General features: G+C 70.8%; 77 protein-coding genes and 1 pseudogene (1 of these 78 running past the window's edge). 37 read left to right on the forward strand and 41 right to left on the reverse strand.

All coding sequences use genetic code 11. The features are described from left to right. The 3 genes from PV396_RS04295 to PV396_RS04305 form a co-directional block, all read right to left on the reverse strand. On the reverse strand, positions 1–390 hold the 5' portion of the coding sequence (locus tag PV396_RS04295; protein ID WP_319200422.1) for an MFS transporter. Its footprint begins 855 nt before the window's first position; the window shows 390 of its 1,245 coding nt (coding positions 1–390); its start codon is at positions 388–390; the stop codon falls past the left edge of the window. Positions 391–478: 88 nt separating this feature from the next. Then, positions 479–1,921, reverse strand: a complete 1,443-nt coding sequence (gndA, locus tag PV396_RS04300; RefSeq protein WP_319200424.1) for an NADP-dependent phosphogluconate dehydrogenase — start codon at positions 1,919–1,921, stop codon at positions 479–481. Between the two features lie 166 nt (positions 1,922–2,087). Then, a complete protein-coding gene (locus tag PV396_RS04305) occupies positions 2,088–2,546 on the reverse strand; it encodes a DUF1569 domain-containing protein (RefSeq protein ID WP_319200425.1) in 459 nt (152 codons plus the stop codon). 323 nt (positions 2,547–2,869) lie between these two features. Here PV396_RS04305 and rsgA point away from each other — a divergent pair, with 323 nt between their 5' ends. Beyond that, positions 2,870–3,991: a ribosome small subunit-dependent GTPase A gene (gene rsgA, locus PV396_RS04310; protein ID WP_319200427.1), complete on the forward strand. Its 1,122-nt coding sequence runs from the start codon at positions 2,870–2,872 to the stop codon at positions 3,989–3,991. A gap of 241 nt (positions 3,992–4,232) precedes the next feature. Next, the gene (locus PV396_RS04315) at positions 4,233–5,504 is read left to right on the forward strand and encodes an SGNH/GDSL hydrolase family protein (RefSeq protein ID WP_319200429.1); all 1,272 of its coding nucleotides are present in this window, start codon (positions 4,233–4,235) and stop codon (positions 5,502–5,504) included. Between the two features lie 25 nt (positions 5,505–5,529). Here the strand turns inward: PV396_RS04315 and PV396_RS04320 are convergent, their stop codons facing one another. Further along, a complete protein-coding gene (locus tag PV396_RS04320) occupies positions 5,530–6,012 on the reverse strand; it encodes a DUF456 domain-containing protein (RefSeq protein WP_319200431.1) in 483 nt (160 codons plus the stop codon). 58 nt (positions 6,013–6,070) lie between these two features. Further along, positions 6,071–7,078 carry a helix-turn-helix domain-containing protein gene (locus PV396_RS04325; RefSeq protein WP_319200433.1) on the reverse strand — a complete coding sequence of 336 codons (1,008 nt, stop codon included), beginning with the start codon at positions 7,076–7,078 and terminating at the stop codon, positions 6,071–6,073. A 220-nt stretch (positions 7,079–7,298) separates the two neighbouring features. Between PV396_RS04325 and PV396_RS04330 the strand changes: the two genes are divergently transcribed. Then, complete coding sequence (locus tag PV396_RS04330) at positions 7,299–9,158, forward strand: protein phosphatase 2C domain-containing protein (protein ID WP_319200435.1); 1,860 nt, start codon at positions 7,299–7,301, stop codon at positions 9,156–9,158. A 199-nt stretch (positions 9,159–9,357) separates the two neighbouring features. Here the strand turns inward: PV396_RS04330 and PV396_RS44995 are convergent. Further along, a pseudogene (locus PV396_RS44995) lies at positions 9,358–9,471 on the reverse strand (zinc ribbon domain-containing protein); the annotation flags it as partial. Between the two features lie 142 nt (positions 9,472–9,613). Here PV396_RS44995 and PV396_RS04335 point away from each other — a divergent pair. Continuing rightward, entirely contained in the window at positions 9,614–9,763 is a 150-nt protein-coding gene (locus tag PV396_RS04335) for a hypothetical protein (RefSeq protein ID WP_319200437.1), read from the forward strand. Positions 9,764–10,257: 494 nt separating this feature from the next. Beyond that, positions 10,258–10,632 carry an ATP-binding protein gene (locus PV396_RS04340; protein ID WP_319200663.1) on the forward strand — a complete coding sequence of 125 codons (375 nt, stop codon included), beginning with the start codon at positions 10,258–10,260 and terminating at the stop codon, positions 10,630–10,632. A gap of 73 nt (positions 10,633–10,705) precedes the next feature. On the opposite strand, the gene PV396_RS04345 is transcribed toward PV396_RS04340, so the two are convergent. Beyond that, positions 10,706–11,746 carry a DUF2637 domain-containing protein gene (locus PV396_RS04345; protein ID WP_319200439.1) on the reverse strand — a complete coding sequence of 347 codons (1,041 nt, stop codon included), beginning with the start codon at positions 11,744–11,746 and terminating at the stop codon, positions 10,706–10,708. Positions 11,747–12,078: 332 nt separating this feature from the next. Beyond that, positions 12,079–12,936: a (2Fe-2S)-binding protein gene (locus PV396_RS04350; protein ID WP_319200441.1), complete on the reverse strand. Its 858-nt coding sequence runs from the start codon at positions 12,934–12,936 to the stop codon at positions 12,079–12,081. 247 nt (positions 12,937–13,183) lie between these two features. Here PV396_RS04350 and PV396_RS04355 point away from each other — a divergent pair, with 247 nt between their 5' ends. Then, complete coding sequence (locus PV396_RS04355; RefSeq protein WP_319200443.1) at positions 13,184–14,053, forward strand: GntR family transcriptional regulator; 870 nt, start codon at positions 13,184–13,186, stop codon at positions 14,051–14,053. A 120-nt stretch (positions 14,054–14,173) separates the two neighbouring features. On the opposite strand, the gene PV396_RS04360 is transcribed toward PV396_RS04355, so the two are convergent. Continuing rightward, on the reverse strand, positions 14,174–14,947 hold the full coding sequence (locus PV396_RS04360; protein ID WP_319200665.1) for a hypothetical protein: 774 nt from the start codon (positions 14,945–14,947) through the stop codon (positions 14,174–14,176). A gap of 252 nt (positions 14,948–15,199) precedes the next feature. After that, on the reverse strand, positions 15,200–16,879 hold the full coding sequence (locus PV396_RS04365) for a PucR family transcriptional regulator (protein ID WP_319200445.1): 1,680 nt from the start codon (positions 16,877–16,879) through the stop codon (positions 15,200–15,202). 261 nt (positions 16,880–17,140) lie between these two features. On the opposite strand from PV396_RS04365, the gene PV396_RS04370 reads away from it, so the two are divergent. The 4 genes from PV396_RS04370 (at position 17,141) to PV396_RS04385 (ending at position 22,357) form a co-directional block, all read left to right on the forward strand. Beyond that, positions 17,141–18,031, forward strand: coding sequence for a xanthine dehydrogenase family protein subunit M (locus PV396_RS04370; RefSeq protein WP_319200447.1), 891 nt, complete (start codon positions 17,141–17,143; stop codon positions 18,029–18,031). Further along, on the forward strand, positions 18,031–18,618 hold the full coding sequence (locus PV396_RS04375; RefSeq protein ID WP_319200449.1) for a (2Fe-2S)-binding protein: 588 nt from the start codon (positions 18,031–18,033) through the stop codon (positions 18,616–18,618). The genes PV396_RS04370 and PV396_RS04375 overlap by 1 nt, the downstream gene beginning before the upstream one ends. Position 18,619: 1 nt before the next feature. After that, the gene (locus tag PV396_RS04380; RefSeq protein ID WP_319200451.1) at positions 18,620–21,019 is read left to right on the forward strand and encodes a xanthine dehydrogenase family protein molybdopterin-binding subunit; all 2,400 of its coding nucleotides are present in this window, start codon (positions 18,620–18,622) and stop codon (positions 21,017–21,019) included. A 171-nt stretch (positions 21,020–21,190) separates the two neighbouring features. Further along, positions 21,191–22,357 carry an XdhC/CoxI family protein gene (locus PV396_RS04385; protein ID WP_319200453.1) on the forward strand — a complete coding sequence of 389 codons (1,167 nt, stop codon included), beginning with the start codon at positions 21,191–21,193 and terminating at the stop codon, positions 22,355–22,357. A gap of 8 nt (positions 22,358–22,365) precedes the next feature. Here the strand turns inward: PV396_RS04385 and eccCb are convergent, their stop codons facing one another. From eccCb to PV396_RS04410, 5 genes are all read right to left on the reverse strand, one after another. Beyond that, positions 22,366–26,700, reverse strand: a complete 4,335-nt coding sequence (eccCb, locus tag PV396_RS04390; RefSeq protein ID WP_319200455.1) for a type VII secretion protein EccCb — start codon at positions 26,698–26,700, stop codon at positions 22,366–22,368. Next, positions 26,663–27,145 carry a hypothetical protein gene (locus PV396_RS04395; protein WP_319200457.1) on the reverse strand — a complete coding sequence of 161 codons (483 nt, stop codon included), beginning with the start codon at positions 27,143–27,145 and terminating at the stop codon, positions 26,663–26,665. Before PV396_RS04395 ends, eccCb begins: the two co-directional genes overlap by 38 nt. Positions 27,146–27,207: 62 nt before the next feature. Then, a complete protein-coding gene (locus PV396_RS04400) occupies positions 27,208–27,648 on the reverse strand; it encodes an SRPBCC family protein (RefSeq protein ID WP_319200459.1) in 441 nt (146 codons plus the stop codon). A 137-nt stretch (positions 27,649–27,785) separates the two neighbouring features. Continuing rightward, entirely contained in the window at positions 27,786–28,982 is a 1,197-nt protein-coding gene (locus PV396_RS04405) for a Dyp-type peroxidase (protein WP_319200461.1), read from the reverse strand. Positions 28,983–29,128: 146 nt separating this feature from the next. Continuing rightward, positions 29,129–32,128: an SdrD B-like domain-containing protein gene (locus PV396_RS04410; protein ID WP_319200463.1), complete on the reverse strand. Its 3,000-nt coding sequence runs from the start codon at positions 32,126–32,128 to the stop codon at positions 29,129–29,131. Between the two features lie 326 nt (positions 32,129–32,454). Between PV396_RS04410 and PV396_RS04415 the strand changes: the two genes are divergently transcribed. Continuing rightward, the gene (locus tag PV396_RS04415) at positions 32,455–33,672 is read left to right on the forward strand and encodes a cytochrome P450 (RefSeq protein ID WP_319200465.1); all 1,218 of its coding nucleotides are present in this window, start codon (positions 32,455–32,457) and stop codon (positions 33,670–33,672) included. A gap of 189 nt (positions 33,673–33,861) precedes the next feature. Here the strand turns inward: PV396_RS04415 and PV396_RS04420 are convergent, their stop codons facing one another. Further along, complete coding sequence (locus tag PV396_RS04420; RefSeq protein WP_319200467.1) at positions 33,862–34,551, reverse strand: GAF and ANTAR domain-containing protein; 690 nt, start codon at positions 34,549–34,551, stop codon at positions 33,862–33,864. Between the two features lie 308 nt (positions 34,552–34,859). Here PV396_RS04420 and PV396_RS04425 point away from each other — a divergent pair, with 308 nt between their 5' ends. The 3 genes from PV396_RS04425 (at position 34,860) to PV396_RS04435 (ending at position 37,698) form a co-directional block, all read left to right on the forward strand. Continuing rightward, a complete protein-coding gene (locus tag PV396_RS04425) occupies positions 34,860–35,252 on the forward strand; it encodes a Zn-ribbon domain-containing OB-fold protein (protein WP_319200469.1) in 393 nt (130 codons plus the stop codon). Further along, positions 35,249–36,448, forward strand: a complete 1,200-nt coding sequence (locus PV396_RS04430) for a CoA transferase (protein WP_319200471.1) — start codon at positions 35,249–35,251, stop codon at positions 36,446–36,448. The genes PV396_RS04425 and PV396_RS04430 overlap by 4 nt, the downstream gene beginning before the upstream one ends. Before the next feature lie 74 nt (positions 36,449–36,522). Next, complete coding sequence (locus PV396_RS04435; protein WP_416071323.1) at positions 36,523–37,698, forward strand: acyl-CoA dehydrogenase family protein; 1,176 nt, start codon at positions 36,523–36,525, stop codon at positions 37,696–37,698. A 371-nt stretch (positions 37,699–38,069) separates the two neighbouring features. Here PV396_RS04435 and PV396_RS04440 read toward each other — a convergent pair whose 3' ends face one another. Then, positions 38,070–38,969 carry a LysR family transcriptional regulator gene (locus PV396_RS04440; protein WP_319200473.1) on the reverse strand — a complete coding sequence of 300 codons (900 nt, stop codon included), beginning with the start codon at positions 38,967–38,969 and terminating at the stop codon, positions 38,070–38,072. Between the two features lie 186 nt (positions 38,970–39,155). On the opposite strand from PV396_RS04440, the gene PV396_RS04445 reads away from it, so the two are divergent. Beyond that, complete coding sequence (locus PV396_RS04445) at positions 39,156–40,328, forward strand: acyl-CoA dehydrogenase family protein (protein ID WP_319200475.1); 1,173 nt, start codon at positions 39,156–39,158, stop codon at positions 40,326–40,328. A gap of 139 nt (positions 40,329–40,467) precedes the next feature. Next, complete coding sequence (locus PV396_RS04450) at positions 40,468–40,965, forward strand: flavin reductase family protein (RefSeq protein ID WP_319200476.1); 498 nt, start codon at positions 40,468–40,470, stop codon at positions 40,963–40,965. 80 nt (positions 40,966–41,045) lie between these two features. Here PV396_RS04450 and PV396_RS04455 read toward each other — a convergent pair whose 3' ends face one another. The 6 genes from PV396_RS04455 to eno all read right to left on the reverse strand — a co-directional run bounded on the left by PV396_RS04455 (position 41,046) and on the right by eno (position 47,206). After that, on the reverse strand, positions 41,046–41,909 hold the full coding sequence (locus PV396_RS04455; RefSeq protein WP_319200478.1) for a 3-hydroxybutyryl-CoA dehydrogenase: 864 nt from the start codon (positions 41,907–41,909) through the stop codon (positions 41,046–41,048). A gap of 129 nt (positions 41,910–42,038) precedes the next feature. Beyond that, positions 42,039–42,947, reverse strand: a complete 909-nt coding sequence (locus tag PV396_RS04460; RefSeq protein ID WP_319200480.1) for a LysR substrate-binding domain-containing protein — start codon at positions 42,945–42,947, stop codon at positions 42,039–42,041. Between the two features lie 96 nt (positions 42,948–43,043). Continuing rightward, positions 43,044–44,150: an alcohol dehydrogenase catalytic domain-containing protein gene (locus PV396_RS04465; RefSeq protein WP_319200482.1), complete on the reverse strand. Its 1,107-nt coding sequence runs from the start codon at positions 44,148–44,150 to the stop codon at positions 43,044–43,046. Between the two features lie 61 nt (positions 44,151–44,211). Then, on the reverse strand, positions 44,212–44,763 hold the full coding sequence (locus tag PV396_RS04470; RefSeq protein ID WP_319200484.1) for a carboxymuconolactone decarboxylase family protein: 552 nt from the start codon (positions 44,761–44,763) through the stop codon (positions 44,212–44,214). A 43-nt stretch (positions 44,764–44,806) separates the two neighbouring features. Next, complete coding sequence (locus tag PV396_RS04475) at positions 44,807–45,811, reverse strand: VOC family protein (protein WP_319200486.1); 1,005 nt, start codon at positions 45,809–45,811, stop codon at positions 44,807–44,809. 84 nt (positions 45,812–45,895) lie between these two features. Further along, positions 45,896–47,206, reverse strand: coding sequence for a phosphopyruvate hydratase (gene eno / locus PV396_RS04480; protein WP_319200488.1), 1,311 nt, complete (start codon positions 47,204–47,206; stop codon positions 45,896–45,898). A gap of 466 nt (positions 47,207–47,672) precedes the next feature. Here eno and PV396_RS04485 point away from each other — a divergent pair, with 466 nt between their 5' ends. Then, positions 47,673–48,266, forward strand: coding sequence for an NAD(P)H-dependent oxidoreductase (locus tag PV396_RS04485; protein WP_319200491.1), 594 nt, complete (start codon positions 47,673–47,675; stop codon positions 48,264–48,266). A gap of 101 nt (positions 48,267–48,367) precedes the next feature. Here PV396_RS04485 and PV396_RS04490 read toward each other — a convergent pair whose 3' ends face one another. After that, positions 48,368–49,399 (reverse strand): LacI family DNA-binding transcriptional regulator, encoded by a 1,032-nt coding sequence (locus PV396_RS04490; RefSeq protein ID WP_319200493.1) that lies wholly within the window; start codon positions 49,397–49,399, stop codon positions 48,368–48,370. Positions 49,400–49,538: 139 nt separating this feature from the next. On the opposite strand from PV396_RS04490, the gene PV396_RS04495 reads away from it, so the two are divergent. After that, a complete protein-coding gene (locus tag PV396_RS04495) occupies positions 49,539–50,375 on the forward strand; it encodes a fumarylacetoacetate hydrolase family protein (RefSeq protein WP_319200495.1) in 837 nt (278 codons plus the stop codon). A gap of 227 nt (positions 50,376–50,602) precedes the next feature. On the opposite strand, the gene PV396_RS04500 is transcribed toward PV396_RS04495, so the two are convergent. Beyond that, the gene (locus PV396_RS04500; protein ID WP_319200497.1) at positions 50,603–51,883 is read right to left on the reverse strand and encodes an MFS transporter; all 1,281 of its coding nucleotides are present in this window, start codon (positions 51,881–51,883) and stop codon (positions 50,603–50,605) included. A gap of 729 nt (positions 51,884–52,612) precedes the next feature. Here PV396_RS04500 and PV396_RS04505 point away from each other — a divergent pair. From PV396_RS04505 to PV396_RS04520, 4 genes are all read left to right on the forward strand, one after another. After that, positions 52,613–53,617 (forward strand): C-terminal binding protein, encoded by a 1,005-nt coding sequence (locus PV396_RS04505; protein WP_319200499.1) that lies wholly within the window; start codon positions 52,613–52,615, stop codon positions 53,615–53,617. Then, positions 53,614–54,666, forward strand: a complete 1,053-nt coding sequence (locus PV396_RS04510; RefSeq protein WP_319200501.1) for an aminoglycoside phosphotransferase family protein — start codon at positions 53,614–53,616, stop codon at positions 54,664–54,666. Before PV396_RS04505 ends, PV396_RS04510 begins: the two co-directional genes overlap by 4 nt. A 64-nt stretch (positions 54,667–54,730) precedes the next feature. Further along, complete coding sequence (locus PV396_RS04515) at positions 54,731–55,261, forward strand: cupin domain-containing protein (protein WP_319200503.1); 531 nt, start codon at positions 54,731–54,733, stop codon at positions 55,259–55,261. A gap of 88 nt (positions 55,262–55,349) precedes the next feature. Beyond that, complete coding sequence (locus tag PV396_RS04520) at positions 55,350–56,516, forward strand: winged helix DNA-binding domain-containing protein (protein WP_319200505.1); 1,167 nt, start codon at positions 55,350–55,352, stop codon at positions 56,514–56,516. 94 nt (positions 56,517–56,610) lie between these two features. Here PV396_RS04520 and PV396_RS04525 read toward each other — a convergent pair whose 3' ends face one another. From PV396_RS04525 to PV396_RS04535, 3 genes are all read right to left on the reverse strand, one after another. Then, complete coding sequence (locus PV396_RS04525) at positions 56,611–57,402, reverse strand: serine protease (RefSeq protein WP_319200507.1); 792 nt, start codon at positions 57,400–57,402, stop codon at positions 56,611–56,613. A gap of 286 nt (positions 57,403–57,688) precedes the next feature. Then, the gene (locus tag PV396_RS04530; RefSeq protein ID WP_319200509.1) at positions 57,689–60,514 is read right to left on the reverse strand and encodes a helix-turn-helix transcriptional regulator; all 2,826 of its coding nucleotides are present in this window, start codon (positions 60,512–60,514) and stop codon (positions 57,689–57,691) included. Positions 60,515–60,697: 183 nt separating this feature from the next. Then, a complete protein-coding gene (locus tag PV396_RS04535; RefSeq protein ID WP_319200511.1) occupies positions 60,698–61,534 on the reverse strand; it encodes a LuxR C-terminal-related transcriptional regulator in 837 nt (278 codons plus the stop codon). A gap of 147 nt (positions 61,535–61,681) precedes the next feature. Between PV396_RS04535 and PV396_RS04540 the strand changes: the two genes are divergently transcribed. Together PV396_RS04540 and PV396_RS04545 are read left to right on the forward strand one after the other, a co-directional pair. Beyond that, positions 61,682–63,352 (forward strand): AMP-binding protein, encoded by a 1,671-nt coding sequence (locus tag PV396_RS04540; RefSeq protein WP_319200513.1) that lies wholly within the window; start codon positions 61,682–61,684, stop codon positions 63,350–63,352. Further along, positions 63,349–64,935, forward strand: coding sequence for an AMP-binding protein (locus tag PV396_RS04545; protein ID WP_319200515.1), 1,587 nt, complete (start codon positions 63,349–63,351; stop codon positions 64,933–64,935). Before PV396_RS04540 ends, PV396_RS04545 begins: the two co-directional genes overlap by 4 nt. A gap of 18 nt (positions 64,936–64,953) precedes the next feature. Here the strand turns inward: PV396_RS04545 and PV396_RS04550 are convergent, their stop codons facing one another. Further along, on the reverse strand, positions 64,954–65,550 hold the full coding sequence (locus PV396_RS04550) for a GNAT family N-acetyltransferase (protein ID WP_319200517.1): 597 nt from the start codon (positions 65,548–65,550) through the stop codon (positions 64,954–64,956). Between the two features lie 70 nt (positions 65,551–65,620). Further along, the gene (locus PV396_RS04555) at positions 65,621–66,340 is read right to left on the reverse strand and encodes a hypothetical protein (protein WP_319200519.1); all 720 of its coding nucleotides are present in this window, start codon (positions 66,338–66,340) and stop codon (positions 65,621–65,623) included. A gap of 211 nt (positions 66,341–66,551) precedes the next feature. Here PV396_RS04555 and gcl point away from each other — a divergent pair, with 211 nt between their 5' ends. Then, positions 66,552–68,339, forward strand: a complete 1,788-nt coding sequence (gcl, locus tag PV396_RS04560) for a glyoxylate carboligase (protein ID WP_319200521.1) — start codon at positions 66,552–66,554, stop codon at positions 68,337–68,339. 150 nt (positions 68,340–68,489) lie between these two features. On the opposite strand, the gene PV396_RS04565 is transcribed toward gcl, so the two are convergent. Continuing rightward, positions 68,490–69,380 carry a 2-hydroxy-3-oxopropionate reductase gene (locus PV396_RS04565; RefSeq protein ID WP_319200524.1) on the reverse strand — a complete coding sequence of 297 codons (891 nt, stop codon included), beginning with the start codon at positions 69,378–69,380 and terminating at the stop codon, positions 68,490–68,492. 93 nt (positions 69,381–69,473) lie between these two features. Beyond that, complete coding sequence (locus PV396_RS04570; protein ID WP_319200526.1) at positions 69,474–70,313, reverse strand: TIM barrel protein; 840 nt, start codon at positions 70,311–70,313, stop codon at positions 69,474–69,476. Positions 70,314–70,444: 131 nt separating this feature from the next. On the opposite strand from PV396_RS04570, the gene PV396_RS04575 reads away from it, so the two are divergent. The 3 genes from PV396_RS04575 (at position 70,445) to PV396_RS04585 (ending at position 71,397) form a co-directional block, all read left to right on the forward strand. Further along, on the forward strand, positions 70,445–70,594 hold the full coding sequence (locus PV396_RS04575; RefSeq protein WP_319200528.1) for a hypothetical protein: 150 nt from the start codon (positions 70,445–70,447) through the stop codon (positions 70,592–70,594). A 126-nt stretch (positions 70,595–70,720) separates the two neighbouring features. Continuing rightward, the gene (locus tag PV396_RS04580) at positions 70,721–70,975 is read left to right on the forward strand and encodes a hypothetical protein (RefSeq protein ID WP_319200530.1); all 255 of its coding nucleotides are present in this window, start codon (positions 70,721–70,723) and stop codon (positions 70,973–70,975) included. Continuing rightward, entirely contained in the window at positions 70,972–71,397 is a 426-nt protein-coding gene (locus tag PV396_RS04585) for a helix-turn-helix domain-containing protein (RefSeq protein WP_319200532.1), read from the forward strand. Before PV396_RS04580 ends, PV396_RS04585 begins: the two co-directional genes overlap by 4 nt. A 22-nt stretch (positions 71,398–71,419) precedes the next feature. Here the strand turns inward: PV396_RS04585 and PV396_RS04590 are convergent, their stop codons facing one another. Together PV396_RS04590 and PV396_RS04595 are read right to left on the reverse strand one after the other, a co-directional pair. After that, complete coding sequence (locus tag PV396_RS04590) at positions 71,420–71,650, reverse strand: hypothetical protein (protein ID WP_319200533.1); 231 nt, start codon at positions 71,648–71,650, stop codon at positions 71,420–71,422. A 63-nt stretch (positions 71,651–71,713) separates the two neighbouring features. Then, entirely contained in the window at positions 71,714–73,219 is a 1,506-nt protein-coding gene (locus PV396_RS04595; protein ID WP_319200535.1) for an oligopeptide:H+ symporter, read from the reverse strand. 188 nt (positions 73,220–73,407) lie between these two features. Here PV396_RS04595 and PV396_RS04600 point away from each other — a divergent pair, with 188 nt between their 5' ends. After that, a complete protein-coding gene (locus PV396_RS04600) occupies positions 73,408–73,716 on the forward strand; it encodes an antibiotic biosynthesis monooxygenase family protein (protein ID WP_319200669.1) in 309 nt (102 codons plus the stop codon). Between the two features lie 286 nt (positions 73,717–74,002). Here the strand turns inward: PV396_RS04600 and PV396_RS04605 are convergent, their stop codons facing one another. Next, positions 74,003–76,171, reverse strand: a complete 2,169-nt coding sequence (locus PV396_RS04605) for an MMPL family transporter (protein WP_319200537.1) — start codon at positions 76,169–76,171, stop codon at positions 74,003–74,005. Between the two features lie 129 nt (positions 76,172–76,300). Continuing rightward, entirely contained in the window at positions 76,301–76,984 is a 684-nt protein-coding gene (locus PV396_RS04610) for an SDR family NAD(P)-dependent oxidoreductase (RefSeq protein WP_319200539.1), read from the reverse strand. 218 nt (positions 76,985–77,202) lie between these two features. Here PV396_RS04610 and PV396_RS04615 point away from each other — a divergent pair, with 218 nt between their 5' ends. After that, positions 77,203–78,843: a multicopper oxidase family protein gene (locus PV396_RS04615; RefSeq protein ID WP_319200541.1), complete on the forward strand. Its 1,641-nt coding sequence runs from the start codon at positions 77,203–77,205 to the stop codon at positions 78,841–78,843. Positions 78,844–79,057: 214 nt separating this feature from the next. Then, positions 79,058–80,269, forward strand: coding sequence for an FAD-dependent monooxygenase (locus PV396_RS04620; protein ID WP_319200543.1), 1,212 nt, complete (start codon positions 79,058–79,060; stop codon positions 80,267–80,269). A 73-nt stretch (positions 80,270–80,342) separates the two neighbouring features. Here PV396_RS04620 and PV396_RS04625 read toward each other — a convergent pair whose 3' ends face one another. Next, complete coding sequence (locus PV396_RS04625; protein WP_319200545.1) at positions 80,343–80,870, reverse strand: VOC family protein; 528 nt, start codon at positions 80,868–80,870, stop codon at positions 80,343–80,345. A gap of 187 nt (positions 80,871–81,057) precedes the next feature. Between PV396_RS04625 and PV396_RS04630 the strand changes: the two genes are divergently transcribed. From PV396_RS04630 to PV396_RS04640, 3 genes are read left to right on the forward strand one after another with little or no spacing between them, the layout of a single operon-like run. Next, positions 81,058–82,461 carry an NAD(P)/FAD-dependent oxidoreductase gene (locus PV396_RS04630; RefSeq protein ID WP_319200547.1) on the forward strand — a complete coding sequence of 468 codons (1,404 nt, stop codon included), beginning with the start codon at positions 81,058–81,060 and terminating at the stop codon, positions 82,459–82,461. After that, positions 82,458–83,483 carry a methyltransferase gene (locus PV396_RS04635; RefSeq protein WP_319200550.1) on the forward strand — a complete coding sequence of 342 codons (1,026 nt, stop codon included), beginning with the start codon at positions 82,458–82,460 and terminating at the stop codon, positions 83,481–83,483. The genes PV396_RS04630 and PV396_RS04635 overlap by 4 nt, the downstream gene beginning before the upstream one ends. Positions 83,484–83,499: 16 nt before the next feature. Further along, the gene (locus PV396_RS04640) at positions 83,500–84,360 is read left to right on the forward strand and encodes an LLM class flavin-dependent oxidoreductase (protein WP_319200552.1); all 861 of its coding nucleotides are present in this window, start codon (positions 83,500–83,502) and stop codon (positions 84,358–84,360) included. A gap of 166 nt (positions 84,361–84,526) precedes the next feature. On the opposite strand, the gene PV396_RS04645 is transcribed toward PV396_RS04640, so the two are convergent. After that, positions 84,527–85,843, reverse strand: coding sequence for a cation:proton antiporter (locus tag PV396_RS04645; RefSeq protein WP_319200554.1), 1,317 nt, complete (start codon positions 85,841–85,843; stop codon positions 84,527–84,529). Positions 85,844–86,028: 185 nt separating this feature from the next. Then, on the reverse strand, positions 86,029–86,571 hold the full coding sequence (locus PV396_RS04650; RefSeq protein WP_319200556.1) for a hypothetical protein: 543 nt from the start codon (positions 86,569–86,571) through the stop codon (positions 86,029–86,031). Positions 86,572–86,701: 130 nt separating this feature from the next. On the opposite strand from PV396_RS04650, the gene PV396_RS04655 reads away from it, so the two are divergent. Next, entirely contained in the window at positions 86,702–87,178 is a 477-nt protein-coding gene (locus tag PV396_RS04655; protein WP_319200558.1) for a MarR family transcriptional regulator, read from the forward strand. Positions 87,179–88,064: 886 nt separating this feature from the next. Here PV396_RS04655 and PV396_RS04660 read toward each other — a convergent pair. Both PV396_RS04660 and PV396_RS04665 read right to left on the reverse strand, forming a co-directional pair. Then, positions 88,065–89,090, reverse strand: coding sequence for a methyltransferase (locus PV396_RS04660; protein ID WP_319200560.1), 1,026 nt, complete (start codon positions 89,088–89,090; stop codon positions 88,065–88,067). A 13-nt stretch (positions 89,091–89,103) separates the two neighbouring features. Beyond that, entirely contained in the window at positions 89,104–90,714 is a 1,611-nt protein-coding gene (locus tag PV396_RS04665) for an FAD-dependent monooxygenase (protein ID WP_319200562.1), read from the reverse strand. A 218-nt stretch (positions 90,715–90,932) separates the two neighbouring features. Between PV396_RS04665 and PV396_RS04670 the strand changes: the two genes are divergently transcribed. Beyond that, positions 90,933–91,946, forward strand: a complete 1,014-nt coding sequence (locus PV396_RS04670; RefSeq protein ID WP_319200564.1) for a methyltransferase — start codon at positions 90,933–90,935, stop codon at positions 91,944–91,946. Between the two features lie 20 nt (positions 91,947–91,966). After that, positions 91,967–93,565 (forward strand): FAD-dependent monooxygenase, encoded by a 1,599-nt coding sequence (locus PV396_RS04675; RefSeq protein ID WP_319200566.1) that lies wholly within the window; start codon positions 91,967–91,969, stop codon positions 93,563–93,565. The last annotated feature ends 428 nt before the right edge of the window (positions 93,566–93,993 follow it).

A 93,993-nucleotide genomic window follows, 5' to 3' on the forward strand; every position in this document is an offset into this window, starting at 1 on the left:
ACCGAACCCCCAGATCACCAGCCCGGCGGCCAGCGCGAAGAATGCCGAGGCGCCGGCGAGCAGCGGCCCGCTGAGCAGCATCAGAAGTGCGCCTACCCGGGTGAGCCTGCGAATTCTCGTCCGGCCGATCAAAACCATGGTCACCGCGATGGCGACCAGATCTCCCACGGCCGACGACGCTCCGACCAGCCCCCAGGTCGCGTTGTCAGCGCCCACGTTGTGGCGAATATCCGGAATTCGAGAGGACCAAGCGGCATTGGTCAGACCCAGAGCCGCAAAGAGTAAGCAAATGGCGATACGTGCCCGTAACGCCTCCGATTCCGCCTCGTTTCCGCCCTTCCTCCTGGACAACCTGATCTCGGCGATTTCCAGCCACCTTCCTTGCGGCACGTGCTAAAGGAGTGCACTTACCCAAGAATTCTCTGGAGAACTCCAGGACATTTAGCCGAAAGGTCGGATCCCGTCTCGCGGAGCGAGGTCAGATCACCTCGGTCTCACTCCGGTCGGCCCGCTCCCAGAGGGTGTGGAAGCGGCCCTCGCGGTCGGTGCGCCGGTAGGTGTGGGCGCCGAAGTAGTCGCGCTGGCCCTGGGTGAGGGCGGCCGGCAGGCGCTCGGCGCGCAGGGTGTCGTAGTACGACAGGGCGGCGGAGAAGGCCGGGACCGGGACACCGTGCCGGGCGGCCGTGGCGACGACCTCACGCCACGGGACCTGCGCGTCGGCGATCTCGGCCGTGAACCCCTCCTCGGTGAGCAGGGTGACCCGGCAGGGATCGACGGCGTAGGCGGCGCGGATCCGGTCGAGGAAGGCGGCGCGGATGATGCAGCCACCGCGCCAGATCTTCGCTATCGCGCCGAGGTCGATGTCCCAGCCGTACTCCGCCGACGCGTCCAGAATCATCTTCCAGCCCTGGTCGTAGGCGATGAGCTTCGACGCGTACAGGGCGTGCTCGACCAGACAGGCGAACCGCTCCGCCTCGTACGCGGTGAGGTCCCAGCTGGTCCCGCCGGGCAGCCGCTGGTACGCGGCGCGCAGGGCCCGCTGGCCCGAGGCGGCACGGGCGAACGTGGCCTGCGCGATGGCGGTGACCGGCGAACCGAGCTCCAGGGCCGTACGTACGGTCCAGCGACCGGTGCCCTTCTGCCCGGCGGCGTCGGCCACCACGTCCACGAAGGGGCTGCCGGTGGCGGAATCGGTGTGGGCGAGCACCTCGGCGGTGATCTCCATCAGATAGGAGTCGAGACGCCCCTTGTTCCACTGCCGGAACACCTCGGCGATCCGCGCGGGCTCGTAACCGCCCACCTGCCGCAGCAGATGGTAGGCCTCGCCGATCAGCTGCATGTCGGCGTACTCGATGCCGTTGTGCACCATCTTCACGAAGTGCCCGGCGCCGTCCGTGCCGACGTGGGTGACACAGGGCTCGCCGTCCACTTTGGCGCTGATCGTCTCGAACATCGGCCCGAGCGCCGCGTACGCCCCCGCGGAGCCGCCGGGCATGATGCTCGGCCCGTTCAGGGCGCCTTCCTCACCGCCCGAGACGCCCACCCCCACGAAGTGGATACCGAGCCCGCGCAGCGCCTGTTCCCGGCGGCGGGTGTCGGCGAAGTGGGCGTTGCCACCGTCGATGATCATGTCGCCGGGCTCCAGCAGCGCCGCGAACTCGTCGATCACCGCGTCCGTGGCCGCCCCCGCCTGCACCATGATCATGAGCCGCCGGGGCCGCTCCAGGGCCGCCACGAACTGCTCGGCCGTCTCGGCGGCCACGAAGTCGCCCTCGTGCCCGAAGTCCTCGATCAGCGCCTTGGTCCTGGCGGGGGTCCGGTTGTGGAGGGCCACGGTGTAACCGTGCCGGGCGAAGTTCCGGGCCAGGTTCCGGCCCATCACCGCAAGGCCGGTGACGCCGATCTGCGCGGTCGCCATCATGGTGTGCTCCTTCGCTCGGGGCGGTCCCCACCGCCTCACCGATCAGTTACGGCTGACGGGGCCCCAGTTGTTCAGCCGAAACCGGGTGGTGTGCGGAGCCGGGCGTCACGAGCAGCCCTCACTGCTGACGGCGCGCCCGGCGCATCCCTCCCGCCGGGGACCCCTGTCAGTCGCGGGCCAGCCCGGGCAGGTGCTCGGCCAGGTGCATCGCGTGCAGCCGCGCGAACTCGTCGTGGGTGCACGGTCCGTATGCCGGATGCGGGGCATGCGCTCCTGTGTGCTCGGTGAACTGGGTTACTGCTTCGGCGAGTTGAGCGACGGCTGCGGCCGGCGGAAGGTCCCGGTCCAGCTGCGGGGCGCCGTCGATCACCGCGCCGAGGGAGTGGCGCATCCGGTCCCGGCCCAGAAAGGTCCGCTTCGCCAGCGCTCCCACGGTGGCGCGAAAGAGCGGCGGTTTCAGACGGGGGTATCCGGCGACCGAGTAGCGGACGGTCTGGGCACAGTGCTGGAGGGTCTGCGAGAGGTTCCAGACGCTGCCGGGGGCGAGCACGTCCGATTCGGGGCGGTCCTCGGCGACGTACTTCTGGGCGCGCTCGGCCAGTTCGGTGAGACGGGGGGTTGTCATGGCCTCATCGTGGCAGGTGCGGGGGGTGTCGTCACCTCGGCAAAGGAACGGTCGCCGGCGGCGAAAGTCGGTGGCACTCGGGTGCGTACCGCCCTACAGTGTGGAGCGCTTCACACGGCGGTTGCTGACCGCCGCCATCAGCTGAGTGAGAAACGGGAGGTGTGACCGATGGCTGTCTCTGTGACGGGCGTTGCCCCCAACCAGAAGTTCGTCCACCCCACCTCCATGACCTCCGGCTGAGCCTTCCTGTTTTCTTCGCACTGCGCGACGCTGCGTTGCGTCGCGCGGTACGTGGGCCGGGGCCACCCCCTGAAGGGTTCCCCTTGAATCTCTCGTCCGCTTCCGCTTCTCCTTCGGCTTCCTCCACTTCGTCGAGCTCTCTGGCCCCCTACGGCTGGGACGACGCATGGGCCGCCGAATTCGCCCCGTACGCATCCCAAGGGCTGCTCGTCGGCCGGGTGATCCGCGTCGACCGTGGCCAGTGCGACGTCGCCACCGCCGACGGGGTGCTGCGCGCCGACACCGCGTTCGTCACCCCGCACGATCCCCTGCGGGTCATCTGCACCGGCGACTGGGCCGTGATCGAACCGGCCGGTGATCCCCGGTACGTCCGTACGTACCTGCCGCGCCGCAGCGCGTTCGTGCGGTCGACCTCCTCCAAGCGCTCCGAGGGCCAGATCCTCGCCGCCAACGTCGACCACGCCATCGTCGCCGTGTCACTGGCCGTCGAACTCGACCTCGGCCGCGTCGAACGGTTCCTGGCGCTGGCCTGGGAATCGGGCGCGCAGCCCGTCGTGGTGCTCACCAAGGCCGACCTCGTACCGGACGCGACGACACTCTCGTACCTCGTCCAGGACGTGGAGGCCACCGCCCCCGGCGTGCCGGTGCTCACCGTCAGCTCCACCAACGGGGACGGCGTCGACGTCCTCGCGGCCGTCGTCTCGGACGGTACGGCCGTGCTGCTCGGGCAGTCCGGTGCGGGCAAGTCGACGCTCGCCAACGCACTGCTCGGCGTGGACGTCATGGAGGTCCAGGCCATCCGCGACGTCGACGGCAAGGGCCGGCACACCACGACCACCCGCAACCTGCTCGCCCTGCCCGGCGGGGGTGTCCTCATCGACACCCCGGGGCTGCGCGGTGTCGGCCTCTGGGACGCCGGTACCGGCGTCGGGCAGGTCTTCGCCGAGATCGAGGAACTGGCCGCCGACTGCCGCTTCCAGGACTGCGCCCACACGGCGGAGCCCGGGTGCGCGGTGCTGGAGGCGGCGGACTCGGGGACGCTGTCCCATCGGCGCCTCGACAGCTACCGCAAGCTGCTGAGGGAGAACCAGTACATCGTGGCCAAGACGGATGCGCGCCTGCGGGCGGAAATCCGGAAGGACTGGAAGAAGAAGGGGGCGGAGGGGAAGGCGGCGATGGAGGCGAAGCGGGGGCGACAGCGCTAGCACATCGGGGGCGGCCGCGGTCTCCCGCGCCGCCCCCGCTCCCGCCGGGGCTGTGCGCCCGCTCCCGCCGGGGCTGTGCGCCCGCTCCCGCCGGGGCTGTGCGCCCGCTCCCGCCGGGGCTGTGCGCCCGCTCCCGCCCCCTGGAGGGGCTGCGGTGGGTGTATGGGCGAACGTACGTGCGTGCCGCCATGGGTGTGACGGGCGCGTTGGGTCGGTCGATCGGCCGGGCAACCATGCGCACATGACCCGCGCGATCATGGTTCGGCACATCCTCGCGGCCCTCGTGACCGCCCTCGCGATCGTCCCGCCCGTGGCGAGAGCCGACTCGGGAAGTATCTCCGTACCGCCCCCGGCCCCCGGCCCGTCCCTCGGTCGGGAGACCCCCGTCCCCCGTGTCTGGACCGGTACCTGGGAGGCCGCCGCATCCGGAACCGTGCCGGCCAAACCCGACACCTCCATCCGCAACGTCCTGCACATCAGCGTCGGCGGCAGCGCGCTGCGTGTCCGCCTCAGCAACCGCCTCGGCACGAAGCCCCTGCGCCTCGGCGCCGTCACCGTCGCCCTTCAGGCGCTCGGCGAGCCGAAGAGCCCGGACGCCCAACCCGGCTCGATGCGTGCGGCCACCTTCGCGGGCGCCCGTACGGTGACGATCCCGGCGGGCCAGGACCGGGTCACCGACACCGTCGCGCTCGCCGTACCGGCCGGCGCCAACCTGCTCGTCACCGTCCACACTCCGGGCGACTCCGGCCCGATGACCTACCACCGTACGGCCAGGCAGACCAACTTCCTTGCCCCCGGCGGCAATTGGGCCGCCGTGGAGGGCGGCGACGCCTACACCAAGACCCTCGGCTCCTGGCACTACGTCACCGGCGTGGACGTCCTCGACGCACCCGCCGCCGGCAGTGTGGTCGCACTCGGCGACTCCCTCACCGACGGCGGCAACACCGCCTCCGACGTCAACCGCCGCTGGCCCGACCGCCTCGCCGACCGGCTCGCCGCCCTGCCCCCGAGCCGCCGCCTCGGCGTCCTCAACGCGGGTGTCTCCGGCAACCGCGTCCTCCTCGACGGCGTCGGCCCGAGCGCCCTCGCCCGCTTCGACGCCGACGTCCTCTCACGGACCCGGGTGCGCACGCTGATCGTGTTCGAGGGCATCAACGACATCAACGGCACCCCCGAGCAGACCGTCCCGAGCGCCTTCCAGCAGGCCTACAAGTCGCTCGTGACCCGTGCCCACGCCCACGGCATCCGCGTCATCGGCGCCACCATCACCCCGTACGGCGGCCATGCCCGGTGGAGCGAGGCCCATGAGTCCGTACGTCGGCAGGTGAACAGCGTCATTCGTGGCAGCGGTCTCTTCGACGCGGTCGTCGACTTCGACGCCGCCGTCCGCGACCCCGCGTTCCCGCACCGGATGCGCGGCGCCTACGACTCCGGCGACCATCTCCACTTCAACGCCGCCGGCATGCGGGTCATGGCCGACTCTGTCGACCTGGCCGACCTCAGGGGTTTGTAGCCGACCTCAGCGGTTTGTAAGGGCGTCAGCCCCAGAACGTGGCGCCCAGCCACGCTCCCATGATCAGCAGGCAGGTGAACAGTTCGACCAGAACGCTGGTGCCGCCCGCCCTCATCACCCTCCGTACGGCCGCGACCGCCTCGCGGTGCCGGCCCAGCCGTAGCCGCTCGTGGAGATAGACACCGCCCACGAACCCCGGGATCGCGCCCAGCACCGGCAGCAGAAAGAAGCCGAGCAGGGCGCCCGTCCCCGCGTACACCGCCATCCGGGGGGTCGCGCCACTCGCCCGCAGTCGGCGCGGGGGGAGTTGCCAGCGCACCACCTGGGACAGGAACAGGACGACGGTCGTGCCCACGAGCACCCACCACGAGACCGCCCGCGGATCCTTCAGCGCCCACCACGAGACCGCGGCCCACACGAGCCACGACCCCGGGACCCCGGGCAACAGAACTCCACACAGACCGAACAGCATCACCAGGCCGATCAGCAGGAGATCCCACACTCCCATCTGCCCAGCCTGCCGGAGAGCGAAGGAAGCCGCAGGTCAGGGAAGGAAGCCGGTGGGCTCAGGCCCGTCCGTCGCGGGTGATCCAGCCCCGCTCGTACGCGTGCCAGCCCAGTTGCAGCCGGGTCGTCACGCCCGTCAACTCCATCAGCCGCTTCACCCGGCGCTGTACGGTCCGCAGCCCCAGGTCCAGCTGTCTGGCCACGCTCGCGTCGGTCAGCCCGGCCAGGAGAAGGGACAGGATCTCCAGGTCCGCCGCGTCGGGCTGGTCCGGCGCACCGTCCGTGAAGTCGTCGTCCGCCATGCCTCCGGCGGCGCCGAGGCGCAGCGGTAGCGCGTCCCGCCACACCGAATCGAACAGGGCCGACAGCAGGTCGAGCAGCTCGCCGGCATGGACGACGAACGCCGCGGGCTCCGTCGTACGGGAGGCGAGGGGGACGACGGCGAGCGAGCGGTCCGCGATCACCAGCTCGGCCGGCACCCGGTCCACGACCCGGACCCGCTCGCCCCGGTTGAGCGCGGCGGTCAGGTCGGTGACGCCGGTGGGCAGATCAAGCACGGCGCGTTCGACGACCACGCGGCGGTCGAGCCCGGGGGCGGCGGAACGCTCCTCCGCCCGCTCCTCCCGGTCGGTCACGTCCACCGGCTTCCCGGCGACCAGCGCGCACACCTCGCTGCTCGCACCGAGCCGGAGCTGCGCCGACCGCCGGGCGACCGCCGCCGCGCCGGTCACCACCTCGACCAGGTCGGGTACGGCGGGTTCGGCGGACCGCGCCCGGTACTCCTCGGCGAGCAGTGCGGCGGCCAGTTCCGCCCTCTCCAGATCGTGCCGCTGCCGAGTGAGCAGGGCGCCCAGCGCGACGCCGGGCGGTGCGGCGACCCAGTGGCCGGGCCGGGACGGCGACCGGGCGGCGAGCCCGTGCCGCTCCAGCCCGCGCAGGGCACGCTCGGTGACGTACTCACCGAGTGCGAGCCGTCGCGAGAGCTCCGGCACATCGGCGGCGCCCGCGGCCAACAGGGCCCGGTACGCCGACTCGTGCGCCTCGTCCAGACCTATCGCCGAAAGCACCGGGTGCCGCCCTCCGCCCACATCCCCAACGTCTCGCTCCCACCGTCCCGTACATCATCGTCGGTACGGCGGACCGCAGGGCCGCCCGACGACTGGTTTCGGTCGCATGTTCGCCATGTCATCCGACACGCCGTCGAACACGCCGTTCACGACGGAACACCTCGCCGGATTTTCCGGATGCCCCGTTTTCAACCGGCCCATCCGGTGGACAATTGGCGGCATGAGCCAGCAGGGGGAGAGGTCCACCGGTCATGAGGACGACTGGTGGGGGCAGTTGTACGACGACTCCACCGAGGACACCGGGCCCACGGCCGCGGGCGACTCCCTGGACGACCGGTTCGCCTCGGCGTCGGGCACGGTCGACGCGGCGAAGGCGGACCCGGTGTTCGGGTCGCCCGCAACCGCACCCGCGCGGCGCGGACTCGGCGAGGGACGGACACCGGAGCCGCCGTTCGAGGCACCCGGCGCCCCAGGGGTCCCGCCCCAGCGCGGCGGCGCCCCGTACGGGACATGGGACGCGGCACGCGGCAGCGAGCCCGGCTCCGGCCGGCCCAGAGCCCCCTGGGAGCCGCCACCCGCCATGCCCTCCGGCCCCGCGACCTTCCCCCTGGGCTTCCGGAACAACACCCCTTCACCACCGCCCGACGACACCCGCACCCCGTACCCACCGACCCCGCCCGCCCCTGATCGAACACCGCCCTCGGAGAACCCCACGGGCGCCCCGGAACGACCCGGCGGGGGAGCGGCACCGGCACCGGCTCATGGAGGTGGCGGGGCGGCCGGTCCCGAGGCATCGGGCCCGGTCGACGCCGCCGGTGCCGTGTGGGACGCTCCGCCGCCGTCAGATGTCCCGCCCGGCATCGTGTCCGCGTCCGCGCGGGACGGGTTTTCGGCGGCGCCCTCCGGGGACGGCCCGGAGGCGGCTCCCCGTTCCGGCTGGGCGGGCAGCCCGCCAGGTGAGCAGCCGCGTGATGCCGCCTCCGGCCAGGACGGGCCTGCCGCCCTCCGGACTCCCACCCGCCGGGACATTCCCGCCGTCCCGGCGCACGCGCCCAAGGACCCCGGCGCGCCCGGGTACGCCTCATCCGGCATCGCCGTCGTCGCGCCTCCCGGCGCCGTCGACCACGTCGGTTCGGGCCCGCCCACCTACGCGCCCGAACCCACCGCCCTTCCGCCCGCCGACCCCGACGACCTGGAGGACCTCGTCGCGGACACCGTGCTCGACGGGGCGCAGTACGGTGCCAGCACGCTCCGGGCGGTCTCCCTGCGCGGGGACTCCGCGCGCTTCCGGGGTGAGCCCCGCCGGGACTCCCTCCTCACCGCCCGCTTCGGATCGGGCGACCACGCGCTCGTCCTGATCGCCATGGCGACTGGCGCCCGTGCCACGCCCGGCGCGCACCGGGCCGCGGCCGAGGCGTGCCACTGGATCGGCCGGGCGGTGGGGCGCAGCCATGTGCGGCTCGCCGAGGACCTCCGCGCCGCCCGGCGGGGCGACCTCAAGTCGGGGCTGCACCGCCTCACCGACCGCAGCCTCGGCAAGCTCCGGGCGAGCGCCGCCGAACAGGGCATCGAACCCGAGGAGTACACCGCGGGCCTGCGCTGCCTCCTGCTCCCCGCCGACCCCGACTGCCGTACCCGCGTCTTCTTCGGCGTCGGCGCCGGCGGACTGTTCCGGCTCCGGGACGGCGAGTGGCACGACATCGAACCGCGGGTCGCCGAAATCCCCGCCGGTGAGCCGGTCGTCGGATTCGGCTCGTCGCCCCACGAGACCCCGGACGGCGACCGGCTCACCATGGACCTCGGGATCACCACGCCCCCGAGCCCGTACGAGCCCGCCCCCGAACCGCCCCGGGAGCCCTTCCGTTTCCGCGCCTCCGTCGCCCGCCCGGGGGACACGCTCCTGCTGTGCACCGGCGGCCTCGCCGACCCGTTGCGCGGCGAGCCCGAGCTGTGCGAATACCTCGCGGACCGCTGGTCGGGTCCCACTCCGCCCGGCCTCGCCGCGTTCCTCGCGGACACCCAGGTACGGGTCAAGGGGTACGCGGACGACCGTACGGCCGCCGCTGTCTGGGAGGCGTGAGGGGGCGCGACGGGAGATGGGCGGAAGGAGAGGGATATGGAACGGATGAGGTTGCTCAGTCCATGCGTGGGACCCACTCGCGCGACGAGTACCTTGACATGCTCCTCGCCTTGAACGGCGAGGATTCTGGCCTTCTCTACCGGTTGCTGTGCCGCTACGCGGCGCGGTTCCGGTGGTGAATCCGTGGCTTCCTGTTTCTTCGCGCTGTGAGGGTGCCGCAGGCGGCACAGGTCCACTGGTGGACGTGCAAAGGTTTGGGTCCGTCCTTGACGCCGCAGGTGGAGCAGACCTGACTCGTCGGCTCGTACTGGCCTGGCCGATCTTGACCCGGCCCCACGTCGTCGCCGGCCGCCGAACGGGCGATGGGCCGGTCCTTGTCGAGGTCGACGGAGAGGTACCGGGGGAGTGATCGAGACGACGCAGCCCTGGTCTGGTCCATATACCTGCACGTCAGAGTGGCCAACGGCACCGCCGACCACACGGAAGCCGTCGTCAAGCTGACCTGGGGCTCGGGCAGCACCACCAGCACCACCCGGCTGATCGTCGACATGACCCGGGACCACCGGATCATCAACATCGGTACGCAGGGCATCGGCGGGAAGTGACCTACGGCCGGATCGGCAGCCCCCACTGGACGGTTCGGCCGATCCGCCGCCCTCACGCGCCCGTCCCACGCTGGACGGGCGCGTGAACTGTTGCAGCGTCCGCTCCAGACGCCCCTCCAGCAGCGTCCGACGGGCGCCGTCGATGTCCTGATCCGATCGGTGACGGTCCAACCAGCCCCGTACATCCGGACGTTGAGAATTCGACATGACTGCCGTGTTCAGGTCGCGGGCATGGATCCCGTGAACGCGTTCGATCAGGAGGGGACTACACCGGCGTCCGGGCGGGGGTCATGAAGAGGCAGGCAGGAGGGGGCGGTCCCGTAACCATCGGGGCCTTCTCGGCGAAAACGGCGGAGGAAACGACCGAGAACGACATCGACATCGACGACGACATCGACGACGACATCGACGACGGCATTGACGACGACATCGACATCGGCTTCGACAGCGGCGATGACGCGGGCGATGGCGTGGACCGGGGGGAGGCGTCGCAAATGAGGCGCAGGCTGGGTTGTTCGGATCTGCGGGAGGTGCCGGAGGCCCGCAGAGCACTGCGCGAGCTGCTGCGGCACTGGGGAAGGCCCGGCAGTTCGGAGATAGCGGAACTGCTCACCAGCGAGCTGGTGACCAACGCGCTGGTCCACACCGACCGCGACGCGGTGCTGACGGCCACCGTGTCACCGCGCGGATTACGCGTGGAGGTACGGGACTTCGTGGGACGCAGGCCGAGGCTGTGCGCGCCGGTCGCCGACGAGGGTACGCACGGCAGAGGTCTGGTGCTGGTGGATTCCCTGGCCGACGCGTGGGGAGTCCAGGCGCACGGCGTGGGCAAGGCGGTGTGGTTCGAACTGAACGGGGGCGCGGCCTGAACAGGCCACGCCCCCATATCGGTTCGCGCTCGACTCGCGCTCAACTCGTGTTCGGCAGTGCTGCTGCCCTTGCTCAGCCGTACTGCTGCTCGAGGTCCCGGAGCTTGCGCTCCAGGCTGTCCAGGCGGGGCAGGGCCATCGTGTCGTCCTCCGCCGTCAGGTCGACAGTGATCGAGTCACTGCTGCCCCGAACGGGCTGAAGGGAGGGACGGGCGCGCAGGGGCAGCTGCTCCGCGGAGGATATGGCAGGCTCCGAGGTGACCTGGGCGGGCGCCCGCTCCACCTCTACGGACTGACCGCCGCCGCCACCGCCGCCGAACGGGCCGCGGTGGCCCCGGCTGATCGCCTTGAGGTGCGCGCGCTCGGCCCGCTCCTGCTCACGCCGGCGCAGTCGCGCCTGCTCCTTCTGGCGCCGGTCCTCGCGCACCTCGTCGACCGCCTCGTCCAGGCTGCGGACACCCTCGAGGAGCATCAGCGACCAGGCCTTGTACGTCTCACGGGGCGCCCGCGCCCAGCGGACCATACGGATCTGCGGCAGCGGACGCGGCACCAGACCCTGCTCGCGCAGGGCGGCCCGGCGGGTCTGCTTCAGCGCGCGGTCGAAGAGGACGGCGGCGGACAGGGACATGCCGGCGAAGAACTGCGGGGCGCCCGCGTTGTCGAGACCCCGGGGCGCGTGGACCCAGTTGAACCAGGCGGCCGCGGCCGCGAACAGCCATACGAGTATCCGGGAGCCGAGGGCCGCGTCACCGTGGCTGGCCTCGCGCACCGCGAGCACGGAGCAGAACATCGCCGCTCCGTCCAGACCGAACGGGACGAGGTACTGCCAGCCGTCGGTGAGGTTCAGGTTCTGCTCGCCGAAGCCGACGAGGCCGTGGAAGGAGAGCGCCGCGGCGACCGCCGCACAGCAGAAGAGGAGTACATAGGAAGCCGTGGCGAAAACGGCTTCCTTGCGCCTACGGCGTTCCTCGGTGCGCTCCCACGAGTCGTCCTGGCTCGCTTTCGCCCCCGAGGAGCGCTTGCCGCGCGCCAGCACCGCCACCGCCGCCAGCACGCCCAGGAGCAGTACGGCGCCCGGAAGCAGCCAGTTAAGCGATATGTCGGTCAGTCTCATCTGGGGTCCCTTGCATTGGGATAGGGCGTAACGCCCGCCATATTGGCCCAATCCCCTCAGCCCTCAGGGGGTTTCGGGGCAAGAGGCCGCCTAAGGAGGTGCAAGGGGATGCTCAGGGCGACATTCTGCTCGAACTGCCGCTTGAGGGGCGGGAGTTGAGTTCGAATAAGACTACCCGTACGGGTGGTTCCACGGAAAGTTCCTGCGGCAAGTGAGGAACTTGTGAAGTGGCTGTAACCGTTGGGGCCCTCATTCGAACATGATCTTACGGCGGCGATACTACGGCACGCCATGCCGGACCGCAGGGGGAGGGGCCTCCTGCTGAGGGAGCCTCAAGTCGCGGCGACGCCCGACAGCTTGGCGATACGGTCGTTCCCGCAGGTCCGCGGGCAGTTGTCGCACATCTCGGCCGGCCGGATCGTGTAGAAGAAGCAGCAGCTGACCCGGTCTCGAACGGGCAGCGCGGCACCGTCCGGCGCGGTCACCTCCCTGAACCCGGCCGTCCCGACGAACGGCCGCGTCGAACCCGGCAGCAGCAGCTCCAGCTCCCGCTGTGCACGGTCCTCTTCCCCGACGACCTGTCCTATGTAATGCAGGCCCTCCACGACGTCGTCGGTCACCACGGCCCACAGTGCCCGGCCGCGCCGCCGCATCCGCGGCCCGAAGCCGCCGAGCAGGGGCTCCAGATGCTCGGTGAGCGCCGCCCGTACCTCCGCGCGCAGCGCCTCCTCGTCGCCGACGACCCGGGCGCCGGGCAGGGCCGCCGCCGGATCGCCGGGCAGACAGGCGAAGGTGCCGGTGCGCACAGCGAAGCGACCCTCGGTGCGGTGGTAGGAGACGTTCTCGACGGGCAGCCGGGGCACCCGGCGGTGCAGGAGCCACGGCACGGTGATCAGCAGGCAGGCCGTCCACGCGTACCGGTGCAGGCCGAAACCGGCGACGACGTCCGGGCGGCCCCGCTGTCCGTAGTCCCGCAGCACCTGCTCGTCGTCCCAGGCGAGGAAGGAGTCGAGATCGCCGTCGCCGTCCGCGAGACCGGCGGCCCGCACCCATCCGGCGCCGCGCGGATGCGGCTGCCCGGGGTCCAGCTCGATGACGGTCGCGTCCGGGTAGGCCTCGGCGAGCCGGTCGTACGCATCCGTGACGGCGGACCGGAGCCGGCCGGGCATGATCTGGGCGGGAGCGGACATGCGGGGACCACCGAATCTCGTAGACGACTCGAAGATCAAAGGTAAGCCTTACCTTATCCATTCTGTCTGTGGGGTGATCCGGATCCAACACCGGATCCGGCCGGGGCGCGGCGCAAATCCGAACCCGGACTCGAATCGGGATTTGAACTGACGGAATGTGCGCCTATGGTGCTTGACGGGCGAGTAACAACCCGCCGTAATGACCCCATGTGCCGTCAAGGTGCCATCTAGCCCGGAGGAGGCCCCCGTGCAGCACGCCGGCCCGCAGGGCGCGCACATCTCGCCCGACACCGGGGCCCCGGTCCCGCAGTCGGCCGCCGTACGCGTTCCACAGCAGCTCAGGGCCGCCGACGTGAACCGGGGACGCCCCGCCGCGAGTGGCCCGACGGCCCGTCCGGACGCCGCTGCGGGTACGCCAGTAGCCGGCGCCCGGGGCGAGCACACGCACAGCGAGGCGCCGATCCCCCTGCCGCGCACCGAGCAGGCACGTCCCGTCGTCCAGCGTTCCTCCGTGCGCGGCCAGATCCTCGACGCACTGCGTACCGCGCTGGTCGGGGGCGAGCTGGCGCCCGGGGAGGTGTACTCGGCCCCCGCCCTGGGCGACCGCTTCGGGGTGTCCGCGACGCCCGTCCGTGAGGCGATGCAGCAACTCGCGCTGGAGGGGGCCGTCGAGGTCGTCCCCAACCGGGGCTTCCGCGTCGTGGCACGCGGCGCCCGCGAGCTGGCCGAGCTGGCCGAGATCCGGGCCCTGATCGAACTCCCGGTGCTGCTCCGGCTGGCCCGTACGGTGCCCGCCGAACGCTGGAACGAACTCCGCCCCCTCGCGGAGGCGACGGCACGCGCGGCGTCCACCGGCTGCCGGGCCACCTACGCGGAGACCGACCGGGCCTTCCACCGGGCGGTCCTGTCCCTCTCCGGCAACACCCAACTGGTCCAGATAGCCGACGACCTGCACCGCCGAGCCCAATGGCCCCTGGTGGACACGAAGGCCGCCACGACCCGAACAGCCCTCATGGAAGACGCGGCAGCCCACACAACCCTGCTGGACGCCTTGATCGACAGAGACGTACAACTGGTCCAGTCACTGACCCGAAACCACGTAACAGGCGCTCACTGATCCGACCTCAGGGGCGCGGGGCTGTGTCTGATCTGCGGCTCCGCCGCGTGGGCGCGACAAGCCACAACGCACCCGCACCCGCCACACGACCAGACCACCCCACCCAGTGGGCGCCAACAACTAGGCCGAGGCCGCCGGCGGGGCCAACTGCCGCGCCAACCACGTAGGCACACCCCCGAGCAACCGGAACAACCGCCCAGCCTCCGCCCGCAGCCGCGAGGCTTCCGGCTCGGACTCCGCATCGGCCAGCGAGGCCAACGCAGGCGCCGTCCCCACCAGATACCCCAACTCCTCCCGAATCCGCAGCGATTCGGCGAACCCGTGCCGCGCCTCCGCCAACTCCCCGTCCCGCAGGGCGAGTCCGGCCAGATGGCGCCACGTGAACGACAACAGCAGCGGATCGGCATGCGCGGTGGCCCCCGCGTGGGCGCGCCGGTACGCGGCCCGCGCGGCCTGCGGCGAACGCGCCAGGTTCTCCGCCAGCAGCCCCCGCCGGAAGTCCAGCACCGCCCGCCCGGAAGCCCCCGGAGGGATCAGCGCCGCCGCCCGCCCCAGCGCGGCCCGCGCCTCGTCGGCGCGGTCCCGTACGCCGAGCAGGGTGGCCGCGTACGCCAACTGCCCGCGCTCACAGGCCGCCGCGCCCCGCTCGTCGTCGCTCTGGGCGAGCGCCTCCGCCGTACGGAGCGCGTCCTCGGCCTCCTGCCAGCCCTGCTCGGTGTAGAGGCAGCGCTCCACCAGCAGCGCGGCCCGCTGGAGCGAGGCGTCGGGGGTGGCGGCGTCGAGCAGGGCCGCCGCGTCCGCCCAGCAGGCGCGTGAGCGCAGCCGCCATACCGCGGTCTGGAGTGGATCGTCACCAGAGGTCGTTCCGGAACCAGACATGGCGGTGTACGCCACGTTGCCCTCCCCGAGCACGCCATCGAGCTTGTTGAGTGGTGGCGGCATCTCAGCACGAATCCCGGTGCCGGGCCAAGAGGGTAGGTGAAAGAATTCACAAAGTCGGGGAAGAATAAGCGCCGGGGTTGCCGCGCGACCGGCCCCACCCGGCGCGCGCCACCTCCGCGCGCCAGGACCGTACGCCCCGCACCCCCGCCCCGCGCTCCCTCCCCGCACCCCCGGCCCGTATCCCGTATCCCGGAACGCCTCCGCTCAACTCATGCGCAGCGCCAGGAAGAAGTCCAGCTTGTCCTCCAGCCGGGACAGGTCACGGCCCGTCAACTGCTCGATCCGCCCCACCCGGTAGCGCAGCGTGTTGACATGCAGATGCAGTCGCGTGGCGCACCGCGTCCACGAGCCGTCGCACTCCAGGAACGCCTCCAGCGTCGGTATCAGCTCGGCGCGGTGGCGCCGGTCGTAGTCCCGCAGGGGATCGAGGAGGCGGGCGGTGAAGGCGCGGCGGACGTCGTCCGGGACGAACGGCAGCAGCAGCACATGCGAGGCCAGCTCCTGGTGGCCCGCCGCGCACACCCGGCCGGGGCGCGCCGCGGCCACCCGGCGGGCGTGCCGGGCCTCCTCGAGCGCCCCGCGCAGCCCCTCGGCCGAGTGCACGGGCGCACTGACACCGATGGTGAGCCGTCCGTCGTCGTCCAGGCCGGCGGACAGCGGGTCCCGTACACCGGCGAGCAGCTTTTCGGCCAGAATTCCCGTCTCCGAACCGTCGTGCTCCGACGACACCGCCGGCAGCGGTACGAGGGCGATCGCCTCGTCCCCCGTGTGGGCCACGGCGATCCGGTCGGAGTGCTCCGGGCCCGTCAGGAGCGGGTCGACAAGAATTTCCTCCAGCAACGCCTGCGCCACCGGACCGCCCTCGACCTCGCCGCCCGCCCAGTCCACGCGCGCCACGACGACCTGCCAGTGCGGGGCCGCGCCGAGGCCGGGCAGCAGCACCGGCGCGGCGACCCTGAGCCGGGCCGCGATCTCGGTCGGCGCGGCGCCCGACTGCACCAGTTCCAGGACCTCCTCGGCGAGCCGCCGCCGTACCGTGCGTGCCGCGTCGCGCCGGTCGCGTTCGACCGCGATCAGCTGGGTGACGCCCTGCAGCAGATCGAGCCGCTCCGCCGGCCAGTCCCCGGCGTCTGCCTCGACGGCGAGCAGCCAGTCGGACAGCAGGGTCTCGCGTACGTCCCGCGAACCGCCCTGCGGGGCGGTACGGCCGCTCGCGCGGACGGGGAAGAGGGAGTACGTCGCAGCGCCGACCGCCACTCGGTGGGGTCCGCGTCTGCCGGTGCGGGCTGCCGTGAGGTGCTCGGCGGCCAGCGCCGCGCACACCTCGGGGGCCGGGGCGGGGCCGGAGATCTTCGAGTCCGCGATGAGGCGTCCGGCGGGGGAGAGGACCCAGGCGCGCAGGTCGAGGTCGGTGCCGAGCAGGTCCAGGACCACGTCGGGGCCGCCGCCCGCCGGACCCGAGGTCATCATCCGGCGGTGCCGGTCCACGACGGCCGCCAGATCCCCGGCGCGCTCGCCGGACACCTGCCGTACGACATGCTCGGTGATCGTCGCGAACGCGACCGACTCGTGCACCGCGAACAGCGGCAGCCGGTGCCGGGCGCAGGCCGCGATCAGATCGTCCGGGATGCTCCCCAGCTCGGCCTCACCGGCGCCCAGTGCCGCGACCCCGGCCCCCGTCAGGAGCCGTACGAAGGGCTCCGAGTCCCCGGGGTCCCGGCGCCAGGCCAGACCCGTGAGCACCAGCTCGCCGCCCGAGAGGTAACGACTGGGGTCCCTGAGGTCGGTGGTCATCACCCCGCGCACGGTGCGGTCCAGCTCGTCCTCGCCGCCGAGCAGCGTGAGGCCCAGCGCATCGGTGTCCAGCAGTGCGCGCAGCCGCATTCTCGTCGCCGCCGTTCTGTCTGCGAGCCGCGCTTTTCCGCCTGCGCGGCGATCACTGTTTCCGGGGAAAATCAGAGAGGTTACTGATGGCCTCTGTTCATACGAATCTACAAGACGATCGCCCTGGCCAGCCAACTCCTTCATGGTTTCCGTGACTGACCCCGGTGGAGGACAGCCCTGTGTACTGATCTCATCCCCCGTGAACATCACATGAACAAGCCATCGGCACGACGTACGCGACGAAGAGGAAAAGAGCCGGTCATGGATTTCCTTCGCCCCGCCAGCTGGGAGGAGGCGCTCGCCGCGAAGGCCGAGCACCCCACCGCTGTGCCGATCGCGGGCGGCACCGATGTGATGGTCGAGATCAACTTCGACCACCGCCGGCCCGAGTACCTCCTCGACCTGACCCGTATCGGCGACCTCTACGAGTGGGAGACCGTCGAGAGCGGCGTGCGGCTCGGCGCCTCGGTCCCGTACGCCCGGATCATGGAGCACCTGCGCGGCGAGCTGCCGGGCCTGGCCCTCGCCTCGCACACGGTCGCCTCCCCGCAGATCCGCAACCGGGGCGGCGTCGGCGGCAACCTCGGCACCGCCTCCCCGGCCGGTGACGCCCACCCGGCGCTGCTCGCCGCCGGCGCGGAGGTCGAGGCCGAGTCCGTACGGGGCACCCGGCTGATCCCGATCGACGACTTCTACACCGGCGTGAAGCGCAACGCGCTCGCCCCCGACGAGCTGATCCGCGCCGTCCACATCAACAAGGCGGACGGCCCCCAGCAGTACTCGAAGGTCGGCACCCGCAACGCCATGGTCATCGCGGTCTGCGCCTTCGGGCTCGCGCTGCACCCGGAGTCCAGGACCGTCCGCACGGGGATCGGTTCGGCGGCGCCCACACCCGTCCGGGCCAAGGCGGCCGAGGAATTCCTGAACGCGGCGCTCGACGAGGGCGGCTTCTGGGACAACGGGAAGATCATCACGCCGTCGGTCGCCAAGCAGTTCGCCGACCTGTGCGCGGGCGCCTGCAACCCCATCGACGACGTCCGGGGCACCGCGAGCTACCGCCGTCACGCGGTCGGCGTGATGGCCCGGCGCACGCTGACCTGGACCTGGGAGTCGTACCGCGGCACCGCCGCCCGCACGGAGGGAGTGGCGTAATGCGCGTCAATTTCACGGTCAACGGACGGCCGCAGGAGGCCGACGACGTGTGGGAGGGCGAGTCCCTGCTGTACGTGCTGCGGGAGCGGCTCGGCCTGCCGGGCTCCAAGAACGCCTGCGAACAGGGCGAGTGCGGATCATGCACCGTCCGCCTCGACGGAGTCCCGGTGTGCTCGTGCCTCGTCGCCGCGGGACAGGTCGAAGGACGCGAGGTCGTCACGGTCGAGGGACTCGCCGACTACGCCAAGCAGCGTACGGAACACGGGAGTTGTGGAACGGGCGCCTGCGGTACGTCACTTGACGCCGCCAAGCGATGGCAGCCCACCGGCTCCGCCGACTCCCAGACCGGCGAGGGCATCGAACTGGCCCCCATCCAGCAGGCGTTCATCGACGCCGGAGCCGTCCAGTGCGGATTCTGCACGCCCGGTCTGCTGGTCGCCGCCGACGAGATGCTGGAGCAGAACCCCAACCCGACCGACGCGGACATCCGCGAGGCGCTCTCGGGCAACCTGTGCCGTTGCACGGGCTACGAGAAGATCATGGACGCGGTCCGGCTGGCGGCGGCCCGACAGGGAGAGGCGGTCTGACATGCCCGGCAGGAACACCCCCCTCGGGACCCCCACCAAGGTCACCCAGGGTGCGCACACCAAGGGCGGGATCGGCGAGTCCACCCTCCGCCCGGACGGCACCCTCAAGGTCACCGGCGAGTTCGCGTACTCGTCCGACATGTGGCACGAGGACATGCTCTGGGGCCAGATCCTGCGCTCCACGGTCGCCCACGCCGAGATCGTCTCCATCGACACGGCCGAGGCCCTCGCACTGCCCGGCGTGTACGCCGTCATGACGTACGACGACCTGCCGACCGACGTGCGCACCTACGGCCTGGAGATCCAGGACACCCCGGTCCTCGCCCACGGCAGGGTCCGCCACCACGGTGAACCCGTCGCCATCGTCGCCGCCGACCACCCGGAGACCGCGCGCCGCGCCGCCGCCAAGATCAAGGTCGAGTACCGCGACCTGCCGGTGATCACCGACGAGGCCTCGGCGACCGCGCCGGACGCGATCCTCGTCCACGACAACCGCACGGACCACCACTTCGCCCACGTCGACCACCCCAACATCGTCCACCGCCAGCCGATCGTCCGCGGCGACGTCGAAGCGGCCCGCGCCCGCGCGGACTTCGTCGTCACCGGCGAGTACACCTTCGGCATGCAGGACCAGGCCTTCCTGGGCCCGGAGTCGGGCCTCGCGGTCCCCGCCGAGGACGGTGGCGTCGACCTCTACATCGCCACCCAGTGGCTGCACTCCGACCTGCGCCAGATCGCGCCCGTGCTCGGCCTGCCCGAGGACAAGGTCCGGATGACCCTGTCCGGTGTCGGCGGCGCGTTCGGCGGGCGCGAGGACCTGTCGATGCAGATCCACGCCTGTCTGCTCGCCCTGCGCACCGGCAAGCCCGTGAAGATCGTCTACAACCGCTTCGAGTCCTTCTTCGGCCACGTCCACCGCCACCCCGCGAAGCTCACCTACGAGCACGGGGCCACCAAGGACGGCAAGCTGACCCACCTGAAGGCGCGGATCGTCCTCGACGGCGGCGCGTACGCCTCCGCCTCCCCGGCGGTCGTCGGCAATGCCGCCTCGCTCGGCGTCGGCCCCTACGTGGTCGACGACGTCGACATCGACTGCATCGCCCTCTACACCAACAACCCGCCCTGCGGCGCGATGCGCGGCTTCGGCGCGGTCCAGGCCTGCTTCGCCTACGAGGCCCAGATGGACAAGCTCGCCGACGCGGTGGGCATGGACCGGGTCGAGTTCCGCCGCCTCAACGCCATGGAACAGGGCTCGCTCCTGCCCACCGGCCAGGCCGTCGACTCCCCGGCCCCGGTCGCCGAACTCCTGCGCCGCGTCAAGGCGATGCCCCTTCCGCCGGAGCAGCAGTGGCTGACGGCGGGCGAGGCGGCGGACGTACGCCAGCTGCCGGGCGGCCTCTCCAACACCACCCACGGCGAGGGCGTCGTCCGGGGCGTCGGCTACGCGGTCGGCATCAAGAACGTCGGCTTCTCCGAGGGCTTCGACGACTACTCGACAGCCCGGGTACGTATGGAGGTCGTCGGCGGAGAACCGGTGGCCACCGTGCACACGGCGATGGCCGAGGTGGGCCAGGGCGGGGTAACCGTCCACGCCCAGATCGCCCGCACCGAGCTGGGCGTCACCCAGGTGACCATCCACCCCGCCGACACCCAGGTGGGCTCGGCCGGTTCGACCTCGGCCTCCCGGCAGACGTACGTCACCGGTGGCGCCGTCAAGAACTCCTGCGAGCTGGTCCGCGAGAAGGTCCTGGAGGTCGGGCGTCGCAGGTTCGGCTCGTACCACCCGGCCTGGGCGACGGCGGAACTGCTCCTTGAGGGCGGCAAGGTCGTCACGGACGCCGGTGAGGTCCTCGCCGACCTGGTGGACGTCCTGGGGGACGAGGCGGTCGAGGTCGAGGCGGAGTGGCGGCACCGGCCGACCGAACCCTTCGACCTGCGTACCGGCCAGGGCTTCGGACACGTCCAGTACTCGTTCGCCGCGCACCGGGCCGTCGTCGAGGTCGACACCGAGCTGGGCCTGGTGAAGGTCATCGAACTGGCCTGCGCACAGGATGTCGGCAAGGCGCTCAACCCGCTGTCGGTCGTCGGCCAGATCCAGGGCGGCACGACCCAGGGCCTGGGCATCGCGGTGATGGAGGAGATCGTCGTCGACCCGAAGACGGCCAAGGTGAGGAACCCGTCCTTCACGGACTACCTGATCCCCACGATCCTGGACACCCCGACCATCCCGGTCGACGTCCTCGAACTGGCCGACGACCACGCCCCGTACGGCCTCCGAGGCGTCGGCGAGGCCCCGACCCTGTCCTCCACCCCGGCCGTCCTGGCGGCGATCCGCAACGCGACGGGCCTGGAGCTGACGAAGACCCCGGTGAGGCCGGAACACCTCACGGGTACGGTGTAGTTCGGCGCGTTGTCGGGTGCAGGTCCGGTGGGGGTTCCTCGCGCAGTTCCCCGCGCCCCTGAAAAGCGTGCTGCGCCCCCTGCTTTTCGTCTTTTTAGGGGCGCGGGGAACTGCGCGACCAGCCCCCACCGGGCCGTCCCTTTCCGTACGACCGTCGCCAAGGAGACCGAGATGCTCGACATCGCCGAAGAACTGAACCGGTGGGTCGAGGAGGGACGCGACTTCGCCGTGGCCACCGTGGTGGCCGTCGGCGGCAGCGCACCCCGCCAGCCCGGTGCCGCCCTCGCGGTGGACGCCGACGGCACGGCGATCGGCTCGGTTTCCGGCGGCTGTGTGGAGGGCGCGGTGTACGAGCTGTGCCGACAGGCACTGACGGACGGCGAGCCGGTCCTCGAACGCTTCGGCTACAGCGACGACGACGCCTTCGCGGTCGGCCTGACGTGCGGCGGTGTCATCGACATCCTGGTGACACCGGTACGGGCGTCGGATCCCGGCCGTGAGGTGTACGCGTCGGCGCTGGCCGCCGCCGCGAGCGGGGAGGCGGCGGCCGTCGCCCGGATCGTCGCCGGCCCGGCGGAACTGCTGGGCCGCGCGCTGCTCGTCGGACCGGACGGCCCGCACGGCTCGTACGAGGGTGGCTTCGGCGCCCACCCCGAGCTGGATCGCACGGTGGCCGCCGAGGCGCGTGCCTTCCTCGACGCGGGTCGCACCGGCACCCTGGAGATCGGTGAGCAGGGCTCTCGTTGCGGAGCACCGCTCACGGTTCTGGTCGAGTCGTCCGTCCCGCCGCCCCGCATGATCGTGTTCGGCGCGATCGACTTCGCTTCGGCGCTGGCCCGCATGGGCAAGTTCCTCGGCTACCACGTGACGGTCTGCGACGCCCGCCCGGTGTTCGCCACCCCCGCCCGTTTCCCCGAGGCGGACGAGATCGTCGTCGAGTGGCCGCACCGGTACCTGGAGCGGACGGCTGTGGACGCCCGTACGGTCCTGTGCGTCCTCACCCACGACGCCAAGTTCGACATACCCCTGCTCCAGCTCGCACTGCGGCTGCCGGTGGCGTACGTCGGCGCGATGGGCTCCCGCCGGACCCACCTGGACCGCAACGAGCGGCTGCGCGAAGCCGGCGTCACCGAGCTGGAGCTGGCGCGGCTCAGGTCGCCGATCGGGCTCGACCTCGGCGCCCGTACGCCCGAGGAGACGGCGTTGTCCATCGTCTCGGAGATCGTGGCCGACAGACGGGGCGGCAGCGGGGTCTCGCTGACCGGAGCGCACACGCCCATCCACCACGACGTCACCTCGGCACCGGAACCGGCGGGACGGATCGGCTCCGTGGCCTGACCCCGGTGTCAGTCGAACTTCGGTTGCGGATAGCCGAGTTGGACTCCGTGGGTGGACTTGCGGGTCACCAGGGTGCCGCGTCCCGGCGGTTGGTGACTCGGTTTGACGGTGCCCAGGAGGAAGCCTTCGCCGGGGTCGCCGGAGAGCATGAGGCCCTGTGCGCCGAGCTCCTTCAACCGCGCCACGAAGGGCTCGTACAGAGACCTCGACGCCCCGGCAGACCTGCGCGCCAGCACGACCCGCAGGCCCAGGTCACGGGCGAACGGCAGGTAGTCCATGAGCGGGGCGAGCGGGTTGCCGGTGCTGGTGGCGACCAGGTCGTAGTCGTCGACCAGCAGATACACGTCCTTGCCCCGGTACCAGCTGCGGTCGCGCAGTTGCTCGGCCGTCACATCGGGACCGGGCATCCGGGCCGCCAGAACGGAGACCACTCCCTTGACGATCTCGGCGACCCCGGGCCCCGAAGGTCCGTAGCTCAGCAGATACTCCTCGGGCACCTCACCGAGCAGCGACCGTCGGTAATCGACCACGAGGAACTGGGCCTGGTCCGGCGAGAGACGCGCACACAGCTGCCGCACCAGCATCCGCAGGAACGAACTCTTGCCCGACTCGGACTCTCCGTAGACGAGGAAGAAGGGGTCGTTGGACAGGTCGAGGAACACCGGGAGGAGGCTCGCGTCGTCGATACCCACGGCGACGGCGGGGCCGGGAGCCTCTTCGGGGCCGGGCAGCTCCTCCAGCAGGACGAGGTCCGGCAGGGTGCGCACCGGGGGAGCGGTCGGCCCCGACCAGTTCTCGCGCACCCGTGCGGCCAGTCGGGCCGCCGCCCCGGGGGTGTGTTCCGGGTCGACATCGTCCTCCAGGCAGGGCAACGCGGTGAGGAAGTGCAGTCGGTCGCGGGACAGCCCGCGTCCCGGGCTCCCCAGGGGCACGTTCCTGGCCTGTTTCCGGTCGATCTCGGAATCCATCGGATCGGCGAGGCGCAACTCGACCCTGCTGCCCAGGACTTCGCGCAGCGTGGGGCGGATCTCCCCGTACCGTGAGGCGCTGACCAGCAGATGCATACCGTAGGCCAAGCCGCGGAGGGCCAGGTCCGTGACGACGGGTTCGAGCGCCTCGTAGTCCGCCCGGAGGGTCGCCCAGCCGTCGATGACGAGGAAGAGGTCGCCCAGGGTCTGGTCAGGCCATTCCCCGGCGGCGCGACGCCGTCGGTACGCGCTGACGGACTCGATGTCGTGGGTGCGGAAGAACTCCTCGCGCTCCGCGAGAATTCTCGCGAAATCGGCGACCGTACGCCGGACCCGGTCCGCGTCGAGCCGGGAGAACACGCCCCCGACGTGCGGCAGTCCGGCCAGTGGCGCCAGCGCCCCGCCGCCGAAGTCGAGACAGTAGAACTGCACGTCGACCGGTGTGTGGGTGAGGGCCAGCGACGCGATGAGCGTGACCAGTGCGGTCGACTTGCCGGACTGCGGTGCGCCGACGACGAGAACATGCCCCTCGGCCCCGGAAAGATCCAGCTCGAGCGCACTCATGCGCTGCCGGAACGGCTCGTCGACCACCGCGAAGGGGACATGCTCCAGGCGCTTGAACGGCGGGACAGGCGGGCCCACGTCCCGTCCTCCCCGTCCCCGCCGGGCGCCGGCCTGCTTCGGAGGCAGCAGCGACTCCAGCGAGGGCGACGCGTCCAGTGGCGGCAGCCAGATCCGACGCGTACTCGGTTCCGTCGCCAGCACCTGGCCGACGAGTACGTCCAGGACCGAGGCCGAGTCGTCGACGGCGTCCGGGAGCGGGGCGGACACGTACGAGGCCTTGAAACGGACCAGTACGTCCGCCTCGTCGGACTTGAGGAACCCGGCACCCGGGTCCGGTGGCAGATGGTAGGCGTCGGGATAGCCGAGCACCGTACGGGACTCGGCCGCCGAGAACGTACGCAGTCCGATGCGGTACGACAGGAAACTGTCCAGCCCGCGCAGCCTGCCTTCCTCCAGCCGCTGCGAGGCCAGCAGCATGTGCACACCCAGGGCCCGGCCGACCCGGCCGATCTGCACGAACAGCTCGGCGAAGTCCGGGTACGCGACAAGGAGTTCGGAGAACTCGTCGATCACCAGCAGCAGCGTCGGCAGGGGTTCGAGATCGTGCCGGGAGGCACGGACCTTCGTGTACTCGTGGACACTCGCCAGACCACCCGCGGCCCGCAACAGCGCCTGGCGCCGCTGCAGTTCACCGCTGATCGCGTCGTGCATCCGCGTCACGAGCGACGGATCGTTCTCCAGGCCGGTGATGACGGCCGAGGTGTGCGGCAGATCCCGCAGGGGGGCGAACGTCGCCGCGCCCTTGAAGTCGGCCAGCACGAAGGCCACTTCCTCCGCCGAATGGCGGACAGCGAGTCCCAGCACGATCGAGCGCAGCAGTTCGGACTTGCCGGAGCCGGTCGCGCCCACACACAGGCCGTGCGGGCCCATTCCGTGGTGCGCGCTCTCCTTGAGGTCGAGGAAGACCGGCTTGCCGCCCTCGCCGACACCGATCGGCACCCGCAATCGCTCCTCGGGGGCCGACCGGGCCCGCAGGGCCGGCAGATTCAACGACGTCGGGTTGTCCACGCCCAACAGACCGGTGAAGACGGTTCCCTGGCGACCGGAGGGAAACCTGACGAGCGCCCCGGCACTGTCGTCCTCGGTGCGCAGCGCCGCCCATCCCGCCCGCACCCGCTCCGCCGTCTCCACCAAGGACTCCCGCGCCGCCACCGGCCCGGTTCCGTCGTCGAAGCGCGGGACCGCCACCCGGAAACGCCGGCGCCGGGACAACGCCCACCCGACCGAGACCCCCGCCGCCAGCGCGGGGTCGAAGAAGGACTCCTCCGGGTCGTCCAGGGCGAGTTCGAGCCGCGTGCCCAGCAACCCCCGCAGGTCCGTGGTGAAGTCGCTCCAACGGCGGGCCGTGACCAGCAGATGGACGCCGTAGTTCAGGCCGGTGTTGGCGAGTTTGTGGACGGTGTCCGCGAACTCCGGGTGCTCCCAGGTGAAGTCGAGCCAGCCGTCCACGACGAGGAAGACGTCACTCGCCGCCCCCTCGTCGATCCGGCCCGTGTTGCGCAGCGCCCGGAACGCCTCGATGGAGTCGATGTCGAGGTCGCGGAACAGGGTGCGCCGGGTCGAGATCACGGCCTTGACCGCGGCGAGGGCGCCCTCGACCGCGCTGTGCTCGTGCGGAGCCGCGAACGTGCGCACATGCGGCAGCGAGCTCAGCACTCCGAGCCGGTTGACCGCGCCCTCCAGCAGATAGAACTCCGCCTCGTTCGGGGTGTGGGTCAGCGCCAGCGACATGATCAGGGACCGCAGCAGGGTCGTCTTGCCGCTGCCCAGCTTGCCGACGACCGCCGCGTTCCCGTCCCTGTTGGAGAAGTCGACGCACAGGTGGTCGCCCCCGGTGCTGTTCTCCAGTCTGCCGACGGGCACGACCAGCCGCGAGGTGCCCTCCCACGCGTCGCAGCTGAAACCCCGGTCGACGGTCTCCACGGGCGGCGGCAGCAGTGTGCCGAGCCTGAGCTCGTCGGCCAGGGCCGCCCGGGCGCCGGGCCCGGCCGCCGCGTCGATCCGGGGCGCGTAGGCGAGGGCGACATTCCCCTCGCACTGACCCGACTTGGTCGGCGTCTGCTCGGGCCCCGCCTGGTTGACCACCGTGTCGTGAACGTACGTGTACAGCTCCTCCGGGGTGACCACCCCGTCCCGGTTCAGGTCGGCGAGGCCGGTGCTGAGCCCCTCGATCACGGCTGCCGTGAACCGGGGTGCGGACAGCGGGTTGTCGATCGTCAGATGCTCGCCGTCGTACGCGTACTCCAGCTCCGTCGACGCCGTGATGACGAACGTGCCGCGCCCGGCGAGCGCCGACTTCACGTCCACGGGAGCGGGCGACATGGGCCTGCCCCGGTGGAAGAGGCCGCTGTAGCAGCAGTCGAGCAGCACGATCTTGGTCCGGGCCTCGCACTCGTCCAGGAGCTGGTGCAGCAGCGCGGCCGGGATCGCGGTGGTGTGCGGACGCGCCAACCGTGTGCTGAGCGTGGCGAAGAACAGCCGGTCGGCGTCATTGCGGATGCCGTGGCAGGCGAAGTAGATCAGTACGAGATCGTCGGGGTCGCGATTGCTCAGCACTTCCTCGACCGCGGACTCGATCTCGTCCTTGGGCCTGTTCAGCAGTTCGAGCACCGGGTCGAAACGGCCGATCGCGGGGTTCTCCAGAAGCCGCTTCAGCTCGCCGGCACCCCGGGCCGGCGCCCGGAGTCTGCTCAGCCCCGGATCCTGGTAGCCGTCAGTCGCGACGAGCAGTGCGATCCGGCGTCCCGCCATCGCCAACTCCCGGCTCGCTGTTGGTGTTCGGACCGGTCACGGCGGCAGCACCCGCCGCGGCCGTCCCCGCCTCGATCCGCGCGGTCACCGCCTCGACCAACGCCTGCTGGTCCTTGGCCGACAGAGCGCCGAACGACCCCTTGTGCCCGTCGATCTCCCACTCGACCGACCGCGCCTTCGAACGCTGCACGAACGCCACGACGACGTTGCTGAGAGCCTTGAGCGCGGCGGCGGAGAACGCCCCGCTGACCACCAGCACCCCGAGGTCGTGGCCCACACCGGCCATCGACTTCTCCGGCGCGGCGCTCGTCCCGCGCTCGACCCGCAGCAGGCCGAGGGTGCGCAGATCCTTGTACAGACTGCGGACCTGACGATCCGTCTGCTCCGCGGTGGCTCCGGGACCCGAGTCGATCCGAAGCTCCAGCCGCACGCTCTCCTCGGGCACGCTCTCCCCTTCCCCCGACCGGCTTCCGTACCGCCGGCACACCGGGTCGATCGTAACGTCCGTCACGCCGTCCTCAGCAGGCGGTTCGCGGCCCGACCGAACACATGGCGCGCCGCGCCCTCCAGCGGGCGGTCGAACAGTGACGGCAGCAGGCGTACGCGCAACTCCTCGCGCCAGACGACCCGCGAGCGGCCGCCCGGGCCGGGGCGCACCTCGATCTCCGCCCAGCCCAGGACGACCCGGCCGCGTTTCTCCAGGCGGCACAGGCCCGGGGAGTCGTGCGTCGGGGGCCGCCAGACGGTGACCTCCATCCGGTCGTCGAAGGCGAGGGGACCGACTCCCGAGCGGGCGACGAAGACGGTGCCCACGTGGGTCGGCGGGCCGGTGAGCACCTTCACGCGGGTGAGCGGGACCACGGACGCGTGGCGGGGCCAGTCCGTGAGGCGGCGCCAGGCCTCGTCGAGGGGGAGCGGCACCGTACGTTCGAGGAGGAAGTCGACCACGGCACGATCGTAGGCAACCCGGCGGGTCCATGAACTGCGCCACACCCTCGCCGAGGACGACGCCGCGTACGTCTGGGGCGTAAATCCGGGTACGGAACGCAAGTTGAGGCCGGAGACAAAGGCGGAGCCGGAGTCGGTCAGGCCAGCAGGCGCGCGCCCAGGTCCTCGCCCGGTAGGGCACCCGGGAGGACGTACGCCACCGCCGAACCCCGGTGCTCGGTGAAGCGGCCCAGCTCGTCCGTCGCCGCCATCCGGTGCTGGACGCGCGCGAACAGCGCCGGGTCACGCATGAAGGCGAGGAACAGCAGCCCCCGGTCGTCCGGACCGGCGTCGTAGCTGTAGCCCCGGCGCAGCATCCGGGCGCCCGCGTCCAGCCGGGGGCTCGCCGCCCGTACATGTGCCCCGAGCGGGATCACGTACCGGCCCTGCGGGGTCTTCGCGAAGATGTCCACATCGTCGTGCTCGTGCCGCCCACCCAGCGGCGCGCCGCTCGCCCGGTGCCGCCCGACGATCTCCTCCTGACGCCCCGCGGCGAGCCGCGCGAACCCGGCGCCGTCGATATGGACGCGCCGTACGACGAGGAACGTGGCGTCGTCGACCCACACCCAGCGCTCGCACTCCTCGGGCGTCGGGTTCTCCGTGCCGTCCTTGAAACCGAGCAGGTTGCGCGGTGTTTGCCCGGCCGCTGTGGGCGGCAGGAAGCCGGTCTGGCGCCAGCGCGGGCGCAGGGTGTCGCCCGCCAGCCGGGTCAGCGCACCGGCCGCCGCCACGGTGGCCCGAGGGCCGTCGGCGCAGAGCTGCACCAGCAGATCGCCGCCGCCGTACGCGGGGTCGAGCCGGTCGTCGGGGAACGGCGGCAGCTCCCGCAGCGCGCGCGGCGCGGCGACGCACAGCAGCCCGGGGAGCCGGGGGCCGATCGCCACGGTCGCGGTGAGCCGGGACCTCCCGGCGCCCCCGATCGCCTTGATCTCCTTGGCCTGTACGGGATTTGGTGGCGCGAGTTCGCCGTCCAGGACCTCCGCGAGCGCCCGCGTCCAGCGTCCGAACACCTTCCGCAGGGCGCGCACGCCGCCCGCTCCGCGTATCGCCGGTGCGAGGTCGTACGCCATGACGAGCGCGGCGGTCTGCTGCTGGGTCGTCACGCCGGCCTGGCGCGGGCCCCGGAAGCGGAACGCCGGCGGGCCCGCGGTGGCCGGGGGACGGGAGCGGGCGGCGTCGGCGCACCCGGAGGCGGTCGCGGCGAGGGCGCCGAGCGCTGCGGCGCGGGTGAGCACGTCACGGCGCGCGGGGGCCGACGCGCCGTCGGGCGTGGGGAAAGAGGTATGTGCTGTCATAAGAGTGAAATGGACGATACCTCTACGATCGCGCCAAACATTCTCTTTGCCTCATGCGGGCGGGCCGCGTACCGGTCGACACCGGTACGCGGCCCGCTCCGCGTCACCCTCCCGGGTGCGCGGCCGTCACCCCGCTGGGCAGGGCGTCAGCACGTGCCGCCCTTGCAGGGTTCACCCCGCTCGTTGGTGATCCGCACGAGCAGTCCGGCGGTGCCCGTGCCGTTCGCCAGGGTCAGTCCGTACGGGCCGAAGACCGGGTCGGCCGGCAGGACGTAGCCCTCGGGGACGTCCTTCTCCACGAGGTAGTACGTGCCGATGCGGTTGTCGTCGAAGGAGCACCGGCCCGTGCGGCCGGTGACGCAGTCGCCGGCCATCCGGTCCTTGCCGACGCCCTGGCGCTGGAGGCCGGGGTTGCCGTTGCTGTCGATCCACAGCTGGAAGACCGCGCCCTGCAGCGGCTCGCCGGTCTTCCCGTCGGTCTGGACGAGCCTCAGCCTCAACTCCCCGACCAGGCCCGCGTCGAGAGCGAGGTCGGTCCGGTCGCCGGGGCGGAGGGTGACCACCGGGGAACAGCCGCTGGTCGGGTCGACGACCGAGCCGTCCCCCGTGGCACCCGCGTTCTGCCTGGTCCAGAGGTAGCCGCGCGGGCCGCGGAAGCAGACCTTGTAGCGTCCGTCGGGCAGGGAGGTGAACTGGTAGTGCCCGTCCGCGTCCGTCCTGACGGTCCTGAGGACGTCACCCGTGGCGGGGTCGATCAACTCGGCGGTGACGTCCTTCGCGCCGGGCTCGCCCGGGTCCTGGACGCCGTTGCCGTCGGTGTCGTACCAGACGCGGTGGCCCAGCCTGTCGACCGGACCGACAAGACCCGCCTCGATCCGGTGGTTGACGTCGCCCGGGTCGCCGACGGTCACCGTGGTTCGGCCCGCCGAGTCGACGTTCGAGTCGAGGGAACGGTCGCGGCCGGGTCCCCGCTGCGTCCACTTCAGCTCTGCCAGGGTCGGTGAGCCGGGGAGAGCCGACGGGTCGACACCCCAGTAGTCGAATTCGACCGCATACGCCGTGTTCGGCGTCAGCCCGTCCTCCGTACCCAGGTAGTACTCGCCGTTCGCGTCGGTCGTGGCGGTCAGTGCCGGCCCGGTCGGCGGGGTCAGCGTGACGACGACGCCCGGGACGGGTGGCTCGGACGGGTCCTGGACGCCGTTGCCGTTCGAGTCGTACCAGACCCGGTTGCCGATCTGGACGGGCGCTTGGTCGCACACGAGTTCAAGGTCGGCGAGCCCGTTGGCCTTGCCGAAGAGGTTCTGGCGCAGGGCGAGGCCGTTGTCCCAGGTCGCCTGGATGAGCAGGTTGCCGTGGGCCGGGCCGTCGGTCGCGGTCCAGTTGCGGACGCCCTGTTGGAAGGCGTCGTACGGGTCGTGGGCCGTGCCGAACAGCTTGTCGCGGTACGGCTGGAGTGCCGTGGCGCCCTCGCCGATCTGGTCGTGGACCGCGTCCTCGAGTGTCGTGGAGTCGTCGTGGAGCCGGCCGCCGCCCGGGCTCTTGCCGTCGCCCCGCAGACTGCCGGACAGCGCGCCGCAGGAACCGTCGCTCTTCAGCGTGTACGTCGTCCCCGACTTGCAGGCGCGCAGTACGTCACCTGCGGCGATGCCGGTGATGAGCGGTCGCCGCGTGGAGTTGTGGGCGAACGTGGCCGTGCCCGTCATGTCGCCGAAGCGGTCGCGGTAGCCGAGCACCAGGTCGCCGTTGTCGGCGATCTCGATGTTGGCCAGCATCGGCTGCGGCGCGGAGACGAACGAGTGCGACTCGCTGCCCGGCACCCGCTCGTTCCAGGCCTCCCACGCGCCGCTCATCACCTGGCCGACCGTGGACGGCTTGGTGCAGCGGTGGGCGTCGGCCGGCAGACCGGTGAACCGGTAGGCGCATCCGCGCGGATGGTTCAGCGCGTGCGTGAAGATCTCGCTGAACGTGCCGTTCTCGAACTCGTAGACGTGCGCGCTGAGTTGGGTCGGGTCGCCCCAGGGGACGGACGTGGAGACCGTCGTCTCGGCGCCGCACACCCCGCCCACCAGCACCCGCTTGCCGCGCACCCCGATGCCGTACGGGTGCCACTCGCCGACGCAGGCCCTCGGCCTCGGGATGTCGTACGCCGTCTGCGTGCCGGCCCTGGCCGTCGCGCCGGAGCCGACGATGGCCACGCCGTACAGCTTGGTGTCGCCGATGTGGACCGCGTACAGCGTCCTGCCGTCACCGGACACGTCGACATCGCCGATGCCCTCGCGGCCGACCCTGCCGTAGACGGCGTCGTCGTGCAGCCAGTTGTCGGTGGTCTCGTGCGGGGTGAGCCTGCCGGGCAGCGTGACGAAGGCGTCCACGGCGGGGTCCGTGCCGAACTGGCGGTAGATCGTGTTGGTGCCGCCCGCCGGCCCGTACGCGGTGTGCCGCTTGACGAGCGTGCCCAGGTACTTGTTGCCGGTGCGGTCCACGCCGATGCCGAACACGGCCTGCTGCCTCGTGTTGTCGGTCAGCTGGGTGACCGCGCTGTCGGGGGTGCTGCCGGTGAAGCTCCCGTTGAAGGACACGAGGCCCTTGTACGTGTTCGGCGCGTCGCCCTTGGTGAGGTTGCAGCTGACGAGGTAGGGGTTCTCCTGGCAGTAGACGCCGGGCTCCCAGAAACCGGTGGTGTATGTGACGTCCGTACCGCCGGACACGTCGACGAAGCCGATGTTGCCGCGGATGACGTCGGCGCCCGTGCCCGGGCCCGCGACGGCGGGGGAGAGGTTGCCGGGGTCCGGATTGGAGACCTGGACGCGGTACTTGCCTCCGGTGAGTTCGGACGTGGCGGTGAAGGTGACGGTGCCGTCGGCCCCGGTCGTCAGGTTCCGGACGGTGCCGGCGTCGTCCGTCAGGCTGACCTTGACGCCGGCGAGGCCCGGCTCGAGCACGCTGTCGTAGGCGCCGTCCGCGTCCACCTCGGTGACGACCCGTACGGTCACCGTGCCGTCGCCCGGAGCCGCGGCACGCGTGGTCGGGGCGAGCGGGCCGAACCCGGCGACCGCGAGGGCGGGCGAACCGGTCGCGACCAGCGCGAGACTCAGGCCGGTCAGGCCGGCGAGCCGTCTGCGTCGGCCGGGCGGAGCGGCGTGCACGCGCCGACGCGAGGCGGTGGTGCCTGGTTCTGCTCTGAACACTGATTCCTCGTCTCGTGGAGCGAACACCCCCATCTCGCTATGTATAGGAACCGTGAAGAAGATCGAATCGGCCCGTTCGGAGGAATCGGACGATTTTCGGACAGAAGTGACGGACCGTCACGCCCGAGCCTGCCGTGCGACGGCCTGCGCGGTCACTCGGTGCCCCCGCGGGCGTTGTGGACGACGACATCGACGCGTATGTGCCGGACTCGCCGCCGGGTTGGGCGCGTGTGGTCGACATCGGGTCGGCATCCGTGGGTCGGCAGCGCTGAAAGAATGGGCCGATGCGCACCCCTTCATCGCTCCTGTCGGCGTTTCGGCCCCAAGTCCAAGAGCGGCTCTACGACTTCTACGAAGAACTGCGGAGTGCCGACGACCTCTTCTGGGACCGCCGGACGGGCGCCTGGATCGCGACCGGGCACGCCGTGGTCAGCAGCGCGGCGGGTGCCCCGGGGCTGTCCTCGGTGCGTTACCCGGACATCGAGGCCGTTCCGGAGGAGCTGCGGCCGCTCGCCCGGGTCCTGAGCCGGCAGATGCTCTACAACGACATCCCCGACCACCCGCGCCTGCGGGCCCTGATCAGCAAGGCGTTCGCTCCCCGTGCGGTGGCGACGCTGCGTGCCCGGGTCGTCGAAGCCGTCGACCGGATCATCACCCGGGTGGCGCCGACCGGCCGGATGGACATCGTCGCCGACCTCGCCCGCCCACTCCCGCTCACCATCATCTGCGACCTCCTCGACGTACCGGAGGCGGACCGTGCCGCGGTCGCCGCCTGGTCCGATCCGGTCGCCGAGGCAATCGGCAACTCCCGGCTCGACGCGGACCGCAACCGCGAGGCCTCACAGAGTATGGCGGAGATGCTCGCCTACCTCCGTGAGCTCCTCACCCGCCAGGACACCCCGCCCACCCCCGGCACCCTGCGCGCGACGGTGACCGCCCAGGCCGGTGACGCCGATCAGGATCTCGACGAACTCCTCGCCAACTGCGCCCTGTTGCTGATCGCGGGCCATGAGACGACCACCCACTTCATCGGCAACGCCACCCTCGCCCTGCTCCGCCACCCGGACGCGGCCGACCGACTGCGCGCCCGGCCCGACCTGATGCCCGCGGCCGTCGAGGAACTCCTGCGCTACGACGCCCCGGTGCAGCTGATGCTGCGCCGGGCGCGGCACGATCTGGACCTCGCGGGCCGCAAGATCGCCGAGGGGCAGACGGTGCTCCTGGTGGGCGGCGCCGCCAACCGGGATCCGGCCGTCTTCCCCGACCCCCATGTGCTGGACTTCGAGCGGTCCGGCTCCGGGGGCCGGCACATGGCGTTCGGACACGGTCCGCACTTCTGCCTCGGCGCGGCGCTCGCCCGGCTGGAGGGCGCGATCGTCCTGGAGGCGCTCCTCACCCGCCTCCCCGGCCTGCGGCTCGACGAATCCGAGCCCCCGCAGTGGCAGCGCAGCCTCAATTTCCGTGGCCTCACCCGGCTGAACGTCGCCTTCACCCCGACCTGAGTCGCACCCGCCCCGACCTGAGGTACACCGGTCCCGACCGCTCCCCGCACTCTCCGACGAGGAACCGGGGTGTGGAAGGGGCGGGAGGGGGGACTTGGTCCGTAGGTGAGGTTCGGCGTTCCCATGGGGCTGAGCCTGCTCAGGTTCCTCTGGTTCAGACGTAGTGCCGGGGGAGCCGCCCGCTTCGGGTCACGTGAGGTCGCCCTGTTCGCAGATCCGCCGGGCGACCTCCCGGAGTTTGACGTTGTGCTGCTGTGAGTAGCGGCGCAGCGCGTCGAACGCCTGTTCCTCGGTCACATGGTGGCGGCCCATGAGAATGCCCATCGCCTCGCCGATGGCATGGCGGGTGGCGACGGCCTGCTCCATCTGGGCATGGGTGCGGGCGCTGGAGAAGGCGACCGCCGCGTGGGAGGCCAGCAGCCATCCGGCGAGCTCGCTGGCCTCGGTGAACGCGCCCGGCTTGCGCGAGTAGAGGTTCAGCGCGCCGAGGTCCTCGTCGTCGGTGAACAGCAGGAAGCCCATCATGCTGCCCACTCCGAGCTCGTGGGCCTGAGGGGCGTAGGCGGGCCAGCGCGAGTGCTCGCCGGTGAGGTCGGCGATGCGGAAGACCCGCTCGCCCTCGGAGTTGTGAGCCACGTCGAAGCACGGCCCCTCACGCAGCCGCTCCTGAAGCTGATCACTGTCGGTGACGAGCTGATCGGTCGGGGCGAGGGTCTCGACCCGCTCGCCGTGCAGCACCAGGATGCCGGCCGCGTCGCAGCCCTCCACCAGTTCGGTGGCCGATGCAGTGATCCGCCGGAGCGTGGCGGCAACCGAGTCCTGCGCCAGGAGATCCCGCGCCATCGACGCCATCTGCTGTGCGAACCGTCCCCAGTCCACGTCGTCCTCCGATTCTCGTCCGGCCCGGACAAGCCTCCTACCCAGTTTTCCACGGTTGGCTCAGAGCGGCGCCGGGACCGGACCGGGCGGTGCGGCGGCGCGATGGGCGGCGCGACGCGGAGTGCGCGCCCAGGGGAGCGTAGCGCCGGGAAACCCGCCCTGACCTCCTCGAACGGAGCGTTTCTCGCGCACAAAGATGCGTCAGTACGTCGTTGACCACCGCTTCGCAGCGGGGCGAGGGTGAGGGAGCCACATCGGATCCCGACCCCTTCGTTTCCGGTCGGCGGACTGCTCGCAGGAGGCCCGTGATGCTCCAGACAGATGCCCTTGAACACACAGAGTCGGGAGAGGACGACGCGTCGGCGCTCAGCCGCGAACTCTTCTTCCAGCGCTGCCGCTGGTGCGGCTCCCCGGCCTTCCGTCGCTCCTTCTGCCGTGCCTGCGGGTCCACGGCCTTCACCCGGGAGCGCAGCGAGGGTTCCGGAGTCGTCGTGCGCCGCCACGGCCACGTCCCGCACAACACATGGTTCGTCGCGATGGACGAGGGCTTCTACGTTCTCTGCCAGGTCACCGGCACGGCGCCGGTGGCGGTCGCGGTGGGGGCGCGGGTGACCGTCGTACGGTCCGTCGCTCCTCCCGGCGGGGGCATGCCCGTCGTCGAACTCACCTACCGCGCCGAGAGTTCGGGGCGCTGGTGGTGACACAGGACGGTGTTCCCGGCGGAGCACGGCCCGGCGCGCTGGACGGTCTGCGGATCGCCGACTTCTCCCGGGTACTGGCGGGGCCCTACGCCACCATGCTCCTCGCCGACTTGGGCGCCGACGTGGTGAAGGTCGAACGGCCCGGCGTCGGCGACGACACCCGGGCCTGGCACCCCCCGGCGGATCACGAGGGCACTTCGACGTATTTCCTGAGCGTCAACCGCAACAAGAGGTCCGTCGTGCTGGACCTCACGACGGAAACCGGCCTACGACAGGCCCGCGCGCTGGTCGCCGAGTCCGATGTGCTGGTGGAGAACTTCCGCCCCGGCACGATGGAACGCCTGGGACTCGGCCCCCGCGAACTCCGTGCCCGGCAACCGGAGTTGGTGTACTGCTCGATCAGCGGTTTCGGCAGCGGCGCGGGCGCGGCGATCCCCGGATACGACCTGCTCGTCCAGGCCGTCGGCGGGCTGATGAGCGTGACCGGCGACGCGTCGGGGGAGCCGGTCAAGGCGGGCGTGGCCCTGGTCGATGTGATCACGGGCATGCATGCCTCGCTCGGGATCCTCGCGGCCCTCCGGCACCGGGACGCCACCGGGGAGGGGCAGCACGTGGAGGTGAACCTGCTCGGTTCGCTGCTCTCGGCCATGGTCAACCAGGCCTCTGCGTTCGCCGTCGCCGGTGTGGTACCGGGCCGGATGGGAAACGCGCACCCGAGCATCGCCCCGTACGAGACCTTCCCGGCCGCCGATCGGCCGATCGCGATCGCGGTGGGCAACGACCGGCAGTTCGCGGCGCTCGCCGAGGTCCTCGGGGCCCCTGCCCTCGCCACCGACGACCGCTTCCGCACCAACGCCGACCGGGTCGCCCACCGCGCCGACCTGCGGAACATCCTGAGCGAACGGCTGGGCGTGGCCGACGCCGACCACTGGTCGGCCGTCCTGCTGGCCGCGGGGGTGCCCGCCGGACCGGTCAACAGCCTCGACGAGGCCTTCGGATTCGCCCAGAAACTCGGCCTTCCCGGCATCGTCGACCTGCCCGCCCCGCCCTCCGAAGGCGCCGACGGCAGGCCCTCCCGCCAAGTCGCGAACCCCATCACGCTGAGCGCCACCCCCGCGCAGTACCGGCTGCCGCCACCACGCCTGGGCCGGCACACCGCGGAGATCCTCGACCGCGTCCGCGACGACCACACCTGAGCACCCTGAAGCCGGTCACCCGACCGCCGCGCCACCCGAACGCACAGCAACCACCAGAGCCACAGGAGCTTACGATGAATGGCAAGCCCATGAAGGACCCGCTCGATCTGCTCGACTTCTCCTCCACCCTCACGGACGAGGAACGCGAGATCCAGGCCACCGTCGCCAAGTTCCTCGCCGACCGGGTGCGCCCGCACATCGGCGAGTGGTTCGAGAACGCCCACTTCGCCCGTGAACTCGCCCCGGAACTGGGTAAGTTGGGGGTCCTCGGCATGCACCTCGAAGGGTACGGCTGTGCCGGCACCAACGCCGTCAGCTACGGACTGGCCTGTCTGGAACTGGAGGCGGCGGACTCCGGCTTCCGCAGCTTCGTCTCCGTGCAGGGCTCGCTGTCGATGTTCTCCATCTGGAAGTGGGGCTCGGAGGAGCAGAAGCAGGAGTGGCTGCCCCGGCTCGCGGCCGGTGAAGCCATCGGCTGCTTCGGCCTGACCGAGCCCGACTTCGGCAGCAACCCCTCCGGGATGCGCACCAGGGCCGTCCGCGACGGCGACGACTGGGTCCTCAACGGCTCCAAGATGTGGATCACCAACGGTGGCATCGCCGACGTGGCCACCGTCTGGGCACAGACCGAGGACGGCGTCCGCGGCTTCCTCGTCCCGCGCGGCACGCCCGGATTCACCACACGCGACATCAAGCAGAAGATGTCGCTGCGCGCCTCCATCACCTCGGAGCTCTCCTTCGACGACGTACGGCTGCCCGACGCGGCGCGGCTGCCCCTCGCCGAGGGCCTGCGCGGCCCGCTGTCCTGCCTGAACGAAGCCCGCTTCGGCATCCTGTTCGGTGCGGTCGGCGCGGCCCGCGACTCGATCCAGGCGGCCGTCGAGTACGCCGACTCCCGCATCCAGTTCGACAAGCCGATCAGCGCCTTCCAGCTCACCCAGAAGAAGCTCGCCGACATGAGCGTGTCCCTGGGCAACGCCGCCCTGCTCGCCGTCCACCTCGGCCGGCTCAAGGACCAGCACCGCATCAGGCCCGAGCAGATCAGCGTCGGCAAGCTCAACAACGTCCGGGAGGCGATCGCCATCGCCCGGGAGTGTCGCACCGTCCTCGGCGCGAACGGCATCTCCCTGGAGTACTCACCGCTGCGCCACGCCAACAACCTGGAGTCCGTCCTCACGTACGAGGGCACCAGCGAGATGCACACGCTGGTCGTCGGCCAGGCGATCACCGGGTACCCCGCGTTCCGCTGAACCGTCGGACGGGCTGAAGGAGGCGTCCGACACGCTCACGTGACGGTCGTCTGCAGGGGGCCCGACTCCGCGCTCGACGACATCCGCAAGGTCGCGGCGACCGGGGCGCGCGGATGCGCTGACCACTGGAAGGGTTCCGGCCGCCGCCGTGCGAACCGTGGCGGCCGTCGGTGATTGCCGGTGACGCGGCCACCGACGGCCGGGCGAGCGCGGTGCCCGTCGTCGCGGTCCTGCTCAACCTGCCGCAGGTCCTGCCGCAGGCGGCACAAGCGCCGCGACTGGACCCGGACCCGGACGCGGACCCGGGGCGGGTGCGCGCTCGGACCCCGTTACGGGTGCCGCCGCAGTGGGCGATGAAGGCCGGGCGCACGTCAGTCCGTTGTCAGCGATACGCCCTCGTCGGCGAGGGTCTCCTTGGCGTACCGCAGAAACGTGCGGGCCCGGTGTGTGGGAGTGACGTTCGACGCGTAGGCGATCACGAGCGCGACGTCGTCCAGCGGGTCGCTGATGGGCACGGATGCCAGTGGGAGTCCTTCGACGCTCGTGTCGGTGGGCCAGGACTGGATCAGCGTGGCGAAGCCGAGGCCGCGGGCGACCATGCTGCGCAGTGCTTCGATGCTCGAGGTCCGGTACCGGATGTTCGGCCGTGCTCCGGCGAGGGCGAACCAGGTGTCGGCGTTCTGCTGGGCGGGCGGCTCCGCATAGATGATCAGCGGCTCGTCCGCCAGCTCGGCCAGTGACACGGACGCGCGCTCCGCGATCGGGTGGCCGGCCGACACGATGACGTACGGGCGCCTCGCGCGGAGCGTCGTACAGGACAGACCGGCCTCGTCACCGAACGCGTACAACAGGGCCACGTCGCACGAGCCTTGAACCAGGGCCTGCCGCATTTCCTCCTGCTGACCCTCTATCAGCTCCAAGTTGACCGCCGGGTGAAGCCGCGTGAACCCGTCCGCCAGGAGCGGTATCAGGAAGGGCGTCAGGGCCGAATAGCAGCCGATCGTCAGACGGCCGGCCAGTCGGCCCTCCTCGGCCCGGGCGCTGGCCGTGATCTCGTCGGCCTGAGTCAGCATCGCCTGGGCGCGTCCGAGGATGCGGCTGCCGGCTTCGGTGAGGGTGACACCCTTCGCCCGGCGTCGTACCAGCAACTGGACGCCGAGACGGCGTTCGAGGTCGCTGATCGCTGCGGAGATGCTGGCCTGGGAGGCATGGCACCGCACCGCTGCCGCGCTCATCGAGCCGGTGTCCGCCACAGCGACGAAGTATTCCAATTGGCGGAGCGAAAAACTGGCTGCCATTTCTCTCCTGCTGCTATCGGAACTCTCGACAAGCCTTATAGGAAAGTTCTGCTTTTCCTGGATGTGGCGCAGATGTCATTCTAAGCCGCAGTTCACCTGTGGAAAAAGCTCGGCATACGAATACGAGCAGTCTCCGCACGTCCAGCTCGGGAGATTTTCATGACCACGTTTCTTGACCCCGGCCCCTCCGCGGACCGGGGAACCGGCGACAGCGTTCTCGACCGCGTCCGCGCCCTCCTTCCCGAGATCGCGGAGCGGTCCGCCGAGGGTGAGAACGCCCGAGCGGTTCCGGTGGAGATCGTCGCCGCGCTGCGCGAGGCCGGAGTGTTCCGGATGGCCCTGCCCCGGGTGTGGGGCGGCGAGCAGCTCGGGCTGGTGGACAGCGCGCGGGTGGTGCGGGAGATCTCCCGGGCCGACGGATCGACGGGCTGGACCGTCCAGGCCGCTTCGATGGCGTGGTTCTTCGTACGGTCGCTGCCGCTGGAGACGCTCGAGAAGGAGGTCTTCGCGGGCGGTGCCGACCTGATGCTCCGAGGGGCGGTGGCTCCGAAGGGGCTGGCGACGCCGGTGAAGGGCGGTTATCGGATCAGTGGCCGCTGGCCGCTGGCGAGCGGCCCGTTCACCCCGGACTGGATGCTCGGAGGTTTTCTGGTCGAAGGGGCGCCTCCGCTGCCGGACGGCCGCCCGGACATGCGGGTCGCGCTGCTGCGGCCGGAGCAGGTGACGTTCCTCGACACCTGGGACGCGGTCGGCCTGCGTGCGACGCAGAGTACCGACTTCACGATGGACGACGTCTTCGTGCCCGAGCACCACACGGGCCCGATGTTCGGCGCCAACAACATCCCCGCGCCCCTCTACGACCTGCCCTATTCACCCACCGGTGCCTCCCACGACGCTGTCATCCTCGGCGCCCTGGAGGGTGCACTCGCGGATCTCGCGGAGCTGGCCGCCACAAAGCGGCCGGCGTTCAACCCCAGGGCTCTGCTCGGTGAGGACCCGGTCTTCCAGGAGGAGTTCGCCGAACTGCGGCTGCGCGCAGCGGCTTTGGCAGCCCTGTCGGAGCAGACCGGACGTACCGTCATGGACCGCGCCCTCGCGGGCGAGGCGCCCACCCCTGCCGAGTGGTTCAGCTACAAGGGCACCACTCAGCACATCCACCACGAGGGCATCCGGATCATCAACGAGATCATGACCCTCTCGGGCAGTGCGGGCCTTTACAGCAGCAGTCCGCTCCAGCGCCGCTGGCGCGATGTCCGCTGCGTCTCCCAGCACGTGGTCGGCAACACCGGTGCGATGCGCCAGCTGGGCGCGGTCCTGTCGGGACAGAACTGACGAGCTCCCGCCTGCCAAGGACTTTCTCAGCATCTCGGAGCAGGCAATGCATCCGCCGTTGAGGCCCCTCCTGCGAACCCGCGATCCGCGCCGCAGCACGGCCGCACCCCATACGCCGACACCGAAAGGGTGGCCCCCGATGAGCCCTCTCCACGTGACACCGACCAACTCTGACCTGCTGCGCCAGGCTTTCGGCTGCTTCCCGTCCGGAGTGACCGCTGTGTGCGCACTCGACTCCGGCACCCCGGTGGGCATGGCCGCGAGCACATTCACCCCGGTCTCCCTCTCACCCGCCCTGATATCGATCTGCGTGCAGGACACCTCCACGACCTGGCCGAAACTGCGCAAGCGCAGCCACGTGGGCGTGAGCGTGCTCGCCGAGGGCCAGGACACGATCTGCCGGTCGCTGGCCGGCGGGGAGGGGGACCGGTTCGCGGGAGTCGACTGGGATGCCGACGACGGCGGCGGCGTGTACATCCACGGCGCCAGTCTCTGGCTGAACTGCTCGCTGTACGCCGAACTCCCCGGCGGAGACCACACCATCGTCCTGCTGGAAATCCAGGGTCTGAAGGCCGAACCCGACCGAGAGCCCCTGGTGTTCCACAACAGCAGATTCCGGCGCCTGGCCGTCTCGTAGCAGGTGCCGCTGCGCGAGCTCATGACGCACGCCTGCGCCCCGGCCGGCGTGGGTACAGCCGGCCACCTGGGCTGACGCCGTCAGGCCGCCCGGTAGCTGAAGAAGCCCTCTCCCGACTTACGGCCCAGCAGGCCCGACTCGACCATGCGGCGCAGCAACGGGGGAGGGGCGTACAGCGGTTGCCGGTACTCCTCGTACAGCGCCTCGCCCATCGCCGCCACGGTGTCCAGGCCGATCATGTCGGCGAGGCGCAGCGGACCCATGGGGTGGGCGCAGCCGGCCGTCATTCCCTTGTCGATGTCCTCCGCCGTCGCCATACCGGAGCCGACCATCCTCACCGCTGCCAACAGGTAGGGAATCAGGAGCGAGTTGACCACGAACCCCGCTCGGTCCTGCGTGACGATCGCCCTCTTGCCCAGGATCTCGTCCACGAAGGCGAGCACGCGCAGTTCCGTGGCCTTCGAGGTCTGCAGCGAGGGGATCACCTCGACCAGCGGCATGACGGGGACCGGGTTGAAGAAGTGCAGCCCGATCACGGCCTCCGGCCGTCGGGTCGCGGCCGCGAGCCGGGCGACAGGGACCGAGGAGGTGTTGCCGGCCAGTACGGCGGCCGGGTCGGCGACCTCGTCCAACTGCCGGAACAGCGCCGTCTTGGCCGGTTCGTCCTCGACGGCGGCCTCGATGACCAGATCCGCACCGGCCAGCCGGGCGAGATCGGAGGAGACCGACACCCCGGCAAGGGCATGGGCGCGAGCTCCCGGCGCGATGGCTCCGCGCTTCTCCGCCTTGAGCAGCGAGTCCGCCACACCCGCCAGTCCCGCGCGGGCTCTGTCCTCGGTCACGTCGCACAACGTGACGTGCAGCCCGGCCCGGGCGCAGATCTCGGTGATGCCCCGGCCCATCCGCCCGGCGCCGACGACTCCCACGTGCTTGATCGATGTCATGTGTTCCTCCGTGTGTCCTTGTGCCCACGGTCCGCGCCGCGGTGTTGACCGCAGGCCGGTCAACTCCTCGAGCTGCCGATACGGTGCGCTCTTCGCGCACGGACATGTGTCGGGTCGTCGTTCTGTACCTCAGCCGTCGACGGTCGCGGCCAAGGCCGCCTCCCGCAGCCGGCGGATCACACCGCGTACCGCCGGCGAGGTCTCACCCCTGCGGTACGCGCCCACCAGCCGGGTGGTCAGCGGTACGTCGGCCAGCGGACGGTAGGCGACGCCAGGTATCCGTACGCGGCGCAGCGAGTCCGGCACCAGCGCCACGGCGAGACCGCCGCCCACCAGGGTGAGAGCGGCGATGAAGTCCCGTACGGGAGGCGCGCACTGCGGGCTGAAGCCGCCCTGCCGCGCCACCTCCACGATCTGGTCGCGGCAGCCGTACTCCTCGTCGAAGTGCGGTGCCACGAACCGCTCGTGACGCAGTTCCGCCGCCGGCACCGTCTCGTACGCCGCCAGCGGGGCGCCGTCGGGCAGCGCCAGGACGACCCCCTCGGTGAGCAGACAGGTGGCCGTTACCCCGGCCGGGTACTCCGGCCGCCAGCGCAGGAAACCGACGTCGATGTCCCCGCAGGACAGGGCCTCCAGCTGGGCAGGTGTCTCCAACTCGCGTACCTGGACGGTGAGATGGGTGTCCAGGGCCGAGCACCGGGTGAGGACGTCGGTCAGCACACCGGAGAAGGCCGCGGAGGCCACGTACGCGATCTCGGCGTGGCCCAGCTCACCGCGCCCGGCACGCCGGCCCACCGCCTCCGCCCGGGCGACCTGCGCGAGGGTCAGCCGGGCCTCCTCGAGGAACAGCCGTCCGGCGTTGGTGAGCGCCGGGCGGGTACGCCGCCCGCGGTCGATCAGACGGACCCCCAGATGCGATTCCAGCGCCCTGACCTGCGCGCTGAGCGCCGAAGGAGCCAGATGCAGCCGGTCCGCCGCGCGCGCGAAGTGCAGTTCCTCCGCGACGGTGACGAATGTTTCCAACCAGCGCAGTTCCACCGGCTCCTCCGTCCTGGAAGTAGAACGACACCCCGCGGCGCCGTCAGGGCAGGACAGGTACGCCGCGGGGTGAGTAGGGGGTGTGCAGGGGTGGGGTCAGGGAATGACCACGTAGTTGCTGAATCCGCCGTCGCGGTCCGTGAGCCCGGAGATCGCCTCGTTGACTCTGGCCAGCGGGAACGGCTTGGCCTGCAGATAGGACAGGTCCAGGGCGCCCGTGGCCACCATGTCGGCGAGTTCCTGCCCCTGCGCGGTGCTGAACCAGTTGGAGCCGATCAGCTGGACCTGCTCGTCCATGAGCCACTTCACGTCCACGGGCAGCCGGTCGGCCACTCCGCCGACATTGACCACTCGGCCGCCCCGCCGGACACCCTGCATGGAGTCGAGCATCGTGTCCACCGGCGCCTTGGCACCCAGGGCGCTGATCACATAGTCCGCCCCCTCGCCGCCGGTGCGGGACTTCGCCCACTCACCGGTGGAGCCCTCGCCCAGCCGGAAGACCTCGACGCGATCCGGGTCGAGTTCCCTGACACGCTTGAGGAGTTCCTCGTTGCGGCCGGTGCCGAGGACCCGGGAGGCGCCGGAGGCCAGCGCGAGCACTGTCGACGCGACACCGAGCGTCCCCGTGATCCCGTCGATCAACGCGACCTGGCCGGGGCCTGCCGCAGCGTTCTTGAGGGCGCCGTAGGACGTGCCGATGTAACCCAGCTTGCCGGCCTGCTCGAACGTCATGTTGTCCGGGATGTTGACGATCGAGTACTGCGGGGCGGTCATGTACTCCGCGAAGCCGCCGTACGGGTACAGGTCGAAGATCCGCTGGCCGTCCCGGGAGGTGCTGAAGTAGCCGTTCAGCGTGAAGTAGCGGCAGCGGCTCAGTTCGCCGCCCCGGCACACCTGACAACTGCCGCAGGAACGCAGGGGGTTGACGTACACCCGGTCGCCCGGCTTGGTGTGCAGCACCGCCTCGCCGACGGCTTCGACCACGCCGGCGGCGTCCAGGCCGAAGATGGCGGGGAACTTCGGCAACGGCTGGTGCGGGAACCACGTGGGCCAGTTGTTGATCACGTTGGCCATGTTCGGCACGATCCCACACGCCTTCACACGTACCAGTACGTCCGTCGGGCGCGGTGTGGGCACGTCGATCGTGTCCACCGACATCGGTTCACCGAGCGCGTGCAGTCGCGCAGCGAGCATTTTCGCCATTGAAATACTCCTTGGAACTGCTCCGTCCCGGGCGGCCGGGGGCGGAGACATCAAGAATTCCCTACGAATGGGGAAAAGGGTTGGGGTAGTTGTCCTCAAGGTCGATGCCGAGCAGTCCCATGATGCGGACGCCGGAGTTGTACCAGGCGATGGACAACGAGAGTTCGACCATCTGCTTGTCCGTCAGGTGGTCGGCGGCGGCCCGCCAGGTCTCCTCCGAGACGTCGACCCGGAGTGTGGACTCCTTGGCGAGGCGCATCACCGCCTTCTCCGTGCCGTCGAACAGAGGGGACGACTCGAAGTCGGCCACCGCCGCGAGCTGCTCCTCGGTGAGCCCGGCCTTGAGCCCGTGCGACTGGTGGTGCGCGACCTCGTACGCCGACCGGGTCGCGTACCCCACGGTCAGGATGGCCAGCTCGCGCAGCTTGGGGCTGAGGTCGGCGGCCCGTAGCGAGTTGGCGTAGGTGAGGAAGGCGTCCAGCTGCACAGGCGCGTTGGTCAGGGCGAGGAAGATGTTCGCCGTCGGCACCTTGCGCTCGGCTTCCAGCCGGTCGTACAGGGGCTTCTGCGACTCGTCCGCGTCCTCGCGGCGCAGATAGGGGACTCGTGCCATGGGTGACTCCTGAAAAGTCTGGAAGTACGGGACGTACGGAAGCTCAGCGGGCGGACTGTTCGAGCAGGAACCGTTCCAGCGACATCGGCTTCGGCGGCTCGACCGGCGGGATCTGCGGCACGTCGACGAACGGCGACGCCTCGAAGTACCACTTCTCCAGGGCCGGGAGACCCCAGCGGGCGTTGGTGCTCAGCGAGGCGGCGTCCCAGCGCACGGGCTCGATCTCGGTGTCGATCGTCTGGTAGTGGCTGTTGAAAACCTCCACCCGGTGCCCGTCGGGATCGCGGAGGTAGGCGAAGAGCATCCCGCCCGGACCATGCCGTCCGGGACCCCGCTCCACGCCGTCGCCGTAGCCCTGGATACCGGCCCAGTCGCAGGCGGTGAAGATGTCGTGGCTCTCGGAGACGGTGTAGGCGAAGTGATGCAGGGCGGGACCGGTGTTCTCGACGATCGCCAGGTCCAGGCAGGTGCCCTTGCGGTACATGAACGCGCCCAGGAGCTTGTCGCCGTGCTCCAGGTACTCCGAGTTTCGGAAGCCGAGCTCGCCGTAGAAAGCGCACAGCTCGTAGGTGTCGGGCGCGAAGGTCTGGAAGTGGTCCAGGCGCTGCGCGTGGGCACCCTTGTGCTGCGCGAAGTCGATGTGCAGCCGCGGCCGGGTCTCCATGTGCGCGCACAGCTCGAGCGGTGTGCCGATGGGGTCGCTGACGTGCAGGGTGCGGCCCTGGTACGGGGCGTCGACCCACTCGGCGGGCAGCCCCCGCTCACGGAACCAGTCGTACGCGAGGTCGAGGTCCTCGTCGAAGAACACCCGGAAGCCGATCCGCGCGCACCTGCCCGCGCCCTCCTCGTCCAGCTCAAGCACGAGGCTGTGGTGGCAGGCTTCGGCGAGGCCCCGGAGATAACAGGTGCGCTCGTCCTCGTCACTGACGACCAGGCCCAGCACGTTCACGTAGAAGTTCCGGCTCTCGGCCAGATCCGCGACCGTGAGACGCACATGGCTGGAGCGGGTGATGTTGAAACTCGGACGCAGATTGACGGGTGGCAGCATGCTGGTCTCCGTGCTCGGATCGGCTCTGAATTGCTGGAGTGCTGGATTTCTATGACTGTAATACGTGCGATTTCGCTGCCGTTTTTACGGCTTGGTGGTGAAGGCCTTCGATCCGGCGAATGTGAAGGCCGACCAGCCGCTGAATTCCGCGGATTCACCCAGTGACTCCTCGATGCGCAGCACCTCGTTCCACTTCGCCATGCGCTCGGAGCGGGTGAACGAGCCCACCTTCAGCTGGCCGGCGTCCCAGCCGACGCTCAGATGGGCGATGGTGATGTCCTCGGTCTCGCCGGAACGGGCCGAGACGATCGTGCCGAAGCCGGCTTCCTTTCCGGCCCGCAGCGCCTGCAGCGCCTCCGTGACCGTACCGGCCTGGTTCGGCTTGACGAGGACGGCGTTCACCGCTCCGACGGTGGCCGCGGCCTCCACGCGCTTGGCGTTCGTGACCAGGTAGTCGTCGCCGATCACCTGGCAGCGGTCGCCGTAGCGCCGGGTGAACTCCAGCATGCCGTCGTGGTCGTCCTCGCCCACCGGGTCCTCGACGGACAGGATCGGATACTGCTCGATCCAGCCGCCCAGCATGTCGATCAACGCCGCGGTGTCGAGCGTGCGCTCGTCCAGGGCCAGCGTGTACCGCCCGCCGCTGCCGAACTGCGAGGCCGCGACGTCCAGCGAGATCGCCACCTCGGTCGCGGGGGTGAAGCCCGCGGTCTCGATGGCGCGGGTCAGCATCTCCAGCGCCTCCTCGTTGGAGTCGAAGGCCGGCCAGAAACCGCCCTCGTCGGCCACGCCCTGGGCCTTCCCCGCCGTGCGCATCAGGCTTCCGGCGGCCCGGTAGATCTCCGCGGTCCAGTCCAGGGCCTCGGAGAAACTGCCCGCCGCCGGGCACATCACCATGAAGTCCTGTACGTCGACCCGGCGGTCCGCGTGGGCGCCGCCGCCGAAGATCTGGATCTCGGGCAGCGGAATGCGGACCGGGCGTTCGCCCGCCAGATGCCTCCACAGCGGCACTCCCGCCGAAGCGGCGGCGGCGTGCAGGACGGCCATGGACGTGGCCACGATCGCGTTGCCGCCGAGACGGCCGCGGTCGGGGGTTCCGTCGAGGTCCACCAGCAGCCGGTCCACGGTTTCCTGGTCGCCCGCGTCCCGGCCGAGCAGCGCGGGCGCGATGGCGTCGTTCACCGAGCCCACCGCGCGCTGGACGTCGAGCCCGCCGAAACGGCTGCCGCCGTCGCGCAGGTCGAGCGCCTCGCCCTGGCCCGTGGAGGCCCCCGCCGGCGCTATGGCCCGCCCGACCGCGCCGTCCGCGAGGTGCACTTCGACCTCGACGGTCGGCCGACCGCGTGAGTCCCACACTCTGCGGCCGTGGAGCTGGGCGATCCGCGCGTCTGTCATGGCGGTGCAACCTTTCGGAGTTCGGACGACACGGGTGAGGGCCGGGGGTGACGGCCGGGGAGTCCGTGCCTGTCATCGGGGCAGGGACCTCCGCGCGGCGAGGCGTACGGAGGTCATCGCCGACGAACGGGGTGGGGGCGGACCCTGAGGGGTGGCACCCGGATCGGTTCGAAGGCGCTGCGAGCGAGCGAAGGATTGTCCGGCTCTCTTCGTCGTCGTGCTAACGATAGCGCAATCGTGCGAACTGTTGGCGGGGATGTCAAGGGGCGGGTGGGTGCTGTTCGCCTCTGCGTGTCATGCGACTCCGGTGCTTCTGGCCGGCTCTTGACGTCAGTGCTATCGTTCGCACGATTCCACCCCGCAAGAACTCCGGCGGGCCCGCTCGCTCCTGGACAGAAGGACAGCGCAGGCAGTGGCGGGCCCGCCGGGCCGGGGAGCGGCCGAAAGGAAAGAAAGTGAGCCAGACATGGCAGCCGAGCCCTCTGTGACGCCTATGACCCTCACCACTGTGGTGGCCAGTACACGTCCCGGGCGGGTGGGAAGGTCCGTCGCGGACTGGTTCGCCACCCGGGTCGCGGAGTGCGAGCAGTTCGAGTCGCACATCGTCGACCTGGGGGAACTCGCCCTCCCCTTCTTCGACGAGCCGAATCCTCCCGCCCTGCGGCAGTACACGAAGAGCCACACACGCGAGTGGAGCAGGATCGTCGAGGCGTCGGACGCCTTCGTCTTCGTCACCCCGGAGTACAACGGCGGCTTCCCCGCCCCGCTGAAGAACGCGTGGGACTACCTCGTCGTGGAGTGGCAGCACAAGCCGGCCGCGTTCGTCAGCTACGGAGGCGTCTCGGCGGGCACCCGGGCGGTGCAGATGGGCAAGCAGATCGTGGCCAACCTCCGGATGCTGCCGATCGGTCCGACCGTGAGCATCCCGTTCGTCAGCGAACTCGTCGAGGGCGGCGCCTTCCGGCCCGGCAAGATACATGAGGCGGCGGCCGAGCAGGTGCTCGACGAACTCGTGCGTACCGCCCGCGTCATGCGCGGACTGCGCGGCGGAACGTACTGAACCGCCACCGGGCTACGGCGGGTTCCGGCGGGTGCACGTGAAGGCGCCCGGAGCAATGTGCTCCGGGCGCCTTCACGGGTGCGGGTGGCGCCGCCTGCGGCTCAGCGGGACCTGGACGCGGACCTCTCTCCGGGTGGCGCCGTGCTGCCGCGCAGAATCAGCGATCCCGGGGAAACCGACGTGTACGGTCCGTCGTTGCCCGTCGCGGTCTTCAGCCGGCGCATCAGCCACAGCGCGCAGCCGGTGGCCATCTCCTGGATCGGCAGCCCGGTCGTGGTGAGTCCGGGACCCCACCAGGAGAACCCCGGCTCGTCCCCGAACCCGATCACGGACAGCTCCCCGGGCACCTTCACACCCTGCTCGGACAGTTCCTCCAGGACTCCCCGGGTGAGCTGGATCGATCCCAGGACGAGCGCGGTGGGGGCGCCCGGGCCCTTCAGCAGCCGGCGCATCGCCCGGCGGCCGTGCTCCACGGACGACGGCGGGCCCAGTTCCGTGCGCCCGGCGTCGTCCGGAAGACCGCCCTCGCGCAGGGCGCTGCGGAAGCCGCGCAGACGCTCCGCGCCCGTGGGCAGTTCCTCGGGGCCGCCCAGGTACGCGATACGGGTGTGGCCCTGCGCCACCAGGTGGGCCGTGGCCCGACGCAGCGCCTCGTGGTCGTCCACGCCGAACCACTGGGAGCCGAGCGACGGGTGGCGGCGCAGCAACTGCAGGTGCGGGACTGTGCGCAGGAGCTTGACCGTGTCGCCGTGCGGGCGTGCGGTGGGCACGATGATGACGCCCGCCACCCGGGTCGCGGACAGTTCCCGCAGATGGCGCAGCTCCACCATCCGGTCGTCGTCGGTCTCCGCGAGCATCAGCTGGAAGCCCTCGGCCTCCATGTTCTTGGACAGTTCGTGCGCGATGGTCGAGTAGAAGCTGTTGCGGATGTCCGGGATCACCAGCGCGACCACGTTGCTGGACGCGCCGCGCATCATCCGGGCCGCCCGGTTGCCGACGTACCCCATCTCGGAGGCGGCCTGTCGGACCTTGAACTTGGTCTCCTCGCTGATCCGGGAATCGTCGGCGAGCGCCCGGCCGACCGTCGAGACGGAGACTCCGAGGCGTTCCGCGATGTCCTTGGTCGTGATCACGTGAGGGCCCCCTCGAGCTGACTGATCCCGTGTCGTCACATTCCGTGTGCCAACGATAGCGCTCACGTCGCGCTCCGCAGTCGGACGGAAGGGCGTCCGGGGCTGATCGTCTTCTGCGTGCTAACGTTAGCATTGCTGGATGGGTCATGCAGCCCATGCTTGGCTGCCAACCTGCGGACTACTTGCGGAGGTTTCCTTGCGGATCATCAGGTATGCCGTCGGCGGCACACGTCATTACGGAGAACTCGAATCCGGCGGCGCCCGGATCACGAGATTCGAGGGGGATCCCTTCACCGGACTGACTCCCACCGGGCAGGTCGACGAAATCGGCGACGTGGCCGTTCTCCCGCCGCTCGAACGGCCGCGGGTCTTCGGGTTCGCCTACAACTACGCCTCACACGTCGACGAGACCGATCGTGAGGTCCCGGAAGTTCCCGTGTGCTTCATGAAGCCCAGTACCTCGGTGATAGGTCCGGATGACGCCATCGTCTATCCTGCGGGCGGTGAACTGATCCATTTCGAAGGCGAGTTGGTCGTCGTCATCGGAAAGGAAGCCCGTCATGTGAAGCCCTCCGACGCCCATGAGTACATCCTTGGATATACGTGTGGCAATGACGTCAGCGACCGCATCGTCCAGCGCAGGGAAAGCGCGTTCGGCACCCTTCTGATCGGAAAGGGGCAGGACACCTTCGCTCCCCTCGGACCGGTCGTCGAGACCGAACTGGACCCCTCCGACCTGTCGCTGACGACCCGTCTGAACGGCGCCGTCGTGCAGTCGGCGAGCACCGCCGACCTGCTGCTCACCGTTCCCGACCTCGTCAGCTACCTCAGCCGCTATCTGACGCTGCTGCCCGGAGACGCGATCATGACGGGCACGCCCGCCGGCGTCGGACCGATCCGTCCCGGAGACGTGGTCGAGGTGGAGATCGAGGGCATCGGCGTTCTGCGCAACCCCGTTGTGGCCGAGTGCCCCTGACCTCGCACGCAGCCGACCACGTACAAGGGGCCTGCCCACCGCTCGGCGGTGGGCAGGCCCCTTGTGGATTGTCAGGATGTGCCCCGCGCCCTGTGCGAGGCGCGGGGCTGTCCCGTGTGCGGCGGAGCCGCGTGGGCGGGCCGGTCCCCACCGTCCCGCAGGTCGGTCACTGTGCGGCCGGCGGGTTGGTCGGTCACTGTGCGGCCGGCTCGTCGGGCACTGTGCGGCTAACGGAGCGCTTTACGTGCCGCGTTGTTGAACTCCGAGGTGCGGACGAAGGCCAGGGCGACCACGCCCAGCAGCGGCAGGCCCGTGACCTGCAGCAGCCCGGCCCGTTCCCAGCCGAAGGAGTCCACCAGGGCGGCGAAGAGCAGGCCCGAGAACGCCGCCGGTCCGTAGTAGCTGGTGACGAAGAGGCCGGAGGCGCGTCCGATCTGTCCGGGGCGGACGGCCCGCTGTATCGCGCTGTTGGTGTTCGGGTAGATGAAGCCCAGCCCGAAGGCGCCCATGAGGAAGGCGAACAGGCACTGCGTCCCCACCGCGGCATGCGTCGTGTAGATGCACACGCTGATGGCGGAGACGGCGAGCAGGCTGAGGACCAGCAGGTTCCGCTGGTTGATGCGGTCACCCAGCCAGCCGCCGAACACAGCCGTCATGCCGCCGAAACCGAGGAGGCTCATGGCCAGTGCGGCCTGTCCGGGGGTGTAGTGCAGGGAGGTGATGAGGAACGTCGGGTAGAGGCCGAGGAACCCGTAGATGGCCACGCCGCTGACGACCGCGTGGACGGCCAGCGCGACCGTGTTCCGGTTGTAGGCGGAAGCCGGCATGTACTCGTAGGTTTCGGTCGCGGCGGCCTTCTCGACGGTGTGCTCGGTCAGCCCGGTCCGCACGAGGAACAGGGAGGCGGTGGCGATCAGCAGTCCGGCCGCTCCGAACAGGTAGAACGGCGAGTGCCAGGTGCCGTGCATGCTCATCAGCTCGACACCGATCAGCGGCGCGATGAACACACCGATCGAGTAGCCCACGCCGATGACGCCGAAGGCGAGACCACGCCGCTGGGCGAAGAAGGCGCCGATCGCCGCGAAGATGGCGGCGGACTGCATGCCCTCACCGAAGCCCGAGATCACCCGGTACAGGGACATGTCGGTGAATCCGGTCGCCAGCGGCGTCGCCATGGTGCCCAGGGAGTAGATCACGATGCTGACCAGCAGCATGGTCTTGCGCCGGAAGCGGTCGAGCAGATAGCCGGCGGGAAGGCCGGCGAGCGCCATGCCGAGGGTGAAGTTCGTCGCCAGCAGCCCGCCCTGTTCCAGGGAGAAGCCGTACTCCGCGCGGATGTCGGGCAGCAGAGGAGGGAAGACTTGGCGGTCCATCGCGTTGACCATGTAGGAGAGGACGATCAGCAGGAAGCCCACGCCGATCATGGGGCGGGAAAGGGAGGGCCGGCTGCTTTCCTGTGTTTCCCCGGCGGGCACCGTGGTGGTGTCGACTTGCGCTGCGTGAGTCATAGCGGCTCCTGAAGAGGAAGGGGCCACGGCTGGCCGTGGCGGATCCATCGCCGTACGGGGCTGTACGGCGAGGACGAAAAGCGGTGAGCTGAACACGGACTCGCGTCGGCGACGGTTGTGCGGTCGTCGACTGACGGAAAATGGGGCGACAGGCTGCCGCGCGGTCGGACACCGAATGCGGAATTCAGTCGTGTATCGCCCGTCGGGGACGTCCGTGGCTATGGCGTCTTCGACAGCCGGACTTCGTGCGGACACTTCTCGGTCACACGGTCGGCGCTGGCAGAAACCATGAAGGGAAGTACCGGGCGCGTCAAGATGTCCGTCCCGGTTTTTCTTCGGCGCCGCTCTTTTTCCCTTGGTGGCGGGGTTCCTCCGCTCCGAATCGGGCCCGCGGTGGGATGCCGACGATCACGTGTACGTCACACCCTTGACGGGGCGAAGAGCCCGAGTGCTATCGTTAGCATCACGTGGCTGTGACAAAGTGATGCAACGTGCCCTGGTATCCCGTGATCCGTTCCAGGTGCGTTCCCCGGCGCCCGCCCCGACCACAAGTCGGCGAGCGCCGACGAGCCCAGAGACTCCCTCCGGCCCACCCAAGGCGGCCGACGGCCCATCGGACATGCCGTAGGCCGCCCTTCCGGGTGACGATCAGACCCGCTCACCGGACGCGACCGGGCGCGACGCCCGACCGTTCGCCGCGGCCGCACGACTCTGCGAGGACGACCTGCAATGAACCAATCGAGCCGCCCAGGCACCGTGCTCCTCACGGACTACGCCTGGCCCGACGACTCCGTCGAGCGATCCGTCATCGAGGGAGCCGGCCACACCCTGGTGACCGGTCCCGCCGAACCCGCCTCCGCCGAGGCCATCGAGAAACTGGTGGCCGAGCACCGGCCCGACGCCATCCTGACCTGCTGGGCGCCGGTCTCCGCCACCGCGATCGGCATGCCGCCGGACCTGCGGATCGTGGCCAGGCTCGGCGTCGGCCTCGACAACATCGCCGTGGAGGCGGCCACCGAGCGGGGTGTCTGGGTCACCAACGTGCCCGACTACTGCGTCGAGGAGGTCGCGGACCACGCCGTCGGCATGGTGCTGGCCTGGACCCGGGGCCTGGCCGTGTTCGACCGGGACGTCCGCGCGGGCCGCTGGAACCCCGCGAGTGCCCGGCTGCGCCGCCTGTCGACGCTGACCTGCGGCGTCGTCGGATACGGACGCATCGGACGTACCACCGCCGGCCGGCTCGGCGCGTTCGGCTGCCGGATCCTGGCCCACGACCCGTACCCGCCCAAGGACACCCACGGCGTGGAGATGGTGGGCCTGGAGGAACTGCTGCGCCGCAGCGACGTGGTGATCCTCCACGTGCCGCTCACCCCGGACACACACCACATCATCGGAGCCGAACAACTGGCGCTGATGCGGCAGGGCGGCCTCCTGGTCAACGTCAGCCGGGGTGGCCTCGTGGACACCGACGCGGTGATCAAGGCGCTCGACAGCGGACATCTGGACGGAGCCGCGTTCGACGTCCTGGAGAGCGAGCCGCACGTCCCTGACAGCCTGCTGGCCCAGCCGGGCGCGCTGCTCACCCCGCACGTCGCCTTCTCCTCCGACGCCTCGGTCACGGAGCTGCGCCGCCGGGCCGCCGAGGAAGTCGTACGGATCCTGGCGGGCGAGGCGCCGGCTCACGCCCGCAACACTCCCCGTGATCTTCCCGCTGTGCCGGCGGACAGGCGATGAGCGGGCTCCCCGCGCAGGCAAGCCCGGAACCCGCGCTCACCGACTTCCTGACCGCACACCAGCTCGCCGTGCCCGGTGAGGCCGCGCGGTGGACACCGCTGGCCGGCGGTGTCTCGTCCGACCTGTGGCGAGTGGACCTGCCGGGACGGTCGCTCTGCGTGAAACGTGCCCTCGCCAAGCTGAAGGTCGCCGCCGACTGGCAGGCACCGGTCTCGCGCAACGCCTACGAATGGGCGTGGATGCGGTTCGCGTCCCGGCACCGTCCGGACAGTGTGCCCGGGCTGCTGGCCCACGACCCCGAGGCCGGCCTCTTCGCGATGGCGTACCTGCCGCCGGAGCGGTATCCCATGTGGAAGGCCCAACTGCTGGACGGCGAGGTGCGGGTGGAGACCGCGGCGGCCGTCGGGGAGCTGCTCGGCAGCCTCCACGCGGCGAGTGCGGGTGACGCGGCCCTCGCCGCCGAGTTCGCCACCGACGACAACTTCCACGCGCTGCGCGTCGAGCCGTACCTGCTGGCCACCGCCGCCGCGCACCCCAAGCTGAGCGACGCCCTTCAGGGCCTCGCCGAACGCACGGCCACCACCCACCTCGCTCTGGTGCACGGTGACGTCAGCCCCAAGAACATCCTGGTCGGGCCGTCCGGTCCCGTCCTGCTGGACGCCGAGTGCGCCTGGTACGGAGACCCTGCCTTCGACCTCGCCTTCTGCGCCACCCATCTGCTCCTCAAGAGCCTGGTGGTGCCCGAGCGGCGCCCCGATCTCCTGAGGTCCGCCCAGGTGCTGGCCGAGGCGTACGCCCGGTGTGTCGACTGGGAGCCCAGGCCGATCCTCGAAGCGCGGGCCGCGGCACTCCTGCCGGCGCTGCTGCTCGCACGCGTCGACGGCAAGTCCCCGGTCGAGTACCTCACCGACGAACGGCACCGGCTGTTCGTACGGACGGTGGCGTCGGCCCTGCTCCGGGCGCCCGCCCCCACGGTCGCCGACGCCCTGGACGCCTGGACGACCGCGCTGGGGGCGCAGCCCGGGCCCGGCGGCGGTCTGTCTGCCTGACCCGACCGGGTCGACAGGTCCGGCATCCTCGGCCCGCGCCGATCACCACCTCACGGAGAGACGTATGCGCAGAGTTGTCACCGGCCATGACGAGCACGGCAGGTCCGTCGTCGTCAGCGACGGCCCCGTCCCGCGCAGCCGGGAGTTCACCAGTCTGCCGGGCTGGGTGTCCCGGGTGCCGTGGGCCACCGAACCCGGCGAGCGGATCGACCGGACCGGAGAGGACCCCACGGCGAAGCTCACCAGCCTGCTCCCGGCACCCGGCGGCACCCGGTTCGTCGTCCTGACCTTCCCGCCGGACTCCGCGATGGCCGACCCGGCGTTCGACCCCGTCGCCTTCGACCTCGAGCAGCGGGCCGACTCGCCCGGCATCGCGGACCTCATGGAACCCGACGGCATGCACACGACGCCGACCGTGGACTACGGGATCGTGCTGCGGGGCGAGATCGTCCTCGAACTCGACGACGGCCACCGCACCCGGCTCTCGGCAGGGGACGTCGTGATCCAGAACGGCACCCGGCACGGCTGGCGCAACCTCAGCGGGCAACCGGTCACGATGGCCTTCGTCCTCGTCGGGGCGGAACGCGAGGGCTGACACCGGCGGAAGGTCGATCGGCTCCGGTCCGGATCCCGGCCGGGGTTGCGGACCGGAACTGTCCGCAAGTGCGGCTAGCGTGCGGAACATGACGAAGACGACCTCGACCTCCGGCCCGGCGGGGAACCCCGCGTCGGCCTCCACCGCCGCGGCCCCCGTCCTCGGCCCCCGCGCCCTCAACCGGGCCACCCTGGCCCGGCAGTCGCTGCTGACCCGGTCGCCGATGTCCGCGAAGGAGGCCCTCGCACACCTCCTCGGGCTCCAGGCGCAGAACGTGAAGCCCCCGTACTACGCCCTCGCCGCCCGCCTCGACGGCTTCGCCCCCGAGGACCTGTCCCGGCTCATGGCCGACCGGGAGGCCGTCCGTATCGTCACCATGCGCTCGACCATCCACACCCACACCGCCGACGACTGCCTCACGCTGCGCCCGCTCGTCCAGCCCGCCCGGGACCGCGAACTCACCTACTTCCGCAAGGGACTTGTGGGCGTCGACCTCGACCGGCTCACCGCCCTCGCCCGGGACCTCGTCGAGGCCGAGCCGCGCACGATGAAACAGCTGCGCGAGGCGCTTCTCGTCGAGTGGCCGGACGCCGACCCGCAGTCCCTGTCCGTCGCCGCCCGCTGCCGGCTCCCGCTCGTCCAGGTCACCCCGCGCGGACTGTGGGGCCGCAGCGGGCAGGTCGCCCTCACCACCGCCGAGCACTGGCTGGGCCGGGCGGCAGAACCGGACCGGGACCCTGCCGTGCTGCTCGACACGACCGTCCTGCGCTACCTCGCCGCCTTCGGCCCGGCCTCCGTGAAGGACATGCAGACCTGGGCCGGACTGACCCGGCTGCGCGACGCCTTCGAACGCCTCCGGCCGCGCCTGCTCACCTTCCGGGACGAGCACGGCACCGAACTCTTCGACCTCCCCGACGCGCCCCGCCCCGACCCGGACACCCCGGCCCCGCCGCGTTTCCTGCCCGAGTTCGACAATCTGCTCCTCTCGCACGCCGACCGCGGCCGGGTCGTCCCCGCCGACCTCAAGGGCCGTAGCTGGACGGGCAATCAGGCGCACCGCGTCCTGCTCGTCGACGGCTTCCTGGCCGGCCTGTGGCGCGTCGAGGACAGCACGCTCACCGTCGAGCCGTTCGGCGGGTTCACCAAGGACCAGTGGAAGGCGGTCGTCGAGGAGGGGGAGCGAATGCTCGCGGTCCTGCACGAGGGAGAGGCATACGACATCCGGCTCGGGACAGTCGTACGGGAACGTGGATAGGGGGCGCTGCGGACCGCTCGTGGCCGGTCCGCAACGCCCCCTGGCATTCACCCGAGGGGTACTCGGGAGACTGTGGTGGCTGTTCCGCCGCTGGTTACGACGCGACCTGCGTCGCCACCAGGCTGGAGAAGGTGGTCAGCCGGGTGTAGACCCCGGGGTAGCCGGCTGACGCGCAGCCCTCTCCCCAGGAAGTAATACCTGCCAGGACGCCGCCGATCATCAGCGGGCCGCCGCTGTCGCCCTGGCAGGTGTCAACGCCACCGGAGGTGAATCCGGCGCAGACCATGTCGCTCGCGATGTAGCTGGAGCCGTACGAGCTGGAGCAGCTGGCGTTGGAGACGGTCGGGACCGTCGCCGTGCGCAGCTGGTTGGAGGAGCTTCCGTTGGAGGAGGTGGTGCCCCAGCCGATGATGCGGGCCGTGGTGCCGGCCGCGTACACGCCGGTCTGGGACGAGGTGACGTACGACGCCGTGGTGTACGGCATCGCGGTGGCGAGGGTCAGCACGGCCACGTCGTCGCCGTTGGTGGCGTCGGTGTAGCTCGGGTGTATCCAGATCTTGGTGACCCGGCTGACGGTGCCGTTGGTGCCGTTGCGGTAGGTACGGCCGCCGACGACGCGCACGCTGCTCGTCGTCTCGTCGACCATGCAGTGGGCGGCGGTCACGACCTTGGTGGCCGAGACGAGGGTGCCACCGCAGAACTGGTTCTGCGAGGCGTCCGTGATCTGCATGACGTACGGGTACGCGGCCGCGGTGGTTGTCGTACCGCCCACAATGGGCTGGGGCGCGGCGACCGCGCCGGGAGCGGCGATCAGCGCGGTCGAAGCGGCGGCAGCGGTGGCCACCAGAACAGCGGCGGCCTTCTTGGCACGAGCGAGCCCGAACATGGGTTCTCCTCTTGGGGGGATGCCGGTGGGGGGACGCGCGGGTGTGGGGGGTGGTGATGTACAGGGCGGTGGTGCTGCCCCGATGCCCGGCGAGCGGCACATCCACAAGGTAGGAGGCGGATAAGGACCCACCCAATGAGGGAACCCCCTAGGTGAGTTGGGGGAGGGAAAACCCTCGGTCGTACGGGGTCGACGGCGCGGTACGGTGGGAGCGCGAGGACGGATTGCGCGCAGGCCGCACACGGCCGCACGGCGGGCGTGCGGGCGTATACGGGTAAGCGGGCTGTCAGTTGGTGTGGTGACCCGCCGCCAGCCTGACGATGTCCACCCGAGACCGGATCCCCAGCTTCCGGTACACCCGGGTGAGCGTCGCCTCGACCGTCTTGACGCTGATGAACAGGCGTCCGGCGATCTCGCGGTTGGTCGCGCCCTCCATCACGAGCGCCGCGACCTGACGTTCCATCGCGGCGAGCCCGTCGAGCGCGGCGACGGCCTGCGGCTGCCGTACGAGCGGCTGCGGCGCGGGAGCCGGCACGGTGGCCGCGTCGACCCGACGCAGCCAGGGCAGCGCGCGGGAACGTCTGAACAGCCGTGCCGCCTCGTCGTACGGGGCCGAGGCCCGCGTCGGCCCGGGCGGTGCGCCGGCGCGCAGCTCGGCCAGGGCGAGGGCGGCCCGCGCCTCCTCGAGGCCGTAGCCCAGTTTGGCGAGCCGGTCCTGCGCGGACGTCAACTGGGCGAGAGCCGCCTCGTGTTCGCCGCGTGCGGCGCGCACCTGGGCCTCCGCCCGGTCGAGCACCGCGAGCACGCTCTCGCGCCCCAGCCGCAGTGCGTGGCCGCGCGACACGTCGATGACCTCCTGCGCCTCGTCCAGCTCGCCCACGCGGACCAGCGCCTCCGCGAGGTCGCCCTGCCAGCGTCCGCGCGCCGGGTCGTCGACGCCGAGGTCGTGCTCCAACTCCCGTGCCCGGCGCAGCGACTGCACCGCGCCCGGCGCGTCCCCGGCCACCAACCGGGCGTATCCCAGGGCGGCCTGGGCCCGGGAGAGATACAGCAGGTCGCCGTTCTCCTCGGCGTGCTCGACCGACTCCTTGGCCAGCGCGAGTGCCCGGTCCACATCGCCGCCGGACGCCTCGGCCAGCGCGGCGAGCATCGCGGAGGCGACCTCGCCGATACCGGTGTCCCGGGCCACCCGCAGGCTCTCCCGGGCCACGTCGAGCGCCCGGCCGCAGTGCCCGCAGCGCAGTTCGGTCTCGGCCAGGCCGCGCAGGAAGTGCACCTCGCTCTCGACCGACCCGCGCCGGCGGACCTCACGCAGCAGGGTGGTGATGGTGGCCCGCGCCTCGGGCAGCTGGTCGCTCATGATCAGCCAGCGGAAGCGGGCCGAGCCGATGCCGTTGTGATGGACCGTCACCTGCGGGTCCTGGGGCTCCTTCAGCGCGCGCTTGATGGTCGCGGGCGCCTCCGGGTGGCCCATCAGGGTCTCGGTCTGGGCCTGGAAGGAGAGCGACATCAGCTCCATGTGCCGGTCGCCGCCCCGCTCCGCGAGCTCCGCCGCACGCGCCGCCTCCTCACGGCACTCGGCGAAGTCGCCCTCCACGAGCAGCGCCCGCCAGGCCAGTTGGTAGTGGATCAGGGCGAGCAGCCGCGGGTCGTCCCCCGCGTCGGCGAGCGCCTGCGGGAAGACGGCGTCGACCTCCGTCATGGCGTGGCCCGCCGTGTCGATCACGATGATCCAGGCCCGCACCCGTTCAGCGGGCACCGTGCTCCTGGCGAGCACCTGACGGGCGATGTCCCGCGCCAGGTCCAGCTCACCGGCGGTGATCGCGTCCTCGGCGGCCCGCAGTCGGTGCTCGTCCGGGGTCGGCACGCTGTCGGCCGGGGTGTGGCGGGCGGCGAGCAGCCCGAGCGAGGAGGCCACCGTCGGAGCCCCGCGGTCCCGGGCCAGCGCGGCTGCCTCGGCGAGGCGGGCGGCCACCTCCGGATCGGTGCCGTCGGTGGCCAGGGCGAGGTGCCGGGCCCGCTCGATGGGGTCGGAGGCGGCCGTGGACAGCGCGGCGTGCGCCGCCCTGCGCTCCTGGGCGCCGGCCTCCGCGTACAGCGCGGCAGAGACGAGGGGATGCGCGAACCGTACGGCCGGACCCTCGGGATCCGGCGCCAGCAGGCCGAGGGCGGCGGCCTGGGCGGTCTCGGCCTCGGCGTTCGTCCGGCCCGCCGCGTGCAGCAGGTCCAGGGTGGGGCGGGCCCCGGCGCTCACCACGAGGAGGGTGCGGCGGGCGTCGTCCGACAGCATCTCCAGCCGGCTCAGGACCAGGGCACGCAGCGACGTCGGCACCGGCAGCGGCTCACCCGGACGCGGGGGAGCGGGGTTCTCGGCGAGGGCCCGGCCCAGTTCGAGGGCGTACAGCGGGTTGCCGGCGCTGGTGCGGTGGATCTCCCGCACGGTCGAACGCGGGAGGTCGTAGCCCCGGTGCCGCAGGAGTGTCTCGACCTGGGTGCGGTTCAGCGGGTTGACCCGGACCGCCAGGGTGTCCGGTGTGGACGCGCGTAGATAGCGGTCGTACTCCTGACCGTCCGTCCGCCCCGCGAACACCATCCGGACGGGGTCGTCGCCGAGGCGGCGGGCGGCGAAGCCGAGGAGTTCGGTGCTCGCGGTGTCCAGCCACTGGAGGTCGTCGGCGACAACGAGTACGGGACCCTTGGCGGCCAGGGCGCGCAGCGCGGACAGCACGGCGAGCCGCAGCGCGAGGCCGTCGCGCTGGAGGGTGGACTCGCCCCGGCCGGTGAGCGCCGACTCCAGGGCGACACGCTGGGCGACGGGCAGCCGGCCGGACACCTCGTCGAGGGCGAGACCCAGAAGATCGGCGAGTGCGAGGAAGGGGAGATGGGATTCGGACTCGGTGGCGGAGCAGCGCAGCACGGTCTGTGCCGATTCACCGTATTCCGCGGCCAATGTCCGCAAAACGACGGACTTTCCTATTCCGGCTGGTCCGTGCAGCAGTACGCTGCCGCCGCGCGAAAGCTGCTCGCGCGCCGACGCGAGCGCCTCGTCCCGTCCTATGAGCAGGTCAGAGCGGCATCGGCCAGACTCCTGGAAGTCCCGTCGCACGGTCACCGCTCCCCTCCTGTGTCGTGTGGGGCCCAATATTAGGCAACAGATCTTTGAAATACGGACCGGTGGCGCGGTGAGGCAAATAACAGGACGGTAGCGGCATGGGGAAATTCACATCACTTGTGAATGAATGTTCCTTATGCGTGCGCGGAGCGTGACGAGAAAAAGCCCGCACCGAGCGTTCCGTCAGGGCAGCAGCCCCGCCCGCCGCGCCGCCACCACCGCCTCCCCGCGCGAGTGGGCACCCAGCCTGCGCATCGCCGAGCGCAGATACCCCTTCACCGTCTCCGGACGCAGCCCCAGCCGCTCCGCGGCGACCGCGTTGGACACCCCCGAGGCGACACACGCCAGGACGTCCAGCTCGCGGGGCGCGAGTTCGACCCCCGAAACGGGCCGCTCGGCGGCCAGCAACCCGCACGCGTCGAGCAGGGCCTCCCGCAACTCCGGATCGGTGATCCGCGGCGCCAGCGCACGCAACGCGGCATGCGCCTCCCGCACCTGCTCCCACGCCCCGTCACCGGGCCGCGCGGCACCGGCGGGCTCCGGCCGCGCCGCCGCCATCAGCTCCCGCGCCTGCTCCCGTACGACGAGCGCCTGCTCGACGTCCCTGGCCGCCTCGACCGCCGCGCCGAGCAGCCGGTCACCGAGGGGCTGGGCGGTGCGCAGCGCCCCGTACAGCACCCCGCGCACCCGGCGCCGTACGACGACCGGGACGGCCAGCACGGAGCGCAGGCCCTCGGCGGCGACCGGGACGTCGTACTCGTGGCTGATCTGCCGGGAGGCGGAGTAGTCCGTCACCGCGCACGGGCGGCCCAGGGTCACCGCCCGGCCGCCCAGGCCGTTGCCCGAGGTCACCGCGAGCGCGCGCAGCGCCTGGGTGGAGGTGCCGCTCAGTTCGCTGATGCGCACATGCCGGCCGCCGGGCTCCACCAGTCCGCCGAAGGCGACCGGCAGCCCGGTCGACCGCCGCAGCCGGGCAAGCGCCTGCCGCACCTCGGCCGCCTCGGCCGTGTCTGCTGCCACGTCATCGCCCCTTCGTCGCGGCCCGCTCGTGGTGTGTTCGCCGGTCGTACGTGGCACTCACCCCCTTTCGGGGGTAGTGAGACCTGCATCACGGATTACACGATGCCAGAGTGTCGCCCGGCAATGGTCCGGGACCAAGGAGGACTGATGACGACGGTGACCGAGAGCTTCCGCGAGGCGCGGGACTTCCTGCTGACCCATCGCGAGGACTACGCCACCGCGTACGAGCAGTTCCGCTGGCCCCGCCCCGACCGCTTCAACTGGGCCCTTGACTGGTTCGACGTCATCGCGGACGGGAACGACCGCACCGCCCTGCACATCGTCGAGGAGGACGGCTCCGAGTCCAGGGTGTCCTTCGCCGAGATGTCGGCCCGCTCCGGCCGGGTCGCCAACTGGCTGCGCGGCCTCGGGGTCCGCCAGGAGGACCGGCTTCTCGTCATGCTCGGCAACCAGACCGAGCTGTGGGAGACGGCCCTCGCCGCCATGAAGATCGGCGCCGTCGTCATCCCCGCCACCCCGCTGCTCGGCCCCGCCGACCTGCGCGACCGGGTGGACCGCGGCCGGGTCTCGCACGTCCTGGTACGCGCCGAGGACACCGGCAAGTTCGACGAGGTGCCCGGCGCCTACACCCGCGTCGCGGTGGGCGGCGCCCCCGAGGGCTGGCAGCCGTACGAGGAGGCGTACGAGGCACCCGCGGAGTTCATCCCCCGCGGACCCACCCACGCCGACGACCCCCTGATGCTGTACTTCACCTCGGGCACGACCGCCCGCCCCAAACTCGTCGAACACACCCACGCCTCGTACCCCATCGGGCACCTGGCGACGATGTACTGGATCGGTCTCCAGCCCGGCGACGTGCATCTGAACATCTCCTCGCCCGGCTGGGCCAAGCACGCCTGGTCCAACCTCTTCGCGCCCTGGAACGCGGAGGCGACCGTCTTCATCCACAACTACACGCGCTTCGACGCCGCCCGGCTGATGGCGCAGATGGACCGCGCGGGCGTCACCTCCTTCTGCGCCCCGCCGACCGTCTGGCGCATGCTCATCCAGGCCGACCTGACCCAGCTGCGCACCCCGCCGCGCGAGGTCGTGGCCGCCGGGGAGCCGCTCAACCCCGAGGTCATCGAACAGGTGCGCCGCTTCTGGGGCGTCACGATCCGGGACGGCTTCGGCCAGACGGAGACCGCCGTCCAGGTCTCCAACAGCCCCGGCCAGCCGCTGAAGACGGGCTCCATGGGACGCCCGAGCCCCGGCTACCGAGTGGTCCTGCTCGACCCCGTCTCGGGCGAACCGGGCGCCACCGAGGGCGAGATCGCGCTCGACCTCGCCACCCGCCCGGTCGGCGTGATGACCGGCTACCACGGCGACGCCGACCGGACGGCGGAAGCGATGGCCGGCGGCTTCTACCGCACCGGCGACATCGGCTCGCGCGACGAGGACGGCTACATCACCTACGTCGGCCGGGCCGACGACGTCTTCAAGGCCTCCGACTACAAGATCTCCCCCTTCGAGCTGGAGAGCGCGCTGCTGGAGCACGAGGCGGTCGCGGAGGCCGCCGTCGTCCCCGCGCCGGACGAACTGCGCCTGGCCGTGCCCAAGGCGTACATCGTGCTCGCGGAGGGCTGGGAGCCGGGACCGGACACCGCGAAGGTGCTGTTCGAGCACAGCCGCGAGGTTCTCGCGCCCTACAAACGCCTGCGCCGTCTGGAGTTCGGCGACCTGCCCAAGACCGTGTCCGGCAAGATCCGCCGCATCGAGCTGCGCGAGGCGACAGCAGCGGGCTCTACGGACGAGTACCGCGAGGAGGACTTCCGGTGACCTCTTACAGCCACGGAGTCGGCTCGACCCCCCTGCTCGGCGACACCATCGGCGCCAACCTGGACCGGGCGGTGGCCGCCTGGCCGGACCGGGAGGTGCTCGTCGACGTACCGTCGGGGCGTCGCTGGACGTACGCTCAATTCGCCGCCGACGTCGACGAGTTGGCGTACGCGCTGGTCGCCGCCGGGGTCGCCAAGGGCGACCGGGTGGGGATCTGGGCGATCAACTGTCCCGAGTGGATGCTCGTCCAGTACGCCACCGCGCGCATCGGCGCGATCATGGTGAACATCAACCCGGCGTACCGCACCCACGAGGTCGAGTACGTCCTCAAACAGGCCGGCGTCCGTCTCCTCTTCGCCTCCCTCGCGCACAAGAGCAGCGACTACCGGGCCATGGTCACCGAAGTGCGCGGCAGCTGCCCGGAGTTGAGGGAGGTCGTCTACATCGGCGACCCGAGCTGGACGGCGTTTCTCGAACGGGGCACTCCTGACGCCCAGTTCGAGGAACTCTCCTGCGACGACCCGATCAACATCCAGTACACCTCGGGCACGACGGGCTTCCCCAAAGGGGCCACGCTCTCCCACCACAACATCCTCAACAACGGTTACTTCGTAGGGGAGTTGATCGCCTACACGGAACAGGACCGGGTGTGCGTGCCGGTGCCCTTCTACCACTGCTTCGGCATGGTGATGGGCAACCTCGCGGCCACCTCGCACGGCGCCTGCGTGGTGATCCCGGCGCCGTCCTTCGAACCGGCGGCGACCCTGCGGGCGGTGGCCCAGGAGCGCTGCACCTCGCTGTACGGCGTACCGACCATGTTCATCGCGGAGCTCAACCTCCCCGACTTCGCGACCTACGACCTCTCCTCCCTGCGCACCGGAATCATGGCGGGCTCGCCCTGTCCCGTCGAGGTGATGAAACGGGTGGTCGCCGAGATGCACATGGCCGAGGTGTCCATCTGCTACGGCATGACGGAGACGTCCCCTGTCTCCCTCCAGACCCGCAGGGACGACGACCTCGAACACCGCACGGGCACGGTCGGCCGGGTCCTCCCGCACATCGAGGTCAAGGTCGTCGACCCGGCGACCGGGGTGACCCAACCACGAGGCACCGCAGGGGAGTTGTGCACCCGCGGCTACAGCGTCATGCTCGGCTACTGGCAGCAGCCCGAGAAGACGGCCGAGTCGGTGGACGCCGGCCGCTGGATGCACACCGGCGACCTCGCGATGATGCGCGAGGACGGCTATGTCGAGATCGTCGGCCGTATCAAGGACATGATCATCCGGGGCGGCGAGAACATCTACCCGCGCGAGATCGAGGAGTTTCTGTACGCCCATCCGAAGATCGCCGACGTCCAGGTGGTCGGGGTCCCGCACGAGCGGTACGGCGAGGAGGTCCTCGCCTGCGTCATCCCGCACGAGGGAGCCGAACCGCTCACCCTCGCCGAACTGCGCACCTTCTGCGAGGGAAGGTTGGCCCACTACAAGATCCCGAGCCGCCTGCAACTCCTGGACGCCTTCCCGATGACGGTGTCGGGAAAGGTACGCAAGGTGGAGCTGAGGGAGACTTACGCCGGGGAGTGAAGGGGCGACGGCCGTTCGTCAGGGTCTGCGCATGCAGACCCGGGGCCAGCGGTCCAGGCCGTGCTCGGCCTCCGTGGCGCGGATCTTCCGTAGTCCCGGGGTGAGTTCGGCCTGGTCGAGGGTGCGGAAGCCCAGGCGGGCGTAGTAGGGCGCGTTCCAGGGGACCTCGTTGAAGGTCGTCAGGGTGAGGTGGGTCAGGCCTTCGTCGCGGGCGCGCTCGGCCGCGTACGCGAGCAGTGCCTTGCCGATGCCCCGGTGCGCGAAGTCGGGGTGGACGGAGACCTGTTCGACGTGGAGGGCGTCGCCGTCCACCGGTTCGGCGATCAGATAGGCGACGAGGCGGTTCTCGTCGTCGGCCGCGACCCAGGCGCGGCCCTCTTGCCGGTATCGCTCCAGCACCTCGAGGGCCGGGGGTTCGTCATCGGCGATCTCCGCGATGTCCGCGGTCTGCACGTGGGGATGTCCGTTTGCTGCGGCGTCGTCGTGGCTGGTCGCGCCGTTCCCCGCGCCCCTTGGGGGCGCTGCGGTGCCCAGGGTTCGGAAGAGGGAGCCGGCCGCGCGTTCGATGGCGCGTAGGGCGGGGAGTTCGGCCGGGGTCGCGGTGCGGATGCGCATCTGTCGAGTATCCGGCGGGGGAGTCTTTCGGGCACCTGGATATCCGTCCTCCGCACGGCCGTTGACGGGTTCAGGCTCCGGTCTCGTCCAGGTCGTCTGCTGGGGTGTTCACCGGTTGTGGGGTGCCGGTGAGGTCGAGGACGAAGAGGGGGATTCCGAGGTCGTCGGCGCGGGTGCGGGCCTCGTTCTCGAAGCCGGCGAGGGAGAAGTAGACGCAGGTCGAGGACTCCGTCATGGCCGTCAGCCACAGGCACTCGATGTCCCGCAGGGTCGCCGGGTTCACCGTCGGGTCGACCTGTGCCAGGACCCCGCGGGCGGCGAGCCCGACGCCGGACGTGGGTCGTTGGTCCGCGCGGCGGATGTCCTGGTAGCCGAGCCAGCGCAGATAGAGGGCGGCGGCGGTGACGGCGTCGCGCGCGGTGCGGATGGTGACGGGCTGGAAGGCGCGCCGGGGGCGGGCCGAGGAGCGCGGGACGCGCAGGGCGCCGGGGAGTTTCGCGGTGCCCTGCGGGGGCCCGGTGTCCGGAGCGGAGCGGGTCACCGGGATACGCAGGACCGTGCCGCACGGGCAGCCCAGTTCGGGGTACGGCCACTGGTCCTGCCGGTCGCAGGCCGTGCAGCGCACGGTGAGCCACTGCTCGTCCCAGACGCGGTGGGTGACGGCCGTCGCGGAGGCCCGTTCGTCGAGGGACGGGCTGACCGGCGCACCGCACGCGCACGGATAGGACGGCGCCGCGTACAGATGCTCGCGCAGGCAGGCCGGGCACCGCACCGGCATGCTCTCGGCCATGGCCCACTCCACTAAGTGACGTCGGGGTCAGAGCCCATCGTGCTCCACCTGACCCCCGCTTGTCCGTCTCTTGACGGCCTTTCCGGCCCCACTTACATTGTTTCCAGATAACAGAAAACAAATTCCGCAATGCGGAATTTGTTGCGGGACTTCAGAGTTCTTCACACTCTCCGCGGGGCGCGACGGGAGTACGAATCCGAGGAGTTGCTCCATGGCACGTATGACCGCTGCCCGCGCGGCAGTCGAGATCCTCAAGCGGGAGGGCGTCACGCACGCGTTCGGTGTCCCCGGCGCGGCGATCAACCCCTTCTACGCGGCGCTCCAGGCCGCCGGTGGCATCAACCACACCCTCGCCCGCCATGTCGAGGGCGCCTCGCACATGGCCGAGGGCTACACCCGCACCCGCCCCGGCAACATCGGCGTCTGCGTGGGCACTTCGGGCCCGGCCGGCACCGACATGATCACCGGGCTGTACTCCGCGACCGGCGACTCGATCCCGATCCTCTGCATCACCGGGCAGGCCCCCACCACGGTGATCCACAAGGAGGACTTCCAGGCCGTCGACATCGCCTCCATCGCCCGGCCGGTCACCAAGATGGCCACCACCGTGCTGGAGGCCGCGCAGGTCCCCGGAGTTCTCCAGCAGGCCTTCCATCTGATGCGGTCGGGCCGTCCCGGGCCGGTGCTGGTCGATCTGCCGGTCGACGTCCAGCAGACGGAGATCGAGTTCGACCCGGAGACCTACGCACCCCTCTCCGTCCACAAACCGGCCGCGACCCGCGCCCAGATCGAGAAGGCCCTCGCGATGCTGAACGCCTCGCACCGGCCGCTGATCGTGGCGGGCGGCGGCATCATCAACGCCGACGCGGCCGAACTCCTCGTGGAATTCGCCGAGTTGACCGGCGTCCCGGTCGTCCCCACCCTCATGGGCTGGGGCGCGCTGCCGGACGACCACGACCTGAACGCCGGCATGGTCGGCCTCCAGACCTCGCACCGCTACGGCAACGCCACGTTCCTGGAGTCCGACTTCGTCCTCGGCATCGGCAACCGCTGGGCCAACCGCCACACCGGCCGGCTCGACGTCTACACGGCCGGCCGCACCTTCGTCCACGTCGACATCGAGCCCACCCAGATCGGCCGCATCTTCGCTCCCGACTACGGCATCGCCTCCGACGCCAGGGCCGCGCTGGAGCTGTTCGTCACGGTGGCAAGGGAGTTGAGGGACACGGGCGGCGGCCTCCCGGACCGCTCGGAGTGGGCGGCGGCGACCCAGGAACGCAGGGCACGCCTCCAGCGGCGTACCCACTTCGACGACATCCCGATCAAGCCGCAGCGCGTGTACGAGGAGATGAACAGGGCGTTCGGCCCCGAGACGCGGTACGTGACGACGATCGGCCTCTCCCAGATCGCCGGCGCCCAGCTGCTGCACGTCCAGCGGCCCCGCCACTGGATCAACTGCGGCCAGGCGGGCCCCCTCGGCTGGACGATCCCGGCCGCGCTCGGTGTCGCCGTCGCCGACCCGGAGGCGTCCGTGGTGGCCCTCTCCGGGGACTACGACTTCCAGTTCATGATCGAGGAGTTGGCGGTCGGCGCCCAGCATCGCATCCCGTACGTGCACGTCCTGGTGAACAACTCCTACCTCGGGCTGATCCGGCAGGCGCAGCGGGCTTTCGACATCGACTTCCAGGTCAACCTGGAGTTCGAGAACCTCAATTCGCCCGAACTGGGCGTCTACGGCGTCGACCACGTCAAGGTCGCCGAGGGGCTCGGCTGCAAGGCGATCCGGGTGACGGACCCGGCCGAACTGGCCACCGCCTTCGAGCAGGCCAAGAAGCTCGCGGCACAGCACCGGGTCCCGGTGGTCGTCGAGGCGATCCTGGAACGCGTCACGAACATCTCCATGTCGACGACCAACGACATGGGCAACGTGGTGGAGTTCGAGGACATCGCGACCGAGCCGGGCCATGCGCCGACGTCGATCAGGGCGCTGAAAATCTGACGTCGAGGGCGGGGGAGCTGAGATGAGGGGGGTGCCCGTGTGGGCACCCCCCTCATCTCTTCTCGTTCTCTTCTCGGCTCGGAGGTTTCCGGGTGGCGCCGACGCCTGGGCGCGACAGGACAGTTGTCGGCGCCGGCACCGCCCGGAAGATCAGAGGCCGGCGCCCGACAGCCGCTCCACGCCCCGCAGCAGGGCCGAGTGGTCCAGGCCCCCGTCGCCCTGCGCCCGCAGGGACGCGACGAGTTGGGCGACCACCGCGCCGACCGGCAGCGCGACGCCGACCGCCCGGGCCGCGTCCGTGACGATGCCCATGTCCTTGTGGTGGAGGTCGATCCGGAAGCCCGGGGCGAAGTCGCGGTCCAGGAAGTTGTCCTTCTTGCGGGCCAGGACCGTCGAGCCGGCCAGCCCGCCCCCCAGCACCTCCAGCGCCGCCCTCAGGTCCACGCCCGACCTCTCCAGGAAGACCACGGCCTCGGCGCACGCCTGGATGTTCACAGCGACGATCAGCTGGTTCGCGGCCTTCACCGTCTGGCCCGAGCCGTGCGGACCGCACAGCACGATGGTTCGGCCCAGCGTCTCGAAGAGCGGCATCGCCGCGTCGAAGTCGGCCCGTTCGCCGCCGACCATGATGGACAGCACGGCCTCGACCGCACCCGCCTCACCGCCCGACACGGGCGCGTCCAGCACCCGGACGCCCTTCTCGGCCGCCGCCTTCGCCAGATCCACCGACGTCCGCGGGGTGATCGACGACATGTCGACGAGCAGCGTGCCGGGCCGCACGTTCGCCAGGATGCCCTCTGGGCCGTACGCGATCGCCTCGACCTGCGGGGACGCGGGCACCATCGTGATCACCACGTCGGCGTCCCGCACCGCCTCGGCGATCGAGCCCGCGGCCGTGCCGCCGGCCGTGACGAGGCGGTCGAGCTTGTCCTGTTCCAGGGTGAAACCGGTGACGTCGTAGCCCGCCTTGATCAGGTTCTCGGACATGGGGGAGCCCATGATGCCGAGACCTATCCAGGCGACCTTGGGAAGACTGCTCATGAGGGGGCGCCTCTCTGCTGCCGGTCTGCTGCCGGTCTGTTGCTGGTCTGCGCTGGTCTGCTGCTTTCACTGCTGTGTTGCCGCCCTGCGATGTCAGGGGGTTCGGTGCGCCTCGCGCGGCAGCCAGTCGAACGCCTCGGCGCTCGGCCGGTCGCCCGGCTTGTACTCGAGGCCCACCCAGCCGTCGTAACCGGCCTTGCGCAGGTGGTCGAGGTGGTCCGCGAGGGGGAGGGTGCCGGTGCCGGGGGCGCCTCGGCCGGGGTTGTCGGCGATCTGGACATGGCCCGTCTTCGCGGCGAAGCGGTCGATCACCGACGGGAGGTCCTCGCCGTTCATGGACAGGTGGTAGAGGTCCATCAGGAAACGGGCGTTGCCGAGGCCGCTCGCCTCGTTGACCCGGTCCACGACCTCCACGGCGGCCGGCGCGCTCACCAGCGGATACCGGGGCGACTCCGGCTTGTTGAGCGCCTCGACGAGAAGGACCGCGCCGATACGGTGCGCGGCACGCGCCGCGAGTACCAGGTTCTCCAGCGCCAGCGCGTCCTGCTCCGCCGGGTCCCCGCCCTCGATCCGGTTGCCGTAGAGCGCGTTGAGCGCGCCGCAGCCCAGCGACTCGGCCAGACCCGCGGCCACCTCGATGTTGGCGCGGAACCGCTCGGACTCCTCGCCCGGCAATGACAGGGCGCCCCGGTCCGGGCCCGGCAGCTGTCCGGCGTAGAAGTTCAGGCCGTTGAGGCGCACCCCCGCGTCCTCGATCGCGGCCCGCAGGGAGTCCAGCTCGGCGCGGGGCGGGGTGGGGCAGTCGAGCCAGGGCCACCACAGCTCGACCGCGGTGAAACCGGCGGCCCGGGCCGCCGCCGGGCGCTCCAGGAGCGGGAGTTCCGTGAAGAGGATCGACAGGTTGACGTTGTAGCGCTGCTCTGGGAATTCCATGGCCGTCGGCGCTCTCTCTAATTCCGTATCGTGGAAGTTAATTTCTGTCTTATGGAAGACTGCCGCCGAATGTCCGGGGTTGTCAAGGGGGTTCGCTCGTGTGGCGGCCTGGTCAGGGGGCGGTTAGGGCCGTGTCCCCGCTGCCCGCTCTGGCGGCATGGGGCGGGACGCTCGCCGTGCTGACCGTACTGGCCGTGTCGCTCGCCCGCGCACTGGGCGGCGCCGGTTCGCGGGGCGCCGTCGCCGACCCGGTGCCGACGGCGAACTCCCTGCGAGGGTAGGCGAGTTCGCGGTGCCGGACACCGGTTCGGCAACCACGGAGGCGGCGCGCCGGTGTGTGCCACAGGGGAGTCCGTTAGGGTCGTGTCCCAGCGGCTGGGACACGACCCGACGGAAGAATGTGCACAGTGCGACTGCGAGTGGAGTTCACGACCGAGCCCTTCGACCTCGACGAGGCACCCGCCCACGCGCTGGTCGCCCGTGAGGTCATCGAGGCGGCCGAACTGGACGCGGTGGACGTCGGCCCGTTCGGCAACACCGCCGAGGGACGCGCCGACGCCGTGCTCACCGCCCTCGACGCGGTGCTGCGCCGGACCCTCGAGGCCGGCGCCACCCGGATCTCGCTCCAGGTCAACGTGATCGACGGGGAGAACGGCCGGTGACCGGCGTCGGGGACGGCTCCGGCGGCGCGGCGTTCGTCGCGGCCGTGAAACCGCTCGTCGACGCCATGGGCGGCGAACTGCTCCCGCCTGGCCAGGCCGGCCCCGACGACGTCGTCCTCGCCTGGGAGGGCGCCGACGTGATCGCCGTACGCCTGCCCCAGCTCGCCGACTCGCTCGACCACATCCTGGCCGCTCTCGAGCGCGGGCACGGCAAGCCGCTGGCCGAACTGGACCGCAAGGCCAAGCAGGAGACCGTACGGATACTCGAGGCGCGCGGCGCCTTCTCCGTGCGGCACGGGGTCGAGACCGTGGCGAGCGCCCTCGGGGTCAGCCGTTTCACGGTCTACAACTATCTCAACTACGCCAACGAGCAACGGGCCAAGGCCCGGGCCGGCGACGAACAGTCCCGGCAGGACGGCTGACCCGGCGCCTCGCGGCCACTGTTCAGTCGATGCCCCGCCAGATGTGCGGCTCCCGGCGGCAGGCGTCCTCGTCCTCTCCGGCCAGCACGACCACCTGCGGGGCGTTCCCGGGCGGCGCGGTCCCAGGCGGCGCGGGCACGGGCTCGTGGGCCAGGGGCGCGCGGCCCGGGATCTCAGGGGTTTCACGGCCTTGCCGTGGGCGTCGTTCGCGCTCCGGTGCCGGGACGACGACCGTTGCTGTGGGAACTGTCAAGGCGAACACCTCCAGGGACACTTCTGGGAAAGGACGACGCCGCGGCCCGGCCGCAGGCGGTGCTCACACCCCCAGCCGTCGGCCCAGCGGCCCACGGGCCAGCACCAGGGCCACCCCCGCCGCCAGCAGGACCAGGCTCAACGCGAGGAAATACGCGGCGGACGGGGACTCGTCGCCCGACACCTTCAGGGCGTTGCCGCCCAGTCCGCCGCCGAGCGCCCCCGCCAGCCAGAACAGCCCCACCATCTGGCTGACGAAGGTCGCCGGGGCCACGGCGGTGGTCGCGCTCATCCCGACCGGGGCGAAGGCGACCTCCCCGGCGGCCAGCAGCAGGAACGCGACCACCAGCCACCACGGGGACACCAGGCCACCCTCCGCCGAGCCGGTCCGCCACGCGGCCAGCGCCATCACCCCGAAGGCCAGCGCCGTGCACGCCATGCCGATCGCGAACTTGACGGCGGTGCCGATCCGGTCCCCCGCGCGCTTCCACAGCGCGGCGAACAGCGGGGCGGTGAGCAGGACGAACAGCGGTGTCGCGGACTGGAACCAGCTGGTGGGCACGGTGAAGCCGAGCACCGAACGGTCCGTGGACTCCTTGGCGAAGATCGCGAAGACGGAGCCGCCCTGCAGGAACATCGCCCAGAACAGGGCCGAGGCGAGGAACAGCCAGATGTAGGTCTTCACCCGGATCCGCTCCTGCGCGGTCAGCAGCGGGTTGCGGATCAGCCGCCAGAAGAACACCACCGGTACGACGACGGTCAACAACCCGATCAGCCCCATGACATGGGCGATCTTGAAGGTCCCCATGGCCGCGTCCGTGCCGTAGACGATGACGACCACGGCCAGCGTGAGGCCGACGGTCCGCAGCACCCTGGCCCGCTGGGCGGGGGTGGCGGCGCGCTCGGGGGTCCGGCCGGTGTCGCCGAAGTGGTGCGAGCCGCGCACGTACTGGACCAGCCCGATGGCCATGCCCGCGGCGGCCAGCCCGAAGCCCAGATGCCAGTTGACGGTCTCGCCGACCGCCCCCACCACGACGGGCGCCGCCAGTGCGCTGACCTGGACGCTCATATAGAAGATGGCGAAACCGGCGTCCCGGCCGGCCCGGTCCCGCGGAGCGTAGAAGGCGCTCAGCAGGTTGGCCATGTTGGGCTTGAGCAGCCCGGTGCCGCCGGCGATCAGGAGCAGGCCGGGGTAGAAGAACACGTGCCCCGGCAGGGCCAGCGACACATGTCCGAGTCCGATCAGCACGCCCCCGTAGAGGACCGCGCGGACGGAACCGAACAGCCGGTCGCCGAGCCAGCCGCCGGGTACGGAGGAGAGGAACACCGAGGCCATGTAGAGGCCGAAGAGCAGCGTGGCGTCCTCGTTGGTCATCCCGAGCCCGCCGTCGGCGGTCGGCTCCGTCGCGTAGAGGACGAGGATCGCGGTCATCCCGTAGAAGCTGAACCGCTCCCAGATGTCGGTGCCGAACAGGGTGGTGAACCAGCGGGGCCAGCCCAGCAGTCCTTGTCGGCCGGTGTGTCCGGACGGACCTGACGGCTGGACGGGGGACTTGGCCGGCGCGGTCATGGCTCCTCCAACGGGTCACTGGGAGAGGAGCAAGGCTCCCGCCGAGGTGTCGGAGGCTGGTCGAGGACGGCTCGAAGTGTCTCTTCTTGAGCGGGTGTTGAGTCCGGGCACGGAGACTGGGCGGTCCGAGTCGAGCCCGTTCCGTGCAGGAGGTCAGTCAGATGCCGGATTCCCTTCCCTTCCGTGTGATGCTGCGGATGGAGATCGTGCCTGGTCAGGGAGCTGAGTTCGAGAAGGTGTGGGAGGAGGTGGGGCGGGGGATCGCGGCGCAGCCGGGGAGTGTCTGTCAGTCGTTGGCTCGGTCGGTGGATGAGGAGGACGTGTATCACGTCGTCACTGACTGGGTTGATGCGCCCAGTTTTCATCTGTTCGAGCACAGTGAGGCGCATGTGGAGAATCGGCGGCGGCTTGCTCCGTATCGGCGGGGTGGGGAGATGTTGCTCAGTCAGACGGTGTGTCTGTTGGAGGGGGCGTCGGGGCGGGGGGTTGGGGGGTAGGGGTTTTCGCCCCCGCCGCCCCTACCCGTCCCATCCCGTTCCTGGGGGTTGCGCCCCCAGACCCCCCTCCGGCCCTGAACGGGCCTTGTCCTCAAACGCCGGACGGACTGGTAACGCGGGCCGGGCCCACAAGTGCCGCTCGGCCGAAGGTGCCGTACGGCCGAAGGTGCCGTACGGGCTTGAAAGAGTTGGTGTGGCCGCTGGGTGCCGCGCGTCTTGGAAGGGGGACGGCGGTACCCAGCGGCCTGGCGTCCGGCCGGGTGTCAGGTTGCCGGGGGGACGCTGCTCAGTGTTTTTCCACCTTTACTTCCGGCAGGGCCCTGGCCAGTGACTTCGGCAGCCACCAGGCGTGCGCGCCCATCAGGCGCATCGCCGCCGGCACGATCAGACAGCGGATGAGTACGGCGTCCACGAAGATCGCCACCGCGAGTCCGAAGCCGAACTGACGCAGCATCCGGTCCGGGCTGAGCATGAAGGCGCCGAACACCACGATCATCACCGCGCCCGCCGCGGTGACCACCGCGCCGGTGTGCGCGAGGCCCTCCCGGACCGCCTTGGCCGCGTCCTTCGAGCGCAGCCACTCCTCGCGCATCCGGGAGACGAGGAAGATCTCGTAGTCCATGGAGAGCCCGAAGACGATCGCGAAGATCATGGTCGGGATGAACGCCTCGATGGGTCCGGGCTCGGCGCCCAGCCAGCCGTGCTGGAAGACCAGGGCGACCGCGCCGAGGGCGGCGCCCACGCTCACCAGGTTGAGCAGGGCGGCCTTGAGCGGGATCAGTACCGAGCGGAACACCATCGTCAGCAGGACGATCGAGAGGCCGATCACGATGGTCACGAACAGCGGCAGCTTGCCCCCGATGGTCTCGGAGAAGTCGATGACCGACGCCGTCGCCCCGCCGACCAGGTACTCGGCCTTCGTCTGCTCGGCCACCCCGGGCAGTACGTCGTCCCGCAGCCGGTGGACGAGGTCCGTCGTCGCGGTGTCCTGCGGCGCGGTCTTCGGGATGGCGAGGAGCATGGCGGCCTTGCCGTCCTCGGTGGGGATCGGGCCGTTGACCAGCGCGATGCCCGGGGTGGTCTTGAGCGTGCCCGCGGCGGCTCCCGCGGCCTGTACGGCGTTGTCGCCCTCGGCCACGATCACCAGCGGCCCGTTGAACCCGGGGCCGAAGCCCTTCGCGAGCAGGTCGTACGCGACCCGGCTGGTGGTGCCGTCCGGGTCGTTGCCGGCGTCCGCGAGGCCGAGCCGCAGGTCCGCCGCGGGAACGGCGAGCGCGCCCAGCGCCACCAGGGGCAGCACCAGAGCCGCCCACGGCCGCTTCTGTACGGCCTCTCCCCAGGCCCGCCAGCGCGTACCCTCCTCGGCGCGGCCCTTGGCGGCCCGCTTCTCCTCGCGCGCCGTGAACTGGCGGGCGAAGCGCTTGCCGAAGATGGCGAGCAGCGCGGGCAGCAGGGTCAGCGAGGCCACCATCGTGAGCAGGACGGTCAGCGCGACCGCGAGTGCCATGCCGCGGAGTGAGCCGAGGCCGAGGGCGACCAGTCCGAGCAGCGCGATGATCACCGTGCAGCCGGCGAACAGGACGGTCCGTCCGGCGCCCTCCAGTGCCCTGCGCTCGGCTTCCTCCGGGTCGACCGCCTTGACCAGCTCGGCCCGGTAGCGGGCGAAGATCAGCAGCGCGTAGTCGATGCCCACGCCCAGACCGACCAGGGCCATGACATACGGCGAGTAGCTGGCGATGGTGAACTGGTGCGAGGCGAGCACGATGATGCCCAGCGTGGCGCCGACCGCGAACACCGCGGTGATGATCGGCAGGCTCGCGGCGATCACCGTGCCGAACATGAACAGCAGGATCACCAGCGCCGCGAAGACTCCGGCGCCCTCCGCCCCGCTGCCCTGGTTCTCGCCCAGTTTCCGCGCGGCTTCACCGCCCAGCTCGACCTGGAGCCCGTCCTTCTGGATCTCCCGCGCGGTGTCGAGGATCTTCTTGCTCTGCTCGAGGGGCACGTTCTCGGACGGCCGGTCCAGCTCCACGGTGGCGTAGCCGACGGTGGCGTCGGCCGAGATCGCCGACCGGTCCTCGTACGGGCTCTGCACCTGGACGACGCCGGGCAGTCCGGAGACCTCCTTCAGCATCCCCGCGACCGCGCTCTCGGTGCCGGGGGTGCGCAGGCCGTCCTTGTCGTGGAGCACGATGTCGACGGTGTTCCAGGCGTTGCCCGCGCCGTGCTCCTTCAGGACCTCGAGGGCGTTCTGCGTCTCGGTCCCCGGCAGCGAGTAGTCGTCCCGGTAGCGGTCGCCCGCCTGCGAGGCGCCGGCCCAGACGCCGACGAGCATGACGAGCCAGAGGATCAGCGCGGTCCATCGATGCCGGTTGGCGAACCCCGCGATACGGGAGAAGACCCCGGCCTGATCGGACCGGACCGCGGAGGCGGTCCCGGGTGGACGAGTAGACATGATGGTCGCGATCCCCTTGTCGGACGAGATGGGGAGTCATCAACGCAGCTGGCGCTAGTGTCCGTGTACAGCCGCACTAGAACGCGCCCCCCGTCCGAGTCGCCGGCTGCCACCAGATGTCAGCAGCTGTCACCAGGGGATGGTGCCGTCCTTGCGCAGGAAGACCCCCGAGGGGCCGTCCTGCGGCAGCAGAGCGGCGTCGGCTATGTGCCGCGCGGCTTCCTGGGGGGTCTGTTCGGCGTCCGGGCGCATCCGGGTCCTGACCATCCCCGGGTTGACGGAGTTCACCAGTACCCCGCTGCCCTCCGTCTCCTTCGCCAGCATCACGGTCAGCGCGTTCAGCGCCGTCTTGGAAGCGGAGTAGGCGGGGCACTGCGCGGCGGGGCCGTACGCGAAGGACGCGGCGCCACTGGAGACGTTGACCACTCTGCCCCAGCCGCGCTCCACCATGCCCGGCAGAAAGGCCTGCGCCATCCGCCAGGCGCCCAGCAGGTTCACCTCGAGGGTGTACCGCACCTGGTCCAGATCGACGGCGGAGGGCGCAACGCCCCAGTCCAGCTGCACACCGGCGTTGTTGACGAGGACGTCCACGGGCCCGGCGTGCTTGACCGCCCGGTCGACCGACGCCTGGTCGGTGACGTCGAGGGCGAGCGGGACGACCTCGGTGCCCAGGCCGCCGGCGGCCTCGACCGCGGTGCGTTCGTCACGTGCGGCCAGCACGACCCGGTGTCCCCGGGCGTGCAGTTCGGCGGCGACCGCGAGGCCCAGGCCCCGGTTCGCTCCGGTCACCAGTGCGGTACGGGTAGGGGGCACGTCGACTCCTGATCCGGGGGCGGACATGGGGACATGGGACGTGCGTGAGCATGCGGGGTGTGCCTGGAGGACCGCTCAAGCGGGCGGTGAGTGGGCGGGAAGCGGAGGGTGTGCCTGGAGCGGGACTCGAGCCGCGCTCGAGCCGAAGTCGACCGATAATCGGGCGTAACTCCAGTATGCGGCCCCATCATTGCCCAATGACCGGTAGCCACAATTACATGACCGACGATCACAGGGGAAGTGACGAGAGCGACTCCACGGTGACAGGAAACGGCGAGAGCGGACAGGGCCCGGCGGCGCCGAAACGCCCCCGTACGATCCGACGCAGGATCCTGCTGGCGACGGCCGGCCTGCTGGGTGTCGGCCTGGTCGGCGGCGGGGCGTACGCGATCAACTTCGCCCGGGTGTACAGCGGGCGCAAGCTCAGCAACGTCGGCGAGCTCTCCTTCGCCAACAAGGTGAGAATCCCTCCGCTGTTGGAGGGCGAGGACGACGGCTCCGGACGCCATGTGTTCAAGCTGACCGCCCAGACGGGGGAGAGCCGGCTGCTGCCCGGCAGGCAGACACCGACCTGGGGCATCAACGGGGCTTTCCTGGGGCCGACGTTACGGGCCCGCCGGGGGCAGAAGGTGGCGGTCTCGCTCACCAACCGTCTTCCGGAAGCGACCACCCTGCACTGGCACGGGATGCATCTGCCCGCCGAGATGGACGGCGGCCCGCACCAGATGGTGCAGCCCGGAGCCGTCTGGAACCCCGAGTGGGAGATCGCCCAGCCCGCCGCGACCCTCTGGTATCACCCGCACCCGCACCAGAGCACGGCCGACCATGTGTCCCGGGGCCTGGCGGGCCTCTTCATCCTCGAGGACGACGACGCGGACCGGGCCGGTCTCCCCAACTCCTATGGTGTGGACGACATTCCGCTGATCCTGCAGGACCGGCAGTTCAACGACGACGGCACCATCGACCTGCGTGGGGCCTCCTTCATGGAGAGTCTGGCGGGGGTGGGCAGCCCCGGTGTGCTCGGCGACACGATCCTGGTGAACGGCACCTACGACCCGCATGTCCGGATCTCCACCACGCTGGTGCGGTTCAGGCTGATGAACGCCTCCGGCGCCAGGACCTACAACCTGGGGTTCACCGACAGCCGCGAGTTCCATCTGGTCGCCCAGGACAACGGGCTGCTGGAGCGGCCCCTGCCGCTGCGCAGGCTCCAGCTGACACCGGGTGAACGCGCCGAGGTGGTGGTGGCCTTCAAGCCGAAGGAACGCGTCGTGCTGCGCAGTTTCGAGCCGGAGCTGGGGCTCTCGTTCCCGACCGACCGGCTGGGCGGCGGGGACGACACCTTCGACATGATCGAGGTGCGGGCGGGGGACCGGCTCACCCGGTCCCGGCCGCTGCCCGACACCCTGCGCGGGGCCCCCGCCGCCATCGGGGTCCCCGAGAAGCCGCGCACCCGCACCTTCGAGTTCAACAGCTTCCTCATCAACGGCAAGAGCATGGACATGAGCCGTATCGACGAGGTGTGTCCGGCCGGGAAGGTCGAGATCTGGGAGGTGACCGGCGACGCGGAGGTGGTGCACAACTTCCATGTCCACGGGGCCACCTTCAACGTCATCGAGTACGCGGGCAAGAAGCCCGAGGCCTGGCAGCGGGGTCCCAAGGACACCGTGCGCGTGCCTTCGGGGGGCACCGTGCGACTGGCGGTCAGTCTGCCGACCCACATCGATTCCAAGATCCCGTACATGTACCACTGCCACATCCTGCGTCACGAAGACCTGGGAATGATGGGGCAGTTCACCGTGGTGAAGCCGGGGACGGAGAACAGGGCCCCACGGACGATCGACAGCGCACACCACTGACCGGCTCCTTGCCGGACAGGCGGTTGTGGCATCGAGCGCCGTACCCGGCCCCGGGTGCGGCGCTCCCGTATTCACTTGACAATCAAGTATCTCGACCCTCAAGATAAGAGAGTCCCCGGACGCCATGGAAGTCGGCGTCCGAGGAGCGACAAGCCGAATCCAGATCAGGAATGCTGCCGGCCCGCGGGCCGATCCAAGACGACGAGGTGGACTGATGCGTGACCTGGAGACGACCCGGACAAGGAGTGCGGTCCTGATCGGCTGCGGCATCGCCGGACCGGTCTTGGCCCTGTTCCTGCAGAGGGCGGGCATCGAGGCGGTCATCTACGAGGGGAAAGAGGAACCCCGCGACGAGGTCGGCGCCTTTCTGAACCTGGCACCCAACGGACTGGCCGTACTGGACACCCTGGGCATCCGTGAGGACGTCGAGCGGGTCGGCAGCCAGACCACCAGCACCGCCTTCCTCAACCACCACGGCAAGAAGCTCGGCGAGAACCCGGCGGAGACCCTGCTGCTGAAGCGGGGCCTGCTCAACAAGGCCCTGCGCGAGGCCGCCGTGAAGCGCGGTGTCCGGCTGGAGTTCGGCAAGTTCTTCAAGAGCGTGGAGGAGACCGCCGACGGCGTCCGGGTGCACTTCGCCGACGGCTCCACCGCCGAGGCGGACATCCTCATCGGCTGCGACGGCATCCACTCCAAGACCCGGTACACCGTGATGCCCGACGCGCCCCACCCCGAGTACACCGGGGTGATCGGCACGGCCGGGTACACCCGCTCCAAGGACGCCGCGCCGGCCGACGGCGTGATGCGGATGTCGTTCTGCTACAAGGGGTTCTTCGGCTACCAGACCATCCCGGGCGAGGAGGTCTACTGGTTCGAGAACTACCACCAGGCCGAGGAGCCCGCGCGGGGCGAGACGGAGGGGACCCCCCACGAGGAGTGGAAGGCCCGGCTGCTGGAGCGCCACCGCAAGGACCATCACCCTGTTTCGGCCATCATCGACTCCACGCCGAGCGGCATCATCGGCTACCCCATCTACGACATGCTGACGCTGCCGCTGTGGCACCGGGGCAGGGTCTGCCTCGTCGGTGACGCGGCCCATGCCACCTCGCCGCACGTGGGGCAGGGGGCGTCGATGGCCATGGAGGACGCGATCGTCCTGGCCAAGTGCCTGCGCGACCTGCCCACCCCGCAGCAGGCGTTCGCCGCCTTCCAGTCCCTCCGCCAGGAGCGGGTGGAGAAGATCATCAAGGAGGGCCGCAGGACCGGCAACCAGAAGGCGGCACCCAACGGCCTCCAGCGCGCGGTGCGGGACCTGGTGCTGCCGTTCTTCCTGAAGCTCGGTGTCAAGGCGACCATCCCCGTCTACACCTACCGGGTGGCCTGGGACGAGAAGGTGACCGAGAAGACGGTGGCCGCCGCCCGGTAGACGGACGACGGCCGGTGGAGCCGGCAGGGCCGAGGCCCTGCCGGCTCCCTCTTTCTCCTCGTGTTGTCAGTGGTCAGTGGTCGGTGTGCGTGGAGATCTGCACGTAGTTGCCCTCGGGGTCCGCGACATAGGCCTGACGCTCACCCCACGGCTGGTTCCTGGGGGTCATGAGCACCTTGGCGCCGGCGGCTTTGGCCTTGGCGAAGGCCGCGTCGACGTCGGGGACGAGCACCGCGACGTCCGACTGCTTGTGCGTGGACTTCCCGATGTGCGGCAGGCCCGTGTACGTCTTCATCGTGTCGTACGACGAGAAGGTGATGTAGTAAGTGCCTTCCTTGCTCACGGTGCCGAACATCCCGGGCCCCTCCGCGGGGAACCGGAAGTCCACCGTGAAGCCCAGGGCCTTGCTGTAGAAGTTGAGCATCTTGTCGACGTCGCCGGTGTACAGGTTCGGCTGCCCGTAACGGGTCGCCGCGGCGACCACGTCGGCCTTGTCCTGCTTGGCTTCGGTGGCGTTCGAGACGCTGCCCAGGCCGACCATCAGCAACGTGGACACGGCGGTCCCCGCAGCCCATCTTCGCGCGTTCAACGACGTCCTCATCTGGTGACTCCTTTTGCTGTGAAATGAGCGGAGCTCATTGAGTCAGAAGGCAACCGAATCGACCTCGTGCATCACTCGAGAAGCTCATCGAGTTCATCTCCACCCCTCTTCCAGCGGCCGGCGCGACGGTGAGGCACGGCATCCCACCCTGCTACCGCGTCCCGGCGACGCAGAGATTGGAGAGCTCATGCGCGACTCCACCCAGATCCTTGTCATCGGGGGAGGTCCCGCCGGCTCCACGGCGGCCGGTCTGCTGGCCAAGGAGGGATTCGAGGTCACGCTGCTGGAACGGGACAAGTTCCCGCGTTATCACATCGGCGAGTCGATCCTGCCCTCGTGCCGGCCGATCCTCGAGTACCTCGGCGTCTGGGACAAGGTGAACCGCCACGGCTTCCAGCCGAAGGGCGGTGCCTACTTCTTCTGGGGCCCGGAGGAGTGGGAGGTCAACTTCAGCGGGCTCGGCGCGGACGGCACCAACGCCTGGCAGGTGGTGCGTTCGGAGTTCGACGAGATCCTGCTGCGCCACGCCGCCGAGCTGGGTGTGACGGTGGTGGAGGAGACCACCGTCAAGGAGGTCCACTTCGAGGACGGCCGGCCGGTGGCCGCCACCTGGGTCGACTCCAAGGACCCGGGCCGGTCCGGCCGCATCGGCTTCGACTACGTGATCGACTGCTCCGGCCGCACCGGGCTGCTGGCCGCCCGGCAGCACAAGAGCCGGAAGTACCACGAGGTGTTCCAGAACGTGGCCGCCTGGAGCTACTGGAAGGGCGTCAAGCGGCTCGACCGGGGCCCGGACGGCGCCATCACGGTGGCCTCAGCCCCCGACGGCTGGTTCTGGGTCATCCCGCTGCACGACGGCACCACCAGCGTCGGACTGGTCACCGGACGGGACATCTTCAACGAGAAGAAGCGCGCCCAGGGCGGCATCCAGCAGGTCTACGACCAGGTCGTCACCGAGTGCCCGCAGGTGGCGGCGCTGCTCGAAGGTGCCGAGCAGGTGTCCGGAATGAAGGTCGAACAGGACTACTCCTACACCGCCGAGCGCTTCTGCGGCCCCGGCTACCTGCTCAGCGGCGACGCGGCCTGCTTCCTGGACCCGCTGCTGTCCACCGGCGTCCACCTGGCCACGTACAGCGGGATGCTCAGCGCCGCCGCACTGTCCAGCGTGCTGCGCGGAGACGTCGCGGAGGACGAGGCCTGGGAGTTCTACCAGACCGTCTACCGGCACGCCTACGAGCGGCTGTTGGTGCTGGTGTCCGTGTTCTACGAGAGCTACCGCGGCAAGGAGCACCACTTCTACAACGCCCAGCGGCTCACCCAGCACCAGCGCGACAGCCTCGACCTGCAGGAGGCGTTCAACCGCATCGTCACCGGCATCGCCGACATGGACGACGCACAGGACGTGTACGCCAGCGTCCACGCACACCTCAACGGCGCCGAGAGCGGCGACCCCAATCCCCTGGCCAACCTCAACAAGGTCCACGAGCAGAAGCAGGCCCCGATGAGCCCGGCCAACGCCGTGGGCGGCCTGTACCTGTCCTTCGGGCCCAGCCTGGGCCTGCGGCGAGCGGAAGGAGGGACGGCCCGATGACCACGACGACCCGGCCCACAGCGGTCTCCCCCGAGGACATCACCAAGATCAGCGGCCTGGGCCACAGCTTCACGGTCTCCAAGCTGCTCCTCAGCGCCGTCGAGGTCGGGGTGTTCACCGCACTCGCGGGCAGTGCCGAGGGCAGCGCCGAGACCGAGGAACTGCGGGCCGCCACCGGGCTGCACGCCCGCTCGGCCACCGACTTCTTCGACGCCCTGGTGGCCCTCGGGCTGCTGGAGAAGAAGGAGGGCCGCTACTACAACAGCGCACTGGCGCAGGCATGCCTGGTGCGCGGCGAGAACTACCGGGGCGGGTTCCTGGACGGCGCCAACTACGTGCTCTACCCCGCCTGGGGACGGCTCACCGAGGCGCTGCGCACCGGAAAGCCCCAGGCCGAGGGCGACTTCGAGGAGATGCTGAACGACCCCCGGGCGCGGCAGGCCTTCCTCACCATGCAGGACGCCCTCAGCTCCCCGCTGATACCGCAGCTGCTGGAGGCGGTCGACTTCAGCGACTTCCGTACCCTCGCCGACATCGGCGGTGCGCGCGGCAACCTCGCCGGGCTCATCCTGGGGGCGAGGCCCGAGCTGACCGCCCAGGTCTTCGACCGGCCCCAGAACGCCGAGCCGTGCGCGGAGCACGCCAAGACCCTCGGGGTGGACGGCAGGCTCGACTTCGTCGGCGGGGACTTCTTCGCCGACCCCCTGCCCGCGGCGGACGTGCTGGTCATCGGCCATGTGCTCGCCGACTTCTCCGTCGACGAACGCAAGCAGCTGGTGGCGAAGGCCTTCGAGGCCGTCAGCCCGGGCGGTGCGCTGCTGGTGTACGACCCGATGCCGGGGGACGAACCCCATCTGCCCGCGCTGGTGTCCAGCCTGCACATGCTGGTGATGACTCCGGCGGGGGCGGGCTACCACCCCGGCGACTGCGAACAGTGGATGCGGGTGGCCGGCTTCGCCGATGTCACCAGCCATCCGCTGCTGCTCGGCAACACCCTGCTCGTCGCCCGCAAGCCCGCCTGAGGGGAGGGAGCCCGCCATGGAGATAGGAGTGGGGCTGCCCACCACGGTTCCCGACGTCGACGGGAAACGGCTCACCACCTGGGCCAGGCAGGCCGAGAACCACGGCTTCGCCAGTCTCGGCGTGCTGGACCGGCTGGTGTACGACAACTACGAGTCGCTGACCTCGCTCGCCGCCGCGGCCGCGGTGACCGAGCGGATCCGGCTGGTCTCCAGCATCCTGATCGCCGCGTACCGGCCGGGCACGGCGGTCCTCGCCAAACAGGCGGCCACCGTCCACGCGCTCTCCGGCGGGCGGTTGACGCTGGGCGTGGCGGCCGGTGGCCGGGAGGACGACTTCCAGGCCACCGGGGCGCGCTACCGGGATCGCGGCCGGCGGCTGGACGACATGATCACCGAGATGAAGGCCATCTGGGCGGGCAAGGGACCGGTGCCCGGCATCGGTCCCTTCTTCCCGGACGGCAACGCTCCCGAGCTGATCGTGGGCGGACACACGCCGGCCGCGATGGCCAGGGCCGCCCGCCACGCTGACGGCTGGATCGCCGGAGGCAGTTCGGCCACCGGGTACGCGGAACTCGCCGACCGGGCCCGCCAGGCCTGGGGGACCGAGGGGCGCCCGGAGAAGCCCCGGCTGGTCGCCCTGACGTACGCGTGCCTGGGCCCCGGCTCCCGTGAGGTGGCCGAGCGCTATCTGCGGGCGTACTACGCCTTCATCGGGCCCAAGGCCGAGATGGCCGCCAAGGCGGTCGTCATCGGTGCGGAAGCGCTCCGCGAGACGGTGTCGGCCTACGCGGAGGCGGGCTGCGACGAGCTGCTGGTCTTCCCCTGCACGGCGGACCCGGCCCAACTGGAACTCCTCGCGGAGGCCGCCCTGCGCTGACCTCCGCACGTCCCGGCCCGAGCCGGGCGGATCGGCCTCCCCGCCGGTCCGCCCGGCTCGGCGTGTGCGGCGTGCGTGGCGTGTGTCACAGACAGACGGCAAGGTCCTCCACGGGCGACGCCTGTGGAGGACCTTGCCGTTCCGCTCGAACAAAGGGTGTAGGCGGTTACTTCTCGGAGAGCGGTGGGCGTGCCCCGGTGACGGTCCTGCCGAGGGGCGCCGACTGGTCGCGGGCGGCCAGGTCCTGACGTATCCGTTCGTCGGGGTAGACGAACGGCAGCAGTACGCCCGCCATGGCCGTGGTGACCAGGGCCATCACGACCATGAGGGAGTAGAGGGGCTGATCCAGCACACCGATCTGGAGCCCGACCGTCAGCACGATCAGCTCGGTCAGGCCACGGGTGTTGATGAGGACGGCGAGCACGGCCGAATGCCGGGGTCGCACCCCGTTGAACCGGGCCCCGAGGAAGGCGCCGACGAACTTGCCGCCGATCGCCACCAGCAGGATGAGCCCCAGTTCGCCGAACGCCGTCGCGTTCATCGACGACAGGTCGACCTTGAGGCCGGCCACCATGAAGAACACCGGGAGCAGCAGGATCGAGCAGAGCTGCTCCACTCGGGGCAGGGCGTACCGGCGGAGCCTCGAGGCGCCCTCGCGCGGCATGACGATGCCGAACAGGAACGCTCCGAAAATCAGGTGCAGTCCCATCCAGTCGGTCGCCCGGGCCGACAGCCACAGGCCCGCGCCGACGGCGAGCAGTACGCCGGCGTCGGCGAGCCGTCCGGTCACCCGCCCGGTGGGCCTGCCCGTCGAGGCCTCGCGCTTGGCCAGCCGGGCCAGCAGCGGCCGTACCACCCACACCAGCGCGGCGGCGTAGGGGAGGACGAGCAGGATCTGCCAGGGGGCGCCGCCGGCGCCGGCCAGTGCCGCCACGGCGGCCAGCATCGACCAGGCGAGCACGTCGTCGACGGCCGCGGCGGCGAGTGCCAGTCCGCCGATGGGTGTGTCGATGAGGCCCTTGTCGGTCAGGATGCGGGCCAGCACGGGGAACGCCGTCACGGACATCGCCGTACCGAGGAACAGCACAAAGGCGAGCCGGTCGCCGGTGGGATGGTTCGCGACGAGACGCAGGGCCAGCAGCGCTCCGAGGGAGAACGGCAGGACGACCGCGCTGAGCGACACGCTGACCGCGATGCGGCCCTGACCGCGCAGCAGGCCCCTGTTGAACTCCAGGCCGACGAGGAACATGAACACGCACACGCCGATGTTGGCCAGCGTCGTCAGGGACGGCCGGACGTCGGCGGGGAAGAGGAACGAGGTGATCTCGCCGTCGAACAGCGTCGGGCCGAGGAGGATTCCGCCGAGGATCTCGCCGATCACGGCGGGCTGCCGCAGGCGCCGGGCCAGCGCGCCGAGCAGCCGTGCCACCCCGACGATCACCACCAGGTCGAGCAGCAGCCTCGCGGTCGTGCTCAGCTCCATCGGGCGTCCCCTTCCTCGTCGGAGGACGCCGGGGCTGTTCCCGGTATCACCGCGAGGCCGGCGAGCGGCACTTCAGTCTGGTCCTGGGTCATTGCGTGGCTCCCTGTGGTCTTGTGGCCTGCCCGTCCGGAGACCGGCGGGCAGGCCGCGAAGGTAAGGGGAGCCCCTCAAGACCTCGTCGACTGTCAGACGATGTCCTTCGGCCTGGGGCCCGGGAGGGAGGGGTCGGGGAGGGCGGGGTGGTCGCCGTCGCGGTGCGCCCTGCGGGCCTCCTCGACGAACTCGCGGGAGAACATCGTGCTGAGGTTCGCCATGCCGCCGCGTGAGATCCGGATCTCGCTGTGCTGCAGCCGCCCGGTGAGCCGGATGCGCCGTCCGCTGCCCGGCACATGCCGCTCGATGTCCTTGACCTTGGAGCGGTCGGGCAGCTCCAGCTCCCGCTCGTCGACCACGGCCCCGTCCGGGACCAGCAGCTTGACCGTGGAGCGCTCGGCGTCCAGGTGGACCACGATCTCGCCCTCGGGGATCCGGTGGGAGCGCAGGTCGAGGTGGAGCGAGGCCCGACGTGCGCGGACCTCGATCCGCCGGGCCTCGGTCCAGTGTCCGAGCTTCTTCTCGCTGACGTAGAAGGTCTCCACGCGGACGGTGTCCCCGTGGTCGGAGGTCTCGAGGTGTTCGGTGTTGGGCTGTGCGGAGTTGGTCTGTGCGGAGTCCTGCGGGCTGTTCATCACAGTGTTCCTTTCTGGAACCCGGGCAACATTCCCGATTTCTTGCGCCTTCTTGCGGCTTGATTTTCCTTGGGAGTCAACTATCTTGACCTTCAAGGTGTACCTCTATCTTGAAGGTCGAGATACTTGAATGTCAAGTGAAGCGGTGGACGGCCCGACGAACGAGGCGCTGTACTGGGAACTCGCCGGCGAGATCCGCGCCCTGCAGGGCGCGGTGGAGGCGGTCGACGCGGCAGCCGCCGCCCGGCTGGGGGTGAACCAGACGGATCTGCGCTGCCTGGACGTACTGCTCCAGCGGGAGAGCGCCACCCCCGGGGAACTGGGGACGGCGCTCGGACTCACCACCGGCAGCGTCACGGCCATGCTGGACCGGCTGGACAAGCTGGGCTATCTGACCCGGGAACCGCACCCGGACGACCGGCGCAGGTCAGTCGTGCGGCCCAGCGAGCGCACACGGCGGGCCGCCGAGGAGATCTACCGGCCGCTCGCCGAGGAGGCGGTCGAGGGGCTCCGGCGCTACTCGGAGACCGAACTGCGGCTGCTCCTGGACTTCGTCCGGGGCAGCCGCGAGGTCCAGGAGAAACACGTGGCCCGCATCCGCGGCTGAACGCGCCCCCCGGCGCTGGGGGCTGCGATGCCGAAGGGGCGGGGGTCACTGTTGGGGGTGCGTCGCCCGGCCCTCCGGGTGGTGCCGGGGGTCGGGGCGGGGAACGCGCGGCCGTGGTTCACGCCGCGGGCCAACGCGCGGCCGTGGGTTACGCCGCCCTGCCACGCGCGGCCCGTATTCGTGGCTGAATGCCACAGGCCCCGGGGGCCGCGACGCCGAAGCGACGGAGCTGGCGGGGCCGGAGGGGTGCAGGCCGGCGTCGCCCCGGCCCTTCTGGGTGGTGCCGCGAGCCGGCGGGCGGGGATGCGCGGCCGTGGGTTGCGCCGCGGCCCACGCGCGGCCTGTATTCGTGGCTGAATGCCACAGGCCCCGGGGGCCCGCGACGCCGAAGCGACGGAGCTGCCGGGGCCGGAGGGGTGCAGGCCGGCGTCGCCCGGCCTTCCGGGCGGTGCCGGGGGCCTGGGCGGGGAGTGCGCCCGTAGGTGACGTCACGGTTCACGCGCGGCCGTGATCACGCTGCGTTCACGTGCGGCCGTTGGTGACATCACGGTTCACAGGTGGCCGTGGTCGCACTGCGGTTCACATGCGGCCGTGGGTCGCGTCACGGTTCACGCGCGGCCGTCATCCCGCTGCGGTTCACGCGTGCCCGTTGGCGACATCACGGTTCACTCGCGGCTGCAGGCCGGGCTGCAGGCCGGGCTGCGGGTCACGCGCGGCCGTCTGTCACGCCACGGTTCACATGCGGCCGTGGTCATGCTGCGGTTCACGTGCGGCCGTTGGTGACATCACCGTTCACACGTGGCCGTGGCCGTGGCCGTACTGGCGGTTCACGCGTGGCCGCAGGTCGTATTGCGGGCCACGCGTGGCCGGAGGGCACGGTTGCGGGTTACTCCTTTCTGGCGATGACCAGGGTGACGTCGTGGCCCAGTGAGGTGTGGTCGACGGAGGTGAAGCCTGCCTCTCGCATCCACTCGGCGCACTGGGTGAGGTCGTACCCCGTGCCGTGCGGTGTCATCAGTTGGAGGTTCAGGCTGCGGATCAGGTTTCGCAGATAGCTGTCCTCGCCGTCCACGATGACCGGGTCCCACACCAGGAACGCCCCGCCGGGCCGCACCGCCGCGAAGGCGTTGCGGACCAGCTGCCGGCGCTGCTCGTCGTTCCAGTCGATGAGCGCGTGGCCGATCATCAGGACGTCGGCCTCGGGCAGCGCACCCGCGAAGAAGTCCCCGCCGTGGAACCGGACCTTGCCGGTCATCCCGATCGACGCCATGTGCGCGGTGAAGTCGGGCTCCAGCTGCGGCAGATCGAACACGCAGGGGTCCAGATGCGGATGGGCCCGGGCCAGTCCGGCCAGTACGTTGCCCCGGCAGCCGCCGAGCTCCAGCACCGAGTGGTGAGCCGCCCAGTCGAAGCCGTCCACCAGCGCGGGGATGAGCGGCCGACTGGCGTCCTCGGCCATGCCGACCAGCCCGTCCTTCTTCTCCTCGCTGTCGTACAGCTCGCCGAACATGTCCTCGCCGCTGTACGTGGCGGCCTGCGGTGCCCCGGTGCGCAGCGACTCGGAGAGCTTGCCCCACGCCGGGTACATCACCTGGTCGGCGGCCCGCAGGAAGCCACCGAGATAGCCCTCGGCGCCGGGAACGAGGCAGGACCGGGTGATGTCCGAGTTCTGGTAGCGGCCGGACTCACCCCGCTCCAGGAAACCCAGCTCGGCCAGGGCCGCCAGGAAGTGCCCGGTGCCCCGGGAGTGGAGGCCGAGCCGGTTGCGCAACTCCTCCTCGTCGCCCGGCTCCTTGGCCAGTGCCTCGAACAGGCCCAGCTCCATCCCGGTCAGCACGAGCTTCGCCGACTGGAACGCCATGGCCTGGCCCAGCACGGCCGCCGGTCCGGCGGCGGAGATGGTGTCAGTCATCTCGTGGGTCCTCTCAGACCGTGGTCGGCACATGGCCGGCCGCGCGGGCGATCACATCGGACAGCACCGCCGTCGGGTCGTCCGCGGACTCCGCCGAGCGCCAGGCCACGAAGGCGTCCGGACGCACCAGCACCGCACCCGCCGGGCCCACCCCGTAGACGTCGGTCCACTCGCGGTCCGTGGGCCGCAGCTCCTGGTCCGCGCCCACGGCATGGGTGCGCAGCGGAATCCCGAGCTTCTCGGCGACCTTCGTCGCCGCCTGTGCCCAGTCGGCGCCGTCGGGGCCGTGGAGCAGCACGTACGAGTCCCAGAACAGGTCGATCGTGGAGATCTCCTCGTCCCCCCGGCGCAGCCACAGATGCGGCGCGCGGGTGCCGGGCTCGCCGGTGAGCTCCAGGTCGGGGGAGAGCACCTTGGCGTCCGCCGGCCCGGACACCGACGAGGAGCGGTAGCGGTACCCGAGGGTGATGACGACGTCGTCGACGAAGTCGGCCTTGTCCTGGTCGGTGGCGTAGCCGTGCCGGATCCGGTTGCGGACCAGCGCCTGCTCCGACATGGCCTTGCCCAGCGGACGGCGCTCGGCGTCGTAGGTGTCCAGCAGGGTGTCGGTGCCCCAGCCCTGCAGCACCGCGGCCAGCTTCCAGGACAGGTTGTGGGCGTCGTGGATACCGGTGTTGGCGCCGAACCCACCGGCCGGCGGGTGCACGTGGGCGGCGTCACCCGCGAGGAACACCCGGCCCACCCGGAAGGTGTCGGAGACCAACTGGGCGCCGCGCCACGGCACCTTGTCCATGATCTCCACGTCGATGTCCTTGCCGGCCGAGCGGCGCACGATGTCGATGCAGCGCTCGTCGGTGTAGTCCTCCGGCTTCTCTCCCTTCTCCGGGAAGTAGATGGGCGCCGCCAGCCAGGGGTCGCAGCCGTGCAGCCGGGACAGGCCCATCAGGGTGCCGCTGGCACTGGCGTAGCAGAGGATGAACTTACGGTCCTTCAGCAGCACTTCGAGCTCGGGCGCCCGGAAGTAGATGCTGAGGGCGTTGAAGACGGTGCCGCGGCCGTTGCGCGGTACGCCGAGCGCCTCGCGGGTGAGACTGCCGGCGCCGTCCGCCCCCACCAGGTAGTCGGCCCGGATGGTGAACCGCTTGCCGCCGTCCTCCTCCGCGATGGCGGTGACGCCGTCCGCGTCCTGCTCGAAGGAGATCAGGCGGGTGCCGAACCGGATGTCGGTGCCGGCCTCCTGCGCCTTGGCGACCAGCACCTTCTCGTAGCGGTCCTGTCCACAGCCCATGACCCGCTCGGGGCTGACCGTCGGCCCGTCCAGCGAAGGGGCCTCGAGGAGCTCGGCGTTGTCGATGTCGGCGAACGTGTTCACCTTGATGATGCCGCCCTCGAAATAGGCGTGCGAGTCGCCCATCTCCAGTGCCCGGATGTCCGCGCCGAGGCCCGCTGCCCGGAACAGTTCCATCGTGCGGGCCTGCAGGCCGGGGGCGCGCGGCAGGGTGGAGGTGCTGTCACGCTTCTCCAACAGCATCGTGCGTACACCACGCCGTCCGCTGAAAAGGGCGGTGGCAAGCCCCACGGGCCCTCCACCGATGATCAGCACTGGAATCCTCACGTCATACATGCATGTCCCCTCTGGACGCTCCGGTCGGACGGACAGACGCGAGATGAATAGCTGCGCGGCCTCAAGACGCGGTGGAGCGAAGGGGTTCGGCGGAGGGCTCGCCGGCCGTCCCGCCGGACCGCCCCGGCACCGTTCGAGGGCCTCTCGACTCGGCCGTGCGACGGTCCCCCGGCCGCGTGGCACTCGGCCACGGCAGGCGTTGGAAGGAGCACAAGCGCATGACGCAAACCATTCCCGACGTCAGCACTCCTGCCGGGATCATCCGGCTCGGCAACATGTTCTGCGACGCCAAGGCGCTGCTGACCGCCGTCGAGCTGCGCCTGTTCACGGTGCTCCACGAGAAGGGCCCGGCCACCGAGGAGGAGATCAGGGCCGCTCTGGAGCTGCACGGGCGTGGTCTGTCGGACTTCCTGAGCCTGCTCACGGCCCTCGGTCTGCTGGAGCGCGAGAACGGGACCTACCGCAACGGCGCGGGCGCGGACACCTACCTGGTGCACGGTCAGAAGAGCTACGTCGGCGGCTTCCTGGAGCGGTCGAACAGGAACCTCTACCCCGCCTGGGGCCGGCTCTCCGAGGGTCTGCGCACCGGAAAGCCGCAGTCCGGCAGCGACTTCGAGACCGTCACCCAGAACCAGCACATCCTGCGGCAGTTCGTCGGGATGATGGACGCCCTCACCCATGTCGTCGGGCCCGAACTCGCCCAGAAGTACGACTGGTCGGGGCACGCCTCCGTACTCGACGTCGGCGGCGCCCGGGGCAACCTGTGCTCCATCATCGTCAAGCACCACCCGCACCTGACGGGCCATGTCTTCGACCTGCCTCCGATGGAGCCCCTGTTCGACGAGCGGGTGGCAGAGGACGGGCTGACCGGACAGATCACCTTCCACGGCGGCAGCTTCTTCAACGACCCGCTGCCCACCGCCGACGTGGTCGTCCTCGGGCACGTACTGCACGACTGGGACAAGGAACAGCGGGCCGCGCTCATCGCGAAGGCCTACGACGCCGTCAACCCCGGCGGGACCCTCCTCATGTACGACCGGATGCTGGAGGACGAGTCCACGCACATCGAGAACCTCGTGATCAGCCTCGACATGCTGCTCGTCACCGACGGCGGCGAGGAGTACCCCGTCTCCGAGGCCGTGGCGGTCGCCAAGCAGGTCGGCTTCGCCGCTGTCGAGGTCTCCACCCTCAGTGAGTACGACACGCTCGTCGTGTGCCGCAAGAAGGCCTGAACAAGAGAGAGGAGTCTCCTATGAGCAAGGCGCCTTCAGAGGTGCAGGTGCTGGTGGTCGGAGGCGCGGTCGCCGGCCTGTCGACCGCCGTCTTCCTCGCCTCGCACGGGGTCAGCACCCTCGTTGTGGAGCGGCACCCCGACACCCTCAGCCATCCCCGCTCCCGGGGCATCAACCCCCGTACGGTCGAGGTCTACCGGCAGGCGGGGCTCGAGTCCCGGATCTGGGCCGAGGCCAGCCTGGCCACGGACTTCAGCAAGCTCCAGATGATCAAAGCGGAGACCCTGGCCGCCGAGGAACACTTCAGCGGGCCGACGGACAGCCCCGACCCGACCGGCGAGGTCAGCCCCTGCGAATGGGCGCCGATCGACCAGGACCGGCTGGAGCACCTGCTGCGTGCGCGGGCCACCGAGCTCGGCACGGAACTCGCCTTCGCCACGGAGCTCGTCTCCTTCGAGCAGGACGACGACGGCGTCACCGCCGTTCTGCGGGAACGGGAGAGCGGGGCCGAACGCACCGTACGGGCCCGCTATCTGATCGCGGCCGACGGCAGCCGCAGCCCGGTCCGCTCCGACCTGGGCATCGAGGTCGACGGTCCCGGAGAGTTCGCCACCACGCTGTCGGTGCTGTTCGAGGCCGACCTGAGCGAGGCGGCCCGCGGCCGTCCGGTCGGGGTCTGCTACCTCGACCGGCCGGCACCCTCGACGATCCTCTTCGCGCACGACGGCGACCAGCGCTGGATCTTCGCCACGGCGATGCCGCCGGACACCACCCTGGAGACGGTCACCGAGGAGCAGGCCATCGAGCTGGTGCGGGCCGCCATCGGCGTGCCCGACCTCAAGGTGCGGATCATCGAGCAGCTGCCGGCGGGCGGCGCCAAGTGGCTCAGCTTCATCATCGGCGCCCAGGTCGCCCGCGAGTACCGGCGCGGCCGGGTCTTCCTCGTCGGCGACGCCGCCCACCTGGTCCCGCCCACGGGCGGGTTCGGTGCCAGCCTGGGCATCCAGGACGCGCACAACCTGGCATGGAAGCTGGCCGCGGTGCTCGACGGCACGGCGGGCGAGGCGCTGCTCGACACGTACCAGGCGGAGCGGCAGCCGGTGGCCTGGATGACCCTGCAGCAGACCATGGCAATGATGCAGGACCGTACCGGGCAGGACGGCGGTGAGGACGGCGGGCTCAGCCCGGCCGAGAGCTACAGCACCACCGTCTTCGGCTACCGCTACTCCGAAGGTCCGCCGGTGCCGCCCCGGCAGCTCAGCGGCGAGGCCGGCACCAGGGCCCCGCACGTGGCCCTGGAGCGCGACGGCAAGGCCATCTCCTCGCTCGACCTGTACGGTTCGGGGCCGGTCCTGGTCACCGCCGCCGGCGGCCAGGCCTGGGAGGCGGCGGCCGTCGCGGTCGTCAAGCGCCACGGCGTCCCGCTCAAGGCCCACCGAATCGGCAGCGGCGGCCTCACCGACCCGGACGACGCACTGGCGTCGCGGTACGGCATCGGAGCAGACGGTGCCGTCCTGGTCCGCAGCGACGGCTTCGTCTCCTGGCGCTCACAGGGCGCAGCGGACAAGCCGGAGGAGGAACTGACCGCGGCGGTCCTCCGCCTGCTGGGCCGCGGCTGAACGCGCACCTTCCCTCCCCGGGCGCCGGACGGACTGGTCTCTCCAGCCCGTCCGGCGCTGTTTGCACCCCCGAGCGCCGGGCGCGGACTCCGGGCTCCGAGCGCTGGGCCCGGGCCCGGTCCCGGCCGGCCTGGGTGCCCGCCCTGGCACCGGGCACAGCCCCTGGGCCCGAAGTAGTCGGCGCAGGCCCTGGGGCCGAAGTACCGCCCCTGACCCTGGCCCTGGCGCCGGCCCTGGCCCCGGCCCCGGCTGCGGGCCCGAGTCCCGGGCCCGCGTGCCGGACACGTGCCTGCCCGGGGCAAGCCGTGGTGGTACGGGGCACGGCTGTGGCCCCGGCCCTGGCACCGGGCCGAGCCCCGGCCCTGGCACCGGGCCGAGCCCCGGCCCTGGCACCGGGCCGAGCCCCGGCCCTGGCACCGGGCCGAGCC

The sequence above is a fragment of the Streptomyces sp. ME02-8801-2C genome (assembly GCF_033793965.1).
Taxonomy (GTDB): Bacteria; Actinomycetota; Actinomycetes; order Streptomycetales; family Streptomycetaceae; genus Streptomyces.

Excerpts from the sequence above, each read along its gene's own strand:
- PV396_RS04550 (WP_319200517.1), bottom strand. The coding sequence starts at position 65,550 with ATGCGCATCCGCACCGCGACCCCGGCCGAACTCCCCGCCCTACGCGCC.
- PV396_RS04655 (WP_319200558.1), top strand. The coding sequence starts at position 86,702 with ATGTCAAGTGAAGCGGTGGACGGCCCGACGAACGAGGCGCTGTACTGG.
- PV396_RS04315 (WP_319200429.1), top strand. The coding sequence starts at position 4,233 with ATGACCCGCGCGATCATGGTTCGGCACATCCTCGCGGCCCTCGTGACC.
- PV396_RS04495 (WP_319200495.1), top strand. The coding sequence starts at position 49,539 with ATGGGTCATGCAGCCCATGCTTGGCTGCCAACCTGCGGACTACTTGCG.
- PV396_RS04505 (WP_319200499.1), top strand. The coding sequence starts at position 52,613 with ATGAACCAATCGAGCCGCCCAGGCACCGTGCTCCTCACGGACTACGCC.
- PV396_RS04595 (WP_319200535.1), bottom strand. The coding sequence starts at position 73,219 with ATGACCGCGCCGGCCAAGTCCCCCGTCCAGCCGTCAGGTCCGTCCGGA.
- PV396_RS04565 (WP_319200524.1), bottom strand. The coding sequence starts at position 69,380 with ATGAGCAGTCTTCCCAAGGTCGCCTGGATAGGTCTCGGCATCATGGGC.
- PV396_RS04625 (WP_319200545.1), bottom strand. The coding sequence starts at position 80,870 with ATGAGGACGTCGTTGAACGCGCGAAGATGGGCTGCGGGGACCGCCGTG.
- PV396_RS04570 (WP_319200526.1), bottom strand. The coding sequence starts at position 70,313 with ATGGAATTCCCAGAGCAGCGCTACAACGTCAACCTGTCGATCCTCTTC.
- PV396_RS04665 (WP_319200562.1), bottom strand. The coding sequence starts at position 90,714 with ATGTATGACGTGAGGATTCCAGTGCTGATCATCGGTGGAGGGCCCGTG.
- PV396_RS04640 (WP_319200552.1), top strand. The coding sequence starts at position 83,500 with ATGGAGATAGGAGTGGGGCTGCCCACCACGGTTCCCGACGTCGACGGG.
- PV396_RS04365 (WP_319200445.1), bottom strand. The coding sequence starts at position 16,879 with ATGCGGCTGCGCGCACTGCTGGACACCGATGCGCTGGGCCTCACGCTG.
- PV396_RS04615 (WP_319200541.1), top strand. The coding sequence starts at position 77,203 with ATGACCGACGATCACAGGGGAAGTGACGAGAGCGACTCCACGGTGACA.
- PV396_RS04320 (WP_319200431.1), bottom strand. The coding sequence starts at position 6,012 with ATGGGAGTGTGGGATCTCCTGCTGATCGGCCTGGTGATGCTGTTCGGT.
- PV396_RS04645 (WP_319200554.1), bottom strand. The coding sequence starts at position 85,843 with ATGGAGCTGAGCACGACCGCGAGGCTGCTGCTCGACCTGGTGGTGATC.
- PV396_RS04540 (WP_319200513.1), top strand. The coding sequence starts at position 61,682 with ATGACGACGGTGACCGAGAGCTTCCGCGAGGCGCGGGACTTCCTGCTG.
- gndA (WP_319200424.1), bottom strand. The coding sequence starts at position 1,921 with ATGATGGCGACCGCGCAGATCGGCGTCACCGGCCTTGCGGTGATGGGC.
- PV396_RS04670 (WP_319200564.1), top strand. The coding sequence starts at position 90,933 with ATGACGCAAACCATTCCCGACGTCAGCACTCCTGCCGGGATCATCCGG.
- eccCb (WP_319200455.1), bottom strand. The coding sequence starts at position 26,700 with ATGGCGGGACGCCGGATCGCACTGCTCGTCGCGACTGACGGCTACCAG.
- PV396_RS04650 (WP_319200556.1), bottom strand. The coding sequence starts at position 86,571 with ATGAACAGCCCGCAGGACTCCGCACAGACCAACTCCGCACAGCCCAAC.
- PV396_RS04510 (WP_319200501.1), top strand. The coding sequence starts at position 53,614 with ATGAGCGGGCTCCCCGCGCAGGCAAGCCCGGAACCCGCGCTCACCGAC.
- PV396_RS04415 (WP_319200465.1), top strand. The coding sequence starts at position 32,455 with ATGCGCACCCCTTCATCGCTCCTGTCGGCGTTTCGGCCCCAAGTCCAA.
- PV396_RS04370 (WP_319200447.1), top strand. The coding sequence starts at position 17,141 with ATGGATTTCCTTCGCCCCGCCAGCTGGGAGGAGGCGCTCGCCGCGAAG.
- PV396_RS04305 (WP_319200425.1), bottom strand. The coding sequence starts at position 2,546 with ATGACAACCCCCCGTCTCACCGAACTGGCCGAGCGCGCCCAGAAGTAC.
- PV396_RS04375 (WP_319200449.1), top strand. The coding sequence starts at position 18,031 with ATGCGCGTCAATTTCACGGTCAACGGACGGCCGCAGGAGGCCGACGAC.
- PV396_RS04555 (WP_319200519.1), bottom strand. The coding sequence starts at position 66,340 with ATGGCCGAGAGCATGCCGGTGCGGTGCCCGGCCTGCCTGCGCGAGCAT.
- PV396_RS04525 (WP_319200507.1), bottom strand. The coding sequence starts at position 57,402 with ATGTTCGGGCTCGCTCGTGCCAAGAAGGCCGCCGCTGTTCTGGTGGCC.
- PV396_RS04330 (WP_319200435.1), top strand. The coding sequence starts at position 7,299 with ATGAGCCAGCAGGGGGAGAGGTCCACCGGTCATGAGGACGACTGGTGG.
- PV396_RS04350 (WP_319200441.1), bottom strand. The coding sequence starts at position 12,936 with ATGTCCGCTCCCGCCCAGATCATGCCCGGCCGGCTCCGGTCCGCCGTC.
- PV396_RS04515 (WP_319200503.1), top strand. The coding sequence starts at position 54,731 with ATGCGCAGAGTTGTCACCGGCCATGACGAGCACGGCAGGTCCGTCGTC.
- PV396_RS04600 (WP_319200669.1), top strand. The coding sequence starts at position 73,408 with ATGCTGCGGATGGAGATCGTGCCTGGTCAGGGAGCTGAGTTCGAGAAG.
- PV396_RS04465 (WP_319200482.1), bottom strand. The coding sequence starts at position 44,150 with ATGGCGAAAATGCTCGCTGCGCGACTGCACGCGCTCGGTGAACCGATG.
- PV396_RS04635 (WP_319200550.1), top strand. The coding sequence starts at position 82,458 with ATGACCACGACGACCCGGCCCACAGCGGTCTCCCCCGAGGACATCACC.
- PV396_RS04675 (WP_319200566.1), top strand. The coding sequence starts at position 91,967 with ATGAGCAAGGCGCCTTCAGAGGTGCAGGTGCTGGTGGTCGGAGGCGCG.
- PV396_RS04660 (WP_319200560.1), bottom strand. The coding sequence starts at position 89,090 with ATGACTGACACCATCTCCGCCGCCGGACCGGCGGCCGTGCTGGGCCAG.
- PV396_RS04385 (WP_319200453.1), top strand. The coding sequence starts at position 21,191 with ATGCTCGACATCGCCGAAGAACTGAACCGGTGGGTCGAGGAGGGACGC.
- PV396_RS04345 (WP_319200439.1), bottom strand. The coding sequence starts at position 11,746 with ATGAGACTGACCGACATATCGCTTAACTGGCTGCTTCCGGGCGCCGTA.
- gcl (WP_319200521.1), top strand. The coding sequence starts at position 66,552 with ATGGCACGTATGACCGCTGCCCGCGCGGCAGTCGAGATCCTCAAGCGG.
- PV396_RS04520 (WP_319200505.1), top strand. The coding sequence starts at position 55,350 with ATGACGAAGACGACCTCGACCTCCGGCCCGGCGGGGAACCCCGCGTCG.
- PV396_RS04620 (WP_319200543.1), top strand. The coding sequence starts at position 79,058 with ATGCGTGACCTGGAGACGACCCGGACAAGGAGTGCGGTCCTGATCGGC.
- PV396_RS04605 (WP_319200537.1), bottom strand. The coding sequence starts at position 76,171 with ATGTCTACTCGTCCACCCGGGACCGCCTCCGCGGTCCGGTCCGATCAG.
- PV396_RS04435 (WP_416071323.1), top strand. The coding sequence starts at position 36,523 with ATGAATGGCAAGCCCATGAAGGACCCGCTCGATCTGCTCGACTTCTCC.
- PV396_RS04340 (WP_319200663.1), top strand. The coding sequence starts at position 10,258 with ATGAGGCGCAGGCTGGGTTGTTCGGATCTGCGGGAGGTGCCGGAGGCC.
- PV396_RS04445 (WP_319200475.1), top strand. The coding sequence starts at position 39,156 with ATGACCACGTTTCTTGACCCCGGCCCCTCCGCGGACCGGGGAACCGGC.
- PV396_RS04470 (WP_319200484.1), bottom strand. The coding sequence starts at position 44,763 with ATGGCACGAGTCCCCTATCTGCGCCGCGAGGACGCGGACGAGTCGCAG.
- PV396_RS04425 (WP_319200469.1), top strand. The coding sequence starts at position 34,860 with ATGCTCCAGACAGATGCCCTTGAACACACAGAGTCGGGAGAGGACGAC.
- PV396_RS04455 (WP_319200478.1), bottom strand. The coding sequence starts at position 41,909 with ATGACATCGATCAAGCACGTGGGAGTCGTCGGCGCCGGGCGGATGGGC.
- PV396_RS04405 (WP_319200461.1), bottom strand. The coding sequence starts at position 28,982 with ATGACAGCACATACCTCTTTCCCCACGCCCGACGGCGCGTCGGCCCCC.
- PV396_RS04475 (WP_319200486.1), bottom strand. The coding sequence starts at position 45,811 with ATGCTGCCACCCGTCAATCTGCGTCCGAGTTTCAACATCACCCGCTCC.
- eno (WP_319200488.1), bottom strand. The coding sequence starts at position 47,206 with ATGACAGACGCGCGGATCGCCCAGCTCCACGGCCGCAGAGTGTGGGAC.
- PV396_RS04630 (WP_319200547.1), top strand. The coding sequence starts at position 81,058 with ATGCGCGACTCCACCCAGATCCTTGTCATCGGGGGAGGTCCCGCCGGC.
- PV396_RS04380 (WP_319200451.1), top strand. The coding sequence starts at position 18,620 with ATGCCCGGCAGGAACACCCCCCTCGGGACCCCCACCAAGGTCACCCAG.
- PV396_RS04450 (WP_319200476.1), top strand. The coding sequence starts at position 40,468 with ATGAGCCCTCTCCACGTGACACCGACCAACTCTGACCTGCTGCGCCAG.
- PV396_RS04485 (WP_319200491.1), top strand. The coding sequence starts at position 47,673 with ATGGCAGCCGAGCCCTCTGTGACGCCTATGACCCTCACCACTGTGGTG.
- PV396_RS04500 (WP_319200497.1), bottom strand. The coding sequence starts at position 51,883 with ATGACTCACGCAGCGCAAGTCGACACCACCACGGTGCCCGCCGGGGAA.